81 protein-coding genes, 3 tRNA genes and 2 pseudogenes (2 of these 86 only partly in view) are annotated in these 115,343 nt (G+C 70.3%); 46 read left to right on the top strand and 40 right to left on the bottom strand.

Going from position 1 to position 115,343, the window contains the following annotated elements; translation table 11 throughout:
- On the bottom strand, positions 1–22,393 hold the 5' portion of the coding sequence (locus P2L57_RS06880; RefSeq protein ID WP_275809889.1) for a type I polyketide synthase. The gene continues 1,844 nt to the left of window position 1, outside the view; 22,393 of the gene's 24,237 nt are visible here — the first part of the coding sequence; the start codon lies at positions 22,391–22,393; its stop codon lies off the left edge, out of view.
- Between the two features lie 226 nt (positions 22,394–22,619).
- Here P2L57_RS06880 and P2L57_RS06875 point away from each other — a divergent pair, with 226 nt between their 5' ends.
- A complete protein-coding gene (locus tag P2L57_RS06875; RefSeq protein WP_275809886.1) occupies positions 22,620–23,741 on the top strand; it encodes a nucleotide disphospho-sugar-binding domain-containing protein in 1,122 nt (373 codons plus the stop codon).
- A gap of 114 nt (positions 23,742–23,855) precedes the next feature.
- On the opposite strand, the gene P2L57_RS06870 is transcribed toward P2L57_RS06875, so the two are convergent.
- Genes P2L57_RS06870 through P2L57_RS06860 form a run of 3 tightly spaced genes read right to left on the bottom strand, consistent with a single transcriptional unit; the run spans position 23,856 to position 26,513 of the window.
- On the bottom strand, positions 23,856–25,421 hold the full coding sequence (locus P2L57_RS06870; RefSeq protein WP_275809883.1) for a PH domain-containing protein: 1,566 nt from the start codon (positions 25,419–25,421) through the stop codon (positions 23,856–23,858).
- Positions 25,418–25,909, bottom strand: coding sequence for a PH domain-containing protein (locus tag P2L57_RS06865; protein WP_275809880.1), 492 nt, complete (start codon positions 25,907–25,909; stop codon positions 25,418–25,420). Before P2L57_RS06865 ends, P2L57_RS06870 begins: the two co-directional genes overlap by 4 nt.
- A gap of 52 nt (positions 25,910–25,961) precedes the next feature.
- Complete coding sequence (locus P2L57_RS06860; protein WP_275809877.1) at positions 25,962–26,513, bottom strand: hypothetical protein; 552 nt, start codon at positions 26,511–26,513, stop codon at positions 25,962–25,964.
- Between the two features lie 154 nt (positions 26,514–26,667).
- Between P2L57_RS06860 and P2L57_RS06855 the strand changes: the two genes are divergently transcribed.
- Positions 26,668–27,921: a sensor histidine kinase gene (locus tag P2L57_RS06855; RefSeq protein WP_275809874.1), complete on the top strand. Its 1,254-nt coding sequence runs from the start codon at positions 26,668–26,670 to the stop codon at positions 27,919–27,921.
- A 4-nt stretch (positions 27,922–27,925) separates the two neighbouring features.
- On the top strand, positions 27,926–28,558 hold the full coding sequence (locus tag P2L57_RS06850; protein WP_275809871.1) for a response regulator: 633 nt from the start codon (positions 27,926–27,928) through the stop codon (positions 28,556–28,558).
- Positions 28,559–29,005: 447 nt separating this feature from the next.
- Here the strand turns inward: P2L57_RS06850 and P2L57_RS06845 are convergent, their stop codons facing one another.
- Both P2L57_RS06845 and P2L57_RS06840 read right to left on the bottom strand, forming a co-directional pair.
- Positions 29,006–31,795: a helix-turn-helix transcriptional regulator gene (locus P2L57_RS06845; RefSeq protein ID WP_275809869.1), complete on the bottom strand. Its 2,790-nt coding sequence runs from the start codon at positions 31,793–31,795 to the stop codon at positions 29,006–29,008.
- A 221-nt stretch (positions 31,796–32,016) separates the two neighbouring features.
- Positions 32,017–32,784: a thioesterase II family protein gene (locus P2L57_RS06840; RefSeq protein WP_275809866.1), complete on the bottom strand. Its 768-nt coding sequence runs from the start codon at positions 32,782–32,784 to the stop codon at positions 32,017–32,019.
- Positions 32,785–33,258: 474 nt separating this feature from the next.
- Between P2L57_RS06840 and P2L57_RS06835 the strand changes: the two genes are divergently transcribed.
- The 6 genes from P2L57_RS06835 to P2L57_RS06810 all read left to right on the top strand — a co-directional run bounded on the left by P2L57_RS06835 (position 33,259) and on the right by P2L57_RS06810 (position 37,516).
- Positions 33,259–34,149 (top strand): AraC family transcriptional regulator, encoded by an 891-nt coding sequence (locus P2L57_RS06835; RefSeq protein WP_275809862.1) that lies wholly within the window; start codon positions 33,259–33,261, stop codon positions 34,147–34,149.
- A gap of 466 nt (positions 34,150–34,615) precedes the next feature.
- Positions 34,616–35,128 (top strand): MarR family winged helix-turn-helix transcriptional regulator, encoded by a 513-nt coding sequence (locus P2L57_RS06830; protein WP_275809860.1) that lies wholly within the window; start codon positions 34,616–34,618, stop codon positions 35,126–35,128.
- An 82-nt stretch (positions 35,129–35,210) separates the two neighbouring features.
- Complete coding sequence (locus tag P2L57_RS06825; protein WP_275809857.1) at positions 35,211–35,774, top strand: TetR/AcrR family transcriptional regulator; 564 nt, start codon at positions 35,211–35,213, stop codon at positions 35,772–35,774.
- 25 nt (positions 35,775–35,799) lie between these two features.
- Positions 35,800–36,387, top strand: a complete 588-nt coding sequence (locus P2L57_RS06820) for a DUF4865 family protein (RefSeq protein ID WP_275809854.1) — start codon at positions 35,800–35,802, stop codon at positions 36,385–36,387.
- A gap of 186 nt (positions 36,388–36,573) precedes the next feature.
- Positions 36,574–36,780, top strand: coding sequence for a MarR family transcriptional regulator (locus P2L57_RS06815; RefSeq protein WP_275809852.1), 207 nt, complete (start codon positions 36,574–36,576; stop codon positions 36,778–36,780).
- Between the two features lie 136 nt (positions 36,781–36,916).
- A complete protein-coding gene (locus P2L57_RS06810; RefSeq protein WP_275809849.1) occupies positions 36,917–37,516 on the top strand; it encodes a TetR/AcrR family transcriptional regulator in 600 nt (199 codons plus the stop codon).
- 32 nt (positions 37,517–37,548) lie between these two features.
- On the opposite strand, the gene P2L57_RS06805 is transcribed toward P2L57_RS06810, so the two are convergent.
- Entirely contained in the window at positions 37,549–38,313 is a 765-nt protein-coding gene (locus P2L57_RS06805; protein WP_275809846.1) for a DedA family protein, read from the bottom strand.
- 401 nt (positions 38,314–38,714) lie between these two features.
- Here P2L57_RS06805 and P2L57_RS06800 point away from each other — a divergent pair, with 401 nt between their 5' ends.
- Positions 38,715–38,948: a heavy-metal-associated domain-containing protein gene (locus tag P2L57_RS06800; protein ID WP_275809843.1), complete on the top strand. Its 234-nt coding sequence runs from the start codon at positions 38,715–38,717 to the stop codon at positions 38,946–38,948.
- Positions 38,949–39,020: 72 nt separating this feature from the next.
- Here P2L57_RS06800 and P2L57_RS06795 read toward each other — a convergent pair whose 3' ends face one another.
- The 3 genes from P2L57_RS06795 to recD2 all read right to left on the bottom strand — a co-directional run bounded on the left by P2L57_RS06795 (position 39,021) and on the right by recD2 (position 44,162).
- Complete coding sequence (locus P2L57_RS06795) at positions 39,021–39,788, bottom strand: SDR family NAD(P)-dependent oxidoreductase (RefSeq protein ID WP_275809840.1); 768 nt, start codon at positions 39,786–39,788, stop codon at positions 39,021–39,023.
- A 644-nt stretch (positions 39,789–40,432) separates the two neighbouring features.
- Positions 40,433–41,722, bottom strand: a complete 1,290-nt coding sequence (locus tag P2L57_RS06790; RefSeq protein ID WP_275809837.1) for a citrate synthase — start codon at positions 41,720–41,722, stop codon at positions 40,433–40,435.
- A gap of 193 nt (positions 41,723–41,915) precedes the next feature.
- Entirely contained in the window at positions 41,916–44,162 is a 2,247-nt protein-coding gene (recD2, locus tag P2L57_RS06785) for an SF1B family DNA helicase RecD2 (protein ID WP_275809834.1), read from the bottom strand.
- A 119-nt stretch (positions 44,163–44,281) separates the two neighbouring features.
- Here recD2 and rbsK point away from each other — a divergent pair, with 119 nt between their 5' ends.
- Entirely contained in the window at positions 44,282–45,196 is a 915-nt protein-coding gene (rbsK, locus tag P2L57_RS06780; protein WP_275809831.1) for a ribokinase, read from the top strand.
- A 235-nt stretch (positions 45,197–45,431) separates the two neighbouring features.
- Here the strand turns inward: rbsK and P2L57_RS06775 are convergent, their stop codons facing one another.
- From P2L57_RS06775 to P2L57_RS06765, 3 genes are read right to left on the bottom strand one after another with little or no spacing between them, the layout of a single operon-like run.
- Positions 45,432–46,310 carry a sugar phosphate isomerase/epimerase family protein gene (locus P2L57_RS06775; protein ID WP_372515625.1) on the bottom strand — a complete coding sequence of 293 codons (879 nt, stop codon included), beginning with the start codon at positions 46,308–46,310 and terminating at the stop codon, positions 45,432–45,434.
- Positions 46,307–47,461: a dihydrodipicolinate synthase family protein gene (locus P2L57_RS06770; protein WP_275809828.1), complete on the bottom strand. Its 1,155-nt coding sequence runs from the start codon at positions 47,459–47,461 to the stop codon at positions 46,307–46,309. Before P2L57_RS06770 ends, P2L57_RS06775 begins: the two co-directional genes overlap by 4 nt.
- Complete coding sequence (locus P2L57_RS06765) at positions 47,458–48,609, bottom strand: Gfo/Idh/MocA family protein (protein WP_275809826.1); 1,152 nt, start codon at positions 48,607–48,609, stop codon at positions 47,458–47,460. The genes P2L57_RS06770 and P2L57_RS06765 overlap by 4 nt, the downstream gene beginning before the upstream one ends.
- A 170-nt stretch (positions 48,610–48,779) precedes the next feature.
- On the opposite strand from P2L57_RS06765, the gene P2L57_RS06760 reads away from it, so the two are divergent.
- The 5 genes from P2L57_RS06760 (at position 48,780) to P2L57_RS06740 (ending at position 54,029) form a co-directional block, all read left to right on the top strand.
- Positions 48,780–49,850: a LacI family DNA-binding transcriptional regulator gene (locus P2L57_RS06760; RefSeq protein ID WP_275809824.1), complete on the top strand. Its 1,071-nt coding sequence runs from the start codon at positions 48,780–48,782 to the stop codon at positions 49,848–49,850.
- 167 nt (positions 49,851–50,017) lie between these two features.
- The gene (locus P2L57_RS06755; protein ID WP_275809822.1) at positions 50,018–50,950 is read left to right on the top strand and encodes a bifunctional helix-turn-helix transcriptional regulator/GNAT family N-acetyltransferase; all 933 of its coding nucleotides are present in this window, start codon (positions 50,018–50,020) and stop codon (positions 50,948–50,950) included.
- 58 nt (positions 50,951–51,008) lie between these two features.
- Complete coding sequence (locus P2L57_RS06750) at positions 51,009–51,809, top strand: sugar phosphate isomerase/epimerase family protein (RefSeq protein ID WP_275809820.1); 801 nt, start codon at positions 51,009–51,011, stop codon at positions 51,807–51,809.
- A gap of 143 nt (positions 51,810–51,952) precedes the next feature.
- Positions 51,953–52,843 carry a LysR family transcriptional regulator gene (locus P2L57_RS06745; protein WP_275809818.1) on the top strand — a complete coding sequence of 297 codons (891 nt, stop codon included), beginning with the start codon at positions 51,953–51,955 and terminating at the stop codon, positions 52,841–52,843.
- A gap of 556 nt (positions 52,844–53,399) precedes the next feature.
- Positions 53,400–54,029 carry a hypothetical protein gene (locus P2L57_RS06740; protein ID WP_275809815.1) on the top strand — a complete coding sequence of 210 codons (630 nt, stop codon included), beginning with the start codon at positions 53,400–53,402 and terminating at the stop codon, positions 54,027–54,029.
- Positions 54,030–54,060: 31 nt separating this feature from the next.
- On the opposite strand, the gene P2L57_RS06735 is transcribed toward P2L57_RS06740, so the two are convergent.
- From P2L57_RS06735 to P2L57_RS06725, 3 genes are all read right to left on the bottom strand, one after another.
- The gene (locus P2L57_RS06735) at positions 54,061–57,963 is read right to left on the bottom strand and encodes an ABC transporter ATP-binding protein (RefSeq protein ID WP_275809812.1); all 3,903 of its coding nucleotides are present in this window, start codon (positions 57,961–57,963) and stop codon (positions 54,061–54,063) included.
- A 162-nt stretch (positions 57,964–58,125) separates the two neighbouring features.
- A complete protein-coding gene (locus P2L57_RS06730) occupies positions 58,126–58,317 on the bottom strand; it encodes a hypothetical protein (protein WP_275809809.1) in 192 nt (63 codons plus the stop codon).
- A 265-nt stretch (positions 58,318–58,582) separates the two neighbouring features.
- Positions 58,583–58,741, bottom strand: a complete 159-nt coding sequence (locus tag P2L57_RS06725) for a hypothetical protein (protein ID WP_275809806.1) — start codon at positions 58,739–58,741, stop codon at positions 58,583–58,585.
- Positions 58,742–58,911: 170 nt separating this feature from the next.
- On the opposite strand from P2L57_RS06725, the gene P2L57_RS06720 reads away from it, so the two are divergent.
- Entirely contained in the window at positions 58,912–59,688 is a 777-nt protein-coding gene (locus tag P2L57_RS06720; RefSeq protein ID WP_275809803.1) for a helix-turn-helix domain-containing protein, read from the top strand.
- A complete protein-coding gene (locus P2L57_RS06715; protein ID WP_275809800.1) occupies positions 59,685–59,894 on the top strand; it encodes a DUF397 domain-containing protein in 210 nt (69 codons plus the stop codon). The genes P2L57_RS06720 and P2L57_RS06715 overlap by 4 nt, the downstream gene beginning before the upstream one ends.
- 82 nt (positions 59,895–59,976) lie before the next feature.
- On the opposite strand, the gene P2L57_RS06710 is transcribed toward P2L57_RS06715, so the two are convergent.
- Together P2L57_RS06710 and speB are read right to left on the bottom strand one after the other, a co-directional pair.
- Positions 59,977–61,590, bottom strand: coding sequence for a thiamine pyrophosphate-binding protein (locus P2L57_RS06710; RefSeq protein ID WP_275809797.1), 1,614 nt, complete (start codon positions 61,588–61,590; stop codon positions 59,977–59,979).
- Positions 61,587–62,558, bottom strand: coding sequence for an agmatinase (gene speB, locus P2L57_RS06705; RefSeq protein WP_275809794.1), 972 nt, complete (start codon positions 62,556–62,558; stop codon positions 61,587–61,589). The genes P2L57_RS06710 and speB overlap by 4 nt, the downstream gene beginning before the upstream one ends.
- A gap of 146 nt (positions 62,559–62,704) precedes the next feature.
- Between speB and P2L57_RS06700 the strand changes: the two genes are divergently transcribed.
- Together P2L57_RS06700 and P2L57_RS06695 are read left to right on the top strand one after the other, a co-directional pair.
- Positions 62,705–64,318 (top strand): PucR family transcriptional regulator, encoded by a 1,614-nt coding sequence (locus P2L57_RS06700; RefSeq protein ID WP_275809791.1) that lies wholly within the window; start codon positions 62,705–62,707, stop codon positions 64,316–64,318.
- A 78-nt stretch (positions 64,319–64,396) separates the two neighbouring features.
- The gene (locus P2L57_RS06695) at positions 64,397–65,185 is read left to right on the top strand and encodes a phosphatase (RefSeq protein ID WP_275809788.1); all 789 of its coding nucleotides are present in this window, start codon (positions 64,397–64,399) and stop codon (positions 65,183–65,185) included.
- On the opposite strand, the gene tesB is transcribed toward P2L57_RS06695, so the two are convergent.
- From tesB to P2L57_RS06680, 3 genes are all read right to left on the bottom strand, one after another.
- Positions 65,152–66,060 (bottom strand): acyl-CoA thioesterase II, encoded by a 909-nt coding sequence (tesB, locus tag P2L57_RS06690; protein ID WP_275809785.1) that lies wholly within the window; start codon positions 66,058–66,060, stop codon positions 65,152–65,154. The genes P2L57_RS06695 and tesB overlap by 34 nt on opposite strands.
- Positions 66,061–66,073: 13 nt before the next feature.
- On the bottom strand, positions 66,074–67,231 hold the full coding sequence (locus tag P2L57_RS06685; RefSeq protein ID WP_275809782.1) for an acyl-CoA dehydrogenase family protein: 1,158 nt from the start codon (positions 67,229–67,231) through the stop codon (positions 66,074–66,076).
- A gap of 83 nt (positions 67,232–67,314) precedes the next feature.
- A complete protein-coding gene (locus tag P2L57_RS06680) occupies positions 67,315–67,929 on the bottom strand; it encodes an SACE_7040 family transcriptional regulator (protein ID WP_275809780.1) in 615 nt (204 codons plus the stop codon).
- Positions 67,930–68,133: 204 nt separating this feature from the next.
- Between P2L57_RS06680 and P2L57_RS06675 the strand changes: the two genes are divergently transcribed.
- From P2L57_RS06675 to glmS, 6 genes are all read left to right on the top strand, one after another.
- Positions 68,134–69,786 carry a carboxyl transferase domain-containing protein gene (locus P2L57_RS06675; RefSeq protein ID WP_275809776.1) on the top strand — a complete coding sequence of 551 codons (1,653 nt, stop codon included), beginning with the start codon at positions 68,134–68,136 and terminating at the stop codon, positions 69,784–69,786.
- Positions 69,787–69,799: 13 nt separating this feature from the next.
- Positions 69,800–71,842, top strand: a complete 2,043-nt coding sequence (locus P2L57_RS06670; protein WP_275809773.1) for an acetyl/propionyl/methylcrotonyl-CoA carboxylase subunit alpha — start codon at positions 69,800–69,802, stop codon at positions 71,840–71,842.
- Positions 71,843–71,913: 71 nt separating this feature from the next.
- Complete coding sequence (locus tag P2L57_RS06665; protein WP_275810145.1) at positions 71,914–72,831, top strand: hydroxymethylglutaryl-CoA lyase; 918 nt, start codon at positions 71,914–71,916, stop codon at positions 72,829–72,831.
- Between the two features lie 5 nt (positions 72,832–72,836).
- Positions 72,837–74,003: an acyl-CoA dehydrogenase family protein gene (locus tag P2L57_RS06660; protein WP_275809770.1), complete on the top strand. Its 1,167-nt coding sequence runs from the start codon at positions 72,837–72,839 to the stop codon at positions 74,001–74,003.
- Between the two features lie 112 nt (positions 74,004–74,115).
- Positions 74,116–74,391, top strand: a complete 276-nt coding sequence (locus P2L57_RS06655; protein WP_275809767.1) for a hypothetical protein — start codon at positions 74,116–74,118, stop codon at positions 74,389–74,391.
- A gap of 59 nt (positions 74,392–74,450) precedes the next feature.
- The gene (glmS, locus tag P2L57_RS06650) at positions 74,451–76,265 is read left to right on the top strand and encodes a glutamine--fructose-6-phosphate transaminase (isomerizing) (protein ID WP_275809764.1); all 1,815 of its coding nucleotides are present in this window, start codon (positions 74,451–74,453) and stop codon (positions 76,263–76,265) included.
- Positions 76,266–76,293: 28 nt separating this feature from the next.
- Here the strand turns inward: glmS and P2L57_RS06645 are convergent, their stop codons facing one another.
- Positions 76,294–76,815, bottom strand: coding sequence for a universal stress protein (locus P2L57_RS06645; RefSeq protein ID WP_275810142.1), 522 nt, complete (start codon positions 76,813–76,815; stop codon positions 76,294–76,296).
- 1,072 nt (positions 76,816–77,887) lie between these two features.
- Here P2L57_RS06645 and P2L57_RS06640 point away from each other — a divergent pair.
- From P2L57_RS06640 to P2L57_RS06630, 3 genes are all read left to right on the top strand, one after another.
- Complete coding sequence (locus tag P2L57_RS06640; RefSeq protein WP_275810139.1) at positions 77,888–79,201, top strand: helix-turn-helix domain-containing protein; 1,314 nt, start codon at positions 77,888–77,890, stop codon at positions 79,199–79,201.
- Between the two features lie 5 nt (positions 79,202–79,206).
- On the top strand, positions 79,207–79,845 hold the full coding sequence (gene orn, locus P2L57_RS06635; RefSeq protein WP_275809761.1) for an oligoribonuclease: 639 nt from the start codon (positions 79,207–79,209) through the stop codon (positions 79,843–79,845).
- A 115-nt stretch (positions 79,846–79,960) separates the two neighbouring features.
- Positions 79,961–80,036 (top strand) — tRNA-His (locus P2L57_RS06630).
- A gap of 443 nt (positions 80,037–80,479) precedes the next feature.
- Here the strand turns inward: P2L57_RS06630 and P2L57_RS06625 are convergent.
- Positions 80,480–80,681 (bottom strand): annotated as a pseudogene (locus P2L57_RS06625) (hypothetical protein); the annotation flags it as partial.
- A 35-nt stretch (positions 80,682–80,716) separates the two neighbouring features.
- On the opposite strand from P2L57_RS06625, the pseudogene P2L57_RS06620 reads away from it, so the two are divergent.
- Positions 80,717–81,352, top strand: a pseudogene (locus tag P2L57_RS06620) (site-specific integrase); the annotation flags it as partial.
- Between the two features lie 1,206 nt (positions 81,353–82,558).
- Here P2L57_RS06620 and P2L57_RS06615 read toward each other — a convergent pair.
- The 3 genes from P2L57_RS06615 to P2L57_RS06605 form a co-directional block, all read right to left on the bottom strand.
- Positions 82,559–83,068 (bottom strand): hypothetical protein, encoded by a 510-nt coding sequence (locus P2L57_RS06615; RefSeq protein ID WP_275809758.1) that lies wholly within the window; start codon positions 83,066–83,068, stop codon positions 82,559–82,561.
- Positions 83,069–83,297: 229 nt separating this feature from the next.
- Positions 83,298–83,531, bottom strand: a complete 234-nt coding sequence (locus P2L57_RS06610) for a transposase family protein (protein WP_275809755.1) — start codon at positions 83,529–83,531, stop codon at positions 83,298–83,300.
- Between the two features lie 274 nt (positions 83,532–83,805).
- A complete protein-coding gene (locus P2L57_RS06605; RefSeq protein ID WP_275809752.1) occupies positions 83,806–84,543 on the bottom strand; it encodes an SDR family oxidoreductase in 738 nt (245 codons plus the stop codon).
- A gap of 219 nt (positions 84,544–84,762) precedes the next feature.
- On the opposite strand from P2L57_RS06605, the gene P2L57_RS06600 reads away from it, so the two are divergent.
- From P2L57_RS06600 to P2L57_RS06585, 4 genes are all read left to right on the top strand, one after another.
- Positions 84,763–85,587, top strand: a complete 825-nt coding sequence (locus P2L57_RS06600; RefSeq protein ID WP_275809749.1) for a helix-turn-helix transcriptional regulator — start codon at positions 84,763–84,765, stop codon at positions 85,585–85,587.
- Positions 85,588–86,164: 577 nt separating this feature from the next.
- Positions 86,165–86,449 carry a helix-turn-helix domain-containing protein gene (locus tag P2L57_RS06595; RefSeq protein WP_275809746.1) on the top strand — a complete coding sequence of 95 codons (285 nt, stop codon included), beginning with the start codon at positions 86,165–86,167 and terminating at the stop codon, positions 86,447–86,449.
- A gap of 490 nt (positions 86,450–86,939) precedes the next feature.
- Complete coding sequence (locus P2L57_RS06590) at positions 86,940–87,605, top strand: HdeD family acid-resistance protein (RefSeq protein WP_275809743.1); 666 nt, start codon at positions 86,940–86,942, stop codon at positions 87,603–87,605.
- A gap of 44 nt (positions 87,606–87,649) precedes the next feature.
- Positions 87,650–87,970 (top strand): chorismate mutase, encoded by a 321-nt coding sequence (locus P2L57_RS06585; protein ID WP_275809740.1) that lies wholly within the window; start codon positions 87,650–87,652, stop codon positions 87,968–87,970.
- Positions 87,971–88,070: 100 nt separating this feature from the next.
- Here the strand turns inward: P2L57_RS06585 and P2L57_RS06580 are convergent, their stop codons facing one another.
- From P2L57_RS06580 to P2L57_RS06570, 3 genes are all read right to left on the bottom strand, one after another.
- Positions 88,071–89,549: a glycoside hydrolase family 18 protein gene (locus P2L57_RS06580; RefSeq protein WP_275809737.1), complete on the bottom strand. Its 1,479-nt coding sequence runs from the start codon at positions 89,547–89,549 to the stop codon at positions 88,071–88,073.
- A 129-nt stretch (positions 89,550–89,678) separates the two neighbouring features.
- A complete protein-coding gene (locus P2L57_RS06575) occupies positions 89,679–91,124 on the bottom strand; it encodes a sensor histidine kinase (RefSeq protein WP_275809734.1) in 1,446 nt (481 codons plus the stop codon).
- A complete protein-coding gene (locus P2L57_RS06570) occupies positions 91,121–91,813 on the bottom strand; it encodes a response regulator transcription factor (protein ID WP_275809731.1) in 693 nt (230 codons plus the stop codon). Before P2L57_RS06570 ends, P2L57_RS06575 begins: the two co-directional genes overlap by 4 nt.
- Before the next feature lie 79 nt (positions 91,814–91,892).
- On the opposite strand from P2L57_RS06570, the gene P2L57_RS06565 reads away from it, so the two are divergent.
- Positions 91,893–92,417 (top strand): hypothetical protein, encoded by a 525-nt coding sequence (locus tag P2L57_RS06565; protein WP_275809729.1) that lies wholly within the window; start codon positions 91,893–91,895, stop codon positions 92,415–92,417.
- Between the two features lie 56 nt (positions 92,418–92,473).
- Here the strand turns inward: P2L57_RS06565 and P2L57_RS06560 are convergent, their stop codons facing one another.
- Together P2L57_RS06560 and P2L57_RS06555 are read right to left on the bottom strand one after the other, a co-directional pair.
- A complete protein-coding gene (locus P2L57_RS06560) occupies positions 92,474–93,337 on the bottom strand; it encodes a spermidine synthase (protein ID WP_275809726.1) in 864 nt (287 codons plus the stop codon).
- 47 nt (positions 93,338–93,384) lie between these two features.
- On the bottom strand, positions 93,385–93,831 hold the full coding sequence (locus P2L57_RS06555) for a hypothetical protein (RefSeq protein ID WP_372515624.1): 447 nt from the start codon (positions 93,829–93,831) through the stop codon (positions 93,385–93,387).
- A 241-nt stretch (positions 93,832–94,072) separates the two neighbouring features.
- Between P2L57_RS06555 and P2L57_RS06550 the strand changes: the two genes are divergently transcribed.
- Positions 94,073–95,452, top strand: coding sequence for an NsdA family TPR-like regulatory protein (locus P2L57_RS06550; protein WP_275809723.1), 1,380 nt, complete (start codon positions 94,073–94,075; stop codon positions 95,450–95,452).
- Between the two features lie 62 nt (positions 95,453–95,514).
- Entirely contained in the window at positions 95,515–96,336 is an 822-nt protein-coding gene (locus P2L57_RS06545) for an isocitrate lyase/PEP mutase family protein (protein WP_275809720.1), read from the top strand.
- A gap of 23 nt (positions 96,337–96,359) precedes the next feature.
- On the opposite strand, the gene P2L57_RS06540 is transcribed toward P2L57_RS06545, so the two are convergent.
- Positions 96,360–96,953: a histidine phosphatase family protein gene (locus P2L57_RS06540; protein WP_275809717.1), complete on the bottom strand. Its 594-nt coding sequence runs from the start codon at positions 96,951–96,953 to the stop codon at positions 96,360–96,362.
- A gap of 121 nt (positions 96,954–97,074) precedes the next feature.
- Complete coding sequence (locus P2L57_RS06535; RefSeq protein WP_275809714.1) at positions 97,075–97,752, bottom strand: TetR/AcrR family transcriptional regulator; 678 nt, start codon at positions 97,750–97,752, stop codon at positions 97,075–97,077.
- A gap of 273 nt (positions 97,753–98,025) precedes the next feature.
- Here P2L57_RS06535 and P2L57_RS06530 point away from each other — a divergent pair, with 273 nt between their 5' ends.
- From P2L57_RS06530 to P2L57_RS06495, 8 genes are all read left to right on the top strand, one after another.
- Positions 98,026–98,886, top strand: coding sequence for a phosphatase PAP2 family protein (locus P2L57_RS06530; protein WP_275809712.1), 861 nt, complete (start codon positions 98,026–98,028; stop codon positions 98,884–98,886).
- A gap of 497 nt (positions 98,887–99,383) precedes the next feature.
- Positions 99,384–100,499, top strand: a complete 1,116-nt coding sequence (locus P2L57_RS06525; protein ID WP_275809709.1) for a hypothetical protein — start codon at positions 99,384–99,386, stop codon at positions 100,497–100,499.
- Positions 100,490–102,046: a hypothetical protein gene (locus P2L57_RS06520; protein ID WP_275809706.1), complete on the top strand. Its 1,557-nt coding sequence runs from the start codon at positions 100,490–100,492 to the stop codon at positions 102,044–102,046. The genes P2L57_RS06525 and P2L57_RS06520 overlap by 10 nt, the downstream gene beginning before the upstream one ends.
- The gene (locus tag P2L57_RS06515) at positions 102,043–103,407 is read left to right on the top strand and encodes an AAA domain-containing protein (protein ID WP_372515623.1); all 1,365 of its coding nucleotides are present in this window, start codon (positions 102,043–102,045) and stop codon (positions 103,405–103,407) included. The genes P2L57_RS06520 and P2L57_RS06515 overlap by 4 nt, the downstream gene beginning before the upstream one ends.
- Positions 103,408–103,644: 237 nt before the next feature.
- Positions 103,645–104,010, top strand: a complete 366-nt coding sequence (locus P2L57_RS06510; protein WP_275809703.1) for a DUF8844 domain-containing protein — start codon at positions 103,645–103,647, stop codon at positions 104,008–104,010.
- A 164-nt stretch (positions 104,011–104,174) separates the two neighbouring features.
- Positions 104,175–104,768 (top strand): bifunctional DNA primase/polymerase, encoded by a 594-nt coding sequence (locus P2L57_RS06505; protein ID WP_275809700.1) that lies wholly within the window; start codon positions 104,175–104,177, stop codon positions 104,766–104,768.
- 68 nt (positions 104,769–104,836) lie between these two features.
- Positions 104,837–104,912: transfer RNA gene (locus tag P2L57_RS06500), tRNA-Lys, on the top strand.
- Between the two features lie 143 nt (positions 104,913–105,055).
- A tRNA-Lys gene (locus P2L57_RS06495) sits at positions 105,056–105,131 on the top strand.
- A 70-nt stretch (positions 105,132–105,201) separates the two neighbouring features.
- Here the strand turns inward: P2L57_RS06495 and P2L57_RS06490 are convergent.
- The gene (locus tag P2L57_RS06490; RefSeq protein ID WP_275809697.1) at positions 105,202–106,470 is read right to left on the bottom strand and encodes a M6 family metalloprotease domain-containing protein; all 1,269 of its coding nucleotides are present in this window, start codon (positions 106,468–106,470) and stop codon (positions 105,202–105,204) included.
- On the bottom strand, positions 106,467–107,645 hold the full coding sequence (locus P2L57_RS06485; RefSeq protein WP_275809694.1) for a M6 family metalloprotease domain-containing protein: 1,179 nt from the start codon (positions 107,643–107,645) through the stop codon (positions 106,467–106,469). The genes P2L57_RS06490 and P2L57_RS06485 overlap by 4 nt, the downstream gene beginning before the upstream one ends.
- 591 nt (positions 107,646–108,236) lie before the next feature.
- Between P2L57_RS06485 and P2L57_RS06480 the strand changes: the two genes are divergently transcribed.
- On the top strand, positions 108,237–110,030 hold the full coding sequence (locus tag P2L57_RS06480; protein WP_275809691.1) for a putative bifunctional diguanylate cyclase/phosphodiesterase: 1,794 nt from the start codon (positions 108,237–108,239) through the stop codon (positions 110,028–110,030).
- 52 nt (positions 110,031–110,082) lie between these two features.
- Here the strand turns inward: P2L57_RS06480 and P2L57_RS06475 are convergent, their stop codons facing one another.
- From P2L57_RS06475 to P2L57_RS06455, 5 genes are all read right to left on the bottom strand, one after another.
- Positions 110,083–111,825, bottom strand: coding sequence for a glycosyl hydrolase family 18 protein (locus P2L57_RS06475; RefSeq protein ID WP_275809688.1), 1,743 nt, complete (start codon positions 111,823–111,825; stop codon positions 110,083–110,085).
- Positions 111,826–112,028: 203 nt separating this feature from the next.
- A complete protein-coding gene (locus P2L57_RS06470) occupies positions 112,029–113,159 on the bottom strand; it encodes an LLM class flavin-dependent oxidoreductase (RefSeq protein WP_275809685.1) in 1,131 nt (376 codons plus the stop codon).
- Positions 113,160–113,723: 564 nt separating this feature from the next.
- On the bottom strand, positions 113,724–114,461 hold the full coding sequence (locus P2L57_RS06465; protein ID WP_275809682.1) for a GntR family transcriptional regulator: 738 nt from the start codon (positions 114,459–114,461) through the stop codon (positions 113,724–113,726).
- A gap of 11 nt (positions 114,462–114,472) precedes the next feature.
- Complete coding sequence (locus tag P2L57_RS06460) at positions 114,473–115,219, bottom strand: maleate cis-trans isomerase family protein (RefSeq protein WP_275809680.1); 747 nt, start codon at positions 115,217–115,219, stop codon at positions 114,473–114,475.
- A gap of 25 nt (positions 115,220–115,244) precedes the next feature.
- Positions 115,245–115,343 carry the 3' portion of a maleate cis-trans isomerase family protein gene (locus P2L57_RS06455; protein WP_275809676.1) on the bottom strand. Its footprint extends 807 nt past the window's final position, so the window shows 99 of its 906 coding nt (coding positions 808–906); the start codon falls outside the window, past its right edge; the stop codon is at positions 115,245–115,247.

The raw sequence follows: 115,343 nt of genomic DNA, 5'->3' as shown, positions 1-115,343 counted from the left end.
CGATGGTGCCGCGTACGAGCGCGTCGTCCGCCTGGCCGGCGGGCACGACCGCCAGCCACACCCCGGACACGGCGGCGACGGCGGGCTCGGCCAGCCGCTTCCACGTCACCCGGTAACGCCAGCCGTCCACCGCCGACTGCTCGCGCCGCTGGCGACGCCACGCCGACAGCGCGGGGAGCACCGCGCTCAGCGGCTGATCGGCGTCGATCGCCAACTCGCTGGTCAGCGACGCCAGATCGGCGTTCTCGACGGCCTCCCAGAACCGCGCGTCGTCCGCTTCGGACGCCACGCCGCTGCCGGTCCGCGAGGCGGCGCTCTCCGTCGGCCTGGCGTCGTCGAGCCAGTACCGCTGGCGTTGGAAGGCATACGTGGGCAGGTCGACGCGGTCAGCGCCGGTCCCGGCGTAGTACGCCTGCCAGTCGACCACCAGGCCCCGGACGTACGCCTGGGCCAGCGCGGCGGTCAACGACTCGCCCTCGGCACGGCCCTTGCGCAGGACCGGAACGAACACGGCGACATCATCCGCCACGACACAGTCCTGCGCCATCGCCGACAACACACCGTCCGGGCCGAGCTCCACGAACGTCGTGACGTTCTCCGCCTCCAAAGCACGGATCCCATCAAGGAAACGCACAGCCTCACGAACATGCCGCACCCAAAAGTCCGGCAGACAGATCTCCTCCGCGGAGACCACCGCACCGGTCAGGTTCGAGACGATCGGAACACGCGGCGCCTCGTACGACAGCCCCTCGGCGACCTTACGGAACTCAGCCAGCATCCCGTCCATGTGCGGCGAATGGAACGCATGGCTCACGGTCAGGCGCTTGGTCTTACGACCCCGCGCCTCAAAGCCCGCGGCGATCTCCACCACCGCGTCCTCATCCCCCGCGACCACCACCGACGTCGGACCATTGATCGCGGCAATGCTGACCCGCTCGGTCAACAGCTGATCAACCTCATCCGCCGACGCCTGCACGGCGACCATCGCGCCGCCACCCGGCAGCTCCTGCATCAGACGACCACGCGCCGCCACCAGCCTGCACGCATCCTCCAGCGACAACACCCCGGCCACATGCGCCGCCGCCAGCTCACCGATCGAATGCCCGGACAGGAAGTCGGGCATCAGACCCCAGGCCTGGACGAGCCGGAACAGCGCCACCTCGACCGCGAACAACGCGGGCTGCGTGTAGCCGGTCTGATCCAACAACTCAGGCCGCGAACCGAACAGCACGTCATACAACGGCCGTTCAAGATGCCCGTCCAACTCAGCGGCCACCGCGTCCAGCGCATCCGCGAACACCGGATACGCCTCATACAGCTCCCGACCCATCCCAAGACGCTGACTACCCTGCCCGGTGAACAGGAACGCGGTACGACCGTCGGTCGGCGAGCCCTGGATCAGTCCCGACAGGGACTCGCCGCGCGCCAACGCTTCAAGGCCACCGAGGAGTTCGGCGCGATCCCGGCCCGCCACGACGGCCCGCTGTTCCAGGGTGGTACGTGCGGTCGCCAGCGAGTACCCCAAGTCGGCAATGGCCACATCGGGGTTGGTGGACACATATGCACGCAGCCGTTCGGCCTGGGCGCGCAGCGCGTCGCCGCCCTTGGCGGACAGCGTCCACAGCTGCACGGCGGGAGGTGTCGCGAGCGGCTCCACCACCGTGCCGGTGTCGTCCGCAGGGGCCTGCTCCAGGACGGTGTGCGCGTTGGTCCCGCTGAACCCGAAGGACGAGACGCCCGCCCGACGCGGGCGACCCCGCTCCGGCCACTGCACAGCCTCGGTCAGCAGGGCGATGTCGCCCGCCGACCAGTCCACGTGCGGCGTCGGCTCATCAATGTGCAACGTCTGCGGCAACACGCCATGCCGCATCGCCAACACCATCTTGATGATTCCCGCGACACCGGCCGCAGCCTGGGTGTGACCGATGTTGGACTTGATCGAGCCCAGCCACAGCGGCTGATCGTCGGGGCGGTCCTGGCCGTACGTCGCCAGCAGCGCCTGTGCCTCGATCGGGTCACCGAGCGTGGTACCCGTACCGTGTGCCTCCACCGCGTCGACATCCGCCGCCGACAAACCAGCACTTGCCAGCGCCTGGCGGATCACCCGCTGCTGCGAGGGACCGTTCGGCGCCGTAAGCCCATTGCTCGCGCCATCCTGATTGACGGCGCTACCGCGCACGATCGCCAGCACCGGGTGACCATGACGGCGAGCGTCCGACAGCCGCTCCACCAGCAGCATGCCGACGCCCTCACCCCACCCCGTACCATCCGCACCCGCCGCGAACGCCTTGATACGACCGTCCTCCGCCAAACCACGCTGACGACTGAACTCGATGAAGGCGCCTGGTGAGGACATCACCGTCACACCACCGGCCAGTGCGAGCGAGCACTCACCGTTGCGCAGCGCCTGGATCGCCCAGTGCAGCGCGACGAGCGACGACGAGCACGCCGTATCGACGGTCACCGCGGGGCCTTCAAGGCCGAAGGTGTAGGCGAGGCGGCCGGACACAACGCTGGCCGCGTTGCCGGTGCCCAGATATCCCTCGATGCCGTCCGGAACGGTCTGCAGGAACGAGTCGTAATCCTGGCCGTTGGAACCGACGAACACTCCGGCCTGGCTGCCACGCAGCGACGCCGGGTCGATTCCGGCCCGCTCGAACGCCTCCCACGAGGTCTCCAGCAACAGCCGCTGCTGCGGGTCCATCGCCAGCGCCTCACGCGGCGAGATCCCGAAGAACGCCGGATCGAAGTCGGCGACGTCGTAGAGGAACCCGCCCCCGCGCGCATAGAACGTGCCCTGCTTCTCCGGGTCGGAGTCATAGAGCCGTTCGAGGTCCCAGCCGCGGTCCGCCGGGAATTCGCCTATGGCGTCCCCACCGGAGGTCAGCAGTTGCCACAGCTCCTCGGGGCTGCGTACACCGCCCGGGAAACGGCAGCTCATCGACACGATCGCGATCGGATCGTCCGCCACGGCCAGCACTGCGGGACCGGCGACCGCGGTCTGCGCGCCCAGCAGTTCGGACCGCAGATGGCTCGCGAGCGCGGACGCGGTCGGGTAGTCGAAGACCAGCGTCGCGGAGAGATCCACGCCGGTGGCCGCGCCGAGACGGTTGCGCAGCTCGACCGCGGTCAGCGAGTCGAAGCCCAGCTCCTTGAACGCCCGATCCGCCTCGACCGACGCCGCACCGCTGTGCCCGAGCACCGCGGAGACATGCGTACGGACCAGGTCCAGCAGCATGCGCTCCTGTTCGGCGCCGGAGAGCCCGGACAGCCGTTCCGCCAGGGACGACCCGGCAGCGGCACCCGAGGACGGGACCGCATCCGCGCTGTCCAGTATTCGGCGTACTTCCGGCAGTTCGCCGATCAGCGGGCTCCGCCGTACCGCGACGAAGCCTGGGGTGAGCCGCGTCCAGTCGATGTCCGAGACGGTCAGTGCCGGCTCGCCCAGTTCGATGGCCTGGCGCAGCGCGCGGATCGCCAACTCCGGTGCCATCGGCGGCACCCCACCGTGGCGCATCCGCTGCTCGATCTCACTGTCCGCCGCCATGCCGGCTGCCCAGGCGCCCCAGGCGATGGAGGTGGCGGCCAGGCCGTCGGCCCGGCGCCGCTCGGCCAGCGCGTCCAAGTAGGCATTGGCGGCGGCGTAGTTGGCCTGCCCAGTGCTGCCGAGCGTGCCGCTGATGGACGAGAACAGCACGAACGCCGACAGGTCGAGATCACGGGTGAGTTCATGCAGGTTGAGCGCGGAGAGCGCCTTCGCCCGCCACACGTATTCGAAGCGCTCGGGGGTGAGCGCGTCCAGCACACCGTCGTCCAGCACGCCTGCGGTGTGCAGCACCGCTGTCAGGGGGTGCTCGGTGGTAATCGATCCAAGGAGGCGGGCGAGCGCGTCGCGGTCCGCGGCATCGCACGCCGCGATGGTGACCTTGGCTCCGGATGCCGCCAGTTCGGCCTGGAGCTCGGCCGCGCCGGGCGCGTCCATGCCCCGGCGACTGGTCAGTACGACGTGCTGGGCGCCGTCGCGTACCAACCAGCGGGCGACCTCGGCGCCCAACGCACCGGTGCCGCCGGTGACCAGCACGGTGCCGTCCGGCGCCCAGGCGTTGGCCTCGGCGTCGTTCTGCGGCGCGCGCACGAACCTGCGTCCGAAGACGCCCGCCGAGCGCACCGCGACCTGGTCCTCGTCGCCCAGCCCCGCGAGCACCTCCGCCAACCGGCCGAGTGCCCGATCGTCCAGCGAGCCCTGGGGCAGGTCGACCAGACCGCCCCACCGCCCGGGCAGTTCCATCGCGGCCACCCTGCCAAGCCCCCATACGGCGGCCTGATCAGCGCTGTCCAGCTGGTCGGAGCGCCCGACGCACACCGCGCCACGCGTCGCACACCACAGCGGTGCGTCGACTCCGGCATCGCCCAGCGCCTGCGTCAGCAGCGCCGTCGCCACGACGGCGGTGGACTCGTCCAGCGCCAGGAGTGACAGCACGCCGTCCACGGCGCGGTGTTCGGCGAGTTGCTCGGCGAGTCCGGGGCGGGTTGCCTCGGCGGTGTCAACGTTGACGCGATCAACGTTGACACCTCGGGTGGCCAGGGCCTGGGTGACCGCGTCGACGAGTTCGTCGTCGGACTTCGCGGCCGGGACGACGAGCAGCCAGGTTCCGGTCAGCGCCTGTGCCGGGCGCTCGGTCACCGGCTTCCACGTCACCCGGTACCGCCAGCCATCCACCGCCGACCGCTCCCGCTGCTGCCGACGCCACGCCGACAGCGCCGGGAGCACGGCCTCCAGCGCGCCATCCTCGGCCGCGTTCACATCCAGCGTGGCGGCGAGGGACTCCAGGTCCTCACGTTCCACGGCCTCCCAGAAGCGGGCGTCAACGGTGTCGGCGGACGTCTCGCTCACGGCCGGGGCTGTGGGGCTTTCCAGCCAGTAGCGCTGGCGTTGGAAGGCGTAGGTCGGCAGGTCGATACGGCGGGCGCCGGTTCCGGTGAAGTACGCCTGCCAGTCGACGGCGATGCCGTTGACGTGGGCCTGGGCCAAGGCGGCGGTCAGGGTTTCGGGTTCGGGGCGGCCGGTGCGGAGTACGGGGACGAAGGACGCCGCCTTCTCCGGCTGCGCGACGCAGTCCTGGGCCATCGCCGACAGCACACCGTCCGGGCCGAGCTCGATGAACGTCGTGACGTTCTGGGCTTCCAGCGTGCGAATGCCGTCGAGGAAACGGACGGCCTCACGGACGTGGCGGACCCAGAAGTCCGGAGTGGTGATCTCCTCGGCCGAGACGACGGTGCCGGTGAGGTTGGAGACGATGGGGATACGGGGGGCTTCGTAGGTCAGGCCCTCCGCGATCTTGCGGAAGGCGTCCAGCATGCCGTCCATGTGCGGCGAGTGGAACGCGTGGCTGACGGTCAGCCGCTTGGTCTTACGACCCTGCGCCTCGAAGGCCGCCGAGATCTCCAGAACCTTGGCCTCGTCACCCGCGACCACCACGGACGTCGGACCGTTGACCGCCGCAATGCTCACGCCCTCGGTGAGCGTGATCTCATCCGCCGAGGCCTGCACAGCGACCATCGCGCCGCCACCGGGAAGCTCCTGCATCAAGCGGCCACGAGCCGCCACCAACGCACAAGCGTCATCCAGCGACAGCACCCCGGCAACATGCGCGGCGGCGAGTTCACCGATGGAATGCCCGGACAGGAAGTCCGGCCGCAGCCCCCACGACTCCACCAACCGGAACAGCGCCACCTCGACCGCGAACAGCGCGGGCTGCGTGTAAGCGGTCTGATCCAGTACCTCGCCATCCGTACCGAACAGCGCATCCTTCAGCGGCAGTTCGAACCGCTCACAGACCGCGTCCAGCGCCTCGGCGAACACCGGATACGCCTCGTACAGCTCCCGGCCCATGCCAAGACGCTGGCTGCCCTGCCCGGTGAACAGGAACGCGACCTTCCCGCCAATCGGCGAGCCCTCGATCAGCCCGGCAGTCTCACGGCCTTCAGCCAGCGCCACCAGGCCCGCCAGGAACTCGTCCCGGTCGTGCGCGACCAGCACCGCACGATCCTCAAACGCCGTCCGGCCCACGGTCAACGAGAGACCGACATCGACCAGGCCGGCGTCGCCATCCGCCAACACATGCTCGCGCAACCGCCGCGCCTGATCGCGCAGCGCATCCGGCCCCTTGGCCGACAGCGCCAGCGGCACAACCGGCGACGTAACGCGAGCCTCCAGCTCAGGAGCACCGTCGGAGTCCGGCGCCTGCTCGATGATCGTGTGCGCGTTGGTACCGCTGATACCGAACGAGGACACACCAGCCCGACGCGGGCGCCCGGTCTCCGGCCACGCCCGGGACTGAGTCAGCAGCGAGACCGCACCCTCAGACCATTCGATCTTGTGCGAGGGCTCATCCACATGCAGCGTCTGCGGCAACACACCATGCCGCATCGCCAACACCATCTTGATGATCCCCGCGACACCAGCCGCAGCCTGCGTGTGACCGATGTTGGACTTGATCGACCCCAACCACAACGGCTCGTCACCAGCGCGCTCCTGGCCGTACGTCGCCAGCAGCGCCTGTGCCTCGATCGGGTCACCGAGCGTGGTACCCGTACCGTGCGCCTCCACCGCGTCCACGTCCGCAGCCGACAAACCAGCGGCGGCCAGCGCCTGCCGGATCACCCGCTGCTGCGACGGACCATTCGGCGCCGTAAGCCCATTGCTCGCGCCATCCTGGTTGATCGCGCTACCCCGCACCACCGCCAACACCGGGTGACCGTTACGCCGGGCATCCGACAGCCGCTCCACCAGCAGCATGCCAACGCCCTCACCCCACCCCGTACCGTCAGCAGCCTCCGCGAACGACTTGCAGCGACCGTCCACCGACAGCCCACGCTGGCGGCTGAAGTCGATGAACGTCTCCGGCGTGGCCATCACCGCCACACCACCCGCCAACGCCATCGAGCACTCGCCCTGCCGGAGAGCCTGAATTGCCCAGTGCAGCGCTACGAGTGATGACGAGCATGCGGTGTCCACGGTGACCGCAGGACCCTCCAGGCCCAGGGTGTAGGCGACACGACCGGAGGCGATGCTGCCCGCGTTACCCGTGCCGATGTAACCCTCGACACCCTCCGGGAACTCTCCCAGCCCGGCCAGGTAGTCGTGGTACATCACACCCGCGAACACACCCGTACGACTGCCACGAACAGACGTCGGATCGATCCCCGCCCGCTCGAACGCCTCCCAGGCGGTCTCCAGCAACAACCGCTGCTGCGGATCCATCGCCAGTGCCTCACGCGGCGAGATCCCGAAGAACGCCGGATCGAACTCACCCGCGGCATGCAGGAAGCCACCCTCACGCGTGTACGACGTCCCCGCATGATCCGGGTCCGGGTGATACAGCGCCTCCACATCCCAGCCACGATCCACCGGGAAACCGGAAATGCCATCCTCACCGTTGATGACCAACTGCCACAGGTCCTCCGGCGACTGCACCCCGCCCGGGAACCGGCAGCTCATCCCCACGATCGCGATCAGATCGTCATCCACTACCGACGAGGCCGTACGACCCGTATCGACGATCGCCTGCGGCTCGTCCGCGCCGACCAGCTCATCCCGCAGGAAGCGCGCCAGGTCCGCAGGGGTGGGGTAGTCGAAGACCAACGTCGCCGGAAGCCGCAATCCGGTGACCGTCTTCAGGTCATTGCGCAGTTCCACCGCCGTCAGCGAATCAAAGCCCAACTCCTTGAACGCCCGGCCCGCTTCGACGGATTCCGGTCCGGCATAGCCCAGCACCGCCGCGACCCGAGCACACACCAGTTCCACCAGGGTGCGGTCGCGTTCGGACTGTTCCATGCCGACGAGGCGCCGAGCCAGCGAGTTGCCGTCACCAGAAGCCTCCGCGTCCACCGCACGACGGATCGGTGCCCGTACCAGGCCGCGCAGCAGCGCCGGCACCGTACCGGTCGCCGTCGCCTCCGACCGCACAGCGGCCAGGTCCAGGCGCATCGGCAGGACCACGGCCTGGTCGACCGCAGTCGCGGCGTCGAAGAGCGCCAAGCCCTCCTCCGACGACAGCGGCGCCACACCGCCTCGCGTGATGCGCCGCAGATCGACCTCGTCGAGGCTGCCGGTCATTCCACTGGCCTGTGCCCACAGGCCCCAGGCCATGGCAGTCGCCGGAAGGCCTTGCGCGCGACGCTGCTGCGCCAGCGCCTCCAAGAACGCGTTCGCCGCCGCGTAACTCCCCTGGCCCGCAGCGCCGAACGCCGCAGCCGCACCAGAGAACAGCACAAACGCCCGCAGGCCCACATCCCGCGTCAACTCATGCAGATTCAGCGCCGCATCCACCTTCGGACGCAACACCCCATCCACCCGCTCAGGCGTCAACGACGAGATAACACCGTCATCCAACACACCCGCCGCATGCACCACACCCACCAGCGGACGCCCCACCGGAACCGAACCCAGAACATCCGCCAGCGCTGCCTTGTCAGCGGCATCGCACGCCACCAGCCGGGGTTCGGCCCCCAACTCCTGGAGTTCTGCCAGTAGTTCTCGGGCACCCTCGGCGTCCGCACCGCGACGGCTCACGAGCAGCAGATGGCGCACCCCGTGCTCCACCACCAGATGCCGCGCCACCAAGCCACCCAGCGTGCCGGTGGCACCGGTGACCAGCACCGTGCCCTCGCCATCAAAGGGCGACACGGACCCGTCATCGGCCAGCGCAGCGCGGACCAGACGCGGCGCACGCACCACACCACCACGCACCGCCAACTCAGCCTCATCCAGCGCGAGCAGTGTCAAAGCATCCTGCGCTGCCGAGTCATCGTCCAGATCCAGCAGCACCAAACGGCCCGGGTTCTCCGACTGCGCAGAACGGAACAACCCCCGCGCCGCCGCGAACGCCAGATCCCGAACACCCTCACCCGGAACCGCCTCAACAGCACCCCGAGTCACCAACACCAACCGCGACTCGGCGAACCTCTCATCCACCAACCACGTCTGGACCAACCCCAAGACCCGATGCATGGCAGCACGCACCGCGTCAGAAGAGGCCACCGAAGCGGACTCCTGCGAGGCACAGTCGATCAGGACGGTGCTGGGAGCAGTTGCGGCACCAGAGGCAACCGCTTCGACCAGCTCCGCCAGGTCCTCCGGACCGCCAACCGCGGCCCACTGCTCCCGGGCGGATTCCCGGGCCGCGGGTGCTGGCACCGGGGTCCACTCCAGCTGGAACAGCGACTCATGGTGCCCGGCACCAGCGGCAGCCCGCACCTGGTCAGCCGAAGCCGCCCGCAACGCCACCGAGTCAACCGACGCCACCAACTGACCCGAACCATCGGCCACCAGCAACGACACCACACCCGGCCGCAGCTCGGAAAGCCGCACCCGAAGCGCCGACGCACCAACCGCGTGCAGCGAAACACCACTCCACGCGAAGGGAATGAGCGGGTCCGCGTTCAGTTCATCGAAGCGCTCGGCGCTGTCCACGCCAACCGCATGGAGTGCGGCGTCCAGTAGTGCCGGGTGCAGCCCGTACTGGCCCGCGTCCTCCCGCGCCTGCTCCGGCAACGCCACCTCGGCGAACAACTCCTCGCCACGCCGCCACACCGCCCGAAGCCCACGGAAAACCGGCCCATACTCCAGACCAGCCTCCGCCAACTCCCCATACAAACCATCAACCGCAATCGCCACCGCACCCCGCGGCGGCCACACACTCAAATCCCCAACCACCGGCGCAACATCAGCAGCCAACACACCCGTGGCATGCCGCACCCACGGCTCACCACCCCACGCATCCCGCCGACGCGAATGGACACCAAACACCCGCCGACCCGACGCGTCCGCAGCCTCCACCACCAACTGCAACCGCACACCAACACCCGCAGGAAGCACCAACGGCGCCTCCAACGTCAACTCCTCAAGCCGCCCAGCCCCCACCCGAACACCAGCATGAACCGCCAACTCCACAAACGCCGTACCCGGCAACAACACCGAGCCCAACACCACATGATCCGCAACCCAAGAACGCGAACCAGACGACAACACACCCGTGAACAGGAAACCGCCGCTATCCGCCAACGCCACCGCAGCACCCAGCAACGGATGACCAGCAGCACCCAATCCAATGGATTCCGGATCACCGCTCGGCAGCGCGGCGACGTCGGGCCAGAACCGCTCGTGCTGGAAGGCGTACGTCGGCAGTTCAACCCGGTGGGCACTGCTTCCTGAGAAGTAGGCGGCCCAGTCCACGGAGATTCCGCGGATGAAGGCGAGAGCAATGGCCGCGGTGAGTGATTCCGGCTCGGACCGGTCACGACGGAGCACCGGAACGAATGCCGCTTCGGCTTCCTGGACGCAGTCCTGGGCCATCGCGGACAGCACACCGTCGGGGCCGAGCTCGACGAACGTCGTAACGCCCTCGGCCTCCAACACCCGCACACCATCCAGGAAACGCACCGCCTCCCGAACATGACGGACCCAGAACTCCGGCGCGCAGATCTCCTCAGCCGACACCACAGCACCGGTGAGGTTGGAGACGATGGGGACACGCGGGGCGTTGAACGTCAGCCCCGCAGCCACCGCACGGAACGCGTCCAGCATCCCGTCCATGTGCGGCGAATGGAACGCGTGACTGACGGTGAGGCGCTTGGTCTTACGACCCTGCGCCTCAAAGCCCGCAGCGATCCCCACCACCGCGTCCTCATCACCCGCAATGACGACAGACGAAGGCCCGTTGATCGCCGCAATGCTCACGCCATCCGTCAGCGTGACCTCATCCTCGGACGCCTGAACAGCGACCATCGCGCCGCCACCCGGCAGCTCCTGCATCAGACGGCCACGAGCCGCCACCAACGCACAAGCGTCATCCAGCGACAGCACACCCGCCACATGCGCCGCCGCCAACTCACCGATCGAATGCCCGGACAGGAAGTCCGGCCTGATCCCCCACGACTCCACCAGCCGGAAGAGAGCGACCTCGACCGCGAACAACGCGGGCTGCGTGTAGACAGTCTGATCCAACAGACCCGCATCCGCCCCGAACAGCACCTCATACAAAGGCCGCTCAAGATGCCCGTCCAACACCGCACACACCGCATCCAACGCATCCGCGAACACCGGATACGCCACATACAGCTCACGCCCCACACCGAGCCGCTGACTGCCCTGACCGGTGAACAGGAACGCCAGCTTCCCACCAGCCAATGAGCCCTCGACCACACCCGCACCGCCACGGCCATCCGTGAGCGCTTCAAGGGCGTGCAGGAGTTCGCTTTGACCAGCGGCGGTCACGACGGCCCGCCGGTCCAGCGCCGCGCGGCCGGTGGCAAGCGAGTACGCGATGTCGATCGGCGCGAGTTCAGACTGCGCCGAAAGGTGCGAGCGGAGCCGTTCCGCCTGTTCCTGTAGCCCCGCCTCGCTCTTGGCCGACAGGACGTACGGCAGCACGGGGAACTCAGTGGCGCCTTCGGCCGCGGCGTCGGCCTCCGGCTCCGGTGCCTGCTCGATGATCGTGTGGGCGTTGGTTCCACTGATACCGAACGAGGACACGCCCGCACGGCGTGGCTGTCCGGTCTCCGGCCACGGCACCGACTGCGTCAGCAGCGAGACCGCACCCGCCGACCAGTCCACATGCGGCGTCGGCTCATCCACATGCAACGTCTGCGGCAACACACCATGCCGCATCGCCAACACCATCTTGATCACGCCCGCGACACCAGCTGCCGCCTGGGTGTGACCGATGTTGGACTTCACCGAGCCCAGCCACAGCGGCTGGTCCTCCGGCCGGTCCTGGCCGTACGTCGCCAGCAGCGCCTGCGCCTCGATCGGGTCACCCAACGTGGTACCCGTACCGTGCGCCTCCACCGCGTCGACATCTGCCGCCGACAACCCTGCGCTGGCCAGCGCCTGCCGGATCACCCGCTGCTGCGACGGACCATTCGGCGCCGTAAGACCGTTACTCGCGCCATCCTGGTTGATGGCACTACCCCGCACCACCGCCAACACCGGGTGACCGTTACGCCGAGCGTCCGACAGCCGCTCCACCAGCAGCATGCCAACACCCTCACCCCACCCCGTACCATCCGCACCCGCCGCGAACGCCTTGATACGACCGTCCACCGCCAAACCACGCTGCCGACTGAAGTCGACAAAGGCCTCCGGCGTGGACATCACGGTGACGCCGCCCACCAAAGCGAGTGAGCACTCGCCGTTGCTTATTGCCTGCGCGGCCCAGTGCAGCGCCACCAGCGACGACGAGCACGCCGTGTCGACCGTGACCGCGGGGCCTTCGAGGCCGAAGACGTACGCGATCCGGCCGGAGACCACACTCGCCGCGTTGCCGGTGCCGAGGTGGCCTTCAAGGCCCTCGGGCGCCTTCATCAGCAGCGAGAGGTAGTCCTGGCCGTTGGTGCCGACGAAGACACCGGCCTGGCTTCCGCGCAGGGTACCGGGGTCGATTCCGGCGCGCTCGAACGCCTCCCAGGACGTCTCCAACAGCAGCCGCTGCTGCGGGTCCATCGCCAGCGCCTCACGCGGCGAGATCCCGAAGAACGCCGCGTCGAACTGGGCGGCGTCGCCGAGGAACCCACCCTCGCGGGTGTACGTCTTTCCTGCCTTACCGGGGTCCGGGTCATACAGCGATTCGACGTCCCAGCCGCGATCGGTGGGGAACTCGGAAATCGCGTCCCCGCCCGAGACCAGCAGCTGCCACAGTTCCTCGGGGGACCGAACGCCACCCGGGAAACGGCAACTCATCGACACGATCGCGATCGGATCGTCATCCACAACCGCTGTGGAAACACCCGGAAGCGAACCGTCAACGGCCGCTCCCATCCCCAGCAACTCACCACGTAGATAGCCCGCAAGGGCCTCTGCCGTCGGGTAGTCGTAGATGAGCGTCGCCGGAAGGCGCAATCCAGCGGCCGCACCCAGGCGGTTGCGCAGTTCAACCGCGGTCAGCGAGTCGAAGCCCAACTCCTTGAACGCCCGGCCCGCCTCGACCGCGTCCACGCCGCTGTGGCCCAGCACCGCCGCCACCTGCGCAAGGACCAGGTTCAGCAGTTCCTTCTCACGCTCGGCCTCGGTCAGCCCGGCCAACCGCTCGGCCAGTGAGGAGGATTCCGTGGCCGAGCTCCGGAGGCTGACTGCGGCAGCTGCCGATTCCGGAATCTCCCGGGAGTCGCGCAGTTCGGCGAAGAGGTTGCTGCGCCGCGCTGCCGTCATCGCGGGAACGAAGAGGTCCCAGTCGATGTCGGCCACGGCGACCGTTGCGTCGCCCAGGTCCAGGACCTGCTGCAGCGCCATGATCGCCAGCTCCGGCGGCATCGGCGGCGTGCCCTCACGCCGCAGCCGCCGCTCCAGCACACCGTCGGCCGCCATCCCACCGTCGGCCCACGGCCCCCAGGCCACGGACGTCGCCACCAGGCCGTCGGCCCGGCGCTGCTCGGCCAGCGCGTCCAAGTAGGCGTTCGCGGCAGCGTAGTTCGTCTGACCCGCGCTGCCGAGTGCGCCGCTCATCGACGAGAACAGCACGAACGCCGACAGGTCGAGTCCGCGGGTGAGTTCATGCAGATTGAGCGCGGAGACAGCCTTGGCCCGCAGGACGCTCTCGAAACGCTCGGGAGTGAGCGCATCCAGTACGCCGTCGTCCAGGACACCCGCCGTGTGCAGTACTGTCGTCAGAGGGTGCTCGGCCGGAATCGAGTCGATGAGGTCTGCGAGCGCTTCGCGGTCCGCCGCATCGCACGCGGCAATGGTCACCTGTGCACCGGAGGCGGCCAACTCGGCTTGGAGGTCGGCTGCACCGGGCGCCTCCGCGCCTCGTCGGCTGGTGAGTACGACATGCTCGGCACCGTTACCTACCAGCCAGCGGGCGACCTCGGCGCCCAACGCTCCGGTGCCACCAGTGACCAGCACCGTGCCCTGCGGCTGCCACGCATCGGCGCTCGGCGCCACACCGCGTGCGGCGCGTACGAGCCTGCGCCCGAAGACCCCGGAGGCACGTACCGCCACCTGGTCCTCGCCGCCCAAGCCCGCCAGTATGTCGGCCAAGCGCCCGGCAGCGCGGTCGTCCAGTACTTCGGGCAGATCAACCAGACCGCCCCAGCGCTCCGGGTACTCCAAGGCGACGCCCCTGCCGAAACCCCACACCGCCGCCTGGCTCACGTTGCGCAGCCGGTCGGACGATGCCGTGGACACCGCGCCCGACGTCGCGCACCACAACGGTCCGACGACACCCGAGTCATCCAACGCCTGCACCAGCACAGCGGAAGCCGTCAGACCGGCCGACTCGTCCAGGGCCAGGAGTGACAGCACGCCGTCTGCGGCGCGGTGTTCGGCGAGTTGCTCGGCGAGTCCGGGGCGGGTTGCCTCGGCGGTGTCAACGTTGACGCGATCAACGTTGACACCTCGGGTGGCCAGGGCCTGGGTGACCGCGTCGACGAGTTCGTCGTCGGACTTCGCGGCCGGGACGACGAGCAGCCAGGTTCCGGTCAGCGCCTGTGCCGGGCGGTCGGTCACCGGCTTCCACGTCACCCGGTACCGCCAGCCATCCACCGCCGACCGCTCCCGCTGCTGCCGACGCCACGCCGACAGCGCGGGCACCACGGCGCTCAACGGCTGGTCGGCGCTCAGCTCCAACTCTGCGGCGAGAGCGGACCAGTCGTCGCGCTCCACGGCTTCCCAGAAGCGGGCGTCCACCGAGTCGACGGCGGGCGCGGCCGTGGCTGTGGCCGGGGCCGCGGGGCTCTCCAGCCAGTAGCGCTCGCGTTGGAAGGCGTAGGTCGGCAGGTCGACGCGGCGGGCGCCGGTTCCGGTGAAGTACGCCTGCCAGTCGATGGCGATGCCGTTGACGTGGACCTGGGCCAAGGCGGCGGTGAGGGTTTCGGGTTCGGGGCGGCCGGAACGGAGTACGGGGACGAAGGCGGCGCCATCAGCCGTGACGCAGTCCTGGGCCATCGCGGACAGCACACCGTCGGGACCGAGCTCGACGAACGTCGTAACGCCCTCGGCCTCCAACACCCGCACACCATCCAGGAAACGCACCGCCTCCCGAACATGACGGACCCAGAACTCCGGCGCGCAGATCTCCTCAGCCGACACCGCAGCACCAGTGAGGTTGGAGACGATCGGGATACGCGGGGCGTTGAACGTCAGCCCCGCAGCCACCGCACGGAACGCGTCCAGCATCCCGTCCATGTGCGGCGAATGGAACGCATGGCTCACGGTCAGCCGCTTGGTCTTACGACCCTGCGCCTCAAAGCCCGCAGCGATCCCCACCACCGCGTCCTCGTCACCCGCAATGACGACAGAGGAAGGCCCGTTGATCGCCGCAATGCTCACGCCATCCGTCAGCGTGACCTCATCCTCGGCGGCCTGAACAGCGACCATCGCGCCGCCACCCGGCAGCTCCTGCATCAGACGGCCACGAGCCGCCACCAACGCACAAGCATCCGCAAGCGACAGCACACCCGCCACATGCGCCGCCGCCAACTCACCGATCGAATGCCCGGACAGGAAGTCCGGCCTGATCCCCCACGACTCCACCAGCCGGAAGAGAGCGACCTCGACCGCGAACAACGCGGGCTGCGTGTAGACAGTCTGATCCAACAGACCCGCATCCGCCCCGAACAGCACCTCATACAGAGGCCGCTCAAGATGCCCGTCCAACACCGCACACACCGCATCCAACGCATCCGCGAACACCGGATACGCCACATACAGCTCACGCCCCACACCGAGCCGCTGACTGCCCTGACCGGTGAACAGGAACGCCGTCTTGCCCTCGGCCGCCGTCCCCTGAACGAAGCCCGGGGCGTCCACGCCCTGCGCCAGTGCCTCCAGCCCGCGCAGCAACTCCTCGCGGTCGCTGGCGATCACCGCCGCACGGCGGTCCAAGGCGGAGCGCGTGGTCGCCAACGAGTAGCCTAGGTCGACCAGTTCGAGATCCTCGGCCTCCGCAGCGCGGGAGCGCAGCCGCTCCGCCTGGGCGCGTAGTGCGTCCTCGCTCTTTGCCGAGAGCAGCAGCGGCAGAACGCCGAGCGGCCGCACCGCACTTGGGTTGTCGTCCGCGACGGTCGGCGCCTGCTCGATGATCGTGTGGGCGTTGGTGCCGCTCAGACCGAATGCCGACACGCCCGCACGGCGCGGCTGTCCGGTCTCCGGCCACGGCACCGACTGTGTCAGCAGCGAGACCGCACCCGCCGACCAGTCCACATGCGGCGTCAGCTCATCCACATGCAACGTCTGCGGCAACACACCATGCCGCATCGCCAACACCATCTTGATCACGCCCGCGACACCAGCTGCCGCCTGGGTGTGACCGATGTTGGACTTGATCGAGCCCAGCCACAGCGGCTGGTCCTCCGGCCGGTCCTGGCCGTACGTCGCCAGCAGCGCCTGCGCCTCGATCGGGTCACCCAACGTGGTACCCGTACCGTGCGCCTCCACCGCGTCGACATCCGCCGCCGACAAACCAGCGGCGGCCAGCGCCTGCCGGATCACCCGCTGCTGCGACGGACCGTTCGGCGCCGTAAGCCCATTGCTCGCACCATCCTGGTTGATGGCACTACCCCGCACCACCGCCAACACCGGGTGACCGTTGCGCCGGGCGTCCGACAGCCGCTCCACCAGCAGCATGCCAACACCCTCACCCCACCCCGTACCATCCGCACCCGCAGCGAACGCCTTGATACGACCGTCCACCGCCAAACCACGCTGCCGACTGAAGTCGACAAAGGCTTCCGGCGTGGACATCACGGTGACGCCACCGGCCAACGCGAGCTCGCACTCGCCATTGCGCAGCGCCTGAACCGCCAGATGCAGCGCCACCAGCGACGACGAGCACGCCGTGTCGACGGTGACCGCGGGGCCTTCGAGACCGAAGACGTACGAGATCCGGCCGGAGACCACACTCGCCGCGTTGCCGGTGCCGAGGTGGCCTTCAAGGCCCTTCGGCGGGGACGAGATCAGCGAGGCGTAGTCCTGGCCGTTGGTGCCCGCGAAGACGCCGGTACGGCTGCCGCGCAGCGTCGCCGGGTCGATGCCCGCCCGTTCGAAGGCCTCCCAGGAGGTCTCCAGCAGCAGTCGCTGCTGCGGATCCATGGCGAGTGCCTCGCGCGGCGAAATGCCGAAGAACGCGGCGTCGAACTGGTCGGCGTCGTAGAGGAAGCCGCCTTGGCGAACGTATGAGGTGCCCTGCTGGTCCGGGTCGGGGTTGTAGAGGCGCTCCAGGTTCCAGCCGCGGTCGGTGGGGAATTCGGCTATCGCGTCCCCGCCGGAGACCAGGAGTTGCCACAGTTCCTCGGGCGACCGTACGCCGCCCGGGAAGCGGCAGGTCATCGAGACGATCGCGATCGGATCGTCATCCACAGCCGCTGTGGAAACACCGGGCAGCGAACCGCCGACGGCCGCTTCCGTTCCCAGCAACTCATCGCGCAGGTAACCCGCGAGTACGGCTGCCGTCGGGTAGTCGTAGATGAGGGTCGCCGGAAGGCGCAGTCCGGTGGCCGCACCCAGGCGGTTGCGCAGTTCGACCGCGGTCAGCGAGTCGAAGCCCAACTCCCGGAACGCCCGGCCCGCCTCGACCGCGTCCACGCCGCTGTGGCCCAGCACCGCCGCCACCCGCGCACGGACCAGGTCGAGTAGCTCGCGGTCCTGTTCCGCCTCGGTGAGGCCGGTCAGCCGCTCGCCGAGCGTGGTCGCCGCATTGGCGTCGGTGATCACACGGCCGGTTCCGGCGGAGGCCAGGGCGTGCTGTACCTCGGGCAGGTCGGCGATCTGCGGGTTCGGCCGGACCGCGGTGGTCTCCTGGGCGTAGCGGTCCCAGTCGATGTCGGCGACGGTGACCGTTACGTCGCCCAGGTCGAGGGCGTGCTGTAGCGCGCGGATCGCCAACTCGTGGGCCATCGGCGGCATGCCCTCACGGCGCATACGGCGTTCGAGCGACTCGTCGGCGGCCATGCCGCAGTCGGCCCACGGTCCCCACGCCACCGATGTGGCGGCCAGGCCGTCGGCTCGGCGCTGCTCGGCCAGCGCGTCCAAGTAGGCGTTGGCCGCCGCGTAGTTGGACTGTCCCGCCGCGCCCAGCGTGCCGCTGACGGATGCGAAGAGGACGAACGCCGACAGGTCGAGTCCGCGGGTGAGTTCATGCAGATTGAGCGCGGAGTCGGCCTTGGCCCGCAGGACGTTCCCGAAACGCTCGGGGGTCAGCGCGTCCAGTACGCCGTCGTCCAGCACACCCGCGGCGTGTACGACACCCGTCAGCGGGTGCTCGGGGGGAACCGACGCCAGCAGTTGTGCGAGCGCTTCGCGGTCCGCCGTATCACATGCGGCGATGGTCACCTGTGCGCCGGAGGCGGCCAGTTCGGCTTCGAGCTCGGCGGCACCGGGCGCGTCGGCGCCTCGTCGGCTGGTCAGCAGCACATGGTCGGCGCCGTTGGCCACCAGCCAGCGGGCGACGTGCGCGCCCAGCGCTCCCGTGCCGCCGGTGACCAGCACGGTGCCGCTCGGGGCCCAGCCCTCGCCCGCGGCGGGGCCCTCGCCGTGTTCGGCGCGGGTCAGCCGACGACCGAAGACGCCGGAGGCGCGTACCGCCACCTGGTCCTCGTCGCCGAGACCCGCCAGTACGGACGTCAGACGTCCGGCGGCCCGCTCGTCCAGGGCCTCGGGAAGGTCCACCAGGCCGCCCCACCGCTCGGGCAGTTCCATGGCGGCCGCCCGGCCCAGCCCCCACACGGCGGCCTGCGGCACCGCGCGGATCCGGTCGGAGCGGACCACCGACACCGCGCCTCGCGTCGCGCACCACAGCGGTGCGTCAACGCCCGCGTCGCCCAGCGCCTGCACCAGCGCGGCGGTGGCCGTCAGACCGTTGGGCTCGTCCAGGGCCAGCAGCGACAGCACACCGTCGACGGCGCGGTGCTCTTCGAGTTGCCCGGCCAGCTCGGCGCGGGTGGTCTCGGCGGCGTCGATGTCAACGCGGCGCACGGTGGTGTCACGGTGGCCGTCCAGCGCGGCCACCACGCCGTTGACCAGTTCTTCGTCGATGTGCCCGGTGGGAACCAGCAGCAGCCAGGTGCCGCGCGGGGCTTGGGCCGCGGATTCCGCGAGCGGCTTCCAGCTGACCCGGTAGCGCCAACCGTCGACCACCGAGCGGTCCCGCTGCTGCCGACGCCAGGCGGACAGCGCGGGCAGCACCTCGGTCAACGGTTGATCAATGTCCACCGCCAGCTCGGCCGAGAGCGAGTCGATGTCCTGGCGCTCCACCGCCTCCCAGAAGCGCGCGTCACCGGAACCAGCGGACGCGTCAACCCCGGCCGTCACGGGGCGCGTTACCGAACCGTGCAGCCAGAACCGCTCCCGCTGGAACGCGTACGTCGGCAACTCGATCCGCCGCGCCTGCGTACCGGCGAAGACTGCGGCCCAGTTCACCGTCCTGCCCCGGACATGCGCCTGCGCCAGGGCGGCCGTCAGGGCCTCCGGCTCGAAGCGATCACGCCGCAGTACGGGGGCGAACACCCCGTCCGTGCCGGTGACGCAGTCCTGGGCCATCGCCGACAGCACACCGTCCGGGCCCAGCTCCAGGTACGTGCTGACGCCCTGGGCCTCCAACGCCCGTACGCCGTCCAGGAATCGGACGGCTTCGCGGACGTGCCGTACCCAGTACTCCGGTGAGCAGATCTGCTCGGCGGACACCACGCCGCCGGTCAGGGTGGACACGATGGGGATGCGCGGGGCCTGGTACTCCAGCACCTGTGCCACGCGGCGGAACTCGGCGAGCATGCCGTCCATGCGCGGCGAGTGGAAGGCATGGCTGACCGTGAGGCGCTTGGTCCGGCGGCCCTGCCGCTCGAAGGCCCCCGCGATCTCCAGGACGGCGTCCTCGTCTCCGGCGATGACGACCGACGTCGGGCCGTTGATCGCGGCAATGCTGACCCGGTCGGTCAGCAGTGGGCCGACCTCGTCCTCCGAGGCCTGGACAGCCACCATCGCGCCGCCGCCGGGCAGCTCCTGCATCAACCGGCCACGGGCGGCGACCAGTGCGGACGCGTCCTCCAGGGAGAACACGCCCGCCACATGGGCGGCCGCCAGCTCGCCGATCGAGTGCCCGGTCAGTACGTCCGGTCGCAGGCCCCACGATTCGAGCAGGCGGAACAGGGCCACCTCGATCGCGAACAGGGCGGGCTGGGTGTAGGCGGTCTGGTCGAGCAGGTCGGCGTCGCCCCCGAACAGCACGTCCTTCAGCGGCAGTTCGAGATGCTCGTCGAGGTACCAGCAGGCGTCGTCCAGGGCGTCCGCGAAGACCGGGTAGGCCTCGTACAGTTCCTTGCCCATGCCCGCGCGTTGGCTGCCCTGGCCGGTGAAGAGGAACGCGGTGCGGCCGGCGGCGGGGGTGCCCGTCACCACGGACGGCGCCTGCGTACCTTCGGCGATGGCGCGCAGGCCGTCGAGGAAGGCCGGGCGGTCGCCCGCGACGACCACCGCTCGCTGCTCGAACGCGGCGCGGGTGGTGGCCAGGGAGTAGCCGATGTCAAGGGGGCTGGGCTCGGGGTCGGCTGCCAGCCGTGCCCGCAGCCGCTCGGCCTGAGAGCGCAGCGCGGCCGGGGACTTCGCCGACAGCACCCAGGGCAGTACCGCGGGCGGTGCGGCCGGAGCGGTCTGCTGTGTGGCCTCGGGGGTGTCGTCGGTGGGAGCCTGCTCGACGATGGCGTGGGCGTTGGTGCCGCTCATGCCGAACGAGGACACACCTGCCCTGCGCACCCGGCCGGTTTCCGGCCACTGGCGTGCCTCGGCCAGCAGTGAGACCGCGCCCGACGTCCAGTCGACGTGCGGGGTCGGCTCGTCGAGGTGCAGCGTGCCCGGCAGTACGCCGTGCCGCATCGCCATCACCATCTTGATGACCCCGGCGACACCGGCGGCGGCCTGTGTGTGGCCGATGTTGGACTTCAACGAGCCCAGCCAGAGCGGCTGGTCCTCGGGGCGCTGCTGGCCGTAGGTGGCGAGCAGGGCCTGCGCTTCGATGGGGTCGCCGAGCCGGGTGCCGGTGCCGTGTGCCTCGACCGCGTCGACGTCGGCGGCGGCCAGCCCTGCGTTGGCCAACGCCTGGCGGATGACGCGCTGTTGGGACGGGCCGCTGGGGGCGGTCAGACCGTTGCTGGCGCCGTCCTGGTTGATGGCGGTACCGCGCACGATCGCCAGTACGTGGTGGCCGTTGCGTCGGGCGTCCGACAGTCGCTCGACGAGCAGCATGCCGGCGCCTTCGCCCCAGGCGGTGCCGTCGGCGGCGGCCGCGAACGGCTTGCAGCGGCCGTCGGGGGCGAGGCCGCGCTGGCGGCTGAACGCGATGAACGAGCCGGGGTTGGCCATGACGGCCACACCGCCGGCGAGGGCGATGGAGCACTCGCCGCTGCGCAGGGCCTGTACGGCGAGGTGCAGTGCGGCCAGCGAGGAGGAGCAGGCGGTGTCGACGGTGACGGTGGGGCCTTCGAAGCCGAAGGTGTAGGCGATGCGGCCGGAGGCGACGCTGGCCGCGTTGCCGGTGACCAGATAGCCCTCGAAGCCCTCCTCGGCCTCGTGCAGTCGCGGACCGTAGTCCTGGGTCTCCTGGCCCACGAACACGCCGACCTGGCCGCCGCGGAAGAGACCGGGGTCGATTCCGGCGCGTTCGAATGCTTCCCAGGAGGTTTCCAGCAGCAGCCGCTGCTGCGGATCCATGGCGAGGGCTTCGCGCGGAGAAATGCCGAAGAACGCCGGATCGAACTGGTCGGCGTCATGTAGGAAACCGCCCTCGCGGGCATAGCTGGTGCCCGGCCGGTCCGGGTCGGGGTCGTAGAGTCCGGCGAGGTCCCAGCCGCGTCCGGACGGGAATTCGGTAATGGCGTCGATTCCGGAGAGCGCGACGTTCCACAGGTCTTCGGGGGAACGTACGTCGCCGGGGTAGCGGCAGCCCATGCCCACGATGGCGATGGGCTCGTCGTCGGCGAAGGCGGCGGGTACCGCGGCGGGCAGCGCGGTCTGGTCGGTCAGGCCGAGGATTTCGGTGCGCAGTTGGCGGGCGAGCGCGGCCGGGGTGGGGTAGTCGAAGGCGAGGGTGACCGGCAGCCGCAGCCCGGTGCCCGCGGTCAGCCGACTGTGCAGGTCGACCGCGGCGAGCGAGTCGAAACCCAGCTCCAGGAAGGGGCGGTGGGGGTCGAGGTGGTCCGGGGCCGAGTCACGTAGCGCGGCGCGGACCAGGGTGTCGAGCCAGTCGAGGAGTGCCTGCTCCTGTTCGGCCGGAGGCAGGTCGGCGAGCCGCCGCTCCCAGGACTCCACGTCGGCCGTACGGCCCGCCGCCCCATCAGGACCCGCTACGTCAGGACCCAAGCCCTTCACGTCGCTGCTTTCGGGCGTGAAATCCTCGGATCCACTCATCAACGCGCTCCATTACCGTGACAGACAGAATCCAACGACCATTTCGCAGCCTGTCATGGAGCACAGCCCTTAAGTAACCCCTCCAAACCCCCTATTCACCCCTATCCGTTGAGCCTTGACAGGCGCCTTGACGGGCTTCAGGGGACTCGATGAGAATGCGCTTGGCAAGCAGGAAAAGTCAAGAATATCGACTGCATTTCGCGCAGTCCGAAAGGGGCGCGTACTGATGCGCGTGCTGTTCGTCTCCTATCCGGCCATCGGCCATGTTTTCCCCACGGTTCCGCTGCAGTGGGCGCTGCGGGCGGCCGGTCATGAGGTGCTGGTGGCCACCGGTTGCTACGGTCTGGAAGTGGCCAACGCCGGGCTGCATGTGGCTGATGTCGCACCCGGTCTCGACATGGAAAGCTTCTTCCAGGAGACCGTGCCGGACCTGCTGGTGCGGGTTCGCAACCCCGAGGGACCGGACCCGATGGCCGGTATCCAGCTCTTCGCACACCTCAACGACCATCTGACGGACGGCATCGTGCGCACTGCCGAGGCGTTCCGCCCGGACGTGATCGTCTACGAGCAGATCTTCGTCTCCGCACTGATCGCCGCGCAGAAGCTCGGTGTGCCCGCGGTACAGCACAACTTCGGCTTCGCCCGCGGCGGCGACATCCGCACGATGACCGTCGCGCAACTGACCGAGACCATGCGCCGGCACGGCGTGGAGAGCGTGCCCGAGCAGGTGCGCACCATCGACATCGCGCCGCCGAGCATGGTGGAGGCCGAGCCGTACAGCTGGTCGATGCGCCCGGTGCCGTACAACAGCGGTGCGGTGCTGCCGGATTGGGTGCTGGACAAGCCGGAGCGGCCGCGCATCGGGGTGACGTTGGGTACGGCGTCGGTGCATGTCACCGGTCTTGGGCCGGTCCAGCGCCTGCTGGCCGCGGCGCCCTCGGTGGACGCGGAGTTCGTACTGGCCCTCGGCGACGTCGACACCGGCGCCCTGGGTGAACTTCCGGCGAACGTAAGGGTCGTGGGGTGGGTGCCGCTGACCGTGCTGCTGCAGACCTGCGTCGGCGCCGTGCACCACGGCGGTGCGGGCACCACGCTGGCGGCGCTGAACGCCGGTATCCCGCAGATCATCCTGCCGGACGGCGCGGACCGCTTCGTCAACGCGACGGCGGTGCACGACCGGGGCGCCGGGATCAGCGGCGCGGCCGCCGATCTCGATGTGGCGCTGCTGCAGCAGTTGGTGTCCGACGAGAAGCTGCGCACCGCCGCCCAGGAGGTGCGTGAGGAGATCACTGCGATGCCGACTCCGGCGTCGATCGTGGCGCGGTTGGAGGAGCTGGCCGCGGGTTGATCCGTGCGCACCGGCACACGGCACACATCTAGCGGCAGGCAATCAGAAGTGGGGGGCGACTGGTCAGGTCGCCCCCCACTTCTCGGGGGTTGGGACAGTTGGTCTGTGTGGGGATCAGCGGCGCCTGCGGTCCCGCCGGTGGGACGTTCCCCGCTCAAGGAACGGGGTGAGCAGGTGCGGCACGGCTTCTTCGGCGAAGGACAGTCCGTCGGTCACGGTCACGTCCCGGACCTTGTAGCAGTGCTCACCGGCCGCCGTGGTGGCGCCCAAGGTCAGCAGCCCGGCGCGGCGTTGGAAGAACGACCGGGAGATGTTCCAGCCGATGATGCCTTCCCGCTGCAGCGCCACCGTACGGTGCGCGAAGGTGCCCGAGCGGGTCACCAGGTAGCGGCCGCGCATTCCGTGGCCGAGGGTGCGGTAGGCGTCGTACGCCAGTGCCACGCTGACCGGTACCAGGATCAGGGCGGTGACTCCGGCCGCGTAGAGCAGCGTGGTGGACAGCCACAGGCCGAGGCCGGCCAGCGGGATCACGATCAGGGCCGTCACGGTCAGTCCGCGGTTGATCCGCCGTCGTAGGGCGATCCGCGGGTGGTGCCTGAGGTCGGTCAGGGACGTCGGGGACTCGTCCTCGGACAGTACGTCGGCGGCGACACGGAGCGCCTCGGCGCGGGGCACCGGGGGCGTGAGCATCCGGCGCTTGCGGTTCTCGTCCCGGTCACCAAGGCCGCTGGCCACCGCGTTGAGGCGGGCGCCGCCTGCCCAGCGCAGGAACATCGTCTCGCCCAACTCCACACCGCGCAGCCGCCGTTCCTCGATGGTGACGGAGCGGGTGACGAACAGTCCGCGCAGTACCCGGAAGGTGCCCGCGTCCTCCCGCTCCAGGCGGTAGCCGTACCAGCCCTCGGTGAAGGTGGCGGTCGAGAAGATGGCGCCGAGCACCACCACGATCAGCAGGGTGACCAGGATGCCGAACCACAGGGGCACGGATCCGTAGTGGTTCTCGATGGCCTTGACGAACCCGAGTTGCAGCGGGTCGACCTTCATCTCGTGCAGTGTGCGGTACACGGTGCCGACGGCAGCCAGCACACCGCCCACGCCCCAGATGGTCAGGGGCGCGTAGCGGATCCAGGACCAGTCCAGGTCGGCGATCAGGCCGTCGTCCTCGACCGCCGCCTGGCCGAGCACCGCGTCCCGGCGGCTGAGCAGCCGCTGCCGCAGTTCGGCGGCCTGGGCCTTGCTGACGCCGTCCAGGGTGAGCTTGCGGCCCGCGGAGTAGGTCTGTTCGCCGGTGCCGATCCGCAGCGAGGTGAGTCCGAAGACGCGGTGGACCGGGTTGGCGGTCAGGTCGACGCTGCGGATGCGGTCCAGCCGTATCGCGCGCTGGCTGCGGAACAGCAGTCCGGACCGCAGCTCGATCCGGTCGTCGGTGATGCGGTAGCGGGTGGTGAAGTACCGCATCAGGCCGATGCTGGTCACCACCAGGAAGGTGATGAGCAGCGAGCCCAGGGTGATCAGGGCCTGCAGGTTGAGCTTGCCGCCGGTGGCCACCAGCGTGGCCGCCCATGAGGCCAGCGGGGCGGCCAGCAGACTGGCGTGGACCAGGATCAGGCGGCCGTTGAGCCGCTCCCATTCGGGGGTCGCGGCGTCTGTCCGGTGCCGCACCGCGGCGCCGGAGGTCATGTCGCGTCTCCCGGCGTCGCCTGGGTGTACCTGGTCAGGTGGTCCACCACGTCGGCGGCGACACGGTGGTCCAAGCCCTTGATCTTGACGGCACCGGAAGCCGACGCGGTGGTCACGGTGATCCCGGAGAGCCTGAACATCTGCTGTATCGGGCCGCGCAGCGTGTCCACGGTCTGGATCCGGGACAGCGGCACCACGCGCCACCGCTGCCACAACCACCCGGACGAGGCGTACACCGCCTCGTTGGTGGTCTCCCAGCGGTGGACCCGGTAGCGCCAGGCGGGCATGACGAGCATGTAGGCGAGTCCGGGGACCAAGGTGGCCACCAGGCACCAGCCGAACCAGGTCCTGGCGGGCGGAATGAACAGGTAGAGCACCGCGAACACGATCGGCAGCGGCAGCGCGAAGATCGACGACTGCGTGGTCCACCAGGCGACGGCGCGGCGCTCGACGCGATTACGAGGCGGACGGAGCCTCACATCATTCATGCTTTCCACTGCTTCCCCTTGAGCGTTCCAACCAACGCTTGACGCTGGGCAGTTAGCGGGTGCGGACAGCCTCGGCCTGCGGGGCGGCGGCAGTGGCGCCCTGGGCCAGTAGCTTGCGGCGCCGGGTCAGCAGCACCGCGGAACGGGCCAGCACCATCGCCAGCGACATGAAGACGAAGGCGTTCGCGTAGACGTCCTGCCCGCTGAGCTTGTAGTCGATGCTGAACTTGATGATTCCCTGGCTGAACCAGTGCTCGGTCCCGTAGGCGAACAGGACGCGCGTGCTGGACAGTACGAGCCAGAGCAGAGCGTATCCGATGCCGCCGGTGGTGTAGATCTCGCCGCTGGCCGGGTCCCGGTGGGCGGGGAGCAAGGCACCCGCGATCAGTCCGCAGATGGCACCGACGCCGATGCCGACGAGTTGCAGCGATACGTCATTGCCGTCGGTCGGCAGGGAGTGTACGAAGAGCGCGATGACGATGCCGACCGCGAGCAGCGACCGCAGCATCCGCATGTTGGTGACGCGCCTGCGGCCGAGGTCGGTCGCCAGGATGATGGTGAGGATCGTCGCGCTGGCGATGAGCGCGGTCAAAAACGGGCTCATGAGACTGAGGCCTTCCCTGGTCCGGCGCCATTCCCTGCGCCACTGCACTCAACGTTATGAGAGCGACCCGTTCCGCCGGGACGACTGAACGGTTGGACCGGCTGTCCACCGACCGGTGGACAAGCGGACACCGAAGGGTGGTAGGACTTGTGCTGTGCGCACTCACACCCCGGTGAACACCCAGGTGAACGCGGTGGACCAGGACGAGGACCAGGCCCCCGAGGCGGGGAACCGCTGGTTCGGCCTGTGGGACGGGTACTTCGCGATCAGTTACGCCGTCACCACCGTGCTGCTGTTCACCACCAACGGCGACCAGGTGCGCCGTGCCGTCGCCATCGGCGCGTTGACGCTGGCGGTCCCGTGGTACGCGGCGCTCGGCCGGAGCCTGATGCTCCACAACACCGTCCACCGGAGCGTCAGCCGACGGAACATCGTGTTCGGAGTGGGTCTGTTCCTGCTGTTCGCGGTGGCCACCACGTTCGACATCTCGGGCTCCTTCGCGCTGTTCGCCGTCGTGCCGATGCTGATGATGGCGCTGTCCACCTCGTCGGCGATCGCGGTCGTCTTACTGGCCAACCTCATGCCGGTGACGGTCGTCTGGCTGACCGGTGGGGACATTGGCTCCGTGCTGCCCACCTCACTGCTCGGCATCGCGCTGTCCGTGCTGCTGGGGCTGTGGATCATCCGGGTCGTGCGGCAGAGCAGGGAGCGCGGCGAGCTGATCGACGAGCTTCGGCGCAGTCGCGAGCAGCTGGCCCGGCTGTCCCATGAGGCCGGGATCTCCGCCGAGCGCGAGCGGCTGGCACGGGAGATCCACGACACCCTGGCGCAGGGCCTGACCAGCATCATCAGCCTTGTGCAGGCCGCGGAGTCGGAAGTGACGGGCGCACCGGAGCTGGCCCGTCAGCACCTGGGCCTGGCGGGGCGGGTGGCGAAGGACAGCCTCGTCGAGGCGCGGGAGTTCGTTGCGGCGCTCACCCCTCCGGCGCTGCGGGAGAGCTCGCTGGTGCAGGCGGTACGGCGGCAGGCGGACGGTCTGGTCGCGGAGACCGGGCTGACGGTGCGGTGCTCGGTGCAGGGCGCGGATCGGCCGCTGCCGATGGCGGTCAGCGTGGTCCTGCTGCGGTCGGTCCAGGAAGCCTTCGCGAACGTGCGCAAGCACGCCAGGCAGGCCCGGAACGTGGACGTGGTCCTGGTGTACGAGGAAGCCACCGTCCGCCTACTGGTGCGGGACGACGGTGAGGGCTTCCAGGAGCAGCCCGTACCGCGGGACGGCGGGGGCTTCGGACTGCGCGGTATGCAGGCCAGGGCACGGGAGATCAACGGGGCGGCGGCCGTCAGAAGCCGCCCCGGCCAGGGCACGACCATCGAGGTGACGGTGCCCGTGGAGCCGACCGGCGAGGGATGAGAACGTGAGCGACGAGACCGCGATCAGGGTCCTGCTGGCCGACGACCACCCGGTGGTACGGGAAGGCCTGTGCGCCATGCTGGAGTCCGCCGAGGGCATCACCGTCGTCGGGCAGGCCGGTTCCGGTGAGGAGGCGGTGGCCCTCGCGGCCCGCCTCATGCCCGACATCGTGCTGCTGGACCTGCGGATGGGCGGTATGGACGGGGTGGACGCCACAGGGCACATCCTGCGTGAGTCGCCACGCAGCAAGGTCGTCATCGTCACCACCTACGAGAGCGACGCCGACATCCTGCGTGCCGTGGAGGCGGGTGCGGCCGGGTACCTGCTGAAGGGCAGTTCCCGGATGGACCTCATCAACGCGGTCCAGGCGGCGGCCCGCGGCGAGACGGTGCTGACGCCGTCCCTGGCGACCAAGCTGTTCCGGGCGAGGGCGGTGGACGTACCGCCGCTGTCCGATCGGGAGGTCGAGGTGTTGCGCCTGGTCAGTCAGGGGCTGACCAATGCGGAGATCGGCAGGAAGCTGTTCATCGGCGAGGCGACGGTGAAGACCCATCTGCTGCGGGCGTACCGGAAGCTGGATGTGTCGGACCGGACCGCCGCGGTCATCACGGCGCTGGAGCGCGGCCTGCTGTCCTGACGGCGGCTTGGCCGCCGTCAGGAGGGCGTGTGGTTGGGGTGTCCGCGGTAGTCGTACGACCGCCGGTCCACGCCACGGGGGTTACTCGCCGTCGCGGCGGCATCTTCTTGCGGGGCAAGCCCCCAAACCCCCTGCGTGCGGCGGGATTTCCTGGAGCGAACCCGCCGAACTCGAAGACGTGACGGGCTTGCCCCCCGATGCCGCGCATGCGGGTGGCCCGCCCCCGGTCCGGGGGCGCCGGGGGCTTGCCCAAGAAGTCCCGCCCGACGGCGAACAGCCCCCACGGCGTGGACCGGTGGTCCGAACCAGCCTCAACCGACGAACCCCACAGGCCTGGGATGCCGGGGCCTGCCTCGGCACTGCCACGCCGCGACGGCGAACACCCCCGCGGCACGGACCGGCGCTCCGAAGCAACCCCGGCCCCAGCGGCCCCGAAGTGCCCGCCGCCTAGGCGATCCCCGCCAGGCTGCTCTCGGCGAGCTTCGACGGGAGGTCCCGGCGGCGTTTGACCTTCAGCTTGCGGTATATCCGGGTGAGATGCTGCTCCACGGTGCTCACCGTCACATACAGCTTGGTGGCGATCTCTCGGTTGGTGTGCCCGTGTGCGGCAAGCACCGCCACCCTCGACTCGGCCTCGGTGAGCGCCTCCGCCTCCCGTGACACATCGGCCTGGCCCGTGGTGGTGGCCTCACCGTCCGCGTCGCCGGGGATCAGCTGCTGGCACAACGGCTCGGCGCCGCACGCCTTGGCCACGTGCCATGCCTTGCGCACCAGCAGGCGCGCCCGGTTGAACTCGCCGAGCGCACGGTAGCCGTTGCCCAACTCGCCCAACGCGGCGGCCAGCTGCAGCCGGTCGTCGCCGCCCTCCAGGATCTCGACCGCTTCCTTGAGCATGTTCAGACGGCGCTTGAGCTCCACGGTGCGGGCCAGCACGAGCAGTTGGGCGCCCCGCGTCCGGCTGCTGCCGGAGCCGCCGCGCAGTGGCTGTCGTTCGGCGAGGGACTTGGCCTGCCCGGCCTCGTCCAGGGCGAGCCAGGCCTCGGCGGCGTCGATCCGCCACGGCACCAGTTCGGGGGCGTCCACGCCCCACTCCTCCATCAGGCGCCCGCAGGCGAGGAAGTCCTCCAGGGCGGCGTGGTAGCGGCCGGTCGCCAGATGGCTGCGGCCTCTTGCCCGCAGGTAGTGCAGTCCCGGCAGGGTCCGGAACAGCGCGGCGGGGACCGGCTGTTCGAGGAGGGCCATCGCCTCGTCGTGCCTGCCCATGGCGGTCTCGGCCTGGACCAGGGTGCTCAGCGGGAGAGCGATGAGCACTCCCCAGCTCTGCAGCGAGATCAGCGACATCGCGGAGCGGGCGTTGTGCGCGGCGCCCGGCAGGTCTCCCTGGCGCAGCGCGATCTCCGCCCGTACCGCGGACAGCAGTGCGTGCCAGGCGGGCGCGCGGCGGGCCGAGCACTCGCCGAGCAGCCGCTCGCACCAGGCGAGCGCGAGGTCGGCGCGGTCCGCGTAGAGCAGCGCCAGCAGCGCGAAGACCAGCGGCTGGAGGGTGCTGTCACTGAGCCGGTAGCGCTGGAGTACCCGCTGCGACTCGGCGACGGCGGTGTCACCCAGGCCGTCGGCGAGCGAAGCGGAAATGGCGGACGCGGCCTGGGTGTGGGCGTCGCCCACGGTTCCGCAGGCGCCGCCCTGCGTCATCGCTCGGCTGATCCCGGACTCCGGGAAGACCGACTCAAGCGGCGGGCTGATCATGGCGAGCCAGCGGCGGGCGGCCTCCAGTGCCGCCTCGTCGTTGCCGGGCTGCTGTCCGGTACGTGACTGGAGTTCAAGGACCACGTCGGCCGCGTTGTCCAGCTGTCCTGACCACGCCAGATACGACATCGACATCGCCAGGTAGCGGCGCGGCAGCCGTCCTGGTTCCAGTTCGGCGGTCAGCTGCGGCAGGTGCTTCTCGGCGGCTGCCGGGCAGCTCCGCCATACGACGCTGACGAGCTTTGCCTTGATCGCGGCCCGCGTGGCGCTCTCCGTGCAGGCGCCGTAGGCGAGTTCGAGGCAGCTCAGCGCGAACTCGATGTCGTCGTCGACCAGGGCGTACTCCGCCGCCTCCTGGAGGACGGGCACCATGGCCGACTCGACGTCCTGGTCGGAGGCGAGCAGGTGCCGGGCCACGTCGAGTGCGCTGGCGCCGTCCTTGTGCAGCAGTTGGGCGGCGCGCAGATGCAGCGCTGACAGGGTCGCCGCCGGTGTCGCCGCCAGTACGGCGTCGCGTGCCGAGGCGTCGCGGAAGGCGTCGCCGTCCAGGACGGCGCACCGGCTGAGGTCCTGGATGCCCTGCTCCGCCGCCTCGGCGTGGATGTCCAGTACCCGGCTGAGCAGGGCGGTTGAACCGACGTTACCCAGTACGGCGATGCCTCGGGCCACGGTCAGCATTTCCGGCTCGCCGCGGTGCAGACAGTCGCGCACCGCCTGCGAGAAGGTTTCGGACGGTGCGATGCGCTGGAACGGTTCGTTGCGGTCGGCGGCGCCCTGGCAGTCCTCCAGCAGCGCCCGAAGCAGCAGCGGGTTGCCGCCGGTGATCTCATGGCATTCCGGGGCGAGCCGGGACGCCGTCGAGGGCGCGAAGTGGCCGGCCAGGACACCCGCCGTGCCCTTCAGGGAGAGCATGCTCAAGTGCACACGGCTGCAGTGCGGTTGCCGCAGCAGTTCGGCGTGGAACGCCAGCTGCTCCTGACGCAGCCTGGTGGCCTCGGTCAGCGCGATGAGGATGCGCGCCTGCCGCACCCGTCGGGCCAGATAGAGCAGGAACTGCAGGGAGTGGTCGTCGGCGTAGTGCACATCGTCGATGGCGATAACGACCGTTTGCTCTCTGGCGAGTTGCAGCAGTGCCCAGGAGGCGAAGGGCATGGCCCGCATTCGGGCGTGCGGCGCCGACTCGGCGGCCGCCTCGTCCAACATCCTGATCGCGTCGGAACGCACCTGCGGCGATATCGACGGGTGGTCGAATATCTTTCTCAGTATCCCGAACGGGAGCGAGCGTTCAGCACGCGAACCGGTGGCGTCGAGCAGCAGCGCGCCTTCCTCGATCGCCTGCTCGGTAAAGCTGTCCAGCAGTTCCGTTTTCCCACTTGCTACCGCACCGCTAACCAAGGCGACACGGCCCCGGCCGTTCATCGCGCTGTGCAGTAGTTCCTTCAGCGCGGCCATGTGGGCGTCGCGCTCGACCAGCTTGGCGGATAGTGACACAATTTCCCCCGATTCGCAGTACGCCGGGCCGCGCATGAGTTGACGTCACGGCAATGCGCGTAAATCGGAACCTTTACGGGTTCACGGGCCGCACATAGCGTCGGATCAGTTCGTCAGATCGTGGTTTTCCGCCGAATTCTCAGTGCACCGCGGGGTGGTGGGTGCGCATCGGATTCGGACGGTTCGGGAGGCCGGTGGTCAGCCCGGCCTCCTGCGTTTCCCTAGGAGAGTGCTGCGCCGCGGGATGTGAGCGCCGCAGACACGATCTTGACGATCTGCTGCTGATGATTGGCCAAGAAGAAGTGGCCGCCCGGGAAAGCATGGATGTCAAACGCTCCGCTGGTGTGCTCGCGCCAGGCCTGCGCCTCGTCCAGGCTGGTCCGGGGATCGCTGTCGCCGGTCAGCACGGTGATCGGGGCGCGTACCGATGCGCCGGGCTCCACCCGGTAGTTCTCAATGGCCGTGTAGTCGCTGCGGATTGCCGGTAGCACCATGCGCAGGATCTCCTCATTGCCGAGGATCTCCGAGTCGGTGCCACTCAACAGCCGCATCTCCTTCACGATGCCGTCGTCGTCACGGCGGTGCACATTCTCATCGCGGTGCCGGGACGGAGCCCGTCGACCGGAGGCGAAGACAACGAGCGGAACGAAGTCGAGATCGCGTTCCAGACGCCGGGTCACCTCGAAGGCGAGAATCGCTCCCATGCTGTGGCCGAACAGCGCGGTCGGACGGTCCAACCACGGCTTCAGTTCAGTGGCGATCGCGTCGGCGTACTCACCGATGTTCTCGATGGCCCGGTCCGTGCGACGGTCCTGGCGTCCTGGGTACTGCAATGACAGGACGTCTACCGCGGGAGCGAGCGCGCGAGACATCGGGAAGTAGAAGGGTGCCGACCCGCCGGCGTGCGGCAGGCAGACGAGACGTACTCCGCTTTCCTCGGCAGGGTGGAAACGGCGTATCCAACGGCTGACGTCCTGGAGTTCACCCACTGCACCGAAACTCTTTCCTGTGGTTCCCCGACTGCGGCCGAACGTGGTCGTCCCTGCGGAGCCCCTCTACGGCATGCCGCTGCGAGGCGTCGTTGCCTGTCCGGCAATCCACACGAACTCCTCGGCCTGGCTCCATGTCTAGCAGAACGGGTGATCTAGGGGGTACCCCTAGCTTTGCCCCCGCCACCCGGACGGGGCCCGACTGGACCACCTGGGATCGGTCGTTCTGCCTGGTGGCCGGGACTACTCGATCACCCGTTCGGACGATGTCAAAAATCACTTGACGTCGCACGCTTATGCGAGTTGGGCCTTACGGCAGGCCCGGGCAGGCGGTCCTTCCCGGCTGCCGGGCGCGGTGTGTCCGCGAGGCAACGGTTCCGTCAATCGACCTGCGGAGCGAGCGCATTGGTGGCTTGCTGGTGTGAAGACGGCGCGGTGTCGGTGGAGTTACGGAGCGCACGGAGGGGACACCGGATGTACCAGGCGGTGCGGTACCAGGCGAGTTCCACGGGCACTTGGGAGACGGCGTCCGCGTTCCCGCATCCGCGGCTGCGGCCGGGGGTGATCGCCTATCGCGGCTTCCGGCTCGCAATGGAACGTCCACGACGGCGATGGGAGGCGCCGGTCGGAGTGGTCACCCTGGTCATCGGCCTCGGTCACCGGCTGCGGATCACCGGCCCCACCGCCCCGCCCGCGATGTTCGAGGCCTGCCTTTCGGGCCTGCACACCCGGGCGTCACTGGGCGAGCACGACGGGCGGCTCCATGGCATCGAGGTGCTGCTGGCGCCATGGACGGCCTTCACGCTCTTCGGTGTGCCGATGCACGAGCTGGCTGACCGGACCGTGGACCCGGGCGACTTACTCGGCCGCCGCTTCGCCCAACTGACCGAAGCGCTGTCCGCGACACCGAGTTGGGGGCGCCGTTTCGCCCTGCTCGATGCGGTACTGCTCAACTGGTCGTCGTCCGGGCCGACCAGCTCACCCCGCATCGCGACCGCATGGGCCCAGTTGTGCCGTACAGAGGGGACGATGCCGGTGCGCCAACTGGCCACCGATGTCGGTTGGGGCGTACGGCAGTTGGAGAACCGCTTCCGCGAGCAGATCGGCCTGGGCCCGAAGGCGGCGGCCCGGGTACTGCGCCTCCAGCACGCCCTGCGTCTGCTGGCCGCCGGCCTACCTGCCGCGCGGACGGCCGCCGTCTGCGGCTTCTACGACCAGGCTCACTTCAACGGCGAGTTCAAGACCATGACCGGCCGTACGCCCCGCGCGTTCGTCGCCGAACGCGCGGGGTTGCGGGCAATCGCCGGGCCGCCGACGGTCGACCGCTTGGCGGGCGAGGTGACCAGCGTCGTACTGGCGGGATGAGGGCGCCGTGCGCGCGTCCGCGCGCGGCTTCGGGGCGTAGGGGGATGTAGGGGTGGCGGGGGCTGCGGCCGGTCCGGGGATCCTGGCCGGAACGGCGCTCGGACGCCTCCGTCGCGGGTGGCAGGGGCGCGGGTGCGGATTCTTCCAATACGCGGGGGCGTCGCGCATGCCATCGTGGCGTCGAAGCAAGCGTCCCGGGGACCGGGGGGTCAACCGGTGACGCCATGCTCAGCTGGCAGGCCGCACCCGCGGGGTACGGGAGAACCCACGGTGCTGTGCGATCCGGGACCCTGATCGCCGCGGTGGAGAGCGCCGGGAGCATGTCTGCTTCTCCTCGGGATCGTCGGTGGTTCCGAGGGCCGGGCGGGCCGTGCCGCGCGACCCGCGTACGCGGGTTGTTGCACGAGCCGCTGCCCCCCGGCCGACAGTTCTACGCGGGGCAGGACGTACGCTGCGAGGAGGCGCGATGTCCCAGCCGGACCGGTCGGAACAACACCCGGGCCAGCCGGCGACAGCGCCGCAGGAGACCGCGGAGGCCCTGGCCCAGGGCTGGTGCGCGCTGGCCGCGCTGCACTCCCGTATCGCGGGCCGTATCGAGCGGGCGCCGCAGTTCACCCATGGCCTCGGCGTCACCGAGTACTCCGTGCTCCGCGTACTCAGCCGCCAGCAGGGCCACCACATGCGGATGCAGCAACTGGCGAACGCCGTGGTGCTCAGCCAGAGCGCCACCACGCGCGTGGTCAACAAGCTGGAGGACCAGGGGCTGCTCACCCGCTACCTGTGCCCCGACGACCGGCGCGGCATCTACACCGAGGTCACCGAGGCCGGGCGGGCGCTGCTCGACGCGGCCCGGCCCACCAACGACGCCGCGCTGCGCGAGGCGCTCGACGAGGCGGCGCGGGTCCCCGAGCTCGCCCCGCTGGTGCGCGCCGTGGAGGCGGCCGATCCGGCGGCCGCCACCGTCGTCCCGGCGCCGTAGGCCCGTAGCGGTCGTGGCCCCGTAGACCTTGGGGGCGGCCGTTCGGCTGGAAATTGTAACTACTGGTATGTACAGTCACCTCATGGACACGGCGGACCGGTTGATCGAGAGCACCCGCGAGCTGCTCTGGGAGCGCGGCTACGTGGGCACCAGCCCGAAGGCGATCCTGCAGCGCGCCGGAGCGGGCCAGGGGAGCATGTACCACCACTTCAGCGGCAAGTCCGATCTCGCGCTGGCCGCCGTACGGCGGACCGTCGAGCAGATGCGGATGACGGCGGACGCCTTGCTGTCGGCGCCCGGCACCGCCCTGGAGCGGATCACCGGGTATCTGCGCCGCGAGCGCGATGTGCTGCGCGGCTGCCCGGTCGGGCGCCTGACCATGGACCCGGACATCATCGCCAGCCCCGAACTGCGCGCGCCGCTGGACGAGCTCTTCGACTGGCTGCGGCGGCGGCTCGCCGAGGTCGTCGCCGAAGGCCAGTCGCGCGGCGAGTTCAACGCGGCGCTGGACCCGGCGGCCACCGCCGCCACCATCGCGGCCACCTTGCAGGGCGGATACGTGCTGGCCCGCGCCGCGGACTCCGTCAGGCCCTTCGAACAGGCCGTCACCGGCGTGCTCGCGCTGCTCGCGTCAGCCAACCACTAGGCACACCAGGGGAGTTCGGACCGCCATGTACGCCATGCAGTACCAGATCACGCTGCCCGCCGACTACGACATGGGGATCATCAGGCACCGCGTCAAAACCCGGGGAGCAGCCCTTGACGCCTTCCCCGGCCTGGGGTTGAAGGCGTATCTGGTCCGTGAGCGGGAGGACGGCTCGCCGGTCAACCAGTACGCGCCCTTCTACCTGTGGCACTCCATCGACGCCATGAACCGGTTCCTGTGGGGCGGCGGCGGATTCCACGGCATCGTGAACGACTTCGGGCGGCCGGCGGTGGAGCACTGGACCGGTGTCGGCTACGAGCGTGGGCCCGCCTTCGCCAGCACCCCGCACGCCGCGACCCGCCACACCGAGCCCGTGCCGCCGCACCTCGGCCCCACCTCGCTCGTCGCCCGCGAACTCGACGCGCTACGAGAGCACGCGGCCGCCCCCGGAGTGCATTCCTCGGCACTCGCCATCGACCCCCGGCACTGGGAGTTGGTCCGCTTCACCCTCTGGGAGCACTCCGCGCCGCAGGCGGACGGTGACCTCCGTTACCAAGTACTGCACCTGAGCGCACCGCAGTCGACCGACCTGCCAACCGGCCGCCACTGGTAGCGGTGGCCGCACCCGGCCCTGACGGCATTTCTCACTCTCGACACGATTGTCACCATTGCGCCGGTTCTCCGTCACAGGTGGTCCACAGGGCCTGCCCGGTGGCGGGTGGTGTCGTTCTCCGGACACAGAGTGGCTGCTCAACAGCCACTGCCCGATGTGGCTCTGCCTCTGTGGGAGGTGCGAGAGATGCCGGACCGAACCCTGTGGTCGTACGCGGACATCGCCGCGCATATTCGTGTGCGCACCGACACCGTGCGCTCGTATCGCAAACACGGCCTGCTGCCGCCGCCGGACGTCGTGGAGTGCGGCAAGCCGTACTGGTATGCGGACACCATCCGACTGTGGACCTCCAGACGACCGGGCAACCGGTCACGAAGAAACCGAGATGGGTGAGCGTGGCGCAGGGCCACGCGGCACGGCGGCGTCAGGACTCTGGCGCCGCCGCCGCGTTGTACCCCCACAGAAAACTATACAAGCGTCTTACGCGTTCGTATAGGACGTGCGTCAGAATCAGGGCTACGATCGAGCCATGGGACATCGCGAAGATCTGCTGGAGGGCGCCAAGCGCTGCCTGCGGGAGAAGGGGTACGCGCGCACCACCGCACGCGACATCGTGGCGGCTTCGGGGACCAACCTGGCCTCCATCGGCTACCACTACGGCTCCAAGGAGGCGTTGCTGAACGCGGCGCTGATGCAGACGGTCGAGGAGTGGGGCGATGAACTGCGCACGGCGCTGGCGTCCGAAGTCGACCCCGGCGCGACGCCGGTCGAGCGCTTCGTCGCGATCTGGACCCGGATGATCGACTCCCTTGCCGAGCAACGGCCCATCTGGGCCGCCAGCTACGAGAGCTTCACGCAGATCGACCGGCTGCCCGAGGTGCGCGCGTTCCTCACCGAGGGGTTGCGGCAGGCGCGTTCGGGGATGGCCGCGCTGTTCCTGGGAGTTGAGGAGAGCGCGCTTGGCGAGGAGGAGCTGCGTACGGTCGGCTCGTTCTACTACGCGCTACTGAACGGCGTGATGGTGCAGTGGATGATCGATCCGGACAGCGCGCCTTCGGCACATGACCTGGCCGAGGCGCTGCGGGCGATCTCGGCACGGATGGGCGGCACCGAGGCCCCGACCGCTTGACGCCCAACGGCCATGCCCGGCCAGCGCGTTGATCAGCTGCGGGCGGCGTCCGGCGCCGGTCCCTCGAAGGCGGCCGATCCCTCGAACGCGGCCGGTCCCTCGATCGCGGGGGTGCGGGAGGGCGCCGGGTCATCGGTGTCGGCACCGATGACCAGTTCCGCCTGCGACGACATCCGGCTGTGGCGGCGGCGGGCGGCGAGCTGCACCAGGCCGCCCAACGTCGCGACGCCGAGCGAGACGCCCAGGCCGAGCCCCATCGCGTAGAGCGAGTTCCCGGTGGCCTCGCCACCGAGGTAGCCGATGCCGACGGAGTACGTGGCCCACAGGGCCTCCGCGACCGCGGCGCCGATCAGGAAGCGGCGCGAGGGGTACCGCACGATCCCGGCCGCCAGCCCGCCGATCACCCGGCCGCTCGGCAGGAATCGGCAGCCGATGACGAACGGGATCCCGTAGCGCTGTATCCGGCCCGCCGCCCACTCCAGCAGCTGCCCGCGCTTGCGACGGCGGTACAGCCGCGCCCGGACCCGGCCGCTCACGGCGCGGCCGGTGCGGTGGATGACCAGATCACCGGCGAGTGCGGAACCGGCGACCACCAGCAGGACCAGGGAGATGTTCAGCTGCCCGCTGGCGGCGAGGACGCCGCCGGTCACCAGCAGAGCGGAATTCGGCACCAGCGGCGGAGCCGTGGTCAGCGCCAACAGGACATAAGCCCACAGCATGTTGCCCGCCATGTGCTGTGACAGCGCGGACGTGAAGTCCAGCGAGTCCAGTGCCGACACAATCGATGAAACGCTCATCCCGCCGTCCCTCATTCCGGGTATCGGCCCCCGGCGTCGGCCCCGGTTCCTTGAACAGCCCCGCCCCGGGATGTAGCCCAGACCTATGACGACAGTGCCAGGCGGCTCAACGCCCGGGCAATCGCGTTCCGGTGAATCCAGCAGGTCTCCGGGGGAATCCATCCGCCAGTACGACAACACCTGCTCTGTACGGCGTAGGAGCGGGCGACCCGGCATCCACCCGCAGGAGGATCCATCAGCTGGCGTGGCGTCCTCCCCGCTGGCGCACCCAGCGCCCCGGTGACACACGGGAGCCCACCCACCCGACCGGCATACCCGCGGGGGGTATATGGTTCCGAAGGTACGGGAGTCGGCATACGTCTCCCCTGCGATACCGGACACGCATCCCCGGGAGGACGTCCATGACCGCCATCAACTCCGACACCGCCACTGTCGTCTACACCGTTTCCGGTATGAGCTGCGGCCACTGTGAGAAGGCGATCAGCGGTGAACTCTCCGCGCTGCCCGGCGTCACCGCCGTCGAAGCCGACGCCAAGACCGGACAGGTCTCGGTGACCGCCACCGCACCGCTGGACGACGAGGCCGTACGCGGCGCGGTCGACGAGGCGGGATACGAACTCACCGGCCGCGCCTGACGCACCGGCCACCGGGCCCGGGACCGCACGCAGGTCCGGGGCCCTCCGTATGCGCCACGCCAGCCAGCGGCGTCAACGACCGAGCAGCTCGCCGCCGTTGCACTGGAGGATCTCGCCGGCGATGAACCCGGCGTCCGGAGAGGCCAGGAACACCACCGCGGCCGCGACATCGGTCGGCCGACCGACCCGACCGACCAGTGTCCGCCCGGCCCGCCGGGTCAGCTCCGCTTCGTTGAGCCGCGCACCGAAGAACTCGGTGCCCGCGACCGTACCCGGCGCCACGATGTTGCAGGTCACGCCCTGCGGGCCGAGCTGGGCGGCCAGCGAATGGTTCCAGGCGTGCAGCGCGGCCTTTGACGCGCCGTACGAACCGCCACCGCGCAGCGCCGCGAGCGAGGTCACGGTGATCACCCTGCCGCGCTCCGGGGTGAGCCGGTCCCGTACCGACTCGGTGAGCAGCACGGCGGTCAGTACGTTGCGTTCGAAGTCACCGCGCCAGCGGGCCAGTACCGCGTGCGGCCCGGCGCCCGCCGGGACCTCGCGGCTGCCCGCGTTGTTGACCAGGACGTCGATGCGGTCCGGCAGCCGCCCCAGCGCCGCCTCCACATCGTCCGGGTCGGCCAGATCGCAGGCGAGGGGGGTGACGGTACGGCCGTACTCGGCGGAGAGCGCGTCCGCGGTGGACCGCAGCACCTCACGGCGCCGCCCGACGATCACCACATCGTCACCGGCCCCGGCGAACCGCGCGGCCACCGCCCGCCCGATGCCCGTACCACCGCCGGTGACCACGACGGTCCTGGGCGCCCCGCCCGCCATACCGTCCGTCTCGTTCCGCACCATTTCGTTCCGCCCGCCCCAACACCCGCTGCTGACTGGGCGTTTAACGCTACGCGATGGCCAACCGGGCTTCGGCGCAGGGGGCGGTGTCGACAAACGTCGTGCATCTGGCGTAGCCCGTGCCTATTTGCCCCCGAGTACCGCGACGATCAGGGGAGACCTAGATCACACTCATGGCAACGTAACCATGGAGGGGGGTCGTTGGTCTAACCGATCGATCACCGGGCTCCCGGCGGACTCGGTGACGATGTGGGGCAGGCCGTCTTGGGGGACGGCAGGCCCGCGTGGCCGGGGCGAAGCCCGGAGAGCTTGAGCGGCCCTCCCGGACTGTTTCGTCCCGGCATGGCGCATCACGCTCGGCGCTCATCCGAACGCCCGGTACGGACCCGTGGGGGGATCCGCTTCCGGGACCCAGAGCGCCCCGCGCCGGACCCGTGGGGGGATCCGGCGCGGGGCGCTCGCTCTGCGCATTTTGTGTTCGCTCGTCGCCGGGCTGCCTTTATGTGTTCGCTGGTAAGCGAGCCGCAGTGACATCAGCGGCTTCCGGCCCCGGAGCGCGCCGCTGCCGGAAGCGACGAGGAGCAGGGATCGCGGCGACCGCTCGACGAGGAGTGTCCGCAGCGCCCGCGGCCGAGGCCGCTGGTGGCTTAGCGGGCTTCGACCGGCACGTAGTCGCGAAGTTCGATGCCGGTGTAGATCTGGCGGGGGCGGCCGATGCGGGAGCCCGGCTCCTTGATCATCTCGTGCCACTGGGCGATCCAGCCGGGGAGGCGGCCGAGCGCGAACAGGACGGTGAACATCTCGGTGGGGAAGCCCATTGCCCGGTAGATCAGACCGGTGTAGAAGTCCACGTTCGGGTAGAGCTTGCGGCTCACGAAGTAGTCATCGCTAAGGGCGTGCTCTTCTAGCTTGAGGGCGATGTCGAGCAGTTCGTCGGACTTGCCGAGGGCGGAGAGCACATCGTGCGCCGCCGCCTTGATGATCCTGGCCCGCGGGTCGAAGTTCTTGTAGACACGGTGTCCGAAGCCCATGAGCTTGACACCGTCCTCCTTGTTCTTCACCTTGCGGATGAAGGAGTCGACGTCGCCGCCGTTGGCCTGGATGCTCTCCAGCATCTCCAGCACCGACTGGTTGGCACCGCCGTGCAGCGGACCCCACAGCGCGTTGATACCGGCGGAGATCGAGGCGAACATGTTGGCCTGCGAGGAGCCGACCAGGCGGACCGTGGAGGTCGAGCAGTTCTGCTCGTGGTCCGCGTGCAGGATCAGCAGCTTGTCCAGGGCGTTCACCACGACCGGGTCGAGCTCGTACTCCTGCGCCGGGACCGCGAAGGTCATCCGAAGGAAGTTCTCGACATAGCCAAGGTCGTTACGCGGGTAGACGAACGGCTGACCCACCGACTTCTTGTAGGCGTAGGCCGCGATCGTCGGCAGCTTGGCGAGCAACCGGATCGTCGACAGGTTGCGCTGCGTCTCGTCGAACGGGTTGTGGCTGTCCTGATAGAACGTCGACAGCGCGCTCACCACGGAGGAGAGCATCGCCATCGGGTGCGCGTCACGCGGGAAGCCGTCGTAGAACCGTTTGACGTCCTCGTGCAGCAGGGTGTGCTGGGTGATCTCGCCCTTGAAGGAGCTGAGCTCGTCAACGGTCGGAAGCTCACCGTTGATCAACAGGTACGCGGTCTCCAGGAACGTGCCGCGCTCGGCGATCTGCTCGATGGGGTAGCCGCGGTAGCGCAGGATCCCCTGCTCGCCGTCGAGGTACGTAATCGCGGACTTGTAGGCCGCGGTGTTCCCGTAACCGCTGTCCAGGGTGACCAGCCCGGTCTGGGCCCGCAGCTTGCCGATGTCGAAGCCCTTGTCACCAACGGTGCTCTCGACCACCGGGTAGCTGTACTCGCCGTCCCCGTACCGCAGTACTACAGAGTTGTCGCTCACGTCATCCCTCACCGACGTTGTGCCTCTTCTTCGAGGTGCCCTGACTGCTAATACCTTCCCCCATTTGCCACACATACGTGCACCCGGGGTCAGCCAGACGCCAAAAGGTGGCACGCAGTGCCTATCTTCCTCCTCTTGGAACCCCTTCAACACCCAGGATCACTCCGTCGAGCCGGGGTGTCCTGCTGCCCGGTCAGCCCTCTCGGAGGGCGCCCATCAGCCGGTGGTCAAGGGCGGTACAACGACGGCCTGCGGAAACGGTACGAACCGCCTGTCCTATGGCCTTACGGGACCCCACCAGCACCACAAGGCGCTTTGCCCTGGTAACCGCGGTATAGAGCAGATTGCGCTGCAACATCATCCACGCGCCCGTGGTGACGGGGATCACCACGGCCGGATACTCACTGCCCTGTGAGCGATGGATGGTCACGGCATAGGCATGGGCCAACTCATCGAGCTCGTCGAAGTCGTACCCGACCTCCTCGTCCTCGTCGGTGCGCACCACAAGCCGCTGCTCCTCCGTACTGAGCGCGGTCACCACACCCACCGTGCCGTTGAAGACGCCGTTGGCCCCCTTCTCGTAGTTGTTCCGGATCTGGGTGACCTTGTCGCCGACCCGGAAGACCCGGCCGCCGAAACGGCGCTCCGGCAGATCGGGGCGGGCCGGGGTGATCGCCTGCTGAAGCAGCCCGTTGAGCGCGCCGGCGCCCGCGGGCCCGCGGTGCATCGGGGCCAGCACCTGCACATCGCGGCGTGGATCGAGCCCGAACTTCGCCGGGATGCGCCGGGCCGCCACGTCCACGGTGAGCCGCCCGGCCTCCTCGGTGTCGTCCTCGGCGAACAGGAAGAAGTCGGCGAGCCCCTGGGTGATCGGCGGCACACCGGAGTTGATCCGGTGTGCGTTGGAGACCACACCGGACTGCTGCGCCTGCCGGAAGATCCGGGTCAGCCGCACCGCGGGAATCGGGCTGCCCTCGGCCAGCAGATCCCGTAGCACCTCGCCCGCGCCGACGCTGGGCAGCTGGTCCACATCGCCCACGAACAGCAGATGGGCACCCGGCGGCACTGCTTTGACCAGCTTGTTCGCCAAGATCAGATCAAGCATGGAGGCCTCGTCGACCACCACCAGATCCGCGTCGAGCGGCCGGTCCCGGTCATACGCCGCGTCGCCGCCGGGTCTCAACTCCAGCAGGCGGTGCACGGTGGACGCCTCGGCGCCGGTCAGCTCGGCGAGCCGCTTGGCCGCACGGCCGGTGGGCGCGGCGAGCAGCACCTTGGCCTGCTTGGCGCGGGCGAGCGTCACCACCGACTTCACCGTGAACGACTTGCCGCAGCCGGGGCCACCGGTCAGCACCGCCACCTTCTCGGTGAGCGCCAACCGCACCGCCTGCTCCTGCTCGGGGGCCAGATCCGCGCCCGTTCTGTCCTTGAGCCAGGCCAGCGCCTTGTCCCAGGCCACGTCGCGGAAGGCGGGCATCCGGTCCTCCGAGCCACGCAGCAGCCGCAGCAGCTGACCGGCGAGCGAGATCTCGGCGCGATGGAACGGCACCAGATAGACCGCCGCGAGCGGATCCCCTCCCTGCGGATCGGGTACCCGCTCGCGTACCACGCCCTCCTCCGCGACCAGCTCCCCCAGGCAGTCGATGACCAGCCCGGTGTCCACCTGGAGCAGCTTCACGGCGTCGGCGATCAACCGCTCCTCGGGCAGGAAGCAGTTGCCGTTGTCGGTGGCCTGCGACAGGGCGTACTGCAACCCGGCCTTGGCCCGGTCCGGACTGTCGTGCGGGATGCCCACGGCCTGCGCGATCTTGTCGGCGGTGAGGAAGCCGATGCCCCACACATCGGCTGCCAGCCGGTACGGCTGGTTCCGGACCACGGAGATCGAGGCGTCGCCGTACTCCTTGTAGATGCGCACCGCGATGGAGGTGGAGACGCCGACGCCCTGGAGGAAGACCATCACCTCCTTGATCGCCTTCTGCTCCTCCCACGCCGCCGCGATCTTCTTGGTGCGTTTCGGGCCCAGCCCCGGAACCTCGATGAGCCGCTTCGGCTCCTGCTCGATCACATCCAGCGTGTCGGTGCCGAAGTGCTCGACGATGCGCTCGGCGATCCTCGGGCCGACGCCCTTGATCAGGCCTGAGCCGAGGTACCGCCGGATTCCCTGGATGGTGGCGGGCAGGACGGTGGTGTAGTTCTCAACGGTGAACTGCTTGCCGTACTGCGGATGAGAGCCCCAACGCCCTTCCATCCGCAGCGACTCCCCCGGCTGCGCCCCCAGCAGCGCCCCGACGACGGTCAGCAGGTCACCCGCGCCCCGGCCGGTGTCGACCCGGGCCACGGTGTAGCCGTTCTCCTCGTTCGCGTAGGTGATCCGCTCCAGCACGCCCTCAAGGACGGTCAACCGGAACCCTCCTGCGGCGGCATTCTGTCCAGCCCCCATCGACCCGCCCTCCCTCCGTGGCGACGAACTGATACGACGTTACCGTCGGCCGCCGACAGCCCGGCCGGCCTGTGGACAACCGATCGCGGATGCCTGTGGACAACGTGAGGAGCTCAAGGATGCACGGCTACGATCTGCTGGTCGTCGGGTCGGCCAACGCCGACCTGGTGGTCGCCGTCGATCGCCGACCAGCGGCCGGGGAGACCGTACTCGGCTCCGACCTGGCCACCCACCCGGGCGGCAAGGGCGCCAACCAGGCCGTCGCCGCCGCCCGGCTGGGCGCCACCACGGGTCTGCTCGCGCGGGTCGGCGACGACCCGTACGGCCGCCTGCTGCTGGACACCCAGCGCGCCTCGGGGGTCGACACCTCCGGCGTCCTCGTCGGAGGCGCGCCCACCGGTGTCGCGCTGATCACGGTGGATCCCTCCGGCGACAACAGCATCGTGGTCTCCCCCGGCGCCAACGCACGTCTGACGCCCGACGACCTGCGGGCGGCCGGAGAGTTGCTGGCGGCGGCCCGGGTGGTCTCGCTGCAGTTGGAAATCCCGCTGGACACCGTGGCGGAAGCGGTCGCCACGGCGAGGCGGGCCGGTACCAGGGTCGTGCTCAACCCGTCCCCGCCCGCCCCGCTGCCCGTCGACACGCTCGCCGCCTGCGACCTGCTGGTGGTCAACGAGCACGAGGCACGGTTCCTGCTGCGCGATGACCCGGCGGCCGCGGAAGGCACTCCGGAGGCCTGGGCCAAGGCGCTGCTGACCCGCGGGCCCCGCTCGGTGGTGGTGACGCTGGGCGCGGCGGGCGCCCTGGCCGCACAGGGCGACGGCACCGCCGTCCGCATTCCGAGCCCTCGGGTGCGGGCCGTGGACACCACGGGCGCCGGCGACGCCTTCACCGGCGCGCTGGCCTGGCGGTTGGGAGCCGGGGACGACCTGGCGGAGGCGGTGCGGTTCGCCGTGAAGGTCGGCGCGGCCGCGGTCACGCGCCCCGGGGCCCAGGAGTCGTACCCCACGGCAGCGGAGGTGGCGGCGCTGTAGCGGGGTGGCTCCCCCAGTCCCGCGGTAGGGGTGCGGCCCGATGGCAGAAGACCCGGCCCTGAAGGCAAAAGGGGCCCGGCCTCGGCCGGACCCCTCCGCGTTCCCCCCTCATCGGCTCCCCGAAGCCCCCCTCGGGAACCTGACGACGTATAGGACACCCCACGTAGCCGGATGGTTGCACGGCGAGACGGAGAAACTTTCCGTGGCGTCCGCGGCGCCCGGCGATTCCGCGCGGCTATCGCACATGTTCGCGATAGCGTCCGGCGATCTCCGCCAGCACCTCCGCGCCCGGGCGCTCCCACAGCGTCTGGTTGAAGATCTCGATCTCCACGGGACCGCGGTAGCCGGCCGCGTCGACGCGCTCGCGGAAGCCACGCAGATCGACACAGCCGTCACCGAGCTGACCACGGCCGAGCAGGCAGCCCTCGGGCAACGGTGTGACCCAGTCGGCGAGTTGGAAGGCCGCGATCCGGTCGGCCGCACCCGCGCGGACCAGCTGTGCGGGCACCTGGTCGTCCCACCACAGGTGGTACGCGTCCACCACCACGCCCACCTGCTCCGCCGGGAAGTGCTCCGCGAGGTCCAGCGCCTGGGCGAGCGTTGACACCACGCAGCGGTCGGCGGCGAACATCGGGTGCAGCGGTTCGACGGCCAGTCGTACGTCCCGCTCGGCCGCGTACGGCGCGAGCTGTGCCAGCGCGTCGGCGACCCGTTCACGGGCTCCGGCCAGGTCCTTGCTGCCGGCCGGGAGGCCACCGCAGACCAGGGCGAGGGTGCGGGTGCCCAGCGTGGCCGCCTCGTCGATCGCCGCCCGGTTGTCGTCGAGCGCGGCGGCCCGCTGTCGCGGATCAGGGGTGGTGAAGAAGCCGCCCCGGCACAGCGAGGTGATCGTCAGGCCCGCGTCCCGTACCGCCTTCGCGGTGCGTTCGACGCCGAAGCCCTGCACCGGGGCACGCCACAGCCCGACCCCGGGGATGCCGAGCGCACGGCAACCGCGCAGCAGCTCCGGGATGGACAACTGCCGGACGGTCTGCTGGTTGATGCTCAACCGGGCGAGGTCCCCCGCGTCGAAGCCCGCCGGACCGTGCGCGCCCACCCGATTGTCAGTGGTCACTGGGAGACTCCATGTACGGCGAGAAGGGAGGCCATGCGGAAGGCCGCGAGGTCTGGATCGGGGAACAGGCCTAGCCGGTCGGCGAGTTCGTAGGCGCGGGCGAGGTGGGGGAGGGAGCGGGCGGACTGCAGTCCGCCGATCATGGTGAAGTGCGACTGGTGGCCGTAGAGCCAGGCGAGGAAGACCACTCCCGTCTTGTAGAAACGGGTCGGGGTGCGGAAGAGGTGCCGGGAGAGCTCGACGGTCGGTTCGAGCAGGGACCGGAACTCCTTGGTGTCCCCCGTGTCGAGGATGCGTACGGCCTCGGCGGCGACCGGTGCGAGCGGGTCGAAGATGCCCAACAGGGCGTGGCTGAAGCCCTGTTCGTCACCTTCGATCAGTTCGGGGTAGTGGAAGTCGTCGCCGGTGTAGCAGCGCACGCCGTCCGGCAGGCGGCGGCGCAGCTCGATCTCGCGGTGTGCGTCGAGGAGGGAGACCTTGACGCCGTCGACCTTGCCGGGGTGTGCCGTGATCACGGCCAGCAGGGTCTCGGTCGCCGTGTCGAGGTCCGTGCTGCCCCAGTAGCCGGTCAGCTCGGGGTCGAACATCGGGCCGAGCCAGTGCAGGATCACGGGTCCGGCGCACTGGCGCAGCAGCTGCCCGTAGGTCTCCAGATAGTCCTCGGGTCCGCGGGCGAGCGCGGTGAGGGCCCGGGAGGCCATCAGGACCGGCTGCGCGCCGCAGTCCTCGGCGACGGCGAGTTGTTCCGTGTAAGCGGCCGTCACGGCGGCCAACGAACGGGCGGGGGTGATGAGTTGGTCGGTGCCGACGCCTGCGGCGATCCGGCCGCCGCAGGATTTCGCTTCGGCGGCGGAGCGGCGGATCAACTCGGCCGCGCCCGGCCAGTCCAGGCCCATGCCGCGCTGCGCCGTGTCCATCGCCTCGGCCACCGCGAGGCCATGGGCCCACAGATGGCGCCGGAAGGCGAGGGTGGCGTCCCAGTCGACGGCGGCGGCCGCGTCCGCGGCGGTGCGGTACGGATCGGCGACGACATGGGCGGCCGCGAAGACCGCACGGCTGCGCGGGGCGGGGCCGGGCCCGTGCCCGGCGGATCGCGCACGCCCGGGTTCGTACGGGCGCAACTCGCCGTGCTCGTCCGGCAGTCGGATCACAGTGACAGCTCCGGCACGTCGAGCCGGCGGCCTTCGGCTGAGGAGCGCAGGCCGAGTTCGGCGAGTTGGACGCCGCGGGCGCCGGCCAGCAGGTCCCAGCGCCATGGTTCGTCGAGCGCCACATGGCGGAGGAACAGTTCCCACTGCGCCTTGAAGCCGTTGTCGAATCCGTCGTTGTCCGGGACGTCCTGCCACTGCTCCCGGAAGGGCTCGGTGGCGGGCAGGTCGGGGTTCCACACCGGTTTGGGGGTGGTGCCGCGGTGCTGTACACGGCAGTTGCGCAAGCCCGCGACAGCGGAGCCGTGTACGCCGTCGACCTGGAACTCGACGAGTTCGTCGCGGTGGACGCGCACCGCCCAGGAGGAGTTGATCTGTGCCACGGCACCGCCTTCCAGCTGGAAGATGCCGTACGCCGCGTCGTCGGCGGTCGCCGTGAACGGTTTGCCGTGCTCGTCCCAGCGCCGGGGAAGGTGGGTGGTGGCGAGTGCCTGCACCGAGGTGACCCGTCCGAAGAGTTCATGGAGCACGTACTCCCAGTGCGGAAACATGTCGATGGTGATTCCGCCGCCGTCCTCGGCACGGTAGTTCCACGACGGGCGCTGGGCGGACTGCCAGTCGCCCTCGAACACCCAGTAGCCGAACTCGCCGCGCACGGAGAGGACCGGGCCGAAGAACCCGCCGTCGATCAGCCGCTTGAGCTTGCGCAGGCCGGGCAGGAAGATCTTGTCCTGGACGACCCCGGTCTTGATCCCGGCGTCCTGTGCCGACCGGGCGAGTTCCAGGGCGGTTTGCAGGCTGGCCGCGGTCGGCTTCTCGCAGTACAGGTGCTTGCCGGCGGCGATGGCCTTGCGCAGCGCGGCGGCGCGGGCGGCGGTCACCTGGGCGTCGAAGTAGATCTCGACCGACGGGTCGGCGAGGACCGCGTCCAGGTCCGTGGTCCAGTGCTCCAGCCCGTGCCGGTCGGCGATGGCCTTCACGGCGTGCTCGCGGCGGCCGACCAGGACCGGTTCCGGCCACAGTGTGGTGCCGTCGCCGAGTTCCAGACCGCCTTGTTCGCGGATCGCGAGGATGGAGCGGGCAAGATGCTGTCGGTAGCCCATGCGTCCGGTGACACCGTTCATGGCGATCCGTACGGTCCTGCGCGTCATGGGAAGTCCTCTCCACCGGGAGACACCACATAGCAAGCGCTTACCACGCGCCGAAGCTACCCTCCGCCACAACCCCCTTCAAGGGGCCGGGCCGTGCACCGCCTCCAACGGTGAGACCATGTCGCCGAACAGGGCAACCCCTCAGTGGCGCTGGTGAAGGCGGAGGATCGATGACCGTGACCTTGGCCGATGTGGCGGCGCGGGCGGGGGTTTCGTCGGCCACCGTCTCCCGTGTGCTGAACGGCAACTACCCCGTCGCGGGCAGTACCCGCGAACGTGTGCTGCGCGCCGTCGAGGAGTTGGAGTACGTGGTCAACGGGCAGGCCCGGGGGCTTGCCGCCGCCACCTCCGATCTGGTCGGAGTGCTCGTCAACGACATCGCCGACCCGTTCTTCGGCATCCTGGCGAGCGCCGCACAGACCGAGATAGCCCGCGGGCCGCGGGAAGGCGTCGCGGCGGGCGGCGGCAAGCTCGCCGTCGTCTGCAACACCGGCGGCTGCCCCGAGGCCGAACTCACCTATCTCACACTGCTCCAGCGGCAGCGGGCCGCCGGAGTGATCCTCACCGGAGGCACCGCCGAGCGAACCGGGCACACCCGGGCCGTCACCGCGAAACTCGCCCGGCTGACAGCCGACGGCACCCGCGTCGTGCTCTGCGGGCGGCCCCCGCTGACGGTGGACGGCGGCGCCACCACGACCACCCTTGCCTTCGACAACCGGGGCGGCGCGCAGCGGCTCACCGAGCATCTGCTGTCTCTGGGCCACCGTCACATCGGCTACATCACCGGCCCCGACGACCGCACCACCACCCGGCATCGTCTGGAAGGCCATGGTGCCGCGCTGACCGCCCACGGCCTGACCGCCGACGCGGCGCGGCTCACGGCGGGCGGCGACTACGACCGCCGCGCCGGTTATGCGGCGGCACGCGAACTGCTGGACCGCGCACCCGAGTTGACGGCCATAGTCGCCGCGAACGACACCGCCGCGCTGGGCGTCTGCGCGGCACTACGCGAGCGGGGGCTGCGGGTCCCGCAGGACGTCTCGGTGGCGGGCTTCGACGATCTCCCCTTCAGCGCCGACGCGGCACCTGCCCTCACCACGGTCCGGCTCCCCCTGCACGAGGCGGGCGCATGGGCCGGCCGCCTGGTGATGGACCGGGAGAGCGCTCCACCCGGCGGGGTCGCCACGGTGGCCGCGGAACTGGTCCCGCGCGCGTCAACGGCCGCACCCGGAGCGTCCTGAGCGGCCTTCGAGTCCAGGACCTCACACACCACGCCCCAGCCGCCACGGCCGCTCCAGCGGGCAGCGAACCAGCCGCAACCCGACGAGGATCCACTGAACAGGCCCTACCCTTGTCAGTGACAAGTGATTACGCAAGCTTTCTCCGTCAGTCCCGCCGAGGAGGCCGTATGAACGACACCGCGTCACTCGCCCCGACGATCGACGCAGTACGGACTTTCAACCGCTTCTACACCAGCCTGATCGGCGCACTGGACTACGAGGGCCGCCTTGGGACGCCGTACTCGCTGACCGAGGCGCGGGTGCTGTACGAGCTGCACCAGACGGCCGACCTGCCGGTGCCCCGGCTGCGGCACACCGTCCGGGCGGACGCGGCCCATCTGAGCCGGGTGCTCACGCGGTTGGAGAAGGCCGGACTCATCACCCGTGAGCCGCTCGCCGCGGACCGCCGGGTGCAGGTGGCCCGGCTCACCGACAGCGGGCGCGCGGCCGCCGCGCTGCTGGACGAACGGTCCCAGCACGCGGTCACCGATCTCGTCGGCCGGTTGGGCGCCGGGCAGCGGCACCGGCTCGGCGAGGCGCTGCACACGGTGACGGCCATCCTCACCCGCCCCCGGCTCGGGGTCATCGCGTTGCGCCGCCCCGCGCCGGGCGACCTCGGATGGGTGATCCAGCGCAACGCCGCGATCTACGCGGAGCAGTTCGGCTGGAACGAGGAGTACGAGGCGCTGGTGGCCCGGATCGTCGCGGACTTCGCGGCGGAGCACGATCCGGCGCAGGAGGCCGCGTTGATAGCCCAGTTCGAGGGCGAGCCGGTCGGATGTGTCTTCTGTGTCCGCGACACCGCGCCCGGCACCGCCCGGTTGCGGTTGTTGCTGGTCGAGCCGAGCGCACGCGGCCACGGCATCGGCGAGCGCCTGGTGCGGGAGTGCGTTGACTTCGCGCGGAGCGCCGGATACCGGGAACTGGTGCTGTGGACCAACGACGTGCTGGTCGCGGCGCGGAGGATCTACCAGCGGGCGGGGTTCGAACTCGTCGCCGAGAAGCCGCACCACAGCTTCGGCCAGGATCTGGTCGGCCAGGACTGGCGGCTGGTGCTCTGAGACCGCCGCGCTTCGCGCGTCCGTGACACGGCCGTGACCGCGCACTAGGGTCCGACCGATGAAGCTCGCGTTCTCGACCCTCGGTGTGCCCGGGCTGCCGGTGGCCCAGGTGGTCCGCCTCGCCGCCGACCATCGCTTCCACGGCGTGGAACTGCGCGCGCACGCCGAGGAGGAGCCGGTGCACACCGGTCTGTCCGCCGCCCAACGCGCCGCCGTCGCCCGGGAGTTCCACGACGCCGGGGTGGAGGTCCTGTGCGTCGGCTCGTACGTGCAGGCAGCAGCACCGGGCGCGGACGAACCAGTGCTGGCCGAGCTACGGGCCCATGTCGAGCTGGCCGCCGACCTCGGCGCACCGTACGTCAGGGTCTTCCCCGGCGCGGAGGTCGGCAGCGGCACCAGTGCCGACGCCGTCGCGGCCCGGCGGCTCGCGGCCGCCGCCCCCCGCGCACTGGACCGGGACGTCCGGATCCTGGTGGAGACGCATGACTCGCACCGCACGGCGGCCGACGTCGAGCGGATCCTCGGGCTGGTCGGACACCGTGCGGTCGGTGCGCTGTGGGATGTGATGCACACCTGGCTGGGCGGCGAGCAGCCGACGGCCTCCTATCCGGCGCTGGCACCGCATCTGGGCTACGTGCAGGTCAAGGACATCGCCTCGGTGGAGGACAGCACACCGCTCCCCCTCGGCCAGGGCGTGCTGCCGCTGGCGGAGTGTGTGGAGGTGCTCAGCCGGGACGGCTGGGACGGCTGGCTGTGCTGGGAGTACGAGAAGCGGTGGTTCCCGCGGGTGCCGGATCTGCCGGACCTCCTCGACGATGCGCGAACCCATCTGTGGCGGCTGCTGAACGAGTCGGCCTGATCCGGTCGTCCGGTGGCGGCCGGTGCGCTGCGGGCTGGGATCGTCGCCCGGTCGTCCGGACTTCTACCATGCAGCGTCAGCGGTCACCGCGGTGTGATCGCGTACAGATTCACTGAACTGACCGGCTGAACGGGGCGGGAGAAGTGCTGGATCTCGGTCGGCTGCGTGCGCTGCACGCGGTGCATACGCATGGCTCGGTGGGCGCGGCGGCGGCCGCGCTCGGTTACACACCCTCGGCCGTGTCGCAGCAGATCGCCAAGTTGGAGCGGGAGACACGGACCACCTTGCTGGAGCGGCAGGGCCGGGGGGTGGCTCTGACCGACGCCGCGCAGTTGCTGGTCACGACCGCCGGGCAGTTGCTGTCCATCGTCGAGGAGGCCGAGGTCGCGCTGGAGGAACGGCGCGGCACCCCGTCGGGACGGTTGACCGTGGCGGCCTTCCCCACCGCGGCACGCGGGCTGCTGCCCGGTGTGATCGCCGAACTCATCGGCAACCACCCATCGTTGGACCTGCGCCTCGTCGAGCAGGACCCGCATGTCTCGGTCGATCTGGTGACCCGCGGTGTGGTGGACCTGGCCGTCGCGCACGACTGGGACATCGCACCGCTGCCCGCACCGGACGGCCTGGCGCGCGCGGTGATCGGCGAGGACCGATGCGATGTGCTCGTCCCGGCCGGTGATCCGCTGGCGCGGCGCGACACACTGGTGCGGGCGGACCTCGCGGACGCCCGCTGGATCTGCCAGCCGCCGGGGACGGTGTGCCATGACTGGCTGCTGCGGACGCTGCGCGCGGCCGGGACGGAGCCGGATGTGGCGTATCACGTCGCCGAGTACCACACGCAGTTGGCGCTGGTGGCGGCCGGTCTGGGGATCGCACTGGTGCCACGGCTGGGCCGCGGACCGGTGCCGGACGAGGTGGTGGTACGGCGGCTGGAACCGGCGCCGGCGCGGGGGGTGTTCGCGGTGTGGCGACTCGGCGCGGCGCGCCGCCCGGCGATCGTGGAGGCGGTGCGGGTGCTGCGCGAACGCTGGTAGAGCCTGCGGCCGGCTTCCTGGTTCGGGTTGCGGTTGTTGGGACACAGCCGGTCCACGCCGTTGGGGTTGCTCGCCGTCGCGGCGGATTATCGTGTGGGGGCGACCCCCAAACCCCCTGTGTTCCTCCCGGGGTAAGCCTCCGGCTGGTCTTATTGGGGGCAAGCGCCGGCCTCCTCGGGCTTGCTGGCCGGGTTGCGGTGAGTTGGCTGCCGCGGGGCTTCTCGGTTGGGTTGCGGTGGGTTGGGCACCGCCGGTCCCCATCGTCGTGGTTGCTCGCCGTCGCGGCGGATTGCTTTGGGGGGCAAGCCCGCAAACCCCCAGTGGTCTCGCGGGCCTGCCCCGCGATCTGTGCCGCCGCAGCCGAGAGCAGGCCGCACGGCGGGGACGGCGGCGGCCCAACAACCGCAACCCGACCAAGGCCAACCGGACCGGCCCCGAACCGGGGCCGGGTCCCCAGCGGCGGCGACACTCGTTCGGGTGTGGATCATCCCGCTGATGGGCAGTCAATCACGGCCTGGGTGGGAGAATACGGAGGAAGTCGGACGAGGGGGTCGCCATGTGGGGTTCGCGGCACCGGATCAGCCGGTACGCGGCGGTGTTGCCGCTCGCGCTGGCGCTGGCCGGTTGCATGCCCAACCAGGGGCCGACCGGGAACAGCGCGTACACCCCGCCGTCCGTCAGCCCGTCGAGCTCGCCGACCGCCGCGGCCTTCCTCGCCGTCGGGACCTGCGCGGCACACGACCGGGTCGGCACCGGCGGCTCCTTCCACCAGGTGGTCTGCGACGACCCGGCCGCGGTGGCGACGGTGACGGTGCGCCGTACCAAGGGCTCGGCGGACGCCCCGGACTGCCCCGACACAACCGACTTCGTACTCGGCATCAGCGGCACCAGCGCCACCCGGACTCCGGCCCACCGCGACGCACAGGGCTATGCGTGTCTGCGCGACCTGCACCCGCCGCACCCGGGCGACCCCGGCAAGGGCGGCGGCCCCAACACCATCGTCGGGGACTGCGTGTACACCGAGGGCGCCGACGAGGCCGAGGAGACCGCCTGCGACGGCTCGGGCAAGCACTCCCCGCAGTACAGGGTGACCGCCATCGTCCCCTCCCGTGCGGACTGCCCGCCCGCCACCTCCCTGTACGTGGGCGTGCAGCACCACAAGGTCGGCTGCGCACGGAAGTTGTAGCGGCGCCCCGCTCACGCGGGGCGGCTGGGCGCTACACCGCTACCTGCTCGTCGGTGCCCGCGAAGGTGCGCCACAGCTCCGCGTACCTGCCGCCCCGGGCGAGCAGCTCGGCGTGCGTACCGTCCTCGACCACCCGTCCGTGGTCCAGCACCACCACCCGGTCGGCGCGTGCGGCGGTGGTGAGCCGGTGGGCGACGACCAGCGTGGTCCGCCGGATCGCCAGCTGGTCGGCGGCGGCGTTGACCAGGGCCTCGGTCGCCAGGTCGAGGGCGGCGGTCGCCTCGTCCAGCAACAGCACATCGGGGTCGACCAGTTCGGCCCTGGCGAGCGCCAACAGCTGCCGCTGTCCCGCCGAGAGGTTGCGTCCGCGCTCGCCCACCCGGTGCAGGTAGCCGTCGGCGAACCCGGCGATCATGTCGTGCGCCCCCACCGCCCGCGCCGCCGCCTCGACCTCGGCGTCACTCGCGTCGGGCCGCCCGTAAGCGATGGCGTCCCGTACGGTCCCCGCGAACAGATACGGCTCCTGGGGCACCACGCCCAACCGCCGCCGGTATGCGGTCAGGTCGAGATCGCGTAGATCCGCGCCGTCCACCCGGACCGCGCCGCTGGTCGGGTCGTAGAACCGGGCGACCAGCTTGACCAGTGTCGACTTGCCCGCGCCCGTCTCGCCGACGAAGGCGACGGTCTGCCCGGCCGGAATCCGCAACTCCACACCGGACAGCGCCTCTTCCCCGTCGCCGTACGCGAAGTGCACATCGTCGAAGACCACTTCGCCGCGCAGCCCGGCTTCCGGCACCGCCCGCGGGTTCTCCGCGAGCGGGGTCGCGGTCGGCTCGCGCAGCAGCTCGCGGATCCGGCCCAGCGACACGGACGCCTGCTGGTAGCCGTCGAAGACCTGCGACAGCTGCTGTACGGGCGAGAAGAACAGGTCGATGTAGAGCAGATACGCGACCAGCGCACCCGCGGTCAGCGTGTGGTTGTCGACCCGGCTGGCACCGACGATCAGCACCAGCGCCGCTGCCACGCTGGACAGGAACTGCACGAACGGGAAGTAGACCGATATGTACCACTGGCCGCGCACCCGCGCCTGCCGGTACTCCGCGCTGCGATCGGCGAACCGTCGCCTGCCCGCCCGCTCGCCGCGGAACGCCTGCACGATCCGCAGCCCCGCCACATGCTCCTGCAGGTCGGCGTTGACGGTGGCGACCTTGTCGCGGGCGAGGCCGTACGCCCGCACCGACTTGCGGCGGAAGACGATGGTGGCGGCGATCAGCGGCGGCAGCGTCGCGAAGACCACGATCGCCAGTTCCACGTCGAGGGCGAGCAGTGCGACGAGGATGCCGAAGAAGGTCAGCAGGCTGACGACCGCGGTGACCAGTCCGGTCTGCAGGAAGGTCGACAGCGCGTCGACGTCGGTGGTCATACGCGTCATCAGACGGCCGGTCAACTCGCGCTCGTAGTAGTCGAGTCCGAGGCGCTGCAGATGCGCGAAGATCTTCACCCGCAGCGAGTACAGCACCCGTTCACCGGTGCGGCCGGTCAGCTGTGTCTCGCCGATCTGCGCCGCCCACTGCACCAGGACGACGACGAGGGCGAGTACGGAGGCGGCCCACACGGCGCCGAGCGCCAGCCGCTCCACGCCCTGGTCGATGCCGTGCCGGATCAGGATGGGCAGCAGCAGTCCGCCCAGCGCGTCGGCGGCCACCAGCACCAGGCTGATCAGCAACGGGGCCCCGAATCCGCGCAGTAGGGCGCGCAGTCCGAAGGCCGGATCGGTCTGGCGGGCCCGCTCCTCGTCGACGTCCGGGGTGTCGGTGGCGGGTGGCAGCGCCGCGACCCGCTCCAGCAGTTCGGGCGTGGCGGGCATACCGGCGAGTGCGCCCGCCAGGCCGGGCCCGGCGGCAGCCGCGGTGCTGGCGGACTGGTGGCCGTCCGCCGGGTTCCGCTCCTCCTTCGGCCGGCGCCACAGTTCCGGAGTGATGCCGTCCACGACATGCCGTACGACGCGGCGAGTGCCGTCGGTCAGCGCCGCCGGGGAAACGGCGAGGCCGATCGCGGCCGATTCCCCGTCGGCGAAGCCCGCCGCCACGAGCCGCTCACCGGGTTCGTCGGGGAGCCGTTGGCCGTCCGACGCCTCGGGTGCGCCGGACGCTCCGGCGGGGTCGGGCGTGCGGACGTCGCACGCGAGCTCATCGGGGTCGGTCAGCAGCCTGCGGTAGAGCGCGCAGCGCTCCTGGAGCTCCTCGTGGGTTCCCACATCCACCAGCCGGCCGCCGTCGAGCACCGCGATGCGGTCGGCCAGCCCCAGTGTGGAGCGGCGGTGGGCGATCAGTAGCGTGGTGCGGCCGCGCATGACCTCGTGCAGTGCGTCATGGATCTCGGCCTCGACCCGGGCGTCCACGGCCGACGTCGCATCGTCGAGCAGCAGCAGCCGCGGGTCGGTGACGACCGCGCGGGCCAGCGCGACGCGCTGGCGCTGGCCGCCGGAAAGGGTGAGGCCCTGTTCGCCCACCACGGTGTCGTAGCCGTCGGGCAGGGCGGTGATGAAGTCATGCGCCTGGGCGGCGCGGGTGGCGGCGAGCAGTTGTTCCTCGGTGGCGTCCGGGTGGCCGTAGAGGATGTTGGCGCGGATCGTGTCGGAGAACAGGAAGCTGTCTTCCGGTACCAGGCCGATGGCCGCCCGCAGCGAGTCGAAGGTCAGCTCGCGGACGTCGATCCCGCCCACCCGTACCGCGCCGCCCGTCACGTCGTAGAAGCGCGGCAGCAGCAGCGAGACGGTGGACTTGCCGGATCCGGACGCACCGACCACGGCGACGGTCTCACCGGGTTCGATACGCAGCGAGAGGTCCTCCAGCACCGGCCGCTCGGGGTCGTAGCCGAAGGTCACGGAGTCGAACTCGACACTGGCGTCGGCGTCGGCGGGCAGTTCACGCGCGTTGTGCGTCTGCTTGATGCGCGGTTCTGTGTCGATCAGCTGGTAAACCCGCTCGACTCCCGCCCGGGCCTGCTGGCCGATGGTCAGCATGGCGGTCAGCATCCGTACCGGGCCGGTGAGTTGGGCGAGGTACGTGGAGAAGGCGACGAACGTGCCCAGGCTGATCTGGTGGTTTACCGCCATCCAGCCGCCCAGCGCGAGCATCGCGACCTGACCGAGCGCGGGCACCGCCTGCAGCGCCGGGTTGTACCGGGAATTGAGCCGTACGGTGCGCAGCCGCGCGGCGAACAGCAGGCGGCTGACCCCGCGCAGCTTCGCCTCCTCCTGCGCCTCCTGGCCGAAGCCCTTGACGACGCGGACCCCGGTGATCGCCCCGTCGACCACGCCCGCGACGGCCGCGGCCTGTCCCTGCGCGTACCAGGTGGCGGGGAACAGCCGGGTACGGCTGCGATCGGCCATGAGCCACAGTGCCGGGGCGACGGCGAGCGCGATGACGGTCAGCAGCGGCGACAGCACCGCCATCACCACCAGCGACATCACGAACAGCAGCACGTTGCCGATCATCATCGGCAGCATGAACAGCATGCCCTGGATCAGCTGGAGGTCACTGGTCGCTCGGCCCACGACCTGCCCGGTGTCCAGTTCATCCTGCCGGGCGCCGTCCAGCCGGGTGATCGAACGGAACATCGCGGTCCGCAGGTCGTGCTGGACGTCCAGGGCGAGCCGTCCGCCGTAGAACCGGCGCATGAAGGTGAGGACGTAGACGGCGACCGCCGCCAGAACCATCAGACCCGCCCAGGGCCCCATGGACCGGGTGTGCTTGACGATCACATCGTCGATGATCAGCCGGGGCAGTAGCGGTACCAGCGCCATGACGGCCATTCCGGCGAGCGACGCCCCCAGCGCCAGCAGCACATTGCGCCGATACCGCCGGCACTCGGCGGAGATTCGCCGTAGCCAGCCCTGCTGACCTCGCTGCTTCGCCGTCGCCGCCGCCACCCGGAACCTCCGTAGTCCAGTCCGCCATCGGTCCCTGCAAACGCCGTGGCGTGCTGATTTCATCCTGCGGCAACAAACGGGGGACCATGGTCTCGGGACGACTACGGCCGAGGTCGTAAGTCCCTCGGGCGTCCCCGTCCCTACGGCCCGGGATCGATGCCCCTAGATGATCTCCCGACGCCCGCGACGCGGGTCGGCCGCCGCTCCCGCGTCCATCAGCAATCTGCCGGACACCAGCCGTACGGGCTGGTCAGGAGCATCCAGCGCCGACAGCCGGTAGCCGCGTCCCAGATAGCGGAAGAGGGCGCACGCGAGGGGGCGGCGTAGCGCCGCAGGCCATGAGGGCTTTGACATGGTCCGCGGGCGTACGGGACGTATTGCGTGCCCCGTGCCTACCGGTTCAGTCCCCGCAGTGCCGCCGCCGTCTGCGCCTGTTCCTCCTCACGTTCAGCGCGGCAACGGGGACACTCGCAGGGAGGGAACGCGAACGGGTTGAACTCCCGCGGCCGATCCCCGATCCGCACTACGCAGGAGGAGAGGTCGACGACGCCCGTACCGTCCGGACCCACGCGGTACACCCGCAGCGTCATCCGAGGTGGACCCTCGCGTCCGGCAGCGCTCATCCGTGGTCTCGGATCCATGCCGCCAGCCGGTGGGCCTCCTTCGCCGACAGACTGCCGAGCCGCACCTGCGGAGAGCCCGTGAGAGGGAACTCGCCATCCAGCGACGGCAGAACGAAGCCCACGAACCTCAACGCATCGTGAGGGGTGCTGTACATCTGTGCGCCTTCCGTTGTCTCCATCGCTCCGTGAGCGGCATATGACGTTGTGTATCCAAAGGCTGCCCGTTCGGCGCTACGCTCGGCAGGGGCTGATCAGTGACACATGGCTTGTCAACGGAAAGAAGCCGATCATGAGCGCGGACTTGGAAGTTGACTCGGCGTCATCCATGCTGGCGTTCTACGGGGCGGAGCAGCGACGAGTACGGACCGAGGCGAAGATGTCGCAGGCGCAGCTGGCGAAGCTCGTGTTCTGCACCCCGTCACTGTTATGCAAGATCGAGGCAGCCCAGCGGGTACCGAGCCAGGATCTGGCGGAGCAGTGCGACGCCGTACTCGACACGGGAGGGCACTTCGCGCGGCTGTGGCCGCTGGTGATCAAGTACGCGTACCCGGCATGGTTCCGGCCATTCGTCGAGTTGGAGGAGCAGGCCAGCGCCATCCAGTCGTTCGAGACCCGGCTCATCCCGGGGCTGCTTCAGACGGAGGGGTACGCGCAGGCCGTCCTGGCGGGTGCACGCCCCGACAAGATCGAGGAGTTGGTCGCGGCGCGACTCAACCGGCAGCGCATTCTGAGCCGCGATGATCCGCCCCGGCTATGGGTGATCATCGATGAGAACGCACTTCGTCGGAACCTCGGGGGCCCCTCCGTGATGCGGGCCCAGCTCGCGCGGCTACTTGAGGCGGCCGAGGTGCCGCGGATCGTGGTTCAGGTGGTTCCCGCCGACGTGGTCGTCCACCCATCGCACTACCCGTTCTGGACCCTGTCGTTCAACGAAGGGCCAGACGTGCTCTACGTAGACGGTTTCTATCAGGGCCAACTGCGTGCCGAGCCTGAGGCGTTGGGTGAGGCTCATCGAGCCTATGATCTTCTCCGGGCTGCAGCCCTATCGCCTGACGCATCCATCGACATGATTGCCACCATCATGAAGGGCTTGAGCCGATGACAAAGGTAACCAACCTAGAGAGTGCCGTCTGGCGCAAGAGCAGCTACAGCGGTGAAAACGGGGGCACATGCGTTGAGGTCGCCGACGGCTTCCCCGGCGTGGTCCCCGTCCGCGACAGCAAGCACCCCGAAGGTCCGGTGCTGCTCTTCTCCGCCGAAGCTTGGACTTCCTTCATACGCGACGTGAAGACGGACCGCTACTCCTGATCAAGCCGCGCCGTCCGCAAACCTCAGCGGACCTCAGCCGAGTTCACCAATCCGCAGACGCCTCCTGGGGCGAGCCTCTTGGTCACCCCTCCGGGAGATGCGTCGGCGCGAACATGCGCAGTACCGCCGGAAGGACGACCACGGACGGGCCGGGGGTGGCCAGCGCCTTCGCCAGGTCGGCGGCCAGGTCCTGCGGCGTGGTGCGGACCGCCGGGACGCCGAAGGACTCGGCCAGGGCCACGAAGTCGGGCCTCGACAGTTCGGTGGCGGTCGGGGCGCCGAAGGCGTCGGTCATGTACTCGCGCAGGATGCCGTAGCCGCCGTCGTCGACGATCAGCCAGGTCACCGGTAGCTCGTACTGGCGGGCGGTGGCCAGCTCGGCTATCGAGTACATCGCGCCGCCGTCACCGGAGACGGCCAGCACGGGCTTCGTACGGTTCGCGGCGGCGGCTCCGAGGGCCGCCGGGAAGCCGTAGCCGAGGCCGCCCGCGCCCTGCGCGGAGTGCATCGGACCCGGCCAGGCGGACCATGCCCAGTAGGCGAGGATGGTCATGTCCCAGAAGCTGGGCGAGCCGTCCGGCAGGGCCTGGTGGACGGCGGCCAGGAGGCGCTGTTCGGTGCCCAGGTCCTGGGCGGCGAGGCGGCTGCGCACCCGGGCCAGCAGACCGGCCGCGGCCTTCGGAGCGTCGTCGTCGTGGCGCTCCTCGACGGCCCGCACCAGTGCGCGCAGCGCGAGCGCCGCGTCGGCGTGGATGCCGAGACCCGGATGGTTGGACTCCAGCTTGCCGAGGTCGGCCTCGATCTGGATCACCCGGCCGCGCGGGCGGAACGTGTGGTAGTTCGAGGAGAGCTCGCCGAGCCCCGAGCCGACAACCAGCAGCACATCGGCGTCCGCCAGGAACTCGGTGGTGTGCCGGTCCTCCAGCCAGGACTGCAGGGACAGCGGGTGCTCCCAGGGGAACGCGCCCTTGCCGCCGAAGGTGGTGGCCACCGGAGCGCCCAACTTCTCGGCCAGCGCGCGGAGTTCCGCGGTAGCGCCGGAGCGCATGACTCCGCCGCCCGCGAGGATCACCGGGCGCTCGGCGGCCGACAGCCGGGCCGCCGCCTCGGCGATCAGCTCCGGACGCGGGTGCAGCGCACGCGGCGTCGCCTCCAGCGCGCTGACCGGCGGCACATCGACCGGCGCGAGCAGCACGTCCTGCGGGATCTCCACCCACACCGGGCCGTGCGGAGCGGTGAGCGCGGACTCCCAGGCGGCGGCGATGGCCGACGGTATCTGCGAGGCGGTACGGACCGGGTGCACCGACTTGACCACATCGCGGAACGAGGCCTTCTGATCGGGCAGTTCATGCAGATAGCCATGGCGGCCGCCGCCGAGACCGGCCACCGGCACCTGGCTGCCGATGGCCACGACCGGCGCCGACGCCGCCGCCGACTCCTGGAGCGCGGCCAGCGTCATCAGGGCCCCGGGGCCGGTGGAGACCAGCAGCGGGGTCGCGGTGCCGGTGACGCGAGCATGGGCGTCGGCCGCGAAGCCCGCGTTGTTCTCCATCCGCAGCCCGACGTAGGCCAGTTGGGATCTGCGCAGCGCGTCGAACGCACCCAGCGCGTGCTGCCCCGGCAGTCCGAAGACGGTCGTGGCGCCGAGCGCGCTGAGCGACTCGACGACCAGATCGCCGCCGTTGCGTACGGTCACTTGCCGGACTCCCGGGCCGCCGCGATCTGCCGGGACATGATCGTGGTCAGCTCGTACGCGGTGTGCGAGGCCGCGACGCAGGTGATCTCCGCGTGGTCGTACGCCGGGGCGACCTCCACGACGTCGGCGGAAACCAGGTGGCAGTCGGCCAGCCCGCGCAGGATCTCCAGCAGCTCACGCGAGGTCAGCCCGCCCGCCTCCGGGGTGCCGGTGCCGGGGGCGTGCGCCGGGTCCAGGACGTCGATGTCGATGGAGATGTACAGCGGGCGGTCACCGATCCGCTCCCGCAACTGCTGGGCGACCTCGTCCACCCCGCGCCGCATGACATCGGCCGAGGTGACGATGCCGAAGCCCATCTTCTCGTCGTCGTCCAGGTCCTTCTTGCCGTACAGCGGCCCACGGGTGCCCACGTGCGAGAGGGCGGAGGTGTCGAGGATGCCCTCCTCGACCGCCCGGCGGAACGGCGTGCCGTGGGTGTACTCCGCGCCGAAGTAGGTGTCCCAGGTGTCCAGGTGCGCGTCGAAGTGCAGCAGCGCGACGGGGCCGTGCTTGCGCGCCACCGAGCGCAGCAGCGGCAGCGCGATGGTGTGGTCGCCGCCCAGCGTCATCAGCCGCGCGCCGGTGCCCAGCAGGTCGTCCGCGGCGGCCTCGATGGTCTCCACGGCCTCGTTGATGTTGAACGGGTTGGCCGCGATGTCACCGGCGTCTGCGACCTGCGCGAGGGCGAACGGCGAGGCGTCCTGCGCCGGGTTGTACGGGCGCAGCAGCCGCGAGGCCTCGCGGATCGCGTTGCCACCGAAGCGTGCGCCGGGCCGGTAGGAGACCCCGGTGTCGAACGGGACGCCCACGACGGCCACGTCTGCGGTGCCGACCTCGTCCAGGCGCGGCAGCCGGGCGAACGTGGCGGGGCCCGCGTACCGGGGGATGCGCGAGGAGTCGACGGGGCCGCGCGGCTCGGTGGTGGTCATGTGAACTTCCTTCTTCTTCCTCAAGGGGGTCCGGGAGGCGGAGCCCTGGTCAAGGCCGGATTCGTGAGTTGACCCTAGGTGGCCGCCGAACAGCCTTAAAGTGTACGTTTCATCCATAGAAGACCCCTGAAATGGATGGATCATCCATGTCGGAGCTGACGCCCCCCACCACGGCGGTCCCCCTGTCATCGCTGCTGCTCCGCACTGATCTCGGGCTGCGGCAGGTGGCCGGGCCGCCGGCGGACGAGGTCTCCGTGTACTGGGTGCACACCAGTGAGATGGCGGATCCGGTGCCCTATCTGCTCGGCGGCGAGCTGCTGCTGACGGCGGGCGTGCACTTCGCGGGGAACGAGGCAGCCGGAGAGCCCGGCGGGGGCGCTGCCGGGGGCTCGGCCGCGGACGGCGCCGGAACCGGCGATTCCGGCGGGTATCTGGAGCACTATGTGGCGCGGACGGTGGAGGCGGGCGCGGCGGCCCTCGGCTTCGGCCTGGCGCCGGTGCACGACACGACGCCGCCCGCCCTGGTGGCGGCCTGCGACCGCTACGGGCTGCCGCTGGTGGAGGTCCCGCCACGTACCCCGTTCACCGCCATCGCCCGCGCCGTGTGGCAGGCGATGGCCGAGGCCCGGCACCGGGAGCTGCGCCGGATCACCGAGGCGCAGCAGGGGCTGGCCTCCGCCGCCGCCCGCCCCGACCCGGTACCCGCCGTACTGCGCCAGCTCGCCCACCACCTCGACGCGCGGGCGGCGCTGCTGGACCCGCGGGGCGCGGAGCTGTACGTGGCCGGGCACTCGGTGACCGCCGAGGTGCACACCGCACTCACCGCGCTGGCCGCGGTGGTGCGGCCGGACCGGACAGGAGCACCGGCGTCCGCGACCGACACGGTGGGCGGCACCCGGCTCGCCGCCTACGCGCTGGCCGGCGGCGGTCCGGGCGAGGGCAGCCCGGTACTGGTGCTGGCCGCCGAGCGGCGGGACTTCCGCGAGCAGGCGATCGCGGCGATGGCTGCGGTGCTGCTCTCCCTGCTGACCGGCCCCTACCGGGGCGCGGGCGACGAGCGACGGACGGCGGCGCTGGTCCGGCTGCTGCTGGGCGGATCCCCTGACGAGGTCGCTCCGCTGCTCGCCACGGCGTCGGCGGCGGACGGTACGGACCCGCACTGGACCGTGGTGCACGCCCGCCGCCGAGGCGCCGCGCCGATCGCGAGCCCGCCGCACGGGGCGGAGCGCCGCCGCGAGGCGGAGCTGCGGGACGCACTGGCCGCCGGGGAGCTCGCGGCAGCGCTGGGCACTCCGCTGGTGGACGCCGATGGCGGCACGCTGCGGGCACTGCTGCCCGCCGGACGGGAGGTCACCGCGCGGCCCGGCTGGACGCTGGGGGTGAGCGAGCCGGTACCGGCGGGCGGGCTGCCCACCGCCGACGCGCAGGCCGCCGCGGCGCTGCGCCGGGCCGTCGCCAACCGGGCCGGGCTGGACCGGCACCGTTCGCCACGAGCCGGTTTCGCCGCGCTGGTGGCCGAAGAGGAGGCGCGCGCCTACGCGGTCGCGCGGCTCGCCCCGATCGCGGACTCCGCGGCCCTGACCGGCACCCTGCGCACCTGGCTTTCGTTGCACGGCAGTTGGGACCGCACCGCGGTGGCGCTCGGCGTGCACCGCAACACCGTTCGGCAGCGCATCGCCCGCGCCTGCGCACTGCTCGACGCCGATCTCGACGACGCGGAGGTACGCGCGGATCTGTGGTTCGCGCTGCGCTATGTGTAACCGCCCGGTAGGGTCACGCCTTCGTCTCAATCGACGGCTCGTCGTACGTCCGTTCCCGGGCACGAGACAATGGGTCGTATGCCGACAGTTCGCACCCCGTCCCGCCAGGCCCTGATCGACCACCTGCTACGGACCCGCATCGCCGGGGCCGTCGCCACCAGCCGCGAGAACAACCTTGAGCACTACCGTGAGTTGGCGTCCGGCAACCGCTATTACTGGCTGGGACTGGACCTCGGCGACCGCTGGTCCGACGAGGATGCCCTGCTCAAGCTGATGGCCGAGCGCTGCGGTGTCGTCGCCGACCCCGAGCACCGCTCGGGTCAGGACATCATCGACCCGGAACTGACCGTCGAGGCCCTGGACCGGATGGCCGTCGCGCTGCGCAAGGCGGCGGCGGGCAAGCAGCGGGTGCTGTTCGCCACCGGCCACCCGGGCGGACTGCTCGGCGTCCACCAGGCGACCGCGGCCGCGCTGCGCGACGCGGGGTGCGAGATCACCGAGATTCCCGAGGGCCTGTACGCGGACGACGGCAGGGTGCTGCAGATTGGCGGCGTCGCCATGGTGCTGCGCACCGCCGCGCTCGTCCACACGCACTCGCCGGAGCCCATGGCGGCCATCCTCGACGCGATGGAGCGCGAAGGACGCCCGCTTCCGCAGCTGGTGGTCGCCGACCACGGCTGGGCCGGGTGCGCGGGCCAGCGCGGCATCGACGCGATCGGCTACGCGGACTGCAACGACCCGGCGCTGTTCGTCGGCGAGGCGGAGGGCTCGCTGATGGTCACGGTGCCGCTGGACGACCATGTGGCACCGCACTACTACGAGCCGATGACCGCCTACCTGCTGTCGGCCGCCGGGCTCGCGGAGTAGCCAGCACGCGGAACGCGGACCAGGCCTTCCTGGATCACCGAGACAGCCAGCCGTCCGTCCCGCGTGTAGATCCGCGCCGTACCCAGACCGCGGCCACCCGACGCCGACGGGCTCTGCTGGTCGTACAGCAGCCACTCGTCGGCACGGAACGGCCGGTGGAACCACATCGCGTGGTCCAGGCTCGCGCCCACCACGTCGCCGACCGCCCAGCCGCCGCGGCCGTGCGCGAGCAGGATGGAGTCCAGCAGCGTCATGTCCGACACATAGGTGGCGAGACAGACGTGCAGCAGCGGGTCGTCGTCGAGTTTGCCGCGGGTACGGAACCAAACCTGTGAGCGCGGTTCACGCTGCTGCCCGGCGGTGAGGAAGGGCGGATCCTCCGCGTACCGCAGGTCGACCGCCGAGCGGGCCTCCAGCAGCCGGTCCACGACGGTGGGGTCGGGGAAGCGGTCGGCGTGCTTGGGCAGCAGTTCCTCGGCGGTCGGCAGCGATTCGGGGTCCGGCGCGGGCGGCATCGGCTCCTGGTGCTCAAGCCCGTCCTCGTAGGTCTGGAAGGACGCCGAGAGGTGGAAGATCGGCTGGCCGTGCTGGATCGCCACCACCCGCCGGGTGGTGAAGGAACGGCCGTCGCGGATCCGGTCGACGTCATAGACGATCGGAGCGCCGGGGTCGCCCGGGCGCAGGAAGTACGCGTGCAGGGAGTGCGCGTGCCGCTCCGCGGGTACGGTGCGGCCGGCCGCGACCAGTGCCTGAGCGGCGACCTGGCCGCCGAAGACCCTCGGCACCAGGGCGGCCCGGCTGGTCCCCCGGAAGATGTCCCGCTCGATCCGCTCCAGGTCGAGCAGTTCGAGCAGGGACTGCAGTGGTTCGCTCATCGTGTCGTCGTGTTCACAGACCGAGCGACTTGGCGATGATGGACCGCATGACCTCGCTGGTGCCCCCGTAGATGCGGGTGACGCGGGTGTCTGCGTACAGCCGGGCGATCGGGTACTCCATCATGTAGCCGTAACCACCGTGCAGTTGGAGGCACTTGTCGACGACGCGGGCCGCGACCTCGGTGCAGAACAGCTTGGCGGAGGCGGCGTCGGCCACGGTCAACTCGCCCGCGTCATGCGCCTCCAGCGCCCGGTCGACCACCGCCTGCGCGGCGTCCACCTCGGCCTTGCAGTCGGCGAGCACGAACTTGGTGTTCTGGAACTCGGCGACCGTCTTGCCGAAGACGGTGCGCTCCCTGACGTACTCGGTCGCGAACCGCACGGCGGCGGACGCCTGGGCGTACGCGCTGACGGCGATGCCGAGGCGCTCCTGCGGGAGGTTGTGGGTGAGGTAGGCGAACGCCTTGCCCTCCTCCCCCAGCAGGTCCTCGACCGGCACCTTGACGTCGGTGAAGGACAGTTCGGCGGTGTCGGAGGTCTTCAGGCCCAGCTTGTCCAGCTTGCGGCCGACCGCGTATCCCTCGCTCTTGGTGTCCACCACGAGGATGGAGATTCCGCCGCGCCGGTCCGCCGGGTCCGGCGGGGAGGTGCGGCAGCAGACCAGGACACGGTCGGCGAGCACACCGCCGGTGATGAAGGTCTTGGCGCCGTTGAGGACGTAGTGCGTGCCGTCCTCGGACAGCCTCGCGGTGGTCTTCATCCCGGCGAGATCGGATCCGGTGCCGGGCTCGGTCATGGCGATGGCGGTCATGATCTCGCCGCTGACGAACCCCGGCAGCCAGCGCTTCTTCTGCTCCTCGTCGGCGTACTTCAGGAGGTACGGCAGGCAGAGCGCGGTGTGCACGCCGCTGCCGCCGAAGCTCACCCCGGCGCGGGCCAGCTCCTCGGTGATGACCGCGTTGAACTTGAAGCCCACCTCACCCGCGCCGCCGTACTCCTCGGGCACCTCGATGCCGAAGACGCCCAGCTCACCGAGTTTGTAGTAGAAGTCACGCGGTGCGTGCCCGGCCTCTTCCCACTCGTGGTACACCGGGGCGACCTCGGTGGCGATGAAGTCGCGGATCGTGGACCGGAACGCCTCGTGGTCCTCGTTGAAAACCGTGCGCCGCACTGTGCGCCTCCCCATGGGCGAGTTTCAGCCTAAGCAAGCGCTCAGCAAGTTACTTCCCGGTTAGGAATCTGTCCAGGGCTGGACTATCCCAGGGCGGACGACCCGGAGCCCGGTCCGTCGAGGGCGGCGAACGCGCCGAGCGCGAGGCGGCGCAGCAACTCGCTGGTGGCCCCCCGGTCCGGCAGCGCGCCCGGCCGGCCGAGGTGGGGGGTGGAGTTCAGCAGACCGAAGACCGCGTGCACGGCGGCCCGCACCTCGATCTCGGTGGCGCCCGGGTGCACCTGCCCCACCACCTCCACCCACAACTCGACGTACTGTCGCTGGAGTTGACGCACCAGCTTGCGGTCGGACTCGCGCAACCGGTCGAGCTCGCGGTCGTGCAGGGTGATCAGCGGGCGGTCGTCCAGGGCGAAGTCGGTGTGGCCGCCGACCAGGGCGTCGAGGGCCGCCTCGGGGTCCGGCGCCTCGGCGACCCGCCGCTTGCCCTCCGCGAGCAGGCGGCCACTGATGCCCACCAGCAGTTCGGCGAGCATCGCCTCCTTGCCCGCGAAGTGCCGGTACAGGCCGGGGCCACTGATGCCGACGGCGGCGCCGATCTCGTCGACGCCGACGCCGTGGAACCCCCGCTCGGCGAAAAGCTGCGCGGCCTCTCTGAGGATCTGCTCGCGCCGGGCCACCCCGGCCTTGGTCGGCTGCATGACAGAGATTCTAGACAACGTCGTTAGCGAGCGTTAACCTGGGGGCAGTAGGTTAACGACCACTAACATCCATCTCCAAGATCCACCGTCCCAAGATCCACCGTCCCAAGATCCACCGCCGGTGTGCACCGGCGACATCCGCGGCCGAGGCGCCGCGGACCGAAGGTTGAGCGTTCAGGTCCGTGAGCAAGGGGGCTCCAGGGCATGCGTGACACGGCACCACCCGCGCTGCGCAGCGCGGCCGATCCGGCATCGGAGGCTTTCGCGGCCAATACGGCGGCGCATGCCGAACTGTCGGCCGGGCTGCGCGAGAAGCTGGCCGCCGCCCGGCTCGGCGGCGGCGAGAAGGCCCGCGCCCGGCACACCGCGCGCGGCAAGCTGCTGCCGCGCGATCGGGTGGACGGTCTGCTGGACCCGGGCTCGCCCTTCCTGGAGCTGGCCCCGCTGGCGGCGGACGGAATGTACGACGGGCAGGCACCCGCGGCCGGGGTGATCGCCGGCATCGGACGGGTGGCGGGCCGCGAGGTCGTCGTGGTCGCCAACGACGCCACGGTCAAGGGCGGCACCTATTACCCCATCACGGTCAAGAAGCACCTACGCGCCCAGGAAGTGGCGCTGGAGAACCGGCTGCCGTGCCTCTACCTGGTGGACTCCGGCGGCGCCTTCCTGCCGCGCCAGGACGAGGTCTTCCCGGACCGGGAGCACTTCGGCCGGATCTTCTACAACCAGGCGACGATGTCGGCGCGCGGCATCCCGCAGATCGCGGCGGTCCTGGGATCCTGCACGGCCGGTGGCGCCTACGTGCCGGCGATGAGCGACGAGGCGGTGATCGTGCGCGACCAGGGCACGATCTTCCTCGGCGGTCCGCCGCTGGTGAAGGCGGCCACCGGCGAGGTCGTCACCGCCGAGGAGCTCGGCGGCGGCGAGGTGCACTCCAAGGTCTCCGGCGTGACCGACCATCTGGCGGAGGACGACGCCCACGCACTGCGCATCGTGCGGAACATCGTCGGCACGCTGCCGGAGCGCGGGCCGCTGCCCTGGTCGGTCGCCCCCGTGGAGGAGCCGGCCGTCGACCCCGCGGGGCTGTACGGCGCGGTCCCGGTCGACTCGCGCACCCCCTATGACGTGCGGGAGGTCATCGCCCGGCTGGTGGACGGCAGCCGGTTCGCCGAGTTCAAGGCGGAGTACGGCACGACGCTGGTCACCGGCTTCGCCCGGCTGCACGGCCACCCGGTGGGCATCGTCGCCAACAACGGCATCCTGTTCGCAGAGTCGGCGCTGAAGGGCGCGCACTTCATCGAGCTGTGCGACCAGCGCGGCATCCCGCTGCTCTTCCTGCAGAACATCTCCGGCTTCATGGTCGGCCGGCAGTACGAGGCGGGCGGCATCGCCAAGCACGGCGCCAAGATGGTCACCGCCGTCGCCTGCACCCGGGTACCGAAGCTGACCGTGGTGATCGGCGGCTCGTACGGCGCCGGCAACTACTCGATGTGCGGCCGCGCCTACTCCCCCCGCTTCCTGTGGATGTGGCCCAACGCCAAGATCTCGGTGATGGGCGGCGAACAGGCCGCCTCCGTGCTCGCGACCGTCAAGCGGGACCAGATGGAGGCGGCGGGCGAGCAGTGGCCGATCGAGGACGAGGAGCGGTTCAAGGCGCCGATCCGCGCCCAGTACGAGACCCAGGGCAACGCCTACTACGCCACGGCCAGACTCTGGGACGACGGGGTGATCGACCCGCTGGAGACCCGCACGGTACTCGGCCTCGCCCTGACGGCCTGCGCCAACGCGCCCACTCCACAACGGGCTGGGCTCTCTGGAGACGTGCAGGCTCCCGGCTACGGCGTCTTCCGGATGTAGGGGGGATCACCAGATGTTCGAGACGGTCCTTGTGGCGAACCGGGGCGAGATCGCCGTCCGGGTGATCCGTACGCTGCGGCGGCTGGGCATCCGCTCGGTCGCCGTCTTCAGCGACGCCGACACCGAGGCGCGCCATGTGCGGGAGGCCGATCAGGCGGTACGCATCGGGCCGCCGCCCGCCACCCAGAGCTATCTGTCCATCGAGCGGCTGCTGGAGGCGGCGGCCCGCACCGGCGCCCAGGCGGTCCACCCCGGCTATGGCTTCCTCGCCGAGAACGCGGCCTTCGCCCAGGCATGCGAGGACGCCGGGCTGGTCTTCATCGGGCCACCGGCCAGCGCGATCGAGCTGATGGGCGACAAGATCCGCGCCAAGGAGACGGTACGGGAGGCAGGCGTCCCGGTCGTCCCCGGCAGCAACGGCAGCGGGCTCACCGACGCCCAACTCATCGACGCCGCCCGGCAGATCGGCACCCCGGTACTGCTCAAGCCCTCGGCGGGCGGCGGCGGCAAGGGCATGCGCCTGGTCCGCGACGAGGCGCTATTGGCCGAGGAGATCACCGCGGCCCGGCGAGAGGCCCGCGGCTCCTTCGGCGATGACACACTGCTGGTCGAGCGGTGGATCGACCGCCCCCGGCACATCGAGATCCAGGTGCTGGCCGACGCCCATGGGCAGGTGGTCCACCTCGGCGAACGCGAATGCTCGCTGCAGCGCCGCCATCAGAAGGTGATCGAAGAGGCGCCGTCCGTCCTCCTGGACGAGGCGACCCGGGCGGCCATGGGCGCGGCGGCCGTACAGGCGGCTCGTTCCTGCGGCTATCTGGGCGCGGGCACGGTGGAGTTCATCGTGCCCGGCGCGGACCCGTCCGCTTACTGCTTCATGGAGATGAACACCCGGCTCCAAGTGGAGCATCCGGTAACGGAGTTGGTCACCGGACTCGACCTGGTCGAGTGGCAGCTGAGGGTGGCCGCCGGAGAGCGACTGTCCTTCGGACAGGGCGACATCAGCCTCACCGGGCACGCGGTGGAGGCCCGGATCTGCGCCGAGACCGCACGGGTCACCGCCGGGGTTCCGCGGACGGAAGGCCAGGGGCGGGTGGACTTCCTGCCCTCGGCCGGGCCGGTGCTGGCGCTCAGCGAGCCTGGCGGCGAGGGCGTTCGGGTCGACTCCGGGCTGGCGCTCGGCACCGAGGTCGGCACCGCCTATGACCCCATGGTGGCCAAGGTGATCGCACACGGCCCGGACCGCCGTACGGCACTGCGCCGACTGCGCGCCGCGCTCGCCGACACCGTGGTGCTCGGTGTGGACACCAACACCGGTTTTCTGCGGCGGCTGCTGGAGCATCCGGCCGTCGCCTCCGGCGAGTTGGACACCGGTCTGATCGACCGGGACGCGGCCTCGCTGGTTCCGGTAGGAGTCCCGGACGAGGTGTACGCGGCGGCGGCGCTGCTACGGCAGGCGGCACTGGCTCCGGCAGCCGCGGCTCCGTCGAACGCCGAGGGCTGGACGGATCCGTTCTCCGTGCCCAGCGGCTGGCGGCTGGGCGGCGAGCCCGCCTGGACCGAGCACCATCTGCGGGTGCCAGGGCATGAACCGGTGACCGTGGGCGTCCGCCCCGGCAAGGTCCGCATCGGCGGCGCCGAGCCGGTGCCCGCCGAACTGCACACCGACCGGGACCGGGTGATACTGCACTGGGACGGCGTGACACACGTCTTCCGCCATGCGGGCACCTGGCTCGGCCGGGACGGCGACGCATGGCACGTCGACGGCCACGACCCCGTCGAGGCCGCGCTGCGCGGCGCGGCGGGCGCCGGAGGCACCGACACACTGACCGCGCCCATGCCCGGCACGGTCACCGTCGTCAAGGTCACCGCCGGGGACGAGGTCACCGCCGGGCAGAGCCTGCTGGTCGTCGAGGCGATGAAGATGGAGCACGTCATCGCCGCCCCGCACGACGGCACAGTCACCGAGATCGACGTCACCCCGGGCAGCACGGTCGCCATGGACCAGGTACTCGCCGTGGTCACCCCGACCGCGGCCCCGCAGGAGGAGTCATGACGACCCACCCGGCGCCCGACCGCCACCCCTCATCGAAGCCCTCCGGGCTACCCATTCCCGCTGGCCTGCCCATGCCCTTTCCGTCCGAGGACATCCCGGACCGAGTGCGGATCCACGAGGTCGGTCCCCGCGACGGGCTGCAGAACGAGAAGGCGGTCGTCCCCACGGAGGTCAAGGCGGAGTTCATCCGCCGTCTGGCCGCCTCGGGCCTGAAGACCATCGAGGCGACGAGCTTCGTGCATCCCAAGTGGGTGCCCCAACTCGCCGATGCCGAGCAGCTGATGCCGATGCTCTCCGGGCTGGACGCGCGTCTTCCGGCACTCGTCCCCAACGAGCGCGGCCTTGAACGCGCGTTGGCGCTCGGCGTTGACGAGATCGCGGTGTTCGGCAGCGCCACCGAGTCGTTCGCCAAGGCCAACCTCAACCGGTCCGTCGACGAGTCGCTGGCCATGTTCGAGCCGGTGGTGACGCGGGCCAGAGACGCGGGCGCGCAGGTGCGCGGCTATCTGTCGATGTGCTTCGGCGACCCTTGGGAGGGACCGGTTCCGGTCCGCCAGGTGGTCCAGGTGGCCCGGCGGTTGTTCGATCTGGGCTGTACCGAGCTCAGCCTCGGGGACACCATCGGGGTGGCCACCCCCGGCCATGTCACCGAGCTGCTCGCCGCCCTGCACGAGGTCGGGCTGACCGCCGACCGGCTCGCCGTGCACTTCCACGACACCTACGGCCAGGCCCTCGCCAACACCCTGGCCGCGCTCCAGTCGGGCGTCTGCACCGTGGACGCGTCGGCCGGCGGCCTCGGCGGCTGCCCCTACGCCAAGAGCGCCACCGGCAACCTCGCCACCGAAGACCTGGTCTGGATGCTGAACGGTCTCGGCATCGACACCGGGGTCGACCTCGACCGCCTCACCGCCACCAGCGTGTGGATGGCGGCACACCTGGGCCGACCAAGCCCGTCCCGTACCGTTCGCGCCCTCTCCCACAAGGAGTGAACTCCATGACGATCGACCACCGGCTACCCGCCGAATACGAGGAACTCCGGCGCACCGTCGAGCAGTTCGCCCACGATGTGATCGCCCCCAAGATCGGGGAGTTCTACGAACACCATGAGTTCCCGTACGAGATCGTGCGCGAGATGGGACGCATGGGACTGTTCGGGCTGCCGTTCCCCGAGGAGTACGGGGGCATGGGCGGCGACTACTTCGCGCTGTGCCTGGCGCTTGAGGAGCTGGCCCGGGTCGACTCATCGGTGGCGATCACCCTGGAGGCCGGGGTATCGCTGGGTGCGATGCCGATCTTCCGGTTCGGCACCGAGGAGCAGAAGCGTGAGTGGCTGCCCCGGCTGTGCTCCGGTGAGCTGCTCGGCGCCTTCGGGCTCACCGAGCCGGACTGCGGTTCCGACGCGGGCGGCACACGCACCACCGCGCGCCTGGACGAGGCCACCAACGAGTGGGTGATCAACGGCACCAAGTGCTTCATCACCAACTCCGGTACGGACATCACGGGACTGGTCACGGTCACCGCCGTCACCGGGCGCTCGGCGGACGGCCGTCCGGAGATCTCCTCGATCATCGTGCCGTCCGGCACCCAGGGCTTCACCGTCGCGGCGCCGTACTCCAAGGTCGGCTGGAACGCCTCGGACACCCGCGAGCTGTCCTTCGCCGACTGCCGGGTTCCGGCGGCCAACCTGCTGGGCGAGATCAGCCGCGGCTACGCCCAGTTCCTGCGGATCCTGGACGAAGGACGGATCGCCATCTCGGCGCTGGCCACCGGGCTCGCCCAGGGCTGCGTCGACGAGTCGGTGTCCTACGCCAAGACCCGGCAGGCGTTCGGCAGGCCCATCGGCGCCAACCAGGCGATCCAGTTCAAGCTGGCCGATATGGAGATGCGCACCCACACCGCCCGGCTTGCCTGGCGGGACGCGGCATCCCGGCTGCTGCACGGCGAGCCGTTCAAGAAGGAGGCGGCGCTCGCCAAGCTCTACTCCTCGGAGATCGCGGTGACCAACGCCCGCGAGGCCACCCAGATCCACGGCGGATACGGCTTCATGAACGAGTACCCGGTGGCCCGGTTCTGGCGGGACTCCAAGATCCTGGAGATCGGCGAGGGGACGAGCGAGGTCCAGCGCATGCTGATCGCCCGCGAGCTGGGGCTCACCGCGTAAATCAGGACAAACTCCCAGCACGCACCCCACGCAACCTCAATATCGGGCGCCCCCTGCCCGATATCGGGCAGGAATGTTGCACTGCGGGCCCTCCCTCCCGCAGGATCGTCCGGTGCTCGAACGCCGGACTGCCCACGAGGATCTCGTAGACCACCTGGTGCGGACCACGACGCTGCAACGCGGAGAGGCCGCCCGGGTGGTACTCGACGTGCTGGCGTACTTCGACGAGTCGGCGGAGGACTACGTGCGCCGGCGCCACCGGGAACTGCAGGCCAAGGGCCTGGCGAACGCGGAGATCTTCGAACGGATCACCGAGGAGCTGCCGCACCGCGCGGTGGCTCCGCCGGAGTTCTCGCTGCGCCAGCTGCGCCGCATCGTCTACGGCTGAGCACCACACACATCACACGCCCCACGGGCACCAGGCGACACCAGGGAGGGACGGCATCCATGTGCGGGATCGTCGGATATATCGGTAAACGTGACGCTGCTCCGCTGCTGCTGGAGGGGCTGCAGCGACTGGAGTACCGCGGCTACGACTCGGCGGGCGTCGTGATCAGCGGCAAGTCGGGGGGACTGAAGACCGTCAAGGCCAAGGGCCGGGTACGCGAACTGGAATCCCGGGTACCGAAGCGATTCAGCGGAACCACCGGTATCGCCCACACCCGTTGGGCGACCCATGGTGCGCCCAGCGACGACAACGCACATCCCCACCTGGACGCAGCGGGCCAGGTCGCCATCGTCCACAACGGCATCATCGACAACGCGGCCGAACTCCGCGCCAAACTCGTCGCGGACGGTGTGGAGTTCACCTCCGAGACCGACTCCGAGGTGCTGGCCCATCTCATCGGCCGCTCCGCCGCCGAGACGCTGGAGGCCAGGGTCCAGGAGGCGCTGTCGCGTGTCGAGGGCACCTACGGCATCGCGGTGCTGCACGCCGACTTCCAGGACCGCATAGTGGTCGCCCGCAACGGCTCGCCGGTGGTGCTCGGCATCGGCGAGAACGAGATGTTCGTCGCCTCCGACGTCGCCGCCCTGGTCCGGCACACCCGCCAGGTCGTCACCCTCGACGACGGCGAGATGGCCACCCTGAAGGCCGGTGAGTACCGCACGTACACCACCGAGGGCAGCCGTACCGCCGCCTCGCCGACCACCATCGAGTGGGAGGCCGAGAGCTACGACATGGACGGCCACGACACGTACATGCACAAGGAGATCTGCGAGCAGGCGGACGCCGTGGACCGGGTGCTGCGCGGCCGGATCGACGACCGGTTCGCCACCGTGCACCTCGGCGGCCTGGGCATCGACGCCCGCGAGGCGCGCGCAGTGCGCCGGGTGAAGATCCTCGGCTGCGGTTCGGCGTACCACGCGGGCCAGATCGGCGCCCAGTTGATCGAGGAGCTGGCCCGGATCCCGGCGGACGCCGAGCCCGCCAGTGAGTTCCGGTACCGCAACGCGGTCGTCGACCCGGACACGCTGTACATCGCGGTCAGCCAGTCCGGCGAGACCTACGACACGCTGGCCGCCGTACAGGAGCTCAAGCGCAAGGGCGCCCGGGTCCTCGGCGTGGTCAACGTGGTCGGCAGCGCGATCGCCCGCGAGACGGACGGCGGGGTCTACGTACACGCCGGTCCCGAGGTCTGCGTGGTGTCCACCAAGTGCTTCACCAACACCGCGGTCGCCTTCGCGCTGCTGGCGCTGCACCTCGGCCGGGTGCGCGATCTTTCGGTCGCCGACGGGAAGCGGATCATCGCGGGTCTGCGCAGGCTGCCCGAGCAGATCGCGGAGATCCTGCGCGGCGAGGAGGAGATCGAGAAGCTCGCCGGAGCCTACGCCAACGCCAGGAGCATGATGTTCGTCGGCCGGGTGCGGGGCTACCCGGTGGCCCGTGAGGCATCCCTGAAGCTCAAGGAGGTCTCCTACGTCCACGCGGAGGCCTACCCCGCCTCGGAGTTGAAGCACGGCCCGCTGGCGCTCATCGAGCCCGAGGTGCCGTCGGTGGCGATCGTGCCGGACGACGAACTGCTGGAGAAGAACCGCGCCACGCTGGAGGAGATCAAGGCCCGCAGCGGCCGCATCCTCGCGGTGGGCCACCAGCCGCAGGATGTCGCGGACCACACCATCGTCGTGCCGCGCAACGAGCCGGAGTTGGACCCGATCCTGCTCGGCATCCCGCTGCAACTCCTGGCGTACCACGCCGCGTTGGCGCTCGGCCGGGACATCGACAAGCCGCGGAACCTGGCGAAGTCGGTGACCGTCGAGTAGTCGGCCACGGTCAGATAAAACGTTTTATCTAGGGGATCACGATGACCGGCCGCTGCGCACGGCGCGCCAGGCGGCCGGCCACCGACCCGAAGATCTTGCCGATCACCCCGTGGGTGCTGCCCACGACGATGGCGTCGGCCGAGTACTCCCGGCCGACCTCCTCCAACTCGTGGCAGATGTCACCGCCCCGCTCGACCAGGATCCACGACACCTCGGACAGGTAGTCGGCGCAGGCCAGTTCCAGGCCGAGCACCTCGGTGCGGTGGTCCGGGACGTCCACGAAGACCGGCGGCTCGCAACCGGCCCACACGGTGGCGGGCAGCCGGTTGGCCACATGGACGATGATCAATCCGGAGTGCAGCCGCCGGGCCATGCCGATCGCATAGGCAAGGGCCCGCTCGCTGGAGACCGAGCCGTCGAAGCCGACGACCACACCGTGCCGGAAGGCCGGGTCGCAAGAATGGCGCGCCTGCGCTGCCGCCTCGGGTTTCGCCGTCGAGTCGGCGAGCGGTTTGCCGTCGGCGGGGTCGTGGTGCTCGTAACCGGCCATGATGGGTTTTTCGGCGAAGGCGACGCGGTAGGGCGCCGCTGGAGCGGACACGGACAGCGGTGACCGCGGGATCGGCCACATTGGCCGGTAAGGGCGTTGCCCTCCCGCTGCCTCCAGAGTACGGCGGCGGCGCGTCCCTGCACAGATCCGCTGGACGTCCCGCCGTGGGTCTTAGTACCCGGAGTTTCCAGGAGAATGCCGGAGCCCGGCGGGAAGCGCAACGCCCCATGCCGCTCCGGTTACCCGCGTGGGTCGCCGACGGCCCGAACCGGTGTCCGACGACCCGCCTCGGGCGGCTGAAAACCGGACGGCCGGTTGCACTTCGATGCGGAATCCGTTTGCCGCTCAACAACCCGCCACCTGAGCACCCCGCCACCATCACCCGCTGCCGGGAATGCCCTCGACGAGCCGTACCGAAGACCGTCACCACCGGTGCCCCGCGCTACCGGCAACCAGGGCGGCGCCCCGTGTGCAGAGCGGCGCGAGGTGTAAATGAGGGCGCGCGACGGCGCGTTGGCCCGGTGCTGCGGTCATTTCCGCGATTGTTTTCGGCCAACTTTTCTGTGGGATACGGGCGTCCGGAACGTCCGCTTCCAACACCCTTACCACCAGCGGAAACGTCACGGCGGGGGACGCACGGACACCGTCAGGCCGGTGTGTTACCGGGGGGCATAACCGAGGCGCACTTCCCAGCGGAGCCGGTGAGTGGAACGCTTCGTGATCGAATGCTTCGCGCCAAGTTGTCTTGTCGACTTAGTGCCGGATGGTGAACTTGTCACCGCATCCCGAGCGAACACACAGTAGATTCGATCTTGGGTAACACGGCGGGGGAAACGTGCAGTACCGAAAGGACGTTGCGTCGACCGAGGGGGGCTCATCCGCCATGACCCAGGACTCCAGGACCGGTGCGGCGACGGAGGCAACCCCGTCCCTCCGCACCTCGGTACAGAGCTGCTGCGGTACGACCAGTGGTGCGACCACTGGCAGCACCACCACTACGACGGCCACCACCATCGGCACCGGAGGCCGCAAACTCTCCGCCCGGCGCCGCAAGGAAGTCGTCGCCGTGCTCATGTTCAGCGGCGGCCCGATCTTCGAGAGCTCGATTCCGCTCTCGGTCTTCGGTGTCGACCGGCAGGACGCCGGTGTCCCGCGCTACCGGCTGCTGGTCTGCGCGGGCGAGGACGGCCCGCTGCGCACCACCGGCGGCCTTGAGCTGACCGCGCCGTACGGGCTGGACGCGCTGGGCAGGGCCGGGACCGTGGTGGTCCCCGCCTGGCGCTCGATCTCCCAGCCACCGCCCGCCTCGGCGCTGGCCGCGCTGCGCCGGGCGCACGAGGAGGGGGCACGGATCATCGGCCTGTGCACCGGCGCCTTCGTGCTGGCCGCCGCCGGGCTGCTGGACGGCCGCCCGGCCACCACGCACTGGATGTACGCGCCGACGCTGGCCAAGCGCTATCCGTCGGTCCACGTCGACCCGCGCGAGCTCTTCGTCGACGACGGGGACATACTCACCTCGGCCGGGACGGCAGCCGGGATCGATCTGTGCCTGCATGTGGTGCGGACCGACCACGGCGCCGACGCGGCCAACGCGCTCGCCCGTCGCCTGGTCGTACCGCCCCGGCGCAGCGGAGGCCAGGAGCGGTACCTCGACAGGTCCTTACCAGAGGAGATCGGCGGGGACCCGCTGGCCGAGGTCGTGGCATGGGCGCTGGAGCATCTGCACGAGCAGTTCGACGTGGAGACGCTGGCCGCACGGGCCTACATGAGCCGCCGTACCTTCGACCGCCGGTTCCGCTCGCTCACCGGCAGCGCTCCGCTGCAGTGGTTGATCACCCAGCGGGTGCTGCAGGCGCAGCGGCTGCTGGAGACGTCGGACTACTCGGTGGACGAGGTGGCCGGACGGTGCGGGTTCCGCTCGCCGGTGGCGCTGCGCGGGCACTTCCGGCGGCAGTTGGGGTCGTCCCCCGCCTCCTACCGGATGGCGTTCCGGGCGCGCAGACCACAGGACGGCGCCGAGCGGGCGGACCGCGGGGACCGGCCAGAACGCGCGGAACGTGGCGAAGCCCCCAGCGAGGGCCTGCCGCACCAGCGGCGCGGCCCCCAGCCGCTGGACGGGCCGCCGACCGGCCGACGGCTCGAACCCGGCAAACGGCATGAGCCGGGCAAGCCGGAGTCGGACGTGTACGCGGCGAGAATGCCCGAGCAGCACGGCCGGGCGGACGGTCCGGAGATCTCCGGGATGTCCGGCACCCCCGGGCTGACCCGGCTGCGCGGCGATCGCGGCGGACGTCCGGGCGGGCGTCCCGGAACCGTTCCCGGCCTGCTCCCGGGGTCCGCTCGTAGCACGGCTATGCCAGGTCAACGGGATCGCCCCGTAGGGTGAGACGTATGAACGACCGCATGGTGTGGATCGACTGCGAAATGACCGGGCTCTCGCTGCGGCATGACGCGCTGATCGAGGTGGCCGCCCTAGTCACCGATTCCGAGCTGAACATCCTCGGTGACGGGGTGGACATCGTTATCCGGCCGCCCGCCGAAGCGCTGGAGACCATGCCGGAGGTGGTGCGCCAGATGCACACCGCCTCCGGCCTGCTCGATGAGCTGCCCGGTGGGACGACGCTCGCCGAGGCGGAGAAGCAGGTGCTCGACTATGTGCGCGCCTACGTGCCGGAGCCGCGCAAGGCGCCGCTGTGCGGGAACTCGGTCGGCACCGACCGTGGCTTCCTCGCCCGCGACATGCCCGAGCTCGAACAGCACCTGCACTACCGGATCGTTGACGTCTCCTCCATCAAGGAGCTGTCCCGGCGCTGGTATCCGCGGGCGTACTTCAACAGCCCGCCGAAGAACGGCAACCACCGCGCGCTGGCCGACATCCGGGAGAGCATCGCGGAACTGCGCTACTACCGCGAGGCGGTCTTCGTGCGGCCCCCCGGACCGGACACGGACACCGCGCGGGCGATCGCGGCCAAGTACGTGCTGCCCGCCGTGCCGAGCCAGCCGGGACAGTCCGCCGCGGACGCCCGGTGAGGTCCGCCGGGTGAGGTCGGCGCTCAAGGCCCCGTAAAAGCCTGGCGCAAGCATCCACCAAAACCCTGTATGCTTCTTCTCGGCCGGTGCGGGAAGCAGTCAAGCGCCGGTCATGGTGGGTGTAGCTCAGCTGGTAGAGCACCTGGTTGTGGTCCAGGATGCCGCGGGTTCGAGTCCCGTCACTCACCCCATGAGACAGGCCCGTGACCTGCGGAAACGTAGGTCACGGGCCTGTCTGCCGTTTGGCCACGGCCAAACCATGGCCCAACCACTCCACAATCGGAGCCGCTCACGGCGGGACGACGCCGACGAAAACCAGGGCCTTCGCAGCGTATACAACCCGACACCCACTGTATGGCCCTCGGGGGCCGATCTCACAGGTGAGTGACGGGATGACCAGAGCCACCGGAGATGCGACCCTATTAGGCTTCGCCCGCACTCTCGGCAGCTTCGCGTGTCAACGGAACTGCTGCGCCGCCGCACTCCTTCCGGGCGGACACCGCAGATCCTCTTGAACGGGAATCTTCGGTGGATGAGGCCTTCGAAGGCAGCGCCGACCCGGTTGTAACTACGGGTGAACGTCTGGATCTGCGCCGTGGACTTCTCTTCCGTCCAGTACACGTCTGCCGCAGCTCACGGCGGCCACCGGCCGGTGAACGGTCTGCTCGACGGTGAGGCAGACAGCGGCGAGGCCAGCCGGCCAGATCATGTACTGCGGGCTAATGACCCGGCTGGTGAGAACAAAGAGCAGAACCGCCGTGAGCGCGGCGTCGTAGGGCGTGGCGGTGGTCCACTGCGCGGGCGCGGGCGCGCCACAGCAGGAGCCAGCCGAACGCGGGCGCGTCGGCGACGCGCCGTCTTCCTAGAGCAGGACGAGTACCAGCTGATCCGGCGTCACATCACCGACGAGGACGCCCGGGACCTCGCCGACTGGCTCGTCGGAACAGGCATGCGCTGGGGCGAGGCAACGGCCCTCCAAGCGCAGGACCTCAGGCTCGGCAGCCCCGCACCCACCGCAAGCGTCCAGAGGGCGCGGAAGAGGGCTCCCAGGGGCTCGGAGCGCTCCTTCTTCCTCGGGCCTCCGAAGACGAAGAGGGCGCGCCGCCTCGTGGCCCTGGCACCCGCACAGGTCGACATGGTCAAGCGCCTGACGGACGGGATGCCGCCCGACGCCTTCGTCTTCCGGACGCCGACGGGCAAGGCATGGAGGCACAACAACTTCTACAACCGGAAGTGGAAGCCCGCGGTTGCCGCCGCCGTCCGAGCGGGCCTGCCGCGCCGACCGCGCATCCACGACCTCCGCCACTCCCACGTGGCCTGGCTGGTCGCCGCGAACATCCCGCTGCCCGCCATCCAGGCCCGTCTGGGCCACGAGTCGATTCAGACGACCATCGACCGATACGGCCACCTGGTCCGCTCCCTGGACACCGACATCAGCAGGGCCGTTCAGGCCGCGCCGGGCGGCAACCGGCCAACCGGAGGCGGGCTGCGGTTGGTGAGCGCCTAGCGCTGAGGCGGATTCGTCTCCGCCGGGCGGCCACGGGCGGACATGAACGTCAAGTACAAGGAGACCGCCCGCGGCGGGCTCGCGGTGAACGTCATCGAGTGCTAGGCGGATGAGCCCTGACCTGCGGCTTTGAGTCTTTCAGCGCTGTCAGGGCCTTCCCTGCTTACCTGACGGATTGTCCCCGGAAAGTCCCCGGGACAGCGCTGAAAGTCCCCGAAAAGTCCCCAGGAAATCCCCGGCTCGGAGAGCCCATATCAGCGGTGCGGGCCAGGCGGCGGACGCCGTGCGACACGTGGGTCGCCCTCATGGCGATGCTGTTCTGCCTCGTCCAATAGATCTCGCTCCGGCACTCCGGTGGTCCAGGCGGTGCCGGAGCGGATCACTGCCGCCAGCTGCCGGTCAGCCGTCGAACACACGCTGAACCACTCTGAGCGAGCTATCCAACCCGAGCCGTACCCACTGACGGTAGTCCGGCCGCACGGGCAAGCCCACATACCGGAACGGCTGAGGACGCCACCAGGAGCCGACAGCATAGACCGCACCAGAACACCCCGGAATAAGCCATACCGCACCAGCAATCGGCCACACGTACGAATTACGTTCGTGTCAGCACTCCCGCTCCGTAACGTCGGTCTCGTGCCGCCCCACCAGGCGCAGGGGGCGCCGTAGGGATGGGCTGTACGGAGGGGAAAAGAACGTGATCAAGCAACTTGCTGTAACGGCCGGGGCCTTGGGCTTAGCCGTAACTGGAGTGACCTCGGCACAGGCCCAGCCAGCTCAGCCGCACACCACGACCATCACCGTGCCGATGCACCTCGTCGGCTACGACCCGGCGGTGGCCAAGGCGCACGGGTACGTCATCAAGAAGGACGCGCAGGGCCTGGAGTACTCAGTCAAGGCCGGAGCCAACCCGCAGACCATCAAGCCGAACAACACCATCCCTGGCGACTGCGGTACGGAACCTCTCAGCAGCACTGGGGAGGCGCCCTGGCCGCACGCCGTTCGTGGGCTACCACCTTCACCTTCCACAGCGGCGGCACCGGCCCCGCATACGCCCAGGTCATCCCGGGCAACAGCTATGCCATCCTGGTCGACGGCGGCGTGTGCCACAGCGGAGGCCCCTCCGACATGGACACCATCTACTAACGCAACGTCAAACGCTGCCGCCCTCCGGTTACCGTGCCAAGGGCGGCAGCGTCGTGCTGTTCAAGCCCAGACGAGACGAACAGCCCCGCGGGACTCGCCCACGGCAATGACGACTGTCCCAGCCTCCGGCTGCACCAGGCGTGCGGTTACGCCGTCACGCTCGGCCTGCATACCCCGGAAGGGCGTGCCGTCAATCAGCAGGGCCTCGGGCACCTCTTCGACCTCCGCAGGGGGACGGGTCGCCTGAGCGGTCAGCCATTCCCCAATCTCCGCCTCAGCCACTAGGTCAGGGACGTGAGGGAAAGAAGCGACCGCGTCGTTCAGCAGGTCCACCGTCGTTACTCCCGGCCGTACCGACGACGGGTGCCGGATGGTCTTGACCTCGACCCGCGGGTAGCGAATGTGGATCTCCCACGTCTCTTCCGGCCTATCGGGCAGGCTGGCCGCCGCGTAACCGATCTGACCTATCGGCTCGTTGGCCAGGACCGCGATGCGCCGTCCTAACACCGTACGCGCCCATGTCACCGTCCGTACCGGATGCAACGGCGGCTCCTCGTTGCTGAACTGCATGTTCCCTCCCAATAGTTGGCGTCCTGCCGCGAGTGTCTCGCTCCTGTCGCCGCCTGACCCAGTAGGTCCGCAGGGATCAAGTCACTTCGTCAAGCGGTAGGCGCTGTTCCGGTGATCGATGCCCACCGCTCGGCATCGCTCACAGCAGACGGTCATGACTGGAGACACTGTCCGAGAGCATGCCAACGTACAGGTGTCGGCAAAAGACCAGGTCAGCAAGGCGACCGCATCAGGGGTCCCCGTCCAGCCGCGCCAGCAGGCGTCCGAGGGTGGAGGCGTTCGGGGTGGCCCGGTTGAGCCCCAGCTGGTCGTGCACCTCAGGTGCCGCGTCGGCCGCGAAGCGGGCGATCTGCGCAAGCGGCCGTGCGCCACCGAGTACGGCGACCAGGCACAGCCCCAGCAGTGAGCCGAGCCGGTAGCGGCGTCCTCGTACCCGGCGTGGATCGGGGAGACGGTCGAACACCTCGGTCAGCGTGGCCAGTTCAGAGGGGTCCGTGGGTGGACATGGCGCGGCTGCATCCTCGAAGTGGCGCGTGAGGACGCTGATCAGGGAAGGTTGCACGCGGACGCGGCTCCAGGTCGATCTTCGGTCTCAGCAACCTTGGTCATCTGGCGTCGCGTCCATCGTTTCCACTCAGGCATGCCACCCACCCCACCGGCCATTGGGCCTGTGTTGCCATGTGACCCGTGGAACAGCCCGGCGGGTGCGGGTGTCCGCACCGGAAGGGCGGGGGAGGTCAGCTCTGGGCGGTGGGCCGGACGACGATCTCGTTCACGTCGACCGCGGCAGGCTGTTCGATCGCGAAAGCGATGGCCCGGGCGATCGCGTCGGGCGGGATCGCGATGTCGTCCCGCATCTTCGTGATCTCCGCTCTGACCTGGCTGTTGGTTGACGCCTCGGCGAAGTCGGTCGCAGTCGCACCAGGTGAGACGGTGGTCACCCGCAGGGAGTCGCCGGCTTCCTGGCGCAGCCCTTCGCAGATGGCCCGGACCGCGAACTTGGTGCCGGCGTAGACGGCCATGGTCGGCACGATGCGAAACGCGGCTGTGGAGGCGGTGGTGATGAAGTGGCCGGTTCCCTGCGCCCGGAAGACCGGCAGCGCGGCGCCGATCCCGTGCAGGACGCCCTTCACGTTGACGTCGACCATGTGGTCCCACTCGTCGACGCGCAGATCGTCGAGAGGCGAGATGGTGCCGACTCCGGCGTTGCTGACGAGTACGTCGAGTCGGCCGAAGCGCTCACTGGCCAGCGCGACCAGGGCCTGCAGGTCGTGCCGCCGGATCACGTCGGTGCGGATCTGGACGGCCGTGCCGCCTGCCTTCTCGATCCGGGCCACCAGTTCCGCCAGGCGTTCGGACCGGCGTGCGCCGAGGACGAGTCGCGCGCCGCGTTCGGCGAGCAGCAGCGCGGTCGCCTCGCCGATGCCGCTGCTGGCTCCCGTGATCGCCACCACTTTGCCCTTGATTCCGGACATGAGTTGCCCTCTCCATCCTGGGCACCGGGGCCGGGGTGCCGAGCGGCAGCGGGTCCTGGAGGAGCGTGGCGGAAGCCGTTGCGCACTGGACGGCCGGGTGCCGGTGTGACCGTGTGAGGCCGTCGGCAGTGCCTCGGCCCGTGCTCGCACACCAGTCTCCACCGGGGTTAGCCTGGCATCCAGAACGTATTTATTCTGGAACTGGAGATACCACCCGTCATGCCCACGCAGCCGGACCAACGCCGTCAGCTGAGTCAATTCCTCCGCAGCCGGAGAGAGCGCCTGACCCCTGACGAGGTGGGCCTGCCCCGGACCGGCCGCCGTCGGACTCCGGGACTTCGCCGAGAGGAACTGGCACTGCTGGCCGGGATCAGCGCCACCTGGTACACGTACCTGGAGCAGGGGCGGAAGATCGGCGTCTCCGAACAGGTGCTCAACGCCCTCGCCGCGGCGCTGCGGCTGGACCGGCACGAGCACGATCATCTTCTCCAGCTTGCCGGTCACGCGCCCGCGGCCGAAGCCGAGGAACGCGAGCCGCTCACGGCCGAGGCGGGGGCCGTCCCCCTGTTGCTCCAGCCGAACCCGGCGTACATCATCGGCGGCAACTATGACGTCCTCAGTCACAACCAGGCAGCCGACGAGTTGTTCCCGAGGCTCATCACTGAGGCGGACCGGCCCGCCAACTTCGTCCGCTGGGTGTTTCTCGAACCGGTGGCCCGGGACGTTCTAGTCGACTGGGAAACCGAGGCACGCGGCCTGCTCGGCCGACTTCGCACGCTAGCGACACGCCATTTCGGCGACCCGCGGTACACCCGATTGATCGAGGACCTGAACGAGGGCAGCCCGGAGGTGCGGGACTGGTGGCCGCAGTACGAGGTGCAGGCCCGGCACAGCGGTCGGAAACGGCTACGACACCCGCAACGGGGAGCGATCGATTATGCGTACACCGCTTTTCACCTGGCCGAACAGCCGGAGCAGACGCTGGTCGTCTACTTCGACAGCAGCGAACCGCCCGATGAGGGCGTAGCCGTGACCAGCGAATGAACGAGGAGGTCGGCGGCGGTATCAGCGCTCACGGTACGGCGGCGGAGGGCCAGCGGCTGCGCACCGAGCAGTTCCTGAAGAAGCGGGGCCGCCCCACCGCGGGTGACACGTGGGGCCCAGCCACTCATCGACGCCGAGCTGCACACGGTTACTTCTCTGTTGGCTCCGGGGCGGGCGCGACCCCGGTTGGGCACGACGAGGTTGGCCCCCGTCCCACCGAACCCGGTGACCCTTCATCTCGCCACCTGAGAACGCATCAGCCCTGTCGTTGAGCCTGCTGCCGTCAAGCTGATTAAGAGGCTTCGGGAGATGTCGTCATTGATTCGGGAAAGTCGAGGTCGAGTTCCACGATGAACTCGTTTCCTCCAGGGTCTTTCATCAGGGCGCATGTTTCATCTTGTTCGATGAGTTGGGCCCCCTTGGCGACCAGGGATTCGATCTCTTCGGCGAGTCCCCGGCATAGGGTTGTGAACCAACCGCCCGCGACTCCCCGAGCCGTCTACCACCTTTCCGCGGCCTCTCCAAACCGCGAAGCGTGAAGAAGCTCTCCTCAACGCCAGAAAGAGGAGAGCTGACCTTGCCCCCAGACATGCCCATGCCGATCTCCCTCCATAGCTACCCGGAGGCCGCCGCCGCGCTCAAGGTCGACGAATCCTGGCTGCGGCGCCACATCAAGAAGCTGCCGCACACCAAGCTCGGGGGCCGCGTCCTCTTCACTGACAGCGATCTACGGCGGATCATCGACCTTTTCCACCAGGAGCCCGGTCCCGGCATCCGTCCGACCGCCATCCGCGCCGCTGGCCCTCATCCACTCGGTGCCCTGTGCCCTCTGCCTCGCTCCACGACAAGGCGGACAGCCTGACAGATCTCTATATCTCACACCCCCGCGACCGGCTCCGGAGCTCGCCTCCGGAGCCGGTCGCGTTGTCAGGGACGAGGGCGGGCGCAACGCGGCCAGGGGACTCGTCACTCACCCCTCACCCACGCACGCGCACCTCGGCGGCAGCGTTTGGCCATGGCCAAACCGAACGCCGCGCAGTGGCATCAGGCGTCATCGCCCGTCATCCTTCTGCACGCGTTTGTCCGCATTCTCAGCGAAGGTGCAGGTCACGATACGACTACGAAACAGGTTCGAGTCCCGTCACTCACCCTTCCGGAGCAAAGGCCCGGCCTGATTCTCACAGGCCGGGCCTTTCTCATTGGCCCGACCCCCGCAGTCGTCGGCCCAGCCCCGCACCGGCCCGGTCATGACCGGGCCGAGGACCTCCCATCAGGCGGGAAGGGATCTTCTGGGCGAGTATGGCCCTGTCCGGATATCGCCATCCGTTCCTCCACCGAGGGAGGCAGACGCCATGACGTTCCCCTCCGACAAACCGAGTGCCGGTGAACCGCACGAGGCCGGTGGCCCGCACGAAGCGACGAGCCCGTACGGCGCCGAGCCCCCCTACGGCGTTGGCCCCGCCGGTACCTTGGTGAGTGCTCTGGGCAATGCGACCTGGCAGGTCCTGCTGACCGCCGGTGTGGCCGCGATCGCGCTGGGTGTCATCGTGCTGGCGTGGTCGGGCGCCACACTGGTGGTGATCGGCGCCCTCTTCGGCATCTACCTGCTGGTGAGCGGTATCTTCCAGCTCGCCGGAGCGTTCGGTACCCACGTGCCGGGGCATCTGCGCGTGCTGAGCTTCGTCACGGGCGCGCTGAGCATCCTGCTGGGCCTGATCTGCTTCCGTGGCCCGGCGCAGTCGATCCTGCTGCTGGCCCTGTGGATCGGCTTCGGCTGGCTGCTGCGCGGCATCATGCTGACCGCGGTGGCGATCTCCCATGAGGGGCTGCCCGCCCGCGGCTGGCAGGTGTTCCTCGGCATCATCACGATCCTCGGCGGAATCGTGCTGATCATCGCGCCCTTCCACTCCATCGCCGCGCTGACCCTGGTGGCGGGCATCTGGCTGATCGCGCTGGGCGTGGTGGAGATCGTGCACGGCATCCAGCTGCGCATCCGCCTCCGGCATCTCACCTCCTGATACGACGGCCCGTGCCGTATCGCGGGGCTTGTAGCATTTCGGGGATGAGCGACCACGTGAACGACGGCGCCTTCGACGAGCAGGCCCAGCAGGAGCTGCTGCGGCTGCGCTCCAGCATCGACAACCTCGACGCCGCCCTCGTCCACCTGCTCGCCGAGCGCTTCAAGTGCACCCAGGCCGTGGGCCACCTCAAGGCGGCGCACAACCTGCCCCCGGCCGATCCGGCACGCGAGGTCGCGCAGATCGCACGGCTGCGGCGGCTGGCGGAGGACGCCCATCTCGACCCGGCCTTCGCGGAGAAGTTCCTGAGCTTCATCATCGAAGAGGTCGTCCAGCACCACAAAGCCATCGCCCAGGACTACTGAGCTTCCTCCGGAACGGTTCCCCCAGAACTGAGGATGCCCCGGCCGGGTGGGGGTCCGGTCGGGACATCTGGCTCAGGCGCGGTCGGCTGACCGCCGGTGATCAACCACCGTACGCCGAGAAGGCCTTGGCGAAGGCGTTCGGGTCCTGGGTGATCGACGAGCAGATCGGATCGGCGAAGTTCTTGGCGCCGCCGGAGCACTGCTTGTCACGCGTGGCGGACCACATCGACAACCACGCCAGCCCCTTGGACTTGGCGAAGTCCGCGAGCTTGCCGGCGTCCGCGACGGTGAAGGTCTCGGCGCTGACGTCGTTCACGCCGATCATCGGGGTGACCGCGATCTTCTTCCACGCGGCGGCGTCGGAGATCCCCAGCACGCTCTTGACCTGCGCCTGGGTGGCGGTGGCGCCGTCGATCGCGTACTGGCCCATGTCACCGCTGAAAGACGAACCGTAGTCCATCGCCATGATGTTGACCGCGTTGATGTCCACGCCGTTGCTCTTGGCGTTCGACAGCAGGTTGATGCCGTCCTGGGTGAGCCCGGTGGGCATGGCGGGCAGTGTGTAGGACACCTCAAGGCCCTGGTGGCTCTTCTGCAGCTGGGCGATGGCCTGCGCGCGCAGGGTGTTGGCGGCTGTGTTGGTCAGCGCGCCGCCCTCCACGTCGAAGTCGACCTTGGTGAGCTTGTACTGGTCGATGACCTTGCCGTACGCGGAGGCCACAGCGGAGGCCGAGGAGCAGGTGGTGGCCAGCTCGTTGCCGTTCGCGCCGCCGAACGAGACCCGTACGTCGCCGCCCGCCGCGCGCAGGGCGCCGATCTGGTTGGCGGTGGCGTTGCCGGCCAGGTCGGTCACGCCGCCCCACTTGGGGGTGCAGGAACCGCCGTCGGTGATGAAGGCGAGGTTGTACTGCTTGACTCCGCTCGCCTTCTCGGCGGCCACCAGGTCGAACGCCGGGTAGAGCGAGGTGTCGGCGTACGGGGCGAAGCCCGCGTTCGACGAACTGCCGTTGCCGGAGCCCGACGTGGGGGTGGCGGTCGGGGTCGGCGTCGGGCTGGCACTCTGGGTTGGCGAGCCGGTCGGGGACGACGTGGGGGCGGTCGTCGGAGTCCCGGTGGGACGGCCGGTCGGAGTGGGGGTGGGACCGTTGTCGACCGAGCACTTCGCGTCGTTGATAAGGCAGTTGGCCGGGTCCGCCGCGGAACCACTGGCGGTGGCGACGAAGCCGACGGTGACCGACTTCCCGGGCGCTATGGAGCTGTCCCAGTCCTCACCGGTGACGGTGACCTGTCCGCCGCTGACGGTGTGCTTGCCGTTCCACAGCGAGCTGAGCTTGGTGCCCCTCGGCAGGTCGAACTTCAGCGTCCAGCCGGACAGCGGCTTGTCCGTGGTATTGGTGATCACGTACTGGCCGGTGTAACCGCCGCTCCAGGCGCTGGTCTTGGTGTAAGCGGCACCCAGCGACGCCGCCTGCGCCGAGCCCGCGAGGGCGACCGCGGTGCCCGCGACCGCTGCGGAGACCACGACACCGCCGATCAGCTGAAGCCTGCGGCTGGGACGGCGGCGGTGCGAACTGCTCATCGGTGTTGCCTACCTCTGCGTCGGGGGGTGGGGGTGGCAGCACGCTAGCGGCTGGGAAACGGACAAAAAGCCAGTTCAGGGCAGGCGCCCTCGGCCTTATGGCCCGCTTAAGGATGCGATCGGCAACGGTTATGTTTCGGGGCTGGTCCGGGCTTCGGCTGCCTCGAAACCGCCGCTCCGAGCCAACCGCACCCACGATCCACCGGAAAGACCCCTGCGCCGCCGCACCACCCGGTGCCCGCGCCGCGCCCCGGCACCGGCGCGGGGTTGCAGGGCGAGCCACACCCGTACCTCGGTGCCGCCGAGCACCGAGCGGCCCAACGCCACATCGCCACCGGTCGATTCGGCGACCCGGCGCACTATGTCCAGCCCCAGGCCGGTGGAGCCGGGGCGCCCGTCGCCGTGCCCGCGCCGCAGGGCGGCCGCCGGGTCCTTGATCCCCGGGCCCGCGTCGGAGACCAGCACGATCACCGCGTCCTCGCCGTTGTGCACATCGACCGCGAAGGCGGTGCCCTCGGCGGTGTGCCGGAAGACATTGCCGAGCAACGCGTCCAAGGCGGCGGCGAGTTCGGCGCGGGCGACCGGAACGCGTACCGGGCGGTCCACCCCCGCCGTGCGCACCCGGCGGCCCTGGTCCTCGGCGAGCGCCGACCAGAACGCCATGCGCTCCCTGATCACCTCGGCCGCGTCGCAGCCCGCCGCGGCGGCGCCCGCCGAAGCGGAGTGCTGGGCGCGTGCGGTGCGGATGATCTGGTCGACCTCGCGCTCCAGTTGGGCCACCGCCTCCCGGGTCTGGTCGGCGGCCGGGCCGTCGCCCAGCGACGCGGCGTTGAGCCGTAGCACGGTGAGCGGGGTGCGCAGCCGGTGCGACAGGTCGGCCGCCAACTCCCGCTCGTTCGCCAGCAGTTGGGCGACCTTGTCGGCCATGGAGTTGAACGCGACGGCGGCGGCCCTCAGTTCCGACGGCCCGTCCTCCCGTACCCGTACCCCCAACCGGCCGTGGCCGAGTTCGCGCGCCGCGGCGGCCAGCCGCCGGGCCGGGCGGACCAGCCGGGTGCCCAGCCGGTCGGCGATCGCCACCGAACCCACCACCAGCCCGGCACCGACCACCCCCAGCACCGCCCACGCGGCGGTCACACCGCGGGTGATGTCGCCCTCGGGGACGAAGACCTCGACCACCGCGACCGAACCGGAACTCACTGCGGTGGGCTGGAGCAGCGCGTAGCCGCCGGGGACCCGCAGGGTCGAGGCCCGGCCGAGTCTGCTCGCGGTGTCGAGATCGGCCTGTGCGACGCGTTGCCGACCTATCCGCACATCGCCGCTCGATCCGGCGGCCGGTACATGGACGGCGATGCGGCCGTCGGCGCCCGCCTGGGTGGAGGCGACGGCCCGCTCCAACTGGGTGCGGTCGGTGGTGATGGCCAGCGCCGGGCCGACCGCCGCCGCCTGCCGTTCGGCGTTGGTCAGCGCACGGTCACGGGCCATCTCCTGCACCACGAGCCCGAGCGGCACCGCGAACGCCAGTACCACCATGGCGGTCACCGCGACGACCACCTTGACCAGCGCCCATCTCATACGGGCAACTCCGTGTGCGGCGGCTCCAGTTTCACCCCGACACCGCGCAGGGTGTGCAGATAGCGCGGGTTCGCGGCGGTCTCCCCGAGCTTTCGGCGTAGCCAGGACAGATGCACATCGATGGTCTGGTCGTCGCCGTAGGCCTGCTGCCACACCTCGGCGAGCAGTTCACGGCGGGCCACCACCACCCCCGGCCGGGCGGCGAGGAAGGCCAGCAGATCGAACTCGCGGCGGGTCAGGTCCAACGCGGTGCCGTCGAGTACCGCCTCGCGCCGCTGCACATCGATCCGCAGGCCGCCGACGCTCAGCACCTGGGACGCCTCGGCGGTGCGCGAGCGGCGCAGTACGGCCGCCAGCCGCGCCGAGAGGTGCTCCACCGAGAAGGGTTTGACCAGGTAGTCGTCGGCGCCGTCGTTGAGCAGCCGGACGATCTCGGCCTCGTCATCGCGCGCGGTGGCGATGATGACCGGAACATCGGTGATGCCGCGGAGCATCTTCAGCGCCTCGGAGCCGTCCAGGTCGGGCAGACCGAGGTCCAGGATCACCACGTCGAAGCCGACCTGGGCCACCTCGCGCAGCGCCTCCAGAGCGGTGCCCACACTGCGTACGGTGTGCGATGCCTCGCTGAGGTGGCGGATGAGCGCGGAGCGCACGAACTGGTCGTCCTCGACGACGAGCACACTTGCCATGCCCGGCACCGTACGCCATGCGGAGCGGACCGCTCCCCGGCCGTTCCAAGGCTGAGACGGGTGGGGCAGTATGGTCCGGATGCGGCGAGGTCTGATTCACACCGGGGCGTGGGCGCTGGCGACGAGTGCCGCGATCGCCCTGTCCTGGTACGGCGTTCACACGGTGCTGACCGGCACCGTGTACGACCCGCCGCGTGCCCTGCCGATATCGGGTGGTGAGCCGTCCGCCAGTACGACGCCGGGTCAGAGCCCGGAGGCGTCGTCCACCCACCGCCCCAGGCCGCAGAGCCCCTCGGCGGCACCGACGCCGTCGCAACCCGCCGCGTCCCAACAGCCGCCGCAGCGACCGCAGGGCAGCGCACAGGGCGCCCCGGAGGCGACCGGCAATGTGAACAGCTATACGGTCAACGGCGGCCGGGTGGCCATCGATCTGGGCGCGTCCTCGGCCGCGTTGGTCTCGGCGACGCCCAACTCCGGCTGGTCCATGCAGGTATGGAAGCAGAACGGGTGGCTCCGGGTGGACTTCACCTCGGGGGGCCATGCGTCATCGGTCTTCTGTACCTGGAACGGGCATTCGCCGACCGTGCAGACCTACGAGTCCTGACCGCCTCCGTCGCTCGCCGTTGGCCAGCCGCCGAACCGCCCGCGCCCCAGGGCGCCCTAGCGGAAGACATCGTCCGGCGGGGCCGGTGAGGCCTGCGCCGTGGCGTCGGTGACCGGTGCCGCGCCGCCGGTGAAGTCGGCCAGCGCACGGCCGTGTTCCACCCGGCCGGGGTGCGGGTCGGAGGCGATGCGGCGGGTCAGGTCGGCCACCGGGAGTTCGCCCGCGGTGCCCAGCAGCAGGGCGTTGCCGAACCGGCGACCGCGCAGCACGGCCGGGTCGGCGGCCAGCGCGCACTCCGTGAAGCAGGCCCGTACGGTGGCGACCTGCGAGCGCAGGAAGTCGAGCCGTCCGCCGTCGGCGAGATTGGCCGCGTACCAGCCGCTCGGCCGCAGCACCCGGGCGGCCTCGGCGAGGAATTCGGTGCTGGTCAGATGGGCGGGGGTGCGGGCCCCGCTGAAGACGTCCGCGATGATCAGATGTGCCCAGTGCTCGGGGAGTTTGGCCAGGCCCTCACGGGCGTCACCGCCGCGTACCCGGATCCGCCAGGAGCGGTCCAACGGCAGTTCACGGCGCACCAGTTGGACGAGCGCGGCGTCGTTCTCGATGACCTGCTGGGTGGACCGGGGGCGGGTCGCCGCGACATAGCGCGGCAGCGTCAGTGCCCCACCACCGAGGTGCACCACGTGCAGCGGCTGGCCGGGCGGGCTCACCAGGTCCACGACATGGCCGAGCCTGCGCTGGTAGACGAAGTCGAGCCGGGAGGGGTCGTCGAGGTCGACATGTGACTGCGGCGCGCCGTCGATCAGCAGCGACCAGGCACGGGGCCGGTCGGGGTCGGGCACCAGCTCCGCGGTACCGCCGTCGACCTCTTCGCGCACCGGCTCGGGGGTGCGCGCTCTGCCCTGCCTCTTGCCTGCCACCTCACCAGTATCGGTGAGGACCGCATGTCAGCGGCGTGACCGCGGGGCTACCGACCGTCAGCGGCCTGGATGCCGTCGGCGGCCTCGATGGTACGGGCGGCCTCACCGAGCGCCAGGCGCAGCAGAATCGGGTCGTTGACCGGATTGCCCTGCCCCGGAGGGACCAGCCAGCGGGTGCCCGCGACCGGCGGCTCGCCCGTGGACCGGCGGACGCGACCGTGCGTCTGGGCGCAGGCGCTGCCCGGCAGGTCCCAGCCGGCCGCGGTGCCCTCGGGCACCAGGAAGCCGAGGGTGTCACCGGAGACGTCGTGCAGTACCGGGCCGACGCCGGTACGCAGCCGCAGGATGTCAACCGCCTCCAGGCCCTGCCGGGAGGGAACGGTGACCAGATCCCAGGCGGGGGCTGCAGGCGGACGGTCACCACCGCCGCGGATCGGCCCGAGCCCGTCGCCACGCGCCGCATAGGACCTGTGTGCCCCACCGGTGTCCAACAAGGGGAACCCTCCTCGCAGTCGGGAGCGCAACTGCCTTTGTCCGTACACCATGCACAACGCCACGCCCCGTCAACCGCTACGGCCGCAAGCCGCCGCAAAGGATGGCACTTGATGGCGAATCCCGGGTGAGATATCCGTTTTGTAGCTAAACAATGAGTGGTTGGCCGATCACAGCGGGTACGGTCGTGCCGCCGAATAAGCCACCAGCACACGACCGCAGGACCAGGGGAGGCCTCCGCCCATGGCACCCTCACCTTCACCCGACCATCCCGGACCCAACACCGCCTTCCGCCGGATCCGCGGCGACCTGTCGCCGGGAGAGTTCTCGGCGGCGGTACGGCGGGCGGCCCGCGAGATCGGCGAGCGAGTGAGCTGCGACGCCCGGTACATCGGGCGCGTGGAGTCCGGCGAGATCCGATGCCCCAACTACGCGTACGAGCGGGTGTTCAAGCACATGTTCCCCGGCTACTCGCTCGCGGAGCTCGGGTTCGCGCCACGCGACACGGTACGTGGACGACGGGCACGCGAGGCCCGACGGTCCGTTCCCGCGGGCGGTAGCACTCCCGGTCCGGAGGTGGACGAGTTCGGTGGACGTGATGAACATACCCACAGTGACGAGGAGAGCGACGTGCTACGTCGCGCATTCATGACCAGCGGCCCAGCGGCCGCGCTGGCGGCGACGCTGCCGCGCGGCTCCGCCTCGGCCGCGCCCCGCCGGGTCGGCGGCAGCGAGGTGCAGACCGTCGAGGAGGCGGTACGCCAGATCCGGCTGCTCGACGACAAGCACGGCGCCGACGGGCTCTACCAACGCGCCGGACACTGGCTGCGCAACGCGTACGCGATGCTCGAAGATGGCGCGTACAGCCAGCCGGTGGCCGACCGGTTGCATGCGAGCTCGGGTGAACTCGCCATCTCCGTCGGATGGTTGGCGCATGACTCGGGGCGGCACGGCGAGGCCCGCTCGCACTACGCGGAGGCGCTGGCCACCGCGCGGATGGCGGGCGACCCGGCGCTGGAGGCGCACGCCTTCTGCAACACCTCGTTCCTGGCACGGGACGACAACCGGCCGCGGGAGGCCGTACTGGCCGCCCAGGCGGCGCAGCAGGCAGCGGCCCGGCTCGGCTCCGCGCGGCTGCTGTCGCTGCTCGCGCTGCGCGAGGCGGGCGGCTGGGCCGGGCTCGGCGACCGGGGCGCCTGCGAGCGCGCGCTGCTGCGGGCGCAGCGGCTGTACGGACACGGCGCGGCCGACTGCGATCCGGAGTGGATGACGTTCTACGGCGAGGCCGAGATGGCGGGCCTTGAGGCGCAGTGCTGGTCGCGCCTGGGCGACTACCGGCGCGCGGCGGCCCACGCACGCCGGGGCGTCGCGCTCCAGGACCCGCACTTCACCCGCAACATCGCCCTCTACAGCGCGGAGCTGGCCGGTGACCTGGCCGCCGGCGGGGAACCGGACGAGTCCGCGAAGGCGGGCTGCCGCGCACTGGAGTTGCTGGGCGAACGGGTCAAGTCCTCACGTATCCAGGGGATGCTGGACGTGGCGGCACGAGCGCTGCGCCCGTACCGGCGCAGGTCCGCCGTGGGCGCGTTCTTCAACGGGTACGTGGCCAAGCACGCGGTGTGAGGGCGCACCGGTCGGCGACGGTTCGACGGCGGGCGAAACGTACCGGCCCTAGCGTCGGTGCCATGAACGCTACGGATCCGACTTCCGACCAGTTCGCGCGGTTCCGGCGGCTGCACCACGCCGACCGGCCGCTTCTGTTGCCGAACGCCTGGGACCACTCCTCGGCGGCGGCGTTGGCCGATCGCGGGTTCGCCGCGATCGGCACCACCAGCCTGGGGGTCGCGGCGGCGGCCGGACTGCCCGACGGGACCGGCGCCGCCCGCGCCCAGACGATGGCTCTCGCCCGTGCGTTGACCCGGCTTCCGGCACTGATCACCGTGGACGTCGAGGGCGGGTTCAGCGAGGACCCCGCGCAAGTCGCCGCACTCGCGGCCGAGTTGGCGCGGGCCGGGGTGGCGGGGGTGAACATCGAGGACGGCCGCCCGGGCGGCAGACTGGTGCCCGCAGGCCACCAGTGCGAGGTGATCGCCGCCGTGAAGGAGCGGGCGCCGGGGCTGTTCGTCAACGCCAGGACCGACACCTACTGGCTGGCCGACGCGCCCACCGGCCAGACGCTGCCCCGCGCCGAGGCCTACCGGCGGGCGGGCGCGGACGGCCTCTTCGTCCCCGGCCTCACCGACGCGCACACCATCGCCGGTCTGGTACGGGACCTCGACGCTCCGCTGAACGTCCTGTACGCACCGGGCCGGCTGACCTTCCAACGGCTCGCGGAGCTGGGGGTGGGCCGGGTCAGTTGCGGATCACTGCTGTTCCGTGCCGCACTGCACAGCGCGGTCCAACTGGCGTGCGCCATCGCGGACCCGGATGCCGCGGATCCCGGACTGCCGTCCTACGACGAGGCCCAGGCGCTTTCCTCGGGGGTTCGGCGGCCTGCCCCCAACTAAGGAAAAGATCTGTCACCGAGACGTCAGTCGAGGTGCCCCGTGTCGTTCCAGCGCTCGATGGCCGGCGCACCGTACGCCCACCCGAGCACCGACAGCGATGCCGGGTCCAGCCGGATCGTCGCGCCGAACGACAGATCGTGGCCGAACCAGCGCGCGCCGAGTGCGCGCAGGAAGTGGCCGTGCGCGAAGACCAGCACATCGCGGTCGGCCGAACGCGCCCACGCCACGGTCTCGTCGGCGCGCGCGGTCATCTGCGCCACCGTCTCACCCCGCGCGGCGCCGTCCCGCCAGACCAGCCAGTCAGGGCGGTCCGCCTTGATCTCGGCCGGGGTCAGGCCCTCGTAGGCGCCGTAGTCCCACTCCATGAGGGTGTCCCACTCCTTGGCGCGGTCGCCGAACCCGGCGAGCTCGCAGGTCTCCCGGGCGCGGGAGAGCGGGCTGGTACGCACCTCGACGTCCGGCAGCCCGTTCCAAGGCGCGCGGTGCAGCCGGGCGCCGAGCAGCCGTGCGGTGCGCCGTCCCTCCTCGGTGAGTGGGACGTCGGTGCGGCCGGTGTGGCGGCCGTTGACCGCCCACTCGGTCTGACCGTGCCGGACGAGGACTATGCGCGGTGTCATACCGAGGACGGGCCTTTCAGACTGCACTTCCCGGGGGCTGACCCCCGGCCCCCCAGCCGATTACGTACGCGGGCCGGCCCCCTGTCGGGAGCGACCCGCCGTCCATCATCCCCCACTGCGCTCAGTGCCCAGCTAGCAGGCCGCTGAGCAGGGCGTCGAGACCGTGCTCGTACTGCGGCAGGCCGTCCTGCGCCGCCGCGAGCTCGGGCGCGAGGTCGACCAGGTGCGGGTAGCGCTCGGCGGGCAGTGCGGCGAAGCGGGTGCGCAGACGTGTTCCCGGATCCTCCTGGTCGCCCGAGCGCTGTCGGCCGCGCGCGGTCCACAGGGCGGCGCCGACGGTGTACTGCATCAGCGCGGTCTGCGCGCGTGCCGCCGCACTTCGGTCGAGCCCGGCCCCCAGCAGCAGCCCGAGGATGCGCTCGACCACGGCCGTGCCCTCGTCGCCGTGCACCGGTCGGACGGTGAGCAGGTGGAGTACGGAGGGGTGGTCGGCGAGCAGCCGGTAGACGGCACGGCACAGTTCACGCAGTTCGTCACGCGGGGTACGGCCGCTGCCCACGGTGGGCAACTCGACTTCCGCCAGCAGTCGTTCGCGGACCGCGTCGATGATCTCGTCCTTGGCCTTGAAGTGGCTGTAGACGGCCATGGTGCCGACGCCGAGCCGTTGGGCGAGGGCACGCATCGTGAAGGCGTCGGGACCGGCGTGGTCCAGCAGGTCGACGGCCGCGCCGAGGACGCGTTCCCGGTTGAGGGTGTTGCGCGGGACGCGGCGGCGGATGGGCTCTGGGCGATTCGTCATGGAGTGATCTGGGGTTTGTGACGGATGTGGTTTGTGTTGAAGCTGAGGCAACCTTGGCGTTACCGTCCGGCGTCCTACGGCGTACCCGGCCGCGGATCTGTGAACACCCGTCGAACAGCACGGTGCCGGGGGCGGTGTGCACGATGCATAACGTACGGCGTACGGTAGAGCGCCCGCAACAACCCGCACCACGGCCGCTTCACGTGGCGGCACGAGCCGCAGCGAGGACCACCCCGCACAGACGCGTAGATCCACGGACGGAGAACCCCACCGATGTCGAGCACCGCGGCCCGCTCCGGGGCAGCGCCCAGGAGCAGGCCCCGTTGGTGGGCGGAGTTGCCGCTCATCGCTCTCATCTACGCCGCGTACTCGGCCGGACGACTGCTGATGGCAGGCGGCACCGGGACCGCCGTCGTCCATGGCGAATCGATCCTGCGCATCGAGCGGGCACTGCACGTCGATCCCGAGCACACGCTCAACGGCCTGTTCACACACGCCTCATGGCTCGGCATACCGGCGTGCTTCTGCTATGCCACGCTGCACTACGTGGTGACGCCGGGCATCCTGGTGTGGCTGTGGCGGCGGCACGGCGGCCAGTACCTGTTCATGCGGACCTGGCTGATGATCTCCACGTTGATCGGCCTGATCGGCTTCTCCCTGCTGCCGACCGCCCCGCCGCGGCTGCTCCCGCCGGGCTCCGGCTTCCACGACACCCTGGCGCAGTACGCGTCCTTCGGCTGGTGGGGCGACGACGCGAGCGCGCCGCAGGGCCTGGGCGACCTGACGAACCAGTACGCCGCGATGCCGAGCCTGCACGTCGGCTGGGCCCTGTGGTGCGGGGTGATCCTCTGGCGGTCCGCACGCACCCCTTGGGTGCGTGCGGTGGGGGTTGCCTACCCCCTCGTCATCACCCTCGTCGTTCTCGGTACCGCCAACCACTATCTGCTCGACGCCCTGGCGGGCGGGGCGGTCATGGGGGTTGGTCTGCTTCTGACGCGCCCGGCGCGCCGACTTCTGGCCCTGCGACCGCAGGGCCGCAGGACCTCTCCGGTAAGGGCGCCCGTGACGGCAGCCTCCTACGGAACCCGGATTCCGGCGCCCCGCCGGGAGCCCTCTGAGGTTCGCGTCCGCTGATCGGGGTGGCCTCCGGCCCGGTTGCGGTTCCGCCCGCGCTTGGCGGTTCCGGGTACGGACATTTCCCTCCCTCCCACCCGTTGCCGGTGCCCGCATCTTGGCGTTACGCGGGGTGGCCTCCGGCCCGGTTGTGGTTCCGGGTACGGAGATTTCCCACCCTCCCCCCGTTGCCGTGGTCCGCATCTTGCCGTTGCGCGCGGCTGCTGTGGGGGCGGGGGCGGGCCGGGGTGTCTCCTCGCTCCAGCTATCACCGCACAGTTGCGGTGCTTCCTGGGGTCGCTGCGGGGACACCCCGGCCCACCCCCTTACGTGAGTTCCTGCGCTTGCAGCTGAGTGGGTGGGGATACGAACCCGAGGGGATAGAGGGCCAAAAGGAATCGCACCCCCTGCGGATCGTGATGGCCACGGCCCGCAGCGCAGCGGACAACGTGAGGGGTCGGGGTGGAGGGGTGGGAGAAGAACCCCCACTGTCGGTGGAGGATGCCAGACTTCAGGGCGTGAACGACTTCACCACCGACGCGGCGCAAGGCGCCGCGTCCTTGCGGCGCCGTCTCGCAGAGCTGCGCGGCCCCAGCGTCCAGCCCCGAGCGCTGGACGCGAGGGGCCTCGCCGCGCTCGCCGCCAACCCGGGCTGCGAGCGCCGCGCGCTGCTGGACGCGGCCGGAGTCGACAAGGGCGCGGTAGCGCAGGTGTTGGGGGCGCCCGCGCGGTTCGGACAGTCACGGTTCGCCTTCGTCCGCGGCAACGCGTTCGAGGCCCGCGTCAAGGCCGACAACTGTGCGGAGTTGCTACAGCTGCTAGGCGCCGCCGACACCGCCGACACCACGTTGCCGGACCTGTCCGCGGCCGGGCCGCAGGCCCGTGCCGCCCGTACCCGGCTGGCGCTCAAGGAGGCGGCGGCAGCCGAACAGTGGACGCTGCTCGACCATCCGCTGCTGGTGCTCGACGTGGCGGGCGCGCCCGCCTATCTGGAGCCGGACGCGGTCGCGGTGCGGCCGGACGGTTCGGCGACGGTGATCGAGGTCAAGTCGTTCCCGATCCTGGACGGCAGCGCCGACGCGGTGAAGGTGGGGGCGGCGGCCCGGCAGGCGGCGGTCTACGTGTACGCGCTGGAGCGGCTGGCCGTGGCACCGCCCCGGCACGAGGTACTGCTGGTCTGCCCCAGGGACTTCTCCAACGTACCGACCGCCCGACCGGTCGACGTACGCAAGCAACTGTCCGTCACCCGACGCCAGTTGGCCCGGCTCACCCGGATCGAGGAGATCGCGGACGCGCTGCCGGACGGTACGACGTTCGACGTGACCTGCGAACGGCCCGCCTCGCAGATGGCCGCCGCCGTGGACGCCGTGCCCGCCGCGTACGCGCCGGAGTGCCTGGACACCTGTGAACTCGCCTACCACTGCCGGGAGCGGTCCCGCGCCGACGGCGCCGTGGAGTCGCTCGGCCGTTCGCTGCGCGGTGAACTCGGCACGCTGACCACGGTTGAGCAGATCCTGTCCGCCGCGCTCGGGCCAACACCCGGACCGGCCCCCGGTGGCGACCCGGCCGCGGCCGCACTGCGCCGCGCCGCGGCCCTGCGCGCCGAAGCACTCCAGGAGGCCGGATGCCGTTGATGGAGACGCTGGCCAAGGCCCAGGCCGTGGCGGCCGGGCGGGCGCAGCCGCTGGCGACCGTGCGGCACCGCTGGCTCTCCGACCAGCCGCTGGTCTTCGTACCGCTGACGACAGCGGGCGAGGTGGGCGCTCCGCTGGGCGCGCTCGTCGGCACCGCACGGGACGCGCCGCGCCTGCTGGCCGTACCGCAGCCACGCGACCGCGATCTGCGGTCCGCCTTCCTGGCGGAGCTCGCGGACGAGGTCCTGCCGTATCTCATGTCCTACGAGGACCGGATCGCCCTGGAAGCGGGCAAGGAGACAGACCCGGAGACCGGCAAGAAGGTCGCCGTCGAGCGGGAACTGTGCGTTGACGCACCGCAGTTGATCGTCCCGAACACAGCGGGGGTGGAGTACGTACGGCTGCTGGGCCGGGCCACCCGGTTCCGGCGCACGGCCGAGGAGGATCCCGCCGAGCCGCATCCCGCGCCGTCGCGGGTCCCGTTGCTGGGCCGCTGGTTGACGCATTACGGCGAGCGGGCCCGCACCCCCGGCAGCGCGCTGCTGCTCGCCATGACGGAGGTGCTGGCCAGGCACTGGGCCACCGGTCAGAGCGGTCTTGAGGACCAGCACCTGGGCGGTCTGCTGGCGTGGTTGGACCCGCCGCAGGGCATGGACGGCGCGGCGGCGGCGCTGCACGCCCAGGTCGGCAGGGACCCGGACGGGCTGCTGCGCTGCCCGCCCGCCGGTCCCGCCACCGATCCGGTCTTCGACAACACCGCGCTCGCCCCGGCCATGACCCGCTACGACACTGCACGTTCTGCCGGAGCGGACACCGTCCCGGCAGAACGGGAGATCCGCGCGCTGCTGGAGAGCCAGTTGCGGCCGACGTGGGACGACGTGTGGCGCGGTATCGATCTGCTGCGCGCCCTGCCGCCGGGCGGGCATGTCGAGGACCGCTGGAAGCGGGACCGCTGGTCGTACACCGGCCACCGCGACCGGTTGCGGGCGGGTGAGCCGCCGCAGCCCAAGCTGGACGACGCGATCGCCGCCGCGCAGAAGCTCGCGGGCCGCGAGACCGCCCAGGTGCGGCTTGAGGCGCAGGAGGCGTTGGACGATCCGCTGGTGATGGCCGGGCGGCGGTTGGCCGGTGAGGCGTTCGCGGGCGAGGTCAGCGCGGTGGAGATGGCGTACTCCGACGCCAAGGTGCCCAGGCCGCGCCCGCTGCTGACGGTGGCCACCGGCGACCTGCCGCATCTGGACGAGGGCGGCACGGTGTACCGGGCGCTCCCGGACGGCCGGACGCAGGAGGCGCGGTTCATGGCATGGGCGGCGCCCGGCGTGCTGGTCGTACAGCTGCTGAACGGGATGGGCCGCGGCAAGGCGCCGGACGAAGGCTCGGTTCCGGCGCCGGGCGACCGGGTGTGCTGGACGCTGTTCGAGCACACGTCGCGCAGCGGCCCGGAGTTGCCGGACGCCGAAGCCACCCCGTGGACCCATGGCGGTCCGCCGACCACCGCGCTGTCCGCCGACGCCCCGGACCCCGTAACGAGCGAGGACTACCTGTGAGCGAAGCGCCCCTGGCCTCCGGCACGGGCCGGGAAGCCGCGAGCGACCCGGCGCGGGCAGCCGCGGCCGCCACCGAGGCGATCCTGCGCGACACCCGCGACAGCCCGCACCGCGGGGTGGTCGTCGACTCCCCGCCCGGCGCGGGAAAGTCCACCCTGGTGGTGCGTGCCGCGCGGGAACTGGCCTCGGCGGGCGAGCAGTTGATGATCGTCGCACAGACCAACGCCCAGGTGGACGATCTTGTGGATCGGCTGGCGACGGCCGATCCGGAGCTGGCGATCGGCCGGTTGCACGGCAGTGACTCGCCGCCCGATCCCGTGCTGGAGCGGCATACGTCGGTGGTGAAGTCGACCAAGGTCGCGGACCTGCGGGAACGGCAGGTGGTGATCGCCACCGCCGCGAAGTGGGGCTATGTCAAGGGCGTTGAACCCTGGCGGCACGCGATCGTCGACGAGGCGTACCAGATGCGCTCCGACGCGCTGCTGCGGGTGGCCGGACTCTTCGAGCGGGCGTTGTTCGTCGGCGATCCGGGCCAGTTGGATCCGTTCAGCGTGGTGGGCGCGGAGCAGTGGGCGGGGCTGTCATACGACCCGTCGGCGAGTGCGGTGGTCACGCTGCTGGCGCACAATCCGCAGCTGCCGCAACACCGGCTGCCGGTCTCCTGGCGACTGCCCGCCTCGGCGGCGCCGCTGATCTCGGACGCGTTCTATCCGTACACCCCGTTCCGCAGCGGTACCGCTCCTGGGGAGCGCGGTCTGTCCTTCGGTGTGGTATCGGACGGCAGCGGCCCCGATCGGGTCCTTGACGAGGCGGCCGCGTCGGGCTGGGGGCTGCTGGAGTTGCCCGCCCGGCACACTCCGCGGACCGACCCGGAGGCGGTCGCCGCCCTGGCACAGGTGGTGCGGCGGCTGTTGGACCGGGGCGGGGTCACGGTGAGCGAGCGGGCCGAAGACCCGGTACCGCTCACCGCCGACCGCATCGCGGTGGGCACCGCGCACCGCGACCAGGCCGCCGCGGTACGGGCCGCGCTGGCCAGGCTCGGGGTGACCGGCGTCGCGGTGGACACCGCGAACCGGCTGCAGGGACGGGAGTTCGACGTCACGGTGGTGCTGCATCCGCTGTCCGGGCGTCCGGACGCGACCGCGTTCCATCTGGAGACGGGGCGGCTGTGCGTGCTGGCGTCGCGGCACCGGCACGCGTGCGTGGTGGTGTGCCGGGCGGGCGTAACCGGGCTGCTGGACGAGCATCCGTCGATGGAGCCGGTGCAGCTGGGCGTGATGGTGAAGTTCCCGGACGGCTGGGAGGCGAACCACGCGGTACTGGCCCGGCTGTCGGAACACCGGATCGCATGGCACCCGTGACCAGCTCCCCGGCACCACCCCTCCCACCGGACGAAGTCCGGCATGCCGCCGGAGGCGGCCAATAGACGCAGCCCGGACGGCTGGGAGGCGAACCACGCGGTACTGGCCCGGCTGTCGGAACACCGGGTGCGGTGGAGATCGTAACGAGGCCTTGGCCGGACCGTGGGCGGTGATTCTCCCGGCGGCCTTGCATCGTGCGGGACAATGGTAGGCGGCCCACAATCTGGAGGTACCTAGATGTCCGAGCCGCAGTCGGCTCAGCAGACGCCGGACGGAGCCCAGCACCGGATGCGGCCCGCGCGACTGCTCTTCGAACCCGAGGCGGCGGCCTCCGACCCCGAGCACTTCTTCGACCTGGAGTCGATAGAGGACCCGGGGCGGCTGCTCGACCGCTCCACCGAGCTGACCATCGCCTTCCGGGCGGCTGCCGACCGTGCCACGGAGTTCCAGGCGATGGCGGCCGCGCAGCTGGCGGACCCCGGACGGTTCGACCGGGTGTCGATCGCCGCGATCGCGGAGCGCGCCGAGTGGAGCGAGGACTACGCCAAGCGCATGGTCGAGTTCGGCCTGGAGCTGCTCAACGAGCAGCCGCCGCCGGAGTGAAACCGCCTCCAGCGCGGTCCGACCGTGACGCTCTGCACGTGCCGATGCACGGGATCCACAGGCCAGTGGCATATGCAAGAACATTACTGCCGGGCATGCTCGGCCGTCCCGGTTTCCGCTGATCCAGGGGAACGGAACATGGCGCACCGGTAGATCTGTCTGCCATGACGGATTGGACCTGGGAGCCCGACGCCATGCTGCGTGCCGAGTACGTCACGGTCGACGGCGCGGACTGGCTCGCTTCGGCCAGCGCCTTCCCCCGCAGCGTCCAGGCCCTGTGGTCGGTGCGCCCCACGGAGCCCAGCGCGCTGCCGTGCGGCACGACGTTCGACGTGGTGAACCTCCCATCACTGTTCGGTCGCCGGGTCCTGGACCGGTTATGGGCGGCCGGTCCGGGCTGCGGACCGGTGGCGGTGCACCGCGGACGGATCCTGGTGTTCGCCCGGCCCGGCACCGCCGAGCGGCTGCCCTCGCTGCTGACCTGGGAGGAGTGGGGCGCGCGGGTGCCGCCGCTGCTGTGCCACGGGCTCGGCGAGACGGTGACGGTGCCGCCGCTGGTACCGGCGCCCGGATGGCGACGTGGCGGATGTCACACTGACGGCGCGCGGCGGGTCCAGGGGCGCCCCTCGCGCTGGCTGGTGGCGCCCGGTACCCGCCATCCCTGGCTGCCCGGCGCCCCCGTACTGCTCTGGGCGTGCCTGCGCGCGGCCGGCGCGGAGGGGGCTGCGACCCGCCCGGAAGGGGGCATTCCGGAGTGAACCGGAGCTGAAGACTTATCGATTTTTCATCCTCCGGATCCGGATGCTAAGGTCTTCGACGTCAACCGGCGCCGCTAGCTCAACTGGCAGAGCAGCTGACTCTTAATCAGCGGGTTCGGGGTTCAAGTCCCTGGCGGCGCACCACCAAGGCCCCATGCGTTCACGCGTGGGGCCCGGTGCTTTTCGCGGGGCCCCGCGCCCCGCGAAGGGTTTCCCGGGACCCCGTCACCGAGTCGCGGGTGGTCATGGGCACCCGTTCCCATCAGGTAGTATTTCTCCACCGGCGAGCGCCGCTAGCTCAACTGGCAGAGCAGCTGACTCTTAATCAGCGGGTTCGGGGTTCAAGTCCCTGGCGGCGCACCACCAAGGCCTCTCGCGTTCACGTGGGAGGCCTTGACGCGATCCACGGCCCATCACGCTGCGTACGGATGACCTAGCGCCGAGTGACCCGTATCGTCCATCCACCCTCGGCGTCCCGCCCCAGTACAGCGACCCCTATCCCCTTGGCCGGGTCGGCGAACCGCTCGCCCGTCCGATACGGCGCGTCGTTGAGGGAGTTGAACGCGCTGCTGCTGAAGTCGCAGGCACTGGTGGCCGGATGGGCGTCGATGACCTTGATCGGACCGTCCCCCGAGTCCACATCGGTGCGTACCCGGTAGACCAGCACGCCCTCGCTGCACGCCGCGCTGTCGTTGCCCTGCGCCGTGCGCGCCTCCACGACATACGCGACGTAGCGGCCGTACGGGATCACCACGGCCTTGCGGCCGCCGGGCAGCTCCACCGGGGCCAGCTGGAAGTCCTGCGTCCCGCGCGTTGTCACACAGCCGACCTGTGCGTCGTCCAGCCAGCCGAGTCGCCACTTGTGCCAGGCGAACAGATCGCCCTGCAGGCCCCAGTCCAACGACATGGTGTCCCACTGACCGGCGAGGAGGTCGGTTCTGTGGAAGTCGTCGACCGCGTAGAGGTCGGGCAGCCCGAGTGAGTGGCCGTTCTCATGGGCGAGCACCCGGGGCCCGGCCTGGTCGTGTCCGTAGATCACGGAGACCCGGTCGAGCTGGGCGCCGTCATGGGTGCGCGCGGCGGTGCCGCCGGTCCAGGTGACGGAGAGCACGGTCTCGTTGGCGGGCGGTCCCGCGTTCGGCGTGGCGATCACATTGACCAGGTCGTAGCCGCGGAAGTCGACGCTGCGCCCGACGACCGCGGCCAGGTCCCGCATCATCGCGCGATGCACCGACCACCCGTAGCCACGCGCTATGCCGTACGACTCGAACGTGCGCGGCATCCGGAAGTACCGGAGCACCGGGAACGAGCGGTAGCGCAGCCTGCCGTACGAGGCCCGGGCGTACCACTGCGGTACGAACGGGAAGAACTCGGCATGACGGGCGCGTACGCTCTCCCGGGCGGGCGCGTCGGGGAAGTCTATGAACAGGGTGAGGGCGCGCAGCTCACCGGTGGACTTCGCGTAGGCGGGGTCGCGACCCGTGGGGAACCCCTCGGACATCTCGGTGTCCCGATGGGCCCGCAGGGCGCAGGGCCGGGCGCGCGGAGCCGCGTGCGGTGTGCTGCTGGACACCGGGGTGCTGCCGATCACGGTGGAGCCGCCGCCCAGCAGCAGGACCCCGGCTATGGCGGCGCCCCGTATGCCCTTGCCGACGGTTCCCCGGCTTCGTCGCCGGTTCGAGCGGCACGTCGAAGGGGTCATCGCTCGTCCGCCGTCACGGTCCAGCCTCGGCGGTCATGGCGGTCGACACGGATACGCAGCACGTCCTGTGCCAGGCGCCCGAAGTGGTACATGTACGACTCACCGGCGCCCAGGGGAGCATCGGCCAGCTGCGGGTAGACGGAGGTGCCGTAGCAGGCTCCGGTCCACGGGTGGCCGTCCATGACCGTGATCGGCCCCTCGCCCGATTCGACATCGGCGCGTACCTCGTACAGCAATACGCCCTGGGCGCAGGCATGTTCATCGTTGCCCCGGGCCTCCCTCACCTCGATCGCGAGGGCGGTGGTGACACTGACCCGGACCACGATCAGCTTGGTGCCGCCGGGCACCTCGACCGGCGTCAGGGTGCGTGTGGTGGTGCCGGGGTGGTCCACGCAGATGACCTGGCCGGGGTCTATCCAGCCGTACTTCCAGCGGTGCCAGGCGAAAAGGTCGGGGGCGAGGGCGAACTGGCTGCCCATGAGGTCCCAGTCGCCCACCCGGGTGTCCCAGGAGTCGTTGCTGCCGGTGGGCGGGCGGAGGTAGAGGTCGGGCAGGTCGAAGACGTGGTTGGTCTCATGAGCGAGGACGTTCTGGTCCGGCGGGTGGTGTTCGAAGACGGTCACCAGCCGGTCGATCGTGGCGCGGCCGGAGTGGATGGGACGAGCGAGGTTGATCACCTTGGTGGCGTCCGCGTCCACGCCGCGCGCCCCCGGGTCGGCGACCAGGTAGATGACCGGATAGCGCCGGAAGTCGACGTCCCTGCCGACGGCGGCGATCGCGTCCTGCAGGTACTGGGTGCGCAGGCCGTCGGCCCAGTCGCGATGGATTCCGTACGCCGTCGAGGGGCGCGGCATCCGGAACCATCGCTGTAGGACATGCGGGTGAAGCCGGAAGCGCCCGTAGGAGGCGCGGGCGAGGAACGTGGTGGTGGCCGGGAAGTGGTCCGCGGTCAGCGCCCGAGTGTCGACGTCGGGCACATGGTCGGGGAAGTCGAGGAAGAGCATGACGGCGTTGACGTCACCCAACGGCCGCGGGTAGCCGCTGTTCCAGCGGTCCACACCTTCCGAGTGCCGCACATCGGTGCGTTCCAGCGCGCACGGCCCCCGCACCGGTGCGGCGGCCGCGGGTCCCGCGACCAGGCTCCAGGCCACCAGCGCCACGAACCCCACCGCCATGGCCGCCACCCGCCGCCGATCCCACCCGTCGCCCCGCGCGACCGGCGGCGCCCCCGAACGGCCCAATCCAGCGGGCCTGCCGGTCAAACCCGCCGAGCCCCGTACAACAGGAGCATTTGAGGCATCCGGCAACGCCGGCACACCGAGCGCATTGGGCGTGCGACGGCTTGCGATGCCGCGCGTGCGGGCTCGGAGGCGGTTCCGAACGCGCCGTAGGCGATCTCGCACACCGCCTCCCGGACGGATCCGGCCCGGAAGGACTCGGGCCACTCTCGCTGACCCCATCCAGCCTGGGATGGTTTGCGGGTGTACGCCCTGTTCTACTGAGCCGTTTGAGACAGACTCAGCTAACTACGCTCTGTGATCAACGATCCCGTTCGATCAATTGGGTGCAGCATTCGATGCTGAGGGGTACATCAATATCGGAGGAACGGTCACTCCGATTCCCGCCCCATTTCACGTGCCAAGAATCACCACCATGACAGTGGCTCAGGCCCGCCACGAACCTCTATGATCGCCACATTTCCAGCATAGGAACCGCTTCCGGCGGTTCTCCCACACCTCCCCGACTACCTGTGCGAGACGACTGTGATGCGGGAGCAAGCTGAAGGCGGAACATTGTTCGGCCGGAAGAGCGAGCCCGCGGAGTGCTCCAGAGACGTCACGGAGTGTGACAATCCGATCCCTGGAAGCCCTGCCGCGGAGCTCCGCGACTATCACGCCGCTTTCAACGCCGCGCGCACCGCGATGGCGTTGGTCGACCGCGACGGGCGACTGCTGGCGGCCAACCCTGCGCTGGGCTCGTTGCTCGGCGCCGACCCGGCGCGGCTGGCCGATCGCCGGGCCGCCGAACTCGTCGGACTGAACGGCGACGAACGATCCAGGGACGCCTACCAGGACGTACTGCGCGGCGCGCGCGACCGGCTGCGCCGGACCTGTCGGCTCAAAAGCCGTGACGGCCAAGGGATGTGGGCCGAAGTGACGGTCGAGGCGCTGCGTCAGTGCGACCAGGGCGTACCCGCCGCGGGCGCGCTGCTGTCCGTGGAGGACGTGACCGAGCAGCGCGAACTGGCCGCCCGGCTGCGCCACTTGCAGATGCACGACCCGGTGACCCGGCTGCCCAACCGGGCCCTGTTCTTCGAGCGGCTCTCGGCCGCGCTGCGCTCGCCGACCAGTGGCCGGGTCGGGATCTGCTACCTCGACCTCGACGGGTTCAAGGCGGTCAACGACACGCTGGGGCACGCCATCGGCGACCGGCTGCTGGCCGCGGTCGCCACCCGGCTGCTCGCCTGCGTGGCGGACGGCGGCCATCTGGCCGCCCGGCTCGGCGGCGACGAATTCGCCCTGCTGGTGGAGGAGTCGCAGGACACCGAACAGTTGGTGGCGCTCGCCGACACCGTACTGTCCGCGCTGCAAAGGCCGTTCGAGCTCGAAGGGCACCGGCTGGCGGTCTCGGCCAGCATCGGCGTGGTCGAGCGGCCCACCGCCGGTACCTCGCCGACCTGCCTGATGCAGGCCGCCGACACCACGCTGTACTGGGCCAAGGCGGACGGCAAGGCGCGCTGGACCCTCTTCGACCCCGAGCGCAACGCCCACCGGATGACCCGTCAGTCGCTGTCCAGCACGCTACGACAGGCGGTGGAGCGCGGCGAGTTCGTGTTGGAGTACCAGCCGCTGGTCGCACTGTCCGGCGGCACGCTGCGCGGGGTGGAGGCGCTGGTCCGCTGGGAGCACCCGCAGTTCGGCAGGCTGGCGCCGAATCGCTTCATCGGACTGGCCGAGGAGAACGGGTCGATCGTCCAGCTCGGCCACTGGGTGCTGGCCGAATCGTGCCGCCGAGCACGGGCCTGGCAGAAGGACCACCCGGACGAGCCGCTGTTCGTCAGCGTCAATGTGGCGGTGCGGCAGGTGTGGGACTCGGATCTGGTGACCGATGTGGCCGAGATCCTCGACGAGACCGGACTGCCCCCGGAACTGCTCCAGTTGGAGCTGACCGAGTCGGCGGTGATGGGATCGGCGGGACAACCGCTGCAGACGCTGCACGCGCTGAGCGAGATGGGCGTGCGGATCGCCATCGACGACTTCGGGACCGGCTATTCGAATCTGGCGTACCTGAGCCGACTCCCGGTGGCCGCGCTGAAGTTGGACGGATCGTTTGTGCGGGGTTTCCGTTCGCAGGAGCATCCGAATCCCGCCGACGAAACGATCGTCGTGGCCCTGGTGGACCTGGCGCACCGGCTCGGCCTGACCGTCACCGCGGAGTGCGTGGAGAACGCGGAACAGGCCGAGCGGCTGCGGCGGATCGGATGCGACACCGGTCAGGGGTGGTTCTACTCGCGCCCGGTCGCGGCGGAGCGCATCTCCGCGATGCTCGGCGGGCACTGAGCGGCGGGCCCGCCGAGCATCACGGGTGGGGAGAGGCGGTGCGGCGGATCACTCAGCAGGCGCCGAGGTCCTGCCAGACGCCCCATTGGCCGGTGGTGCCGGGCTGTTCGCCCTGCGTCCACCACTTCGCCTTCCAGCTGTGCCCGCCGTACGAGACGGTGTTGCCCGCGGTGTAGATCGCGGACTTGTCCCAGGGCGCGGCGGTGCAGGTGCCCGGCGGGGTGGGAGTCGGCGTGGGAGTCGGGGTCGGGGTCGGCGTGGGGGTCGGGCTCGGGCTCGGGGTGCAGGACGCCGCGGAACCGTTGGTGTCGCTGACGGTGTCGTTGAACAGCGTCGCGCCCTGGTCCAGGTCGTAGAGCGAGAACATCATGCTGCCGCCGAGCCCGTTGCAGTGCAGGTAGTCGGCCTTGGCCTGGATGGACTGGGCGTCCTCGCCCGACCAGAAGTTGCTGCCGTCGTAGAAGTACGCCGCTTGCCCCGCCGGATCCCAGAAGGTGTCGTTGGGGTTGTCGACGACGCCGGAGAGCTCCTTGTACATCCGGATGCCGGGCACGTTCCCGGAGTCCGCGGCGCCGCCCGCGGGGCCCGTCGCGGTCTGGAACAGGCCGTGGTTGCTGCCCGCCGGCACGCCGGTCCAGCCGCGGTAGTAGAACGGCACCCCGATGTTGAGCTTGTTGGCGGGGAAGCCGCCGGGGATGCCGTACGGCGCGTCGCCCACGGTGTACGCCTTGATCGCCGCGTCGGCGGAGTACTTCTCCGTGCCGGGGGCGACCGGCTGGCTGGGGTCGTTGGGGTTGTCGTAGATCGGCGCGGCATGGTTGGTCGGGCCGGTGGACTCCCAACCGCCGTGCATGTCATAGGTCATGGGGTCGCCGAACGTCAGGTACTGGCCGATCTTGTCGGTCTGCACGTTCGCGATCTTGTCCTGACCGGCGGGCAGTGCCGCGGAGAGCGCGTAGCTCCTGCCGTCGGCCTGCCCCTGGGCGTCCAGCTCGGAGCGGAACTCGGCGAGCAGCGCGGTGAAGTTCTGCTTGTCGGCGGTGCTGGAGTGGTTGCCGAGGTGGCCGCCGCCACCCGGGTACTCCCAGTCGATGTCGAAGCCGTCGAAGATGCCCTTGGCGGTGCCGTTGCCGCCGTAGCCGCCCTGTGAGGGGAGGTTGCCCTTGATGAACATGTCGACGCAGGACGAGACCAGCTTCTTGCGCGAGGCATCGGTGGCCGCCGCGTCGGAGAAGTACTTGGAGTACGTCCAACCGCCCAGTGAGAGCAGCACCTTGAGGTGCGGGTTCTTCGCCTTGAGCTCCTGGAGCTGATGGAAGTTGCCGGCGATCGGCTGGTTCCAGGTGTCGCTGCTGCCGTCGACGCTGATGTCCGGGCCGAAGGACTTCTGGTAGTCGGCGAAGGAGTCCTCCGCGCCGTCACCGGCGTTGGGGTCGCTCTCGCCGCCCGGGTCGGGGTCGGTGGCCTTGGTGGCCTCGAAGCAGGTGAGGTTGGTGGGGTCGATGTTCTCGAAGTCGTAGATCAGGTAGTCGAGTTTGCCCGCCATCCCCTCGCTGTCGACGTTCTTGAGGTAGAAGGCGTTCTGGTAGATCGACCACTGGTCGTAGTAGGCGACCTTGAGGCCGCCACTGGTGGCTCCCGCGCCGGTGCTGTTGGACGCGGGCGCGGCGACCGCCGCGGGCTTGGCGGCCGACGACGCGTCGGCCTGCGCGGCGGCGCCGAGACCGGCCGCGGCGAGCGCCAGCACGGACAGCGCGGCCGTCAGCGGTCTGCTGGGCTTGGGGGAAAGGCGCACGTGGGGGACCTCCTGAGCAGGGTGGAGGCCGGGTCGCGGGGCAGGGCCCCGAGATATCACCGGCTGGTTATGGAAATACCGACCGGTCAGGTCCACGTCAATGGTCCGGACTAATCTTGGACTAGACCAATTCTCGTGCCGAGAAAAGTCCAGGCCGGTGAGGTGCAGCTCACCGGCCTGGACCACCACCCGCCGCCGAGGCGTCAGCCTCGCGCGGCGGGCAACTCATAGGCGTCCGCGATCAGTTCGTACGAACGCAGCCGCGTCTCCCGCCCATGTGCATTGGAGGTGATCATCAACTCGTCCGCCCCGGTGCGCTTCTGCAGCGCGTTCAGCCCTTCGCGCACCGTCTCGGGCGTGCCGTACTCGACGTTCGACAGCCAGGAGTCCACGAAGTCCCGCTCCATCGGGCTGAACGGGTACGCCTCCGCCTCCTCCGGCGCGGGCACCAGGCCGGGGCGGCCGGTGCGCAACCGGAGCATCGACAGCGCGCCGCTCAGCACCTGGCGGCGTGCTTCCTTCTCCTCCTCGGCGGCGAAGGCCTGCACACCGATCAGGGCGTACGGGCGGTCGAGCACCGCCGATGGGCGGAAGGTCTCCCGGTACAGTTCGAGCGCCGGAACCGTGTTCCGCGCCGAGAAGTGGTGTGCGAAGGCGAACGGGAGTCCGAGCTCGCCCGCCAGCCGCGCACTGAACCCGCTGGACCCGAGCAGCCACACCGGCGGCCGGTGCGGCGACTGCACACCGCCCGGCGCACGGCCCTGGACCGGGCCTGGTACGGCGTGGATCCGCTGGTACGGGTGGCCGTCGGGGAAGTCGTCGTCCAGGAAGCGGATCAGCTCGGCGAGTTGGCGCGGGAAGTCGTCGGCGTCCTCGCGCAGCGAGTCGCTGCGGCGCAGCGCCGCAGCGGTGGCGCCATCCGTACCCGGGGCTCGGCCGAGCCCCAGATCGATGCGCCCGGGCGCCAGCGCCTCCAGGGTGCCGAACTGCTCGGCGATGACCAGCGGCGCGTGGTTCGGCAGCATGACTCCGCCGGAGCCCAGCCGGATGGTCTCGGTGTGCGCGGCGATGTTGGCGAGGATCACGGCCGGGGAGGAGCTGGCGACACCGGGCATCGAGTGGTGCTCGGCGACCCAGAAACGCTGGAACCCGCGGGCCTCGGCCAGCCGGGCGAGCTCGGCGCTGGTGCGCAGTGCCTGTGTGGCGGTCAGCCCGCTGCCGACCGTCGCCAGGTCCAGCACGGACAGCGGTACGGGCGCGGTTCCGCGCACCACCCCGCGAATCTCATCGCCGCTGCGCTGCTCGTCACCCACGTCGAGTCGCCTTCCGCTCATGCGTTGTTTCCTGCCGAAGGCGGTTAACCGGATGGTGGCTCCGGTTATTCCCTCCCGAGCGGGACGGCCGTCCGGCGGACCTTCGCCGGGTTGCGGCGGGTTCGGGACCGCCGGTCCGCGCTGTGGCGGCTTGCTCGCCGTCGCGGCGGGAATTATGGCGCTGCGGGCCGTTTGATGCCGCCGATCCCATCACCGGGGGTGGCTCGCCGTCGCGGCGGCGATTTCTGGCCATCACACGGCAACCACTCGCTTGGCCGCTGACGGCAACCACTCGCCGCCGCGACGGCGAGCAAGCCCCCACAGCGTGGGCCGGCGTTCCCGAATCCACTGCAAGGCCGGAAATCTCACTGCCGTGACGGCGAGCAACCCCGACAACGCCGCCGCGGCGGCATCCAGCCCACCGCAACGCCAGAAAGGTGCCGCCGCGGCGGCCAACAACCCACCACAGCGCGGACCGGCGGTGGCAACCCGCCGCACCCCGTGACGCCCCCCGGCCGAGCAGGCCCACCCGTAGCCAACCCCGGCCGGGCAGGCCCGCCCATGGCGCCCCCCGGCCGGGCAGGCCTATGCGGGTCGGTCCTCCCGGGTGTCCGGGACCCGCGTACCGGGCGTCGACTGCGGCGCCAGTCGACGCAACGCGTCGAGCATGTGCTCCTCCAGCAGCTCGATCAACAGCCGCTCGTCCGCGGCGCGCAGCGCCTCGATGATCGCCGCGTGCTCCGCGACCAGATCGACCGGAGCGCTGTGGGTGACGGTCAGCGCCGACAGGCACATCCGCGTCTCCACGAACAGCGTGTCCGCCATCCGCGCCAGCCGGGGGCTGCCGGATTCGGCGATGAGGATCTGGTGCAGTTCCATGTCGGCGGCGGCCAGCGCCGCCGGGTCACCGAGCCCGGCTGCCTCGGCCATCGCGCGGTGCGCCTCGGCCAACCGGTCCGCGGTGCGCTGCGGATGGTCGCGGATCACGATCCGGCAGGCGGCCGCCTCGATGGCGGTCCTGGCGAGGTAGATGTCGGTGACGTCGTCGGCGGTCAGTTCGACGACGAAGACCCCGCGGTGCGGTTCGCTGCGCAGAATCCCCTGCTGTACCAGACGCTGCATGGCCTCGCGCAACGGGCCGCGGCTGACGCCGAGTTGGGCCGCGAGTTCGACCTCGCCGAGCTGGCGGCCAGGCGCGAGCGTGCCGTCCACGACCGCCTCGGTGAGGCGGCGTGCGATGACGATGGCGGCGGGCTCACGCTTGACCGGCGCGAGTATCCCCGCGCCGGAGGGCGACTTGCGTCTCGGGCCGGAGGTCATCATTCCCCCTCATCTCATGTGCGCGCGGCGACCCATGTGCCCGCCGCGGCGAAAAGCGTACCCAGCCCGGAGCGTACGCGGTCCGCGCCGATCAGCCGCAGCCCCTCCCACACGGTGACCTGGTTCGCGGTGAGCACCGGCTTGCCCACCTCGGCCTCCAGGTCGCCGAGCCAGGCCGCCGTGTGCAGCGCGGTGTCCGGCAGCAGCACGGCCTCGGCATCCGGATGGTCTCCGGACCTGACGAGCCGCAGCACCTCGGCGCGGCCCCAGGTGCCGACCTCGGCGGCGGTGATGATGCCGCTGCCGCGGCTGCTCACCACCTCCGCCCCCGCCTCCTTGAGGAAGGCGGCGAAGTGCCCGGCCACGTCCTCGGGGTAGGTCGCGGCCACCGCGACCCGGCTGACGCCCAGCGCCCGTACCGCGTGCGCGAAGGCGAACGAGGTCGAGGAGGCGGGCAGCCCCGCGGTACGGGACAGCTCCCGCACCTGCTCCCCCGCGCCCGCCCAGCCGAAGACGAAACTGGCGCTGGTGCACGCCCAGACGACGGCCCGTACACCCGCCCCGGCCAACTGCCGGGCCCCGTCCGCCAGTCGGGCCGCCGAGCCCATCTCCAGCAGCGCGTCGACGCGGTGGGCGTCCTCACCGATGTCGGTGTGCACCAGCGGCAGCCGGACCGGCGGCCCCGACTGCGCGAGGAGCCGTTCCAGCCGTGGATAGTCGTCCTCCGCCGAGCGGCCGGGGTAGAGGAAACCGACGGTCATGCGAACCCCTTCCACGCTTCACGTCTCAGTTGACCAGCGGATCGTCCGGCGGAGGCGGCGGATCGAGGGTCTCGAAGACCTCGGCGTCACCGAACGACTGCCCGGCGAGGGCGACTTCTGGCAG

Source organism: Streptantibioticus ferralitis, from assembly GCF_029223525.1.
Taxonomy (GTDB): domain Bacteria; phylum Actinomycetota; class Actinomycetes; order Streptomycetales; family Streptomycetaceae; genus Streptantibioticus_A; species Streptantibioticus_A ferralitis.
Note: the sequence above shows the minus strand (reverse complement) of the source record. Positions and strands in the feature narration are given on the sequence as shown.

Coding starts and splice junctions, on each gene's coding strand:
- P2L57_RS06490 (WP_275809697.1), bottom strand. CDS start 106,470: ATGACCCCTTCGACGTGCCGCTCGAACCGGCGACGAAGCCGGGGAACC.
- P2L57_RS06860 (WP_275809877.1), bottom strand. CDS start 26,513: ATGAGCCCGTTTTTGACCGCGCTCATCGCCAGCGCGACGATCCTCACC.
- P2L57_RS06805 (WP_275809846.1), bottom strand. CDS start 38,313: ATGAGCGTTTCATCGATTGTGTCGGCACTGGACTCGCTGGACTTCACG.
- P2L57_RS06570 (WP_275809731.1), bottom strand. CDS start 91,813: ATGGCAAGTGTGCTCGTCGTCGAGGACGACCAGTTCGTGCGCTCCGCG.
- P2L57_RS06535 (WP_275809714.1), bottom strand. CDS start 97,752: ATGACGAATCGCCCAGAGCCCATCCGCCGCCGCGTCCCGCGCAACACC.
- tesB (WP_275809785.1), bottom strand. CDS start 66,060: ATGAGCGAACCACTGCAGTCCCTGCTCGAACTGCTCGACCTGGAGCGG.
- P2L57_RS06725 (WP_275809806.1), bottom strand. CDS start 58,741: ATGTACAGCACCCCTCACGATGCGTTGAGGTTCGTGGGCTTCGTTCTG.
- P2L57_RS06465 (WP_275809682.1), bottom strand. CDS start 114,461: ATGATGACCTCCGGCCCGAGACGCAAGTCGCCCTCCGGCGCGGGGATA.
- P2L57_RS06760 (WP_275809824.1), top strand. CDS start 48,780: ATGACCGTGACCTTGGCCGATGTGGCGGCGCGGGCGGGGGTTTCGTCG.
- P2L57_RS06505 (WP_275809700.1), top strand. CDS start 104,175: ATGACGGATTGGACCTGGGAGCCCGACGCCATGCTGCGTGCCGAGTAC.
- P2L57_RS06720 (WP_275809803.1), top strand. CDS start 58,912: ATGCTGGCGTTCTACGGGGCGGAGCAGCGACGAGTACGGACCGAGGCG.
- P2L57_RS06715 (WP_275809800.1), top strand. CDS start 59,685: ATGACAAAGGTAACCAACCTAGAGAGTGCCGTCTGGCGCAAGAGCAGC.
- P2L57_RS06820 (WP_275809854.1), top strand. CDS start 35,800: ATGTACGCCATGCAGTACCAGATCACGCTGCCCGCCGACTACGACATG.
- P2L57_RS06545 (WP_275809720.1), top strand. CDS start 95,515: ATGAACGCTACGGATCCGACTTCCGACCAGTTCGCGCGGTTCCGGCGG.
- P2L57_RS06615 (WP_275809758.1), bottom strand. CDS start 83,068: ATGCAGTTCAGCAACGAGGAGCCGCCGTTGCATCCGGTACGGACGGTG.
- P2L57_RS06540 (WP_275809717.1), bottom strand. CDS start 96,953: ATGACACCGCGCATAGTCCTCGTCCGGCACGGTCAGACCGAGTGGGCG.
- P2L57_RS06590 (WP_275809743.1), top strand. CDS start 86,940: ATGACGTTCCCCTCCGACAAACCGAGTGCCGGTGAACCGCACGAGGCC.
- P2L57_RS06825 (WP_275809857.1), top strand. CDS start 35,211: ATGGACACGGCGGACCGGTTGATCGAGAGCACCCGCGAGCTGCTCTGG.
- P2L57_RS06730 (WP_275809809.1), bottom strand. CDS start 58,317: ATGTCAAAGCCCTCATGGCCTGCGGCGCTACGCCGCCCCCTCGCGTGC.
- P2L57_RS06530 (WP_275809712.1), top strand. CDS start 98,026: ATGTCGAGCACCGCGGCCCGCTCCGGGGCAGCGCCCAGGAGCAGGCCC.
- P2L57_RS06550 (WP_275809723.1), top strand. CDS start 94,073: ATGGCACCCTCACCTTCACCCGACCATCCCGGACCCAACACCGCCTTC.
- P2L57_RS06580 (WP_275809737.1), bottom strand. CDS start 89,549: ATGAGCAGTTCGCACCGCCGCCGTCCCAGCCGCAGGCTTCAGCTGATC.
- P2L57_RS06675 (WP_275809776.1), top strand. CDS start 68,134: ATGCGTGACACGGCACCACCCGCGCTGCGCAGCGCGGCCGATCCGGCA.
- P2L57_RS06645 (WP_275810142.1), bottom strand. CDS start 76,815: ATGGCCGGTTACGAGCACCACGACCCCGCCGACGGCAAACCGCTCGCC.
- P2L57_RS06585 (WP_275809740.1), top strand. CDS start 87,650: ATGAGCGACCACGTGAACGACGGCGCCTTCGACGAGCAGGCCCAGCAG.
- glmS (WP_275809764.1), top strand. CDS start 74,451: ATGTGCGGGATCGTCGGATATATCGGTAAACGTGACGCTGCTCCGCTG.
- P2L57_RS06875 (WP_275809886.1), top strand. CDS start 22,620: ATGCGCGTGCTGTTCGTCTCCTATCCGGCCATCGGCCATGTTTTCCCC.
- P2L57_RS06460 (WP_275809680.1), bottom strand. CDS start 115,219: ATGACCGTCGGTTTCCTCTACCCCGGCCGCTCGGCGGAGGACGACTAT.
- P2L57_RS06835 (WP_275809862.1), top strand. CDS start 33,259: ATGTACCAGGCGGTGCGGTACCAGGCGAGTTCCACGGGCACTTGGGAG.
- P2L57_RS06765 (WP_275809826.1), bottom strand. CDS start 48,609: ATGACGCGCAGGACCGTACGGATCGCCATGAACGGTGTCACCGGACGC.
- recD2 (WP_275809834.1), bottom strand. CDS start 44,162: ATGGGGGCTGGACAGAATGCCGCCGCAGGAGGGTTCCGGTTGACCGTC.
- P2L57_RS06575 (WP_275809734.1), bottom strand. CDS start 91,124: ATGAGATGGGCGCTGGTCAAGGTGGTCGTCGCGGTGACCGCCATGGTG.
- P2L57_RS06605 (WP_275809752.1), bottom strand. CDS start 84,543: ATGTCCGGAATCAAGGGCAAAGTGGTGGCGATCACGGGAGCCAGCAGC.
- P2L57_RS06700 (WP_275809791.1), top strand. CDS start 62,705: ATGTCGGAGCTGACGCCCCCCACCACGGCGGTCCCCCTGTCATCGCTG.
- P2L57_RS06830 (WP_275809860.1), top strand. CDS start 34,616: ATGTCCCAGCCGGACCGGTCGGAACAACACCCGGGCCAGCCGGCGACA.
- P2L57_RS06695 (WP_275809788.1), top strand. CDS start 64,397: ATGCCGACAGTTCGCACCCCGTCCCGCCAGGCCCTGATCGACCACCTG.
- P2L57_RS06810 (WP_275809849.1), top strand. CDS start 36,917: ATGGGACATCGCGAAGATCTGCTGGAGGGCGCCAAGCGCTGCCTGCGG.
- P2L57_RS06870 (WP_275809883.1), bottom strand. CDS start 25,421: ATGACCTCCGGCGCCGCGGTGCGGCACCGGACAGACGCCGCGACCCCC.
- P2L57_RS06665 (WP_275810145.1), top strand. CDS start 71,914: ATGCCCTTTCCGTCCGAGGACATCCCGGACCGAGTGCGGATCCACGAG.
- P2L57_RS06600 (WP_275809749.1), top strand. CDS start 84,763: ATGCCCACGCAGCCGGACCAACGCCGTCAGCTGAGTCAATTCCTCCGC.
- P2L57_RS06800 (WP_275809843.1), top strand. CDS start 38,715: ATGACCGCCATCAACTCCGACACCGCCACTGTCGTCTACACCGTTTCC.
- P2L57_RS06670 (WP_275809773.1), top strand. CDS start 69,800: ATGTTCGAGACGGTCCTTGTGGCGAACCGGGGCGAGATCGCCGTCCGG.
- P2L57_RS06510 (WP_275809703.1), top strand. CDS start 103,645: ATGTCCGAGCCGCAGTCGGCTCAGCAGACGCCGGACGGAGCCCAGCAC.
- P2L57_RS06795 (WP_275809840.1), bottom strand. CDS start 39,788: ATGGTGCGGAACGAGACGGACGGTATGGCGGGCGGGGCGCCCAGGACC.
- P2L57_RS06865 (WP_275809880.1), bottom strand. CDS start 25,909: ATGAATGATGTGAGGCTCCGTCCGCCTCGTAATCGCGTCGAGCGCCGC.
- P2L57_RS06815 (WP_275809852.1), top strand. CDS start 36,574: ATGCCGGACCGAACCCTGTGGTCGTACGCGGACATCGCCGCGCATATT.
- P2L57_RS06755 (WP_275809822.1), top strand. CDS start 50,018: ATGAACGACACCGCGTCACTCGCCCCGACGATCGACGCAGTACGGACT.
- P2L57_RS06680 (WP_275809780.1), bottom strand. CDS start 67,929: ATGCAGCCGACCAAGGCCGGGGTGGCCCGGCGCGAGCAGATCCTCAGA.
- speB (WP_275809794.1), bottom strand. CDS start 62,558: ATGACCACCACCGAGCCGCGCGGCCCCGTCGACTCCTCGCGCATCCCC.
- P2L57_RS06565 (WP_275809729.1), top strand. CDS start 91,893: ATGCGGCGAGGTCTGATTCACACCGGGGCGTGGGCGCTGGCGACGAGT.
- P2L57_RS06660 (WP_275809770.1), top strand. CDS start 72,837: ATGACGATCGACCACCGGCTACCCGCCGAATACGAGGAACTCCGGCGC.
- P2L57_RS06740 (WP_275809815.1), top strand. CDS start 53,400: ATGTGGGGTTCGCGGCACCGGATCAGCCGGTACGCGGCGGTGTTGCCG.
- P2L57_RS06480 (WP_275809691.1), top strand. CDS start 108,237: ATGCGGGAGCAAGCTGAAGGCGGAACATTGTTCGGCCGGAAGAGCGAG.
- P2L57_RS06520 (WP_275809706.1), top strand. CDS start 100,490: ATGCCGTTGATGGAGACGCTGGCCAAGGCCCAGGCCGTGGCGGCCGGG.
- rbsK (WP_275809831.1), top strand. CDS start 44,282: ATGCACGGCTACGATCTGCTGGTCGTCGGGTCGGCCAACGCCGACCTG.
- P2L57_RS06640 (WP_275810139.1), top strand. CDS start 77,888: ATGTTCAGCGGCGGCCCGATCTTCGAGAGCTCGATTCCGCTCTCGGTC.
- orn (WP_275809761.1), top strand. CDS start 79,207: ATGAACGACCGCATGGTGTGGATCGACTGCGAAATGACCGGGCTCTCG.
- P2L57_RS06470 (WP_275809685.1), bottom strand. CDS start 113,159: ATGAGCGGAAGGCGACTCGACGTGGGTGACGAGCAGCGCAGCGGCGAT.
- P2L57_RS06750 (WP_275809820.1), top strand. CDS start 51,009: ATGAAGCTCGCGTTCTCGACCCTCGGTGTGCCCGGGCTGCCGGTGGCC.
- P2L57_RS06485 (WP_275809694.1), bottom strand. CDS start 107,645: ATGGCGGTGGGGTTCGTGGCGCTGGTGGCCTGGAGCCTGGTCGCGGGA.